The organism is Pirellulales bacterium, from assembly GCA_019694455.1.
GTDB lineage: Bacteria > Planctomycetota > Planctomycetia > Pirellulales > JAEUIK01 > JAIBBY01.
Genome location: JAIBBY010000004.1, coordinates 57,672 through 161,658, shown reverse-complemented (window position 1 = coordinate 161,658; position 103,987 = coordinate 57,672). Strand labels below are relative to the sequence as shown.

The following is a 103,987-nucleotide window of genomic DNA, read 5'->3' as shown; positions in this document are numbered from 1 at the left end:
TGGGCGATGAGGGACTCGAACCCCCGACATCCACGGTGTAAGCGTGGCGCTCTAACCAACTGAGCTAATCGCCCGTATGTCCGCCCTGGCGGCGGGCTTCAACTATAACCGCCCGCTGGCCGCGTCACTATCCGCAACGCTTGATCTCGTCCCACAGCGCGGGCGAGATATCGTGCGGCGCCAGCGCGACCAGCCGCTTCAGAGCGTCGTCGAGCGAAACACCAAGCGTTTGCGACCAGGCCGCGGCCACGATCGCCGGGGCACGGCTCACGCCGCCGCTACAGGCCACTAGCGTGGGGGCGTCCACCTCGATCAAATTGCGCAGCGTGCCCACCGCCGCTCGCACCACTTCGGGGCGATTGCCGACCCCATCGATTAAGGGGAATCGACAATACACAATATCGCGAGGATACCCCACCGGGGGATCTTCCATTGCCAGATGGAGCACGGCCATGATCCCCAGGTCGACCACGCGGCGCACGTCGCGCGCGTCGGCGGCGTTGCCGATCCAAAGCCCCGGCGCCACGGCTTTCATTTCAGGATCCTCCTCCCATCGATTGGCTTGATCTGCTATGAGTGTGCCATGAGATTCAGCCGCCACAAGGAGGCCAAGTGACTCTCGCGTTGCTCATTGTGCTCGTCGCGGCCCATTTGACCGCCGTCGGACTGGCGACCTTTGGTCCGCTGTACTGCATCTGGCTGGAATGGCGCGGTCGTCACGAACCGGAGGCGGGGCTGCTGGGCCGCACGCTTGCTGCGCACTGTATCTTTGCCCTGGTGCTGGGAGGCGTGCTCGGAGCGGCACAGCTCGCTCTATTATACGCAAGCGGCAACGGCAGTTATTGGAACGCTCTGGCCACCATCAAACCAAGCCGCTGGTGGTTCTCGGGGGTCGAATACTTCTTTTCGATCGCCTGTTACACCGTGTATTGGGCGGCCTGGAATCGCTGGGCCGGCCGGCGCTGGTTGCACCGCCTGGTGGCGCTCATTGGCAGCACCAATCTCGCCTACCATTTTCCGGCGCTGTTTGTCGTGGTTGGCCTGGTGAGCCATCGACCGGCGCTATGGGAAAGCCGCGTTTCCGTTCCCCAGGTGCTGCTGGAACAGCACACCCTGGCGCGGGTGGGACACTTTCTGATCGCCGCCGTGATCTTTAGCGCCGTCTATTTGATTTGGCTGGCGCTGCGCGACAATTCGGTCAGCGACTCGCGCCGCAAGCTTACGACTTTGCCAGCTTGGCTCGGGCTGGCGGCCACGCTGACGCAGTTTCCGCTTGGCATGTGGATCATCATGCAGCTTCCCCCAGAACAACGGCCGTTGCTGCTTGGCGGCAATCTCTGGGCGACCAGCGCGCTGGGTTTGGCGGTCATGCTTAGCGTGCTGCTCATGCATCAACTAGCCGCGATCGCGCTGGGTGACACCGATCGCTCAGCGGCCCGCAAGGCGATGGCGCTTGTGCTGTGGGTCTTTCTCGCCATGGCCGCTACGCGGCATTTGCTGCAGCCGGCCACGTTTAGCGATACCGGAGCTACGGCCCATCAGACTCGCGGCGAGTGAAAATCGCGCCCGCGTCGCACCGCCACTTGCACCAGCACCAGGGCGCCAGCCATCAAGATCGCCGCGGACCAATACGGCAACATCGGCCCCGAGTAAAAGAGTCGTATGCCGATCAGCGGTCCAAGGATGCGCGCCAGAGAACTCATACTCTGATTCAATCCCAAAATGCCGCCCTGCTTGGCGGGGTCGCTGCGGCGCGAAATCAGCGAATTGAGCGCCGTCGGCAGAAACGCGAAGCCGGTGACTTCGATGAATAGCGCCGCCAACAGCAGGTGCAAACTGCCGACCTTGCTGGCCATCGGCACCAGCAGATAACCGACGATCATGGTCACACCACCGACCAGCGCCATCGTTCCTTCGGGCACGCGGCCTGCCACGCGCCGCACTAACACGCCTTGCGCAATGCTCAGCACCAGACCAATAAAGGTGTAAACCAGCAGTATCTGCATGGGGTCGAACTCGAAATGCCCCGCCGGCACGGCCAGCAACAGCGACATAGTGGACTCGAGATTGGCGAACGAGAGCACGGTGACCGTCGCCGCGACGAGCAGCAGCGGCATGGACGGAATCGCCACGGCGGCGCGCAACGAGTCGAGGCTCAAAATCGACCGCCCCGCGTGCTCGCTGTTGGGACTTAGCGACTCGGGAAGGTAAAAGATGGCCATGCCCAGCGCCACGGCTGACAGGCTGGCCGCCAGATAGCCTGGCCAGGGGCTGGCCTCGGCCGCATGCGTTGTGCCTTCAATACGGCTGGTGGCCTCGGTGGCGGTATCGGCATGCGCGGACGCGGCGGGGACTGTTGGCGCGCTGTCGAACAGCGCCACAGCCGCGATCAAAGGACCAAAGGTGAACCCCATGCCAAAGGCGGCGCCAATTAGCGCCATCCCGCGTGCCCGGTTGGCGATGGTGGTGACATCGGCGATATACGCCTGCGCCGTGGAGATGGTGGCCCCGCAGATACCGGCGCCAATGCGAGAAACGAACAGTAGGGTCAGGCTTCGCATTGAACTGGCGACACCGAACAACGCGTAGAACACCACCGATCCGGCCAGGCCCAACACCAAAATGGGGCGTCGGCCCACGCGGTCCGACACTCTTCCCCAGATCGGGGCGAACAGAAACTGCATGGCCGAAAACGACGCCATCAGTGCGCCAATCACCCAGCCGGTTTGATCGTCGGTGAAGAGCCGAGCATAAACCGGCAGCAGCGGAATCACCATCCCAAAGCCGAGTAAATCGATGAAGACCGTAAGAAATATAACCAGTAGCGCTCTTTTGTTGGCTGCGGGCTGCATCTCAATTTTGCGCCTGGGAAAAGATGAAATCAGGATGGTCCGTAGCTTAATGGCGGTATTCGCCACTGGCTAGCGGCGCTACTCGCCCGCGCCCCATGTGCTGGCGTATGATGCGTGACATGACCAGCGCCACAGCCGAAGATCGCTCCCGACTGCTGCAACTCGATCGCGAGGGTTTACAGGCCCATCAACTCGCGCGATGCAAACAGCTTCTCGAGCAAATCTTGCCGCACAATCAGTTCTATCGTGAGAAGTTCGCCGATCTGCGACTCCCCAGCATGTCGCTCGACGAACTGGGCAAGCTGCCGTTCACCTACAAAGAAGAGTTGATGGCCGCTCGACGCTCGGGCCAACTCAGCCGCAATCAGACATTTCCCACCGAACGCTACGTGCGCCTGCACCAAACCTCTGGCACGCGCGGTCGGCCGATGCTGGTGGTCGACACTGCCGAAGACTGGCGCTGGTGGATGCACTGCTGGCAGTTTGTGCTCGACGCAGTTGGCATTGAGCCAGCACACTGTGTGTTCATGGCTTTCTCATTCGGCCCCTTCGTCGGCTTTTGGAGCGCGCACGACTCCTGTGTCGAGCGCGGCTGTCTGGTGGTGCCCGGCGGCGGGCTCTCGACACTCGGGCGTCTGGAGTTATTGCGCGCCGCTGGCGGACAAATCCTCTTTTGCACGCCGAGCTATGCCTTGCACATGGCCGAATCAGGAGCGACCCATCAATTGGATGTCGCCTCGCTGGGAGTGCAAACCATCGTGCTGGCGGGCGAGCCGGGGGGCTCCATTCCCTCCACGCGCGAACGAATCGCAGCCGCCTGGCAGGCGCAAGTCTTCGATCATGCCGGCGCCTCCGAGATTGGCCCCTGGGGCTATGGCGATCCCGACGGCAATGGCCTCTATATCAACGAGAGCGAGTTTCTGCCCGAGTTCCTCTCCGTCGCGCACGGCACGCCGGCCGAGGAGGGGGAACTGTCCGAATTGGTGCTCACCGCGCTCGGCCGCGTGGGCTGCCCCATCATTCGCTATCGCACGGGCGACCTGGTGCGGCCGCGGTGGAGTAAATCGGGACGCGGGTTTGTGTTTCTCGACGGCGGAATTCTCGGCCGCGCCGACGACATGTTGGTCATTCGCGGAGTCAACATCTTTCCCAGCGCCATCGAACACATCGTGCGCAGCTTCCCGGAAATCGTCGAGTATCGAGTCTGCGCCCGCAAACAGGGCGCGATGGACTTTCTGTATTTGGAAATCGAAGATCGGCTGGCGCAGCCGCAGCGCGTTCTCGAAGAGCTGCGCACGCGACTGGGGCTGAAGGTGGAGGTGAAACTGGCCGCGATTGGCTCCCTGCCGCGCTTTGAGGGGAAGGGGCGCCGTTTTATCGACGAACGCGGCAAGGGGTGACATGACACGCGCGCACTCTGGCCCGTTCGAAGCGACTGAATTCCGCGACGCCTCCGCCGCTGAAGTTCGCGCGGCCATTCGCGCTGGTCAGTGGTCTGGCCCGACAGCGGGACTGGGGCGCGGCTATGCGCAGGCAAATCTTGTTGTCCTACCAGCGGATTACGCGGACGATTTTGAACGCTTCTGCCAACAAAATCCGCGGCCCTGTCCCTTGCTGCTGCGCACCTCGCCTGGTGATCCCGTGCCACATGGACTTGCCGCAGATGCCGATTTGCGGACCGATGTGCCAAAGTATCGCGTCTTTCGAGAAGGCATCGCTGATTCCTTGCAACCCAGCGATATAGCCAGTCTGTGGTGCGACGATCTGGTGAGCTTCTTGATCGGTTGCTCGTTCACGTTCGAGTCGGCGCTCGTCGCCGCCGGCCTGCCGGTGCGGCATATCGATCAAGGGCGCAACGTGCCGATGTATCGCACTCGCATTGCCTGCGCCAGTGCCGGACCGTTCGCCGGTCCACTTGTGGTCAGCATGCGTCCTTATCCCGCGGAGCAGATCGCCGACGTTATCCGCATCACAGCGGAGTTTCCCACCATGCACGGCGCGCCGATTCATATTGGCGATCCCGCCGCCTTGGGCGTCGATGATCTCAGCCGGCCCGATTTTGGCGATGCGGTCACGATTGACGAGTGCGAGTTGCCGGTCTTTTGGGCCTGCGGCGTTACGCCGCAATTGGCCTTGGCGGCTGCTCGGCCACCGATCTGCATCACCCACAGTCCTGGCTGCATGTTCATCACCGATCGAACCGACGCCTCGTTTCGACAACCTACCCGGGAGAACGCTGAGTGACCCTCAATCGCCTCGACGTGCCGCAGTTGCGCCAGCAATTTCCGGCGCTGCAAACGCAATGCGGCGAGCGCCCCGCTGTGTTCTTCGATGGCCCCGCCGGCAGCCAGGTTCCGCAGGCCGTGGCCGATGCCGTGTCGCGCTACCTATTGCACACGAACGCCAACCACGGCGGCGTGTTCGCCACCAGCCGCCAAAGCGATGCGATGCTCGCGCAAGCGCATCATGCGGCGGCCGACTTCGTGGGCGCCGCCGACCCAGGCGAAGTCGTCGTTGGCGCCAACATGACCAGCCTTACCTTCGCGCTGTCGCGCGCTCTGGCGCGGACTTGGCGATCGGGAGACGAAGTGGTCGTCACACGCCTCGATCACGACGCCAACGTCACTCCGTGGGTGTTGGCTGCGCGTGACGCCGGCGCGATCGTGCGGCATGTCGCCATAACGGACGATTGCACGCTCGACATGGACGATCTGCGCAGGCAACTCTCTCCCCGGACGCGACTGGTGGCGGTCGGCTGCGCGTCGAACGCGGTCGGCACAATTAACCCGGTGGGCGAAATATCGCAATTGGCGCACGCGGTCGGCGCGCTGGTGTTCCTGGACGCGGTACATTATGCCCCGCACGCCTTGCCCGACATCGCCGCGTGGAACTGCGATTTCCTGGCCTGTTCGGCGTACAAATTCTTTGGCCCACACCTCGGCATCCTTTGGGGACGGCGCTCGCTATTGGAAGCGTTGCCGGCCTACAAAGTGCGGCCCGCGGCCGAATCTCTGCCCGATCGCTGGATGACGGGCACGCAAAGCCACGAGGCGATCGCGGGCACGCTGGCCGCGATTGACTACTTGCAATCACTGTCGCAGTCACCTGCGCATACGCCGCGCCGCGAGGCGCTAGCTCGATCGTATGAACTGATCGCCGTCCACGAGCGCGGACTGCTTATGCAACTATTGGATGGATTGGATACCCTGCCGAGCGTGAAAGTCTGGGGGATCACGGATCGAAAGCGTTTGCACGAGCGCGTGCCGACGATCTCCATCTCGCATCGCCGCCTCAAGCCGCGCGAAGTGGCGTTGGCGTTGGCTGAGCACGGCATATTTGTCTGGCATGGCAACTTTTACGCGCTGCCATTGACCGAAGCGCTGGGCTTGGAGCCCGACGGACTCGTGCGCATTGGCCTGTTGCACTACAACACGCCCGAAGAGGTCGATCGATTGATTGCCGCCTTGCGGTCGCTCGAGCCTGGCTAATCGCGCCGTCGCTTCGACGGGCGAATGTCGAGGCACGTCAATCGCGCCACTGGGGTTCGCGCTTTTCGATAAACGCGCGCATGCCTTCTTGGCCGTCTGGCGTTTGGGCACCGTCGACCATGGCCTGGCAGGCGACATCGTATGCGGCGGGGAGGTCGAGCGCCAGTTGTGCGTAGAAGGCGCGTTTGCCACGAGCGAGCGTGTCGCCGCTGGCGGTTGCGATGCGCTGGGCCAAGGCGCGAGTCGCCGTTTCGAGTCGCTCTGCCTCCACTACCTGGTTCACCAATCCAGAGCGCTCCGCTTCGGCCGCGCTGATCGGCATGCCGGTGAACAGCATTTCTAGCGCCTTCTTGGCGGGTACCGCTCGCGACAGCGCCACGGCCGGCGTGCTGCAAAACATGCCGATCTTCACTCCTGGCGTGGCGAAGCTTGCCGCTCGACTGGCGACGATCAGGTCGCACGTGGCGGCCAATTGGCAACCGGCGGCGGTGGCGATGCCTTGCACTTGTGCAATGACCGGCTTCGGCGCCAGCCGAATGGTCTCCATCACGCGGGTACAGAGCGAAAATATGGACTGCAGTTGCTCCGCGTCGGCGGCAAGCAACTCGGCCAGATCGTGCCCGGCCGAGAACACTGGGCCGCTAGCCGCGAGAATCAGACAGCGAACACCACGATCAGCGGCAACCGATTCGAGTCGAGCGAGCAGTTCCGCCAACAGAGCGCTCGACAGCACATTGCGCCGCGCCGGATGATTGAGCGTTAAGATGGCCACCGCGCCATCGCGCTCATCGAGCACTAGCGACGGGGAAGTTGTCGAAGTAGTAGCTTGCAACAGGCTCATGACCGATGCCTCATGCCGACGTCGCGGATCGTCTGGCGTTCATTTTACGGCAAGTCGGCCGCGAGCAACGACAATGCTGTGGTCAGACGGCGATTATTTAGCGCGCAGTTCGCCGGCACGGCTGGCCTGCCACACTTGCCGTGTGTCGACCTCCATGGCCGTGAGCCAACCGCCGCCGTGACAATAGGTGTCGATGCAAAGCAAATGCCCCAAGTCCCAGATTTCGCCCTCATGTTGCGCTGTGTGGCCTACAATGGCGATTTTTCCGCTGATATGCCGTGGCGGCACTCGCTGCCACAGCGACTCCCAGCGCAGCACCTCCACGGGCTGGCGGGCAAGCGGCAGGTCGGGCAGATAGTTGGCATGTACGAACAAATGAGTCGCCGTTTCGAATCCGTCGGCGCCTTGCAATATCCATTCGATGTCGGCGGCTGGCAAGCCTTCCAGGCTGGCGGCGCCGTACGACGCCAATGTTTCGGCGCCACCGTAGCGCAACCAGGCGTCGCGTTCCACCTCGTCATCGCGCGCGGCGAGCAGCATCTCTTCATGATTGCCGGTCAGCACCACCAGTCGGCAGCGCTCCGCAAGCTGTCGCAGCCGAGCAATAACGCCGCGACTGTCGGAGCCGCGATCGACGTAGTCGCCCAGTACGATCAGCGTATCGTTGGCCAAAGGCTCGATGGCCGCCAACACCCGATCGAGCGCGGCCAGACAGCCATGAATGTCTCCAATTGCGATCGTACGGGGCGGCATCAGCTAAACGCGGTGAAACTCAATGGTGGCAATGAATCGGCGCAGAATCGTATAGCTAGTTTGCATCAAGGCGCCGGATCGGTCCAGTCGGGCACGGACAACCCCGCTCGGTCGGGCAACCGGGCATGCGCCACGCTCCCGCAGACGGGATGCGTTTCACCCGCAGGGTAATGCGCGCCGCGTCTTCGGCCGATCCATTCGGCCTGGTGAAGCTCGCCCAGTGGTCGGCCATCGAGCCCGTAGGCAATATGGCCGGCGAGGTATCCAACATGATCGCCGGCGTCGTTGTACAAAGCGTTGTTGGTATGCCAGCCAGCAAATTGCCCGGAACGAATCTTCCATAGAGGCGTGACGGACATGGCGAGCGCACTCCTTATAGGTCCACGTCGCGACCTAATCCCTGTGCCTTGGCGCGTTCATAAACCAGCGTCGCCACAGCGACATCCTCCAGCGCCATGCCGACCGACTTGAACAGAATCACCGCGGCGGGATTGCGCTGTCCCATGGCGCGCCCAGCCACCACATCGGCAAGTTCGACGGCGCGCGACCAATCGAACACCCCCAACTCGATCGCCGTGGTGAAGTCGCCAGCTTCTCGGCGACAACACTCCACGCTGTCGCACACAATGCGATCGGCGCGGCGCACTGCTTCGACGTCGACCTCCGCCCGGCCAAGCCAGTTCGATCCCATGGCGCAAAGCAGACTTCCTTCGGCCAACCAGCGCCCATCCAGCACGGGCTGGGCGCTGGTCGTGGCGGTGATCACCACCGGCAAATCCTCGACAGCATCGTGTGGCTGACCGACCGGCGCCACCTCGATGGCGAGTTTTGATTGCATCTGCCGGGCGAACTCGCGCCGACGTTCTGGATCGCGACTGTAGACATACGCCTTGTGGACACGGCGCACGGCGGCGACCGCGGTCAATTGCGCCTCGGCTTGCCACCCCGTGCCGATCAGGCCCATTTCGTCGACTTGCTGATGCGCCAAGTGATCGACCGCCACGCCAGTGGTGGCGCCAGTGCGGATTTGTCCCAGTCGATCGGCCTGTATTAGCGCCACGAGTTGGCCAGTCGCCTGCTCGTACAGCCCAAAATGAAATTGCGCCCCCCGCTTGGTGGTGAGATAGCATTTCCAGCCGAGCATGCCCAGGTAGCCCGCCGCCGCGCTCATGGTATGCAGCACGGCGCCCGGCGCCGATGCTCGATGCCGAGGGACATTCTCGGCCCGCCCCGCGGCAAGCTGTCGAAAGCACTCGCGCACCCGCTCAATGGCGCTCGGCATGTCGAGGACTTGCCGCACATCGCTCTCGGCGAGAAATAGTGTGCCCACCGAATGTCCCTCCGGGTTATGCGGCACGCTGCGGCGTTAGGCAGACGCGGCGGCCGGCTCGGCCTTCTTGCGTGGCTGGGGAGGATGCTCCACCGCCGATATCGACTTAAAATCGGTCCGGAGCGAACGATAAAGCTGTTGATAGATAGGAAACCCGGCATTGTAGCGTTTGCTGGCGGCGCGATCGGCTGGCGTTTCTTTCACCACTCGAATCGTGGCCTTGCACGCCTCTTCCACCGATTTGAACGCGCCGGCCCCAACTGCCGCCAATAGCGCCACGCCAAACGCCGGTCCTTGCTCGGCCTGCAAACTCACGACCTTCTGGCCGAACACATCGGCCTGGATTTGCCGCCAGAGCTGAATTCGCGAGCCCCCTCCCGAGGCGCGAATCTGCCGCACTGGGACTTGCAGCGAGCGGATAATCTCCAGACTGTCGCGCATGGCATAGGCCACCCCCTCCATCACCGCCCGCGTTAAATGGCCCCGGGTATGCGCCAATGTGAGGCCAATGAAACACGCGCGCGCGTCGGGATCGGCATGCGGCGTGCGCTCGCCAGATAGGTAGGGCAAGAAGTACAGCCCTTCGCTGCCTGCCGCGATCGCGCTCGCTTCGCCGACCAGGAGCTCGTAGGGATCCGCATTGGCGCTCTTTCCCAGTTCCTCGCCAAATTGATTGCGGAGCCATTGCAGACAAACGCCGCCCGAAAGGCTGACTCCCATCATGTGCCACTTGCCGCGCACGGCATGGCAAAAAGTATGCAGCCGCCCCTCGGGATCGATCGTCACCTCGTCGCTATGGACGAACATGATGCCTGAGGTGCCAATGGAGGTCGACAGCGTGCCCCGGCTGACCACGCCCGTGCCCACGGCGTTGGCGGCGCAATCGCCCGCTCCGCCCACCACGACGCACTCGGTGGTGAGCCCCAACTCCTTGGCGGCGGCGGTGATGAGTTTGCCAGTTGGCTCTTCCGATTCGTAACAGCGGGCCAACAGATTCACGTCGATGTCGAGCGCGTCGAGCATGGGGCGCGACCAGTCGCGCTTCTTCACATCGAGCAACAGCATGCCGCTGGCGTCGCTCACGTCGGTGGCGTATTCACCCGTCAGACGGCGGCGGACATCATCCTTGGGCAGCAAAATCTTCTTGGTCCGCTCGTAGTTGCGCGGCTCATGATTGCGCAGCCAAAGGATCTTGGGAGCGGTGAATCCCGTCAACGCCGGATTGGCGACCAGCTTGATCAACCGCCGTCGCCCCCCCACACGACGCTCGATCTCATCGCATTCGGCAGCCGTGCGCTGATCGTTCCAAAGCAGGGCTGGGCGAATCACCCGATCGCGCTCGTCGAGAAACACCGAACCGTGCATTTGGCCCGACAGACCAATGGCCTTGACGTCCGCGGGCTTGAGCTTGGCCTGCCGCACCACGCTGCGGATCGTCTTGACCGTTGCCCGCCACCAATCTTCGGGATCCTGCTCCGACCAAAGCGGGCGGGGGTGATGCAGCGGATAGGTTTCGGTCGACTCGGCGAGAATATTGCCGCTGGCGTCCATCGCCAGGGTTTTTGTGCCCGAGGTGCCGATATCGATCCCGAGAAAAACGCTCATGGGGGCGCAAACTCCAATAAGTGCAAGGCTGTGAGTGCGCTACAATTTTAGCAAGAAAGCGAGGCCCGCGCATGGCGCCGGGTGCGAAAATGACCGCGTCAGCGGCGCCACGCTATTGCCAAACGCCGGGGCCGATTAGCCAACCAAGCTCGCTCAGAACGCGGCGGTTTGCTGGTCGCGGCGCGACGTTCGGCGAGTCAACCCATGAGTTGGAGCCGGCATGTTCAATCTCTCGCGAATCATTGCTTGGCTCTCCACCGAGAGCGTCAACCGATCCGAAGCCGCCATCGGCCTTACGGCATCGAGCGCGCGGCCGGGACGAAGCACGACATTTGGCGTCCGCGCCAATATCTCTCTCACCACGGCGGCCGGATCGTCACAAAAGGATTCGTAGCGTACATCAAGCCAGCGCTGCTCTGGTATATGCGCGCGCATGGCGGCGGCGCAGCGCATGTTTTGCTCCAGTTGGTTGCACACTGCATCGACGCCCGCCGCCTCGCCCGAGTCGCTGGCGTTTTCGGCAAAAAGCCCCCAACCATATCGCGAGTCGCCTTGCACCCAATGTCGCGCTTTCATCAGCGATTGCGCGACGCACACAGGATCACGCGTCACGCAAATGAAGAAGGCGTTCGGCAGCACATCGGCCAACAGATCGGCACACGCCAAATTGCGATTATTCTTGTTCAGCAGTGGCTTGCCTGTGATCGTGAGCCAGCGGTCAAAGAATTCTCGCAACCGCTCACGTTCGCTTGCATTCAAGTCGGTGGCCGGACGATAACGATCGCCGCCGAGAAATCGATTCCAGATGTGAAAGCCGTCGTTCGCGCCATGCAGTCCGGCCGTCACACCGAACAGGCTGCGATATTCGCGATTGGGCTCTGGCCGCACTCGCTGCAATAGGCGCTGGGCGGAAAGGGGCGATCGCGTAAACAAGCCGTTTAGATTCGAGAAATAGCTGACGTCCAGGTAATCGGTCAGCAGTTGGGCAACGAGGGTGGTGCCAGACCGCGGCGGCCCCACGACCAGCAGCAACGGCAGCTGAGAATGTTCATCAGCCGCTGCGGCACGGCGCTCCGCACCTTGCAACAGCCAATCCAGCGGCGCCGCGACCAGCGAAAGCAATTCTCGGGCAATCGCCTGCCGTCCGATCGATCGCCCGTCTGAAACCATGCGCCAAGCAAGGCCAATTGGGTCGCGGAAGTTTCGATAGTTGGATGCCGGCATCCGGGTTGCCTTACCCAGAAAAAACGCGATCGAAATCTGTGTCTGCGAGGTGCAATCGCCCCAGGAGTGGGGTGAGCCATATGTCGTGGTCGCAAGCATTGTAGACCACGCGGGGGGTGGCGTCATGCCACAGCGCGCCGGCCTACTTTTTGACCGCCAATCCATGAAACAATGTTCATGAAACTCGGATCGCGGACGGGGAGATCGCAATTCCCTCGATTTTTACTGATCGAGCTTTTTGGTGATCTGCCCGGCAATCTCATAGAGATGCCCTACGGCGCGGCAGCGGACGGTGTTGACTAGCAGTGCCACTGCGGGTTGCTCATCGACTTCGATGTAGGCCATGAACTGCTGTGTGGTGACCGGACGAGTGCCGATCACCGAGAGGCCTGAAGTTGAGATATCTTTGGAGACGGCTTTGAAAGGTTCGTGACGTTGATCCGAAAACCACTCGATCGGCAAGATTGTCACCACGGCCGTGAGCGGATAGCGCACGCTCTGCCGTCGTTCGTCTTCGGGGTTAGCCTGTTCGCGCAGCCGTTGCACAAACTGAATGAGCGCCTCTGGCGGATCGGGAATACTCTTGAGATCTAGATTCATCGTGTTTGGCCAGCGGCGCGCCAGAGACTGACGCCAGGAGCAACGACAAGCATGTCGAAACGAGGCTACTGTATTCATCGTCCGCGCGCCCACCCGCTTGTCGGGGTGAAAAATTCAGCGCTTGCATGTGTAAAATGCAAGACTCGGGCACGCTACGTTTGACGCAAGTTGCACAATGCGAACAGCCAACATTTCACGCCACCGGGCGGGCGGTTCAACCGATGGCCAATGGTGGGGGCACACCTCCGGGGAATTTCAGGGGGGGACGGATCTGTGATTAGCCTTCCGACCTCTGAAAGAACTCCCCATGCGATGCTCTACGGCCGTCGGCCGAACCCGTGACGTTTGTTTCACCCTCTTGGCGTGCCACCTTGCATTTGCCAGCAGTTGGCGCCTCGCTCAAGCGCAAGCGCCCACGATGGAAACGCTGACGCATATCGTGCAGCGGCCCACTGAGTTGGCGGCCAACAGCACGTCGCCAGTGATCCAATCGTTCGCGCCCTGGCAGTGGCAGAGCGGAATCTATGTCGGCGCCGACTATCTCTTCACGCGCGCCGCGTTCGAAAATCCCGCAGCGTTTGTGGTGACCGGTGGCGGGTTGCCACCCACGACGGGCACAATCGTCAATCAGGAGTTTGGCTATCAGTCGACGCCGCGCATGTTCATCGGTTGGCGCTGGGCGAATGCGGGAGCGGTGCAGTTCACCTACACGCGATTCGACGACAACGCCAGCGTCGCGGCCAATGCCGGCGCCGGCGAATTCATCTTTCCGCCGAATGACGAGAATCAATCGATCAATGGAACACCAACCGCGGCCGAAAGCGCACTGGGTCTGCGGCTGGATATTTACGATGTAGATTTTCTGCGGCCGATCCGATTCGCGGGTGGTTTCTGGGATTTCACGCCGACAATCGGCGCCCGCGTAGCAGATTTCCGGCAGCAAGGACGAACGTCGTTTTACGACTCGTCTAGCGCGCTGATGGGCGAAGGATCGTATGACAGCCGTTTCGTGGGGGGTGGTCCGCATGTGGGCATCGAGATGCGGCGCTATTTTGGCGCCGGGCGAACATTCTCCTTGTTCGGGCGCGCCGACGCATCGATCTTGGTGGGGGCCTTCGACACTTCAGTGCATATTGTTACGACGGCGTTCTCGCAAGACACCGTCGGAAACAACGATCATGCCGCCACGATGGTTCCCCTGGGACTGGAAGTTGGGGGATCTTGGCAGCCGATGGCACGGTTGCAATTGAGCGCGGGGTGGCAGTTTCAGCACTGGTTCCAAAGTGGGCCGACGGGGAATTTTCCCTTCACGCCGCGGCCAGGCGATCTTTCGCTGGATGGCCTCTTCGCGCGTGTGGCGTGGGTGTTCTAGCCACCTGGCGGGCGCGCTCACTGGCGGTGGCAATAGGCGGCTTGCCTGCCGTACAATGCGGCGACGAAGCCACTGCCTACCTCGACTACTTACGCCAGGAATCTGTTCATGTTGCAGCAAGTCGCCACACCGCCATCCGCGTCGCCATTCAGCGAAGAGCATCAAGCCTTTCGTCAATCGCTGCGGCGATTCATCGAGAAGGAGATCAACCCGCACGTCGAGTCGTGGGAGGAGCAAGAGATTTTCCCCGCGCATGAACTGTTCAAGAAGATGGGCGACCTGGGATTCCTGGGTGTTTCGTATCCCGAGGAGTACGGCGGGCTGGGCCTCGACTACTGGTACAACATTGTGCTCTCCGAGGAGCTAGGACACATCAGTTGCGGCGGTATCCCCATGGCGATCGGGGTGCAGACCGACATGGCTACGCCGGCGCTCAATCAATTTGGCTCGCATGAGCTGAAGAAGAAGTTCTTGGAGCCGGCCATCAAGGGTGACGCCGTCTGCTCCATTGCCGTAACCGAGCCCGGCTCTGGCTCTGACGTGGCCTCGATCAAGACGCGAGCCGACTCCGACGGCGACCATTACATCATCAACGGCAGCAAGCTGTTCATCACCAACGGCACGCAGGCCGATTGGGTCTGCACGCTCTGCCGCACCGAACAAGGCACGTCGTATCGCGGCATGTCGCTCATTATCGTGCCCACGACGACGCCCGGCTTCAGCGTAAGCCGCAAGCTCAAAAAGATGGGCAACCACGCCAGCGACACCGCGGAACTGAGCTACGAAAACGTGCGGGTGCCCAAGTCGTTTCGCATTGGCGACGAAGGGATGGGATTCATTCTGCAGATGTTGCAGTTTCAGAAAGAGCGGCTGGTGGGCTCGATGATGGCTGTCACCGGCGCCGAACAGTGCCTGCGGATGACCATCGAGTATTGCCGCCAGCGGCAAACATTCGGCCGCCCCTTGATCGACAATCAGTGGATTCACTTCAAGCTGTCGGAGCTGATCAGCGAAGTCGAGTTCTTGCGGCAGATGTGCTATCACTGCGCTCGCAAGTTGATCGCGGGTGAGGATTTCACGCGCGAGGCCTCGATGGCCAAGCTCAAAGCGGGCCGGTTGGTGCGCGAGGTGGCCGACTGGTGCATGCAGTTCCATGGAGGCATGGGCTACATGGAAGAGTATCCCATGGCCCGCTACTTCCGCGATTCGCGGTTGCTGTCGATTGGCGGCGGCGCCGACGAGATGATGCTCGGCATCATCGCCAAGTACGAAGGCATCTTGCCCGGCAAGAAGCGAGACTGACGCCAGTTCAGTATTCCATTTCGCTTCGGCTGCGGCCGGGATGGCGCCGCTCACGCCACCGATGCGCGCACCGCGGGCGATTCTTCAGCGACGAACGCCTGTCCGTAGACCATGCACCATAGGCCGACTGCGGCGATGATTCTGGCGATCGTGAACTCGCGATCCACCAGCGTCGTCACTAGCGCCGTTCCGATCGCGCCCACAGCCACGCCGATCCATTGCCGCGTGCGCCACGCCTGGGGCCGGAGCACGAAGGGAGCGAACAGGAAATACAGGGGCGAGAACTCGAACGCGTCGACAAACAACGTGTGGCACAGCAACCACAGAAGCAGGCCGCCAATGGCGATCTTCACCAGCACGTTGGTCGTGAGACATTCTTTGCGCCAGCCGATGAACAGCATGATCGCGTACCACGACGCCAACACAAACAGATGCCCATTGGCGAGCGTCGTATTGGGAGACAAGACAATCGACGCGCTGGCCACCACCGACAGCCAGGCCCAATGACGGCGAGCCGGTAGTGAAAGCGACGCGCGTCGGGCGCGTGTTTCGACTAAGGCCATTGGCGCAGCGCCGCACAGCGCGCTAATCAAGAATGGCAATGCGGTTGTGCTCAAGCCCGGGCGCCACAGCACCAGGTGATCGATCGCCCGCGGGATGATCCAACACCCAACGCCACACCACACAGCGGCGAGGCGCCACCGGTTGGTCATCGCGGCGGCCAGAAAGACGCCCGCCAAAAAGCCGATAAAGCCGGAGGGCGCGAGCGGCACGACGCGCAGGTGCAAATCCGCGATGCTGTCGAGCAAGCTAAAAGTTGCGGCGATCCAGAGGAGCGCGCCAACCACCACGCTTCGCATTTGCTTATTCAGTTTCATACACGAACCGCTTGGCAAGAGTCTATATCGTCGGCAGCACTCCATCTTGCAGTGGCGGGCGTCGGCGTCAATGGTCACTCAATTCAGTCTTCGTTCGATACAGCAAATTCGTCAACGGAATCGAGATCGCCGCCCGCGGGCCATCGTCGATCGTCGATTCATTCATTGGCGGCAAATAGCGTAGTCGCTGCACTTCCAACATTTGGCCACCCGCGAATCGCTCGCGCAATTTGTCTTGATTCCGCCACTGGTCGCCGGCGCGCAATAGTTGCTCTCGATAGCAGCGCAAATGTTCCACTAATGCGGCGACATAGTCCGAAGAGGCATGCAGGCTCTCCTCGGTAATCGCATCACCCGTAATGTCGTCTTCGATGCGCTGAGCGAACGACGCTTCAGCTTCCGGTGTGAGTGAGGTCAGTTGCAAGTCGCGGCGCACATATTCCATCGCCAGTTCCGGTTGGCCAATCGCCGCCAACCGTACCGCGCAATCCATGCTGGTCGCGTTGGCGAACAATACATCCATCACCTCGCGAAATCGCCCCGCCGACCCGCGCGGCTGCGCGAACCGGCGGCGATAGAGTTGAACCGGCGGACGAAGCCCGTCGTCATAAATCACCGTGTCGGCCGGTGTCGGCCTCGCCACTTGATAGTACGGAAATGGAACCTCCGCCAACGGGTTGGGCACCATAGCAACTATCAGTTCGTCTGGCTCGTCGCGCAATAGGCTCAACAGATTGTCGTCGTACGCGCGAAACAGCCTCGCCTGAGAAACCGTGCGCAGCGCCTGTGTCACAAAGCCCAACACGGGCCGAGAGGTCAAGCGCAGGTACTGGTCCGATAGCAACATCGCCTCATCGCGATATTCTCGCTGCAATAAGCGGCATGACGCGCGGTAAGAATTCAGGTCGCGTTCGTATTCATGGCTGCGCTCAGGCACGCCATATGCCCGACTGAGCCAGACGGGCATTTCTGGGTACAGAAGTCCGCTGCGGTTGATCAAATTGACAATGATCCACGCAGCGATCAACGCATACGCAAGCTTCGCGCTGCGCAGTCGGGCAAAGCCTAGTTGGCAGATCAGCAGAACAACCAGCGGTGCGATCAGCGTAAAGTAGCGAACCTCAAACGGCATTCGCGATTGCGCCGCCATGTGAGCCAACACCGTAACCGAAACCAACGCCACGACGGGCTGATACTGAACCCATGTCGGCAACAGCATGAACACGCGGCGAGGAAACGTCCCTTGATTGTTTGGCCCGCGAAAACCAAACTCCAGCGCGTTCCGAAACGCCAGGTAGAGACTGACGGCGATCGCCAACAAGAACTCGGGGCTCGACCGCAGCAAGAGCTGTCCATCGGAAATCCAATCAAATCCAATGGAATCGGTGGCGGCGTCACGGAACCACAGCAGCACCGCCACCACGCCAATGTTGAACAGACTCAAAAGCAAGCCGCCGAAAACCTGAAAGCGTTCCGCAGCGCGATCTGTTCGTGGGGCGATTAGTGTCATGCTCGCCAGACATGCGACTTGAGCAACGATCAGTACCAGCGCCGAGTTCTTGACCCAGATCGCCAACAAGGCCATCGCCGCCGACGCGATGTAGCGGCCATTGGCGAACATTGCGATCGACCACATGGCCAGCGCGGTCATCGGCATGTCCATGCCGAGCATGTCGACTTGAACGCTGAAGAACGGAAAGCTGAGCAGCAAGGCGCACGACAGTGCCGCCAAGCCGCGAGCCACTTCGCGACGCAATAGCGAGTAGAGCGCGCCGACCGTAATGCCCGTCGCGGCAAACGTCAGCAAATGGTAAAGGGCAAAGGCATCGGACGAGTTGTTCGTGGCTAACAGCAACAAGGCCACGACTGCCGGCAGCACCGACGAAACGAAATAGCAGCGCACGCCCCCTTGCAAACCATGTGTTTCCTTCGACAGAGCGGCGTAGTCGAGCCGAGTCTCCGCCAGGTACGCGCCTTCGGACCAGAGACCCTCCGCTTGCTCGTAATAGGGGGGCTCACCTAACTTGGTAAAGCGTGTCGTCAGTAGAAACGCGAATGTCAAGCAACATGCAATCACAGCTCCATAGCGTCGCCAGTTGTGAGGCTGCTGTTGCGTTTCAATACTGCTGATGGTCGAACTCATGGCGCCGTCGTCATCGTGATTGTCCAACTGCTACTGGGCGACATGCGACCGGCCTGCCCGCACGCCACAATCTCCAGCCCACAAGAATCGCCGTCGCCAGTGAGATGATTGCCCCCTGCCAGATGGCGCGCGGCACAAACCGCATGACAATGTGATGCCGTCCTGCGGGAGTCCAGACACCACGCAGGCCGTGATTGACTCGCAACAGCGGAATCTGCTCGCCGTCGAGCGTCGTGTGAAACTGAGGCGAAAAGGCGTCGGCCACGACCAATAGACCAGCCGCCGGTGAGTCGGTTTCTATTTCCAGCCTGCCGTTTTCCTGTTCTTGAACCTGAACGCTGCTGGCTTCCGACGGAGGCGACGTCGCTGGCAACGCCGTTTCGACGATCGCTTCTTTGGCGACATCGAAATCGTCCCCGCTGATCGCGCGCACCCGCTGTTCTGGGTCCGCAATCTGCCTGGTGCGATACACCATCCAGGCGCGCGGCCGCGCATCGCGAAGCCGATATACAAACGCCGGCCGGCTGGCGATCAGCTCAATCTCTTGCTCATTCGGCAGCGGCACGGGCTGAAGCTGCGCCTCAATATCGCCGCGTAGTTCTTCGATCGGAATCGGCGACGATAGGTGCGTCACAGCGCAGGCCCGCAGCGCGCCGGTCTTTTGGCTCAAGATCAGGTCGGCCATGGCGCGTGGGCTGACCGCGTTTCCCTGATCGAACAGATTGGCCACGGGCACGTCAAACAGCAAGTTGTAGCTGACGGGCAAGAAGGCCGCGTTTTGCCGCAGTTGCTCTTCGTCGAGCCGCCACGATCGGAACAAGGGACGCGCCAGCGGCAACAAGCGAAAATGCTCATCGCGCCGAGCCGCGTCGACCAGTTCTGGCGAATGTATGGCGTAAAAGTCGCTGCCCACCAGGTATGGGCCAAAATGTCGATACGCGATCGATGCGCCGCAGATAACGACCAATGCCGCCAGCGTCATACGGCGCACGGACGGCGATAGCGCGGGCCAAGCAATCAACCACCGTGCGACCACATCGGCGCCATAGGCAGCCAGGACCGAGATCCCCATGCTGGCGAAAAGCATATAACGCGCCGGCCAGCGAAACAGATTGTGCGGCGGCACATGCATCAACAGCCAACGCAGCGGAGTCGCGCCCGAGAGAAGCAACCCCAGCACCACCAGCGAGGCCCAAAACGCCACGCTACGCCGCGGGACCGCGCGCCAAAGCGCCAACGGCACAAGCAGCACCGCGGCAAAACCATGAAACAACACCAGCGTCTCTTCCCAGGCAGTGGGAGACTCGGCGGCGAGCCCGGTCCAATTCCAAGGAGTGCCGGCGAAGTTAGGAAGCACAAACGTGACAAGCTGCCGCCACTGCATTCCGAAGGCGGAAAACTGCTCCCAATCCAGCGCCGACGACAACGATCCCGAAGATCGATCAGACTCGGCGAGAAATTGCTGCGTCGGCCACATCTGCACCGCGCACAGTCCTAAAGGAGCGACGAACGCGATCAGGCTCGTCTGCAAGAAACGCAGCGGAGATTTCCCCCAACATGCATAGGCGAGCCACGCGGCCTGCAGCGTGTATGAGATTAGCCCCACATGCACATGCCCAGCCAAGAGCGCAACGGCGTTGACAATGGCGCACCACCAACTGGCGCGACGATCTCCGTTGGCGGCGCGCTGGAGCAAATAGAGCGCCAGCGGCAACCAGGTCACCGCCGCCAGGCAACCCGGCACGACATGATTCGACTGGTGGTAACTGGCGCACATGAAGGTGATCGCGCCAATCGCGGCCGCGGCCAGCGTGACTCCGATCGACTGCAAGAAGAGATAGGTAAATCCCCCCAGCAACAAGAAGTGCGCGGCCATGAACCAATCATGCGCTTCCGGTGTGGGCCAAGCGACATAGAGCGGGAACAAGGGATACAGAATGCCCGTTTGCCCATCGGCAAATAGCGGAAAGCCGCAGTTGATGTCGGTGGTCCAGTGGGGAAAGTGTCCCGCGCGTAACTGCCGCGCGGCATAGAGCCTTAGCGGCACATCCTGACAGAAGGTGTCGCTGGCATAAAGATTAGTTGCGGGGGACAACAACGGGCCAGCGTAATAGAGCCAGGCGGCGATGATCGCCGCCAGCGCCCAACCATGTTTTGCGAGCGATGGCGTCATCGACTGGCGCCCGCCTCACGGAATGGAATCGGCCGGCGGCGCGCGTTTGAGAATCCGAAGCCCCAGATCGCCAGCGCCACCCCGCTCACGACGAGCCCCTTGTAGACCGAACGCGGTCGTAACTCCATGACAACTCGATGGCTCCCCGCCGGAACGGCCACCGCGCGAAATGCGTGGTTGGCGCGCAGCAGTTGAGCGGGATGGCCATCGACCGTGGCTTCGAACTCGGGCCAGCAATAGTCGGCTACCACCAGCAGGCCGGGAGCGTCGGTTTTTACATCCAGTTCGAGGCGACTTTGGCGAGGTTGCCGCCAAGCTACAGTCGGTTGCTCATCGGGCGGCGTCATCGCGGGCGGGTTGATTTCCAGCACTGCTTCGCGTCCCGGGTCGAAGTCCGCCGAGCGGATGTATTTCAACCGCTCCTTCGCTTCGGCCTTGACCACCGCCGAGTACACCATCCACGCTCGCGATAGCGCCGGCTTGTAGCGGTAAAAGTACGCCGGATCGGTCGATAGCAACTCCAATTCAGCCATCGGTGGCGGCGCGGCGCGAAAGGGGTAGGTCGCTTCCAATTCGTCCACCAATGCCAACGGATCGGCATAGGCCAGATGCGTCACCCCCGCCATGCGCAAGTAGTTGGGATTGTCGGTCGTCGAAATATCGGTCATGACGTGCGGGCTTACGGTGAATCCTTGATCGCTCACCATGGCGTTGTCGACGTGGAAGAGCAGGTTGAAGTCGGGGGGCAGCGCCGCCGCGTTGCGCCGCAACTGCGCCTCGTTGGCGGCCCAGCAGTTATAGAGCGGACGCATGGTCGACAGACGCAGATCTGGATTGGTAGCCGCCTCGGAGAGTATCGCCGGTGACGCGCTCGAGAAAAAATCGGCCGCGGCGCAATAGGGGCCAAAGTGATGATAAATCGTGCCGATCAGGCTGCCGGCCACCACAGCCGCCGTCGCCACCAGACGCGGCCGCGGCCATTGCGCCAAGAGGCGCCAAACTCCCCGGAGCGCGGCCTCGGCGCCATATCCTGACAAGACCGCGATAGCCATGGCAAACACGATCATGAAGCGCGTCGGCCAGCGAAACAGATTGAATAGCGGCAGATAGCCTAAGATCCAATACGCTGGCAATAGTCCCGCCAATAGCAAGGCAACCAGCGCAATCGCCGCCCAAAAGGCGACTTCGCTGCGCGGCTTTCCCCAAACGAGCGCGAGCGGTGTCAGCGCCAACGCCGCGAATCCCTGAAACACGATCAGCGCTTCCCACCACGGCAACCGCGATACTTCCACTTCGTCAGACCAACTCCACGACCAGGGATCGCCGAACGCATTGGGCCAAACGAACAACAAGAGCTGCCCCCAGCGAAGCCGAAATTGCTCGATCACCTCGGGATCGACCCCCGACGAAAACCAGCCACCAGCGCTGCGCGATGACTCGGCCACAAACGCGCGCGTGGGCACAAGTTGCACGCCACAGATTCCCACCGCCAACACAAAGACAATCAGCGCGGCCGGCAGCCATCGGCGGACTTGGAGCCAACCCTCGCAGCGCATGAGCCACAACAGTTGCAGGCTATAGCAGATCAACGCGGCATGCGCATGCCCGGCCAGAAACATCACCGTGTTCACCGCGGCGCACCACCAATACGAGCGCCGATCCCCCTTGGCTCCTCGGTCGATCAGCCACAGTGCCAACGGCAACCAGGCCACCGTGGCGATTCCGCCCGGTATTACGTGCGACGACTGATGGTAGCTCGACGCCATGAACACCGTGGCGCCAATTGCCGCCGCCCAAGGCAGCAGCGGTCGTGACGCCAGGAACAGATAGGTAAACAGCGCCATCAGCAAGAAATGCAGCGCCATGAACACGTCGTGAGCTTCGGCCGTCGGCGAGATCAGATAGATCATGAACAGCGGGTAGAGAATGCCCGTTTGACCGTCGGCGAACAGGGGGTAGCCGCAATGAATGCCGCTGGTCCAAACAGGAAACTCGCCGCTTCGGATCAATTGGGCAGCGTGAACCCGAGTCGGCAAATCAAGGCAATAAGTGTCGTTGAGAAAGAGATTGGTGGCTGGCGACAGCAGCGGACCGGCATAGAAAGCCCAGGCCAAGATCACGCACGCCAATGGCCAGCCATGCCCCCCAGCGCCGTGCGACACCAAGCTGCAACTCAATTGGCGCATCGACTCGCTAGCGGTTTGAGGGAGATGAAAGCGGCTCTGGCGATGCGCGCAGTGACACCGCCCAAAACATCGCCGCCGTTATTGGGCGAGCGACCGCCACTACGACTGCTGCCGCCCAACCAGCCGAATCCGATCAGGCGCGCAAGACCGTACCTGGTCCATGCTATCTGGGGCGAAGTACGCCAACAAGCACGCCGCGACAGGCCGTAAAACACCGGCGAAACCAGCGGAATTGTACGTGTTCGGGCTAGAGTTTGCGGCGCGCTGTCGCCCAGCGGCGCCGCTGCTTATATTGGGCCCTACCCTGCAATGCGATCGACTTGCACCGGGCCGATCGGCTCGGTCCGCACCACTGGGGCGCATGCACAAGAAATCCTAGCGAATGGGTGTCGCCTTAATTACAGGTTCCGCCGGCTTGGTCGGCGCACAGGCCGCGCGCTGGTTTCACGCGCAGGGCCTGCATGTGGTGGGCGTGGATAATGACCTGCGCGCCGAATTTTTTGGACCAGAGGCCTCAACCGCCTGGGCGGAGGCCGAACTGCGCTCCGAACTCCCGAATTACCGACACTACTCCAGCGACATCCGCGACGCAGCGGCGATCGAACGTCTCTTTCGCGAATATTCCTCGGACTTGGCGCTGGTGGTGCATACCGCCGCACAGGTTTCGCACGATTGGGCGGCGCGCGATCCCAAGACCGATTTCGGCGTCAACGCCAACGGCACGCTGAATCTGTTGGAGGCGACACGGCAACACGCGCCCCAGGCGGCGTTCATTTTCATGTCGACCAACAAGGTGTATGGCGATACGCCCAATCGGCTGCCACTGGTCGAACAGGCGACACGCTGGGAATTGGACCCGGCGCATCCCTTTTCCAAGCACGGCATCGACGAGTCGATGTCGCTCGATCGCTCCATGCACTCGCTGTTCGGCGTCTCCAAACTGGCGGCCGACGCCTTGGTGCAGGAGTATGGCCGTTACTTTGGCATGAACACCGTTTGCCTCCGCGCGGGGTGCATTACCGGCCCCGGGCACTCCGCCGTCGCGCTGCACGGGTTTTTGGCGTACCTGGCCCAGTGCGCGCTCACCGGGGCCGAGTACAACATCTTTGGCTACGGCGGCAAACAGGTGCGCGACAATCTGCACGCGTTTGATTTGGTGCAGATGATGTGGCGCTACTACCAGAACCCACGCCCCGCCGAGGTCTATAATGTGGGGGGCGGGCGGTTCAGCCATTGCTCGCTGATCGAGGCCATTCGGCTATGCGAGTCGCTCACCGGCCGGACGATGCGGACCAGCTATCGCGACGAGGTTCGCCCGGGCGATCATCAGTTCTACGTGAGCGACGTGCGTCGATTTCAAGCTCACTATCCCGAATGGACGCACACCTATTCGCTCGAACGCACGCTGGCAGAAATCTTGACGGGGCTGGAAAAGCGATTGCCAAACTCCAGAAACGCGCGGACCTTGTCGAATTCCACCAGTTAACGGCCGCGACATGAACCGGATTGTGATCACGGGGGGCGCCGGATTCGTTGGGTCGCATTTGGCCATCGCCTTGCAGCAAGCCCGCTCCGACTGCCGAGTGACGGCGCTCGACAACTTGCATCGCCGCGGCAGCGAATTGAACTTGGCGCGACTGGCGCAATACGGTGTGGAATTTGTTCGCGGCGATGTTCGCAACCTGGACGATCTGCTCGCGCTCACTCCGGCCGAAATGATTATCGATTGCGCCGCAGAGCCCTCCGTGCAGGCGGGCAAAGACGGACACGCCGCGGAACTATTGAAGCTGAATTTGCTGGGCGCGGCCAACTCGCTCGAGGCCGCGCGCCACTGGAACGCCGCCTACCTGCTGATCAGCTCCAGCCGAGTGTATCCCATCGCTGGGTTAAACTCACTTCCCTACAAAGAAGGCGACACGCGCTTTGCTTGGCAGTTGGAATCCTGCACAACTCCCGGCATCGGCGATGCCGGGGTTAGCGAGCAGTTTCCCTTGCGCGGAGCGCGCTCGTTTTACGGTTTCACCAAGTTGGCGGGGGAGGCGCTGGTTGCCGAGTACGAATATGCGCACGGCGTCCCAGCGCTCATCAACCGCTGCGGCGTGATCGCCGGTCCCTGGCAAATGGCCCGCGCCGATCAGGGTTTTGTGTCGCTATGGTGCGCGCGCCATCTGTTCAACAAGCCGCTTGTGTATCGAGGCTTCGGCGGCCACGGCAAGCAAGTCCGCGACGTGCTGCACATTGATGATTTCTGCGACTTGGTCATCGCGCAAGTCGAGCGGCTGCCAGGCTGGAACGGCGCCGTTTACAATGTCGGCGGCGGACCAGCGAAGTCCGTCTCGCTGCTAGAATTGACCAAGCTTTGCCAAGACAACACCGGTCGCGCGCCGCCGATCGACGCCCAACCGGCAACCGACCCCTTCGACGTTCGCATCTACAGCACCGACATCAGCAAAGTCGCCGGCGAATTCTCCTGGCGCCCGCGCCGCGATCCGGCGCAAATTGTGGACGATACCTGCCGTTGGATCACCGAACATCGCAGCACCCTCGAACCGATATTGAGCTAACGCAGGTTGAATCGTCGCGCATGAAACTCTCCATCGTCATCCCCGCGCAGAATGAAGAGCGCAACATCGCGCGCTGCCTGGAAGAACTACGCGCGGCGCTGGAGGCGCCAGTCGCCATTCCGTACGAGGTGGTCGTCGTTGACGACAATAGTTCCGACGGCACCGCGGCGGTGGTGGCGGGCTTGGCCGACGCCGACACGCGCATTCGACTCGTCCGGCGCCTCCCGCCCGCCGGGTTCGGCCGGGCGGTGCGCGACGGAATTGACGCGGTCACCGGCGACGTGCTCGCCATCTACATGGCCGATCTTTCGGACGACCCGCAAGACCTGGTGGCCTGCTACCACAAGATCGCCGAGGGGTACGACTGCGTGTTTGGTTCGCGCTTCATCACCGGCAGCCAGGTCACCATGTATCCGGTGGTCAAACTGGTAGTGAATCGGTTCGCCAACCAGGTGATTCGCTGGATGTTCTGGAGCCGCTTCAACGACTTCACCAACGCGTTCAAGGTGTATCGGATGCAGGTGGCGCACGACTGCGGTCCCTACCGAGCCAGCCACTTCAACATTACGCTGGAAATGTCGATCGGCGCCTTGATTCGGGGCTATCGCATCGTGGAGATACCGATTCGCTGGCACGGACGCACCTGGGGGAGTTCCAAACTGCGCCTCAGCGAAATGGGGCGTCGCTATCTCTCGACGCTCTTGATGTTGTTCTTTCAACGTGTTCTGATCTCCGACGATCTGCTGGCCGAACGCGCGGCGAACAACGCGCGCTTCCAGCGGCAGGCAACGCCGGCGCAAACGACTGCCGAAACGGGCTAATTACCTGGAGAAACGAATCGTTGGGCTGCGCTTGCGACGAGAGTTAAGAAGGCCAGGACGCCTTTTCTTGCCCAGATGTTCAGTCCACGGTTGTAGCGCGCCAACTCTGGGCTTCGCCCGCGGCGCGGACCAGGTCGCTCATGTCCATTGTCCAGACAAAGGCGAACTGATGCAGCGGATGCCGCCAGCGCTTTGCAGCCAGCGCCCTCCAGTGATCCTCGCCCCGCGCATCACCGGTTGCCTCGCAAAGCTGCACATACGCTTCCGCCACATGGGCGCTCGCCGGGTGGTACTTTTCAGCTTGCCGCAGGCTGTCGCGCGCCGCGTCCAAGTCGCCGCTCGCTAGTTGCGCGCGGCTCAATTCGACGTAGCTGTCCGATAGGCAGACCGGCGCGGAGAACGCCATTAGCCGTGTAGAGAGCTTGCGCACGTGCCGCGACGCAAAGTAATGACGCAGGTAATAGCCAATCTGGTTGTCGGTGACTGACCATAACCGGTGGCGGTTCGGCGGATCGTCGATATTCAGAATCTCGCTGGCGATATGAATACCTGATTGCCTAGCCCACGCGGCCGCTACCTGATCGTCGAACGTCCACATCTGAGTGCCATCGTCGCGCGTCGCCACGTACTGTGTGCGGCCATTCCAACCGCGAAAATCGTACGCGAAGGCGCCCAAGTACTGCACCATCACCGACCAGACCAGCAGGATGGCGAACGTCGACTTCCAAAACCGCGAGTGGCGCAGCGGTTCGGCCAGCGGGATCAAACCCAACACGAGCATCGGCACGGTGTCGACAATGTGCCGATAGCCATACGACCAGCCGCTCCACCAGTCGAAATGGCGCGACTCCAAAAGCCAGATCGCCGCGATGGCAATACTCAATGGTCGCAGCGCCGCATATCTAGCGCTGCGCCAGGTCTGCGCATATCCCGCCACCGCAAACAACAAGAACGGCGAATAGACGAACAATCCCCGCGACGGGCTAAAGAGCAAGCCCGCTAGCCCCACGGAAATGGGCGTTTGCCAGATTTCTGGTTTGCCGGTTTTGGACTCGGCGACGTTGGTGATCTCGGTTTGTCCAAACGCCAGAGGCGACCCCCAATAATGTTGGTTGTAGGCCAACAAGAATAGTGCCAGCGGCGCGCCGGCGGCGGCAAAGATGAACGCCTGTCGGCGATTGACAATCGTCAGATACGCGCCCACGGCCAGCACGATCAAGGCGCTGGTCGGGCGGCACAGCGTCGCCGCGCCCAGCGCTAGGCCCAGGGCCGCGGCGTGCCAATCGCCATGCCGCAGCCGAACCAGGTGATAGGCGCCCATGGCGATGAACAGTTCCGTCGGGCCGTGCTGCCACAGCGCTTGGCTGCTGGTGCTCCAAACACAGGTCCCCAGCCCATAGGCTAGCGCGATGACCAGCGCCTGCTTACGCTCAACAAACTGCGCGGCAGTCAGAAAAACGTACACGGCCGAACCGGTCACGCACAGCGAGGCGACCATCTTAGCCGCGAACCAAAACAACACCGGATGATCGCACAAGGGACTGGCCCACAGATTGGCAAGCGCGAACACCGGCAGCGCCACCAACGATGCCCCCGCGGCAAACGTGCAGGCATACACGCCCGGCCGGCGCGTCGGGACAATCATGTCTCTGTGATCAGCGTCGTCCAGCGGCCTTAAGTTGCCTTGCTGAATCTGTCGCCTCAGTTCCGCGTCTAGATAGTTCAGGGTGATTGGCCGATCTGGCGCGCCACGCCATTGCCAGACAAACATGCTCGGCATCTCCGTGGCGGAGAGCGACAGATTGCGCTCGTGCAAGACGCTTTCGGCCAACTGCATGCTGGCCAAGGCGTCGTTGAACGGCATAATGTCGCGATTGGCGTGATAAACCGCCAGCAAGCCAACGAACAACCCAACGGCCCACACGCCCGCGCGTCGCGCGATTGGCATGGTGCGGGGCAGTGACGTTGTGGAGAGTGACAAACGACAGTCCAATGAGTTAACCAGTGCGCCGCCATGTCCAAATGGCGCCGCGGCAGCGCGTGGCAATCGAGTATAGTTGGGCGGCGCGGTGGTAGAAATCGGCAGTATGGATGACTGGCGGGACACATCGCATCATCTAGCCGGTTTGCTCTTATCCCCAAGAAGGAATACGAATGCACTGGATTGCTGTTGCGATCGGCGGCGCTGTCGGATCGGTGATGCGCTATCTCCTGGCCGGTTGGATTCAACAATCCAGCGCATGGGTGTTTCCGCTGGGCACGTTCGCGGTCAATGTGATTGGCTGTTTTGTCATTGGTGTGCTAGCGGCGTTTTTCGAATGCGCGCCGGCAGTGCGGCCCGAATGGCGAGTCGGCCTCATGGCGGGCGTGCTGGGCGGATTTACGACGTTCTCGACGTTTGGTTTGGAAACCTTTCGTCTCGCCAGTTCGGCAGAGTGGAAACTGGCGCTGGTCAATGTGTTGGCCAGCACCGTTTTTGGAGTCTTCGCCGTCTGGTGCGGCTATCGAGCCACTTTGCAATTTGCCGCGGGATAGACTGCTGGCGGCGTCGCGCCGTGTTAACTAGGCTATTGGATTCGCCGCCACCGCGTCCCACCCGAGCGCCGCATGTCCAGCACCAAAGTCGATGTCGCTGAACTGGGAGAGATCCAGGAGACCCTGCTGATCACGCTCTGGGCGCGCGCCGCCGAATCGCAAGAGCCCCAGCCGATACTGCGCGATCCGCGGGCCACGGAGATCGTCCGCCAGATCGACTACGATTTCGACCGCTTTCGCCGCGAAACAAAGCTTACCCAGCCCACTGCCTGCGTGCGGGCCACGGTGTTCGACCGCTGGGTACGGCAGTTCATGGAGGAGCATCCCGACGGCGCGATCATCGAGATCGGCGCCGGTCTGGATACCCGCTTCGAGCGTCTCGACAACGGCCGGATCCGCTGGTTCGATCTCGACATGCCCGATTCGATGAGCGTGCGCCGGAGGTTCTTTCAAGAGACCGATCGCCGCCGATTCATCACCAGTTCAGTGCTCGATCCGAGTTGGCTCGAGCAAGTGAAAGCCTGCGGCGCCGAGCATTACTTCATCATCTCCGAGGGGGTGCTGTTGTACTTCAGCGAAGCGCAGGTGAAGCAAGTGCTGGGGCTATTGGCCGACGCGTTCCCGGGCGCCTGTTTCGCCTTTGACAGTTGCGCGCGCTGGGCGCAAGAAAACTCGCGCAAGCTGGAAGCGGTGAAGATCACCAACGCCGAGTTCCGCTGGGGCATCGACGACATTCATGAGATCGAGGCCTGGGATCCCCGCTATCGGGTGCTGGAGGCCGACACCACCATGAACTACCACCGCCAGCGTTACCCGTGGCCAATCCGCTTCTTCACGTATTGGTTTCCCAAGACGCGGATGCTGTTTTCGATCAACCTGGTGCGGCTGGGCGGCTGACGCCGCGCGTCACACCGATAGCGGCGCCAACGGCGCCTGGCTGCCGGCGGGTTCTTCGTTCAGCGCCTCCAGCAATCGGCAGGTCGTGTCCAACGCGTCGGTCTCGGCCATCTTCTTGGCGTACAGGCGGCAGCGCTCCGCCACGTCGGGCGATTCCAACAGTTCGCGAATCACGCGACTGGCGCGGCGAACCGTGTATTTGCCGATCTTCAAAAAGCCCGACGCCTTCAGGCGCAATAGCCGCTGCGAGTTATCAGGCTGATCGTAGACCATTGGCACGGTGAGTTGTGGGATGCCCGCCGCCAGTGTGTGCGCAATCGTGCCGATGCCGCCATGATGCACATGGAAGCAGCAGCGATGCAGCACCTTGTCTAACGGGACAAAGCGGAAGTAGGCGATTTCGGGAGGCAGGTTGTCTGGAATCTGCTCGGGGTGCGGCGTGATCAAAATGGCGCGACGCCGCAGGCTCTTGGCGATCTCGACCGAGGTTTGGAAATATCGGTGCGCTTCGTTGGTCACTGAGCTTTGCATGAACAGGATCGGCGGATCGCCGGCTTCCAAAAAACTCTCCAACTCAGGCGAAGCGAATTCGTCGTGCTTCACCTTGAGAATCGGAAAGCCCGGCAACCGCGTCTGCGGTGGATAGTCAGCCTGCGGGGGGTTGAACCACTCGGGGTACATCGCCAGCACCAATTGCGGCGAGTTCCACCAGTGTTTCATGATGAAGTTGGCCGGCGGCATCCCTAATTCGGCGCGGAACTCGTTGGTCGGCGGCGCCATTCCCTTGTCGACGACCCAATCGATCAGCCGATCAAGCCCCGCCGGAACAAAGCGCGGAGTCCACTCGGGCAGGCCCACCGGGTCGTAGATGCTGCGCAGCCACATCGGCTGCAGATGCACCGTGGCCGTCGGCACTCCCAGCTTTTCCTGGGCGATGCGCGCGCCAAAGGCATAGCCCTGCGACGCCACGACGGTTTCGCCGGGCACATAGCGCTCTTCAATCAAGCGATAGACTTTGGGGATTTGGTCTTTGACCAACTCCCCCATCTCCTTGAGGGCCCGCGCGCCAGACCAGTTGACCTGACCTTCGAGAAACACCTGGTATTGCTCTTCGGAGAGCGATTCGGCGTACTCAAACCCTTCCTTGCGAAACATGTCGATGAAATGAGCGTTGCCCACCAGCGTGACGCGGTGTCCGCGCTCGCGCAAGGCTCGGCCAATGATGATGAAGGGGAGCGTGTCGCCCATGCTCCCCACGGAGACGAGGATGGCATGCATGAAAGAAGCGCGTCGAAAAGGATCGGATAGACCACGCGGCGCCCGATGCAACCGGGCCATCGCCGCGTTTCCAGAGCCCAACATCGTAGCCGATTCGCGCGGCTACCGCAGCGCTTCGATCGGTTTGATGCGCATGGCGCTCAAGGCCGGAAACAGTCCCCCCGCCACCCCCATCACAATCGAGAAGGTCCCCGCGAGCAACAAGGTGGGCAGGTCGACGCGAAAGGCGAATTGCACTTGCCGCGCGCCGATGTCGGTGTTCTGGGTGATGCCGTTGACCAGGTACCCCACGCCCGCCCCCAACAGCCCCCCCACAATGGCGATCAGAATCGATTCTGTGAGGAACGACAGCAAAATCTCCCGCGGTTGAAACCCCATGATTCGCATCACCGCGATGTCTTTGATGCGTTGATTGATCGCGGCGTACATGGTGTTCATCACGCCGAAGATGGCGCCGACGCCCATGAACCAAGCAATGACCCAGGCGGCGGATTCGAGAAACTTGGTTTGCTCGGCCTGCTTGGCGTAGTAGTTGGTTTCGGTTTGGGCTTCAACATTCATGCGGCGGCTCTTGGTGAGCGAATTCGCCAGACGCACGGCCTCATCGGGATTCGCCGCGCGCATGCAAACGCTGGTGTACAGCCCCTCGCGCTTGAACTGGCTGGCCAGTTCGCTCAAATCGCACCAGATTTCAGATTCTAGCGCCGAGCCGGCCGCCGAAAACACCCCCACCACCCGCCACTGTTTGCGGCCAATCGTGAACGAATCGCCAATCTTCAACTGGTTGCTTTGCGCCACCCCTTTGCCAATGACCACCTCGCTGGCGCCCGGTCGAAACCGCCGTCCCGACTCAAAGCGCACCTTGCTATGCACATCGAACGCGGCGGGCACCACCCCGCGCACCGCCAGCACGGCGTAGTCGTTCTTGGTCAAAAAGCGATTGGCGATCACGAACAGTTCGCGACTGACGAGCGGCCTGCCCCCCTCTGGGCCAGCGAAGCCGCGCGTGCTTTCGAGCTGCGAGATAACACCCCGATCCATTTGACTTAAGATCTCATCGCCAGCCCCCTTGCTGAGCACCACCACGTTCTCTGGCTCGCCGCTGGTGGCGCATACCTCTTGGATGCCGTTGATGAAAGCCAGCATCACAATCAGCGCCCCCACTACCAACGTAAAGCCCGATGCCGTCATCAGCGTGGTCTTCCAACGCACGATCAGGCTGCGGTAGTTGTAGGAGACTGGGACCATGCTCAAGCAATCCGGGAAAAGACTTCCGAGACTTTGACTTTGCGGGCATTCCACGCCGGAATCGCGCTGCCAATAAAGCCCACGCCCGCCCCCAGCAAAAAGCCTTGCAGCAGCATGTATTCCGTCACCGGAAACAAAATCATAAAGCCGGCAAACGCGTTATCGGTGGGTAGAACTCCGGCCAACGAAAGCTGCGACACCGCGTAGGCGATCGAAGCGCCAAACAGCCCGCTCATCCCGCCGACAAACGTCGCTTCTCCAATGACCAGCGCCATGATGTGCACCGGCGCAAAGCCCAGCACCTTGAGCACCGCCATTTCGACGCGCCGCTCGCGCGTGGAAATGCTGATCGCGTTCGACAGGATGATCACCATGTCCAATAGCAAGATCGCCACCACCATGCGAATGATCGCCAGGATCGCTTGGGCCCGTTCGGCGATACGCGCGACGCCAGCCGACTCCGTCTCGACTTTCAGCTCGGGCTGACGAAAGTTCTCTTGAATCCGCGCGGTCACCGAGTTCACGTCGCGCAACTCGCGTAGCAGCAACCACACGATGCTCACACTTTCTTTGTTGCTGGCGGCTTCTTCGAAATAGTCGTTGCGAAAGAAGAAGTTGAGCGCCCACGTGCCCGGCGGCGCAATGCCCACCACCTTGAAAGTGAGGTTCTTGCCCAGGTGGGAGGTGCTGTGAAAGGTGAACTGTTGGCCGACCTTCCAGTTCATCGCGGTGGCGATCGATGCGCCCAGGATGCAGCCGTTCTTTTCATTCCGCAGGGCCTCGATCGCCGCTGGGTCAACCTTCTCCAGCCCCGGGTGCATGCGCACAATGTTCTCGACGCGGGTGGCGATGCCGAGTCCCGCTTTGTCGCGGCTCATGGCGTCGTCGAAAAAGCCGGTGTACAGGTTCCACACCGTCCAATCTTGCACGCCCGGAATTTTGGTGAGCTGCGGCAGATACTTGACCGGCACCTCGCTCGGCGCCACCCAGCGCTCGGTGACAATCAATTTCGACTGGGCCGACTCGCTGCTTAGTTGCACCTCGACCGCCGAAGTCACCGTGACGACGATCGTGCAAATCGTCACCAGCACCGTCACGGCCAGCGCGGTGAGTGTGGTGCGAACTTTGCTTCGCCCCAGGTTCTTCAGGACTAAGACGACAAATTTTCCCACGGTGGGAGTCGATTCGTTGACAAGGTTGGAACGTGGCGAGCGGCGCGGTACGCGCCGACAATCGCAGGGTCGGGCAGGCGGCTAGTGCGGCTCGAGTTCGGCGCCGGTTGGCGCGGCGCCCACCGGTTGCCGGGCTGAACGGCGCGGGCTGGGGGGATTGATACGGTCCTCCACTAGCACGCCGCTGTCGATCCGCAGCACACGGCGGGTGCGCGCCGCGCAGGTGGGATCGTGCGTCACCAGCAGAATCGATTTTTTCAAGTTCTCTTGCAGGTCTTGGAGCAGATCGAGAATCTCCTTCGACTTTTTCGTGTCTAGATCGCCTGTCGGCTCGTCGGCCACGATCAGCGCCGGGTCGGTGGCCAGCGCCCGCGCAATGCCTACCCTCTGCTGCTCGCCGCCGGAGAGCTGTCCCGGACGATGTGTGAGGCGATGATCTAGCCCGACGGCCTCCAGCACGGTGAGCACCTGTTCGCGGCGCCGCTTGGCCGACATGCGCATCAACAGCAGCGGCAACTCCACGTTCTCATAGGCCGTGAGCACGGGGATCAAATGAAAGAACTGAAACACAAACCCAATCGCGTTGGTGCGCCAGCGCGCCAAGCTCGCTTCGTCGAGATGGGTGATGTCCACGTCACCCACCACTACCTTGCCGGTCGTCGGTTGGTCGAGCCCGGCAATCAAATTGAGAAGCGTGGTCTTGCCGGAACCGCTCGGCCCAATCAACGCGACAAAGTCTCCCTTGGCGATGTCCAAATCGACGTGATGTAACACCTGCACTTTCTCGCTGCCGCGAGCGTAGTGCTTGGAGACGCCACGCAAATGCACAATGGAACCGTCCGACATGGATTTTTCGCCAACTCGATCTAGGCGGATGCCTGAGTGCGGATTTTCACGCTTTGGCCGTCCTGCAGATCGGAGGCTGGCGCCTGAATGACAATGTCGCCCTTCGTGAGCCCGCTCTTGATTTCGACGTCGCTATCAACCGTGGCGCCCAACTCCACCACCCGTTTGTGGGCGATTTGATTCTCCACCACGTAGACATACGACTGATCGCCGTCTTTGAGCAGCGCCGATTGCGGCACGGTAGGCACGCTGTTTTCCGCTGCGGCCGCCTTCGTGGCGTCGGGCTCAAACGTCACCTGGCAGTTCATGTTCACCATCAGGCGATCGTCTGGGTTGTCGATCTTCACATGTACCGTGCCGACACCGCGCGCCACGTTTAAAACGGGCTCAATGAAGCTGACATGCGCCTCGTACTTCTGATCTTTGTACGCGTCCGGCACGATGACGCACTTTTGGCCGATCTGCACGTCTTTGAGGCTGTCTTCCTGCACGTCGACTTGCGCCAACAGGTCGTTCATGTCGGCCACTTCGCACAGGCTGGTGAAGGCCAATTCGGGGTGAATGTCTTCACCTGCCTCGGCCGTCTTGCGCAGCACGACGCCGTCGATTGGCGATTCGAGTCGCGTGACCAGGCGCCAATATTGGCTATTGGCAAGCGCCGCCTCGTTGCGCCGCACTTCGGCCTCTGCCGCGGCGATGCGCTCTTCGCGCGGGCCGCGCTTGATGAGCGCCACCTGCTGCTCTTGATTGCGCAGCGTAGCTTGCGCCTCGGTGTATTTCGAGACCGTTTGCACCATCTCGGCGTCGGTCACGGCATCGTTGTTCCGTTTGTTCAATTCGATGCGACGTTCCAACTCGCTCTTCAGAAACTCGGCGGTCGCCTTGGCTTGGTCGCGCAGCGCCTCGGCGGCGGCAATTTCTTCGGGCAATGCCCCATTCTGCAATTCGCGCAGTTGAATCTGGGCCATTTCGAGCGAAGCCTTGGCCTGATCGACTTGTGCTTGATAAGTCGTCGGATCGACCTGGGCAATCAGTTGCCCCTTGGTCACCTTGTCGCCGACGCTAACCGGAAACTCAATGATCGTGCCGGCCGACCGGGGAGTGATCTTCACGACATGTCGTGGATAAACAAATCCAGCCAACTGCAATGATTCAGCTGGCTTGGGCGCTCCAAAACTGAACGCTTCGAACTCTTTCAATTCTCCGGCGCCCCCCGTGCCGCGATACTTGGCGGCCAAACCAGCGCCGCCGGCGATCGCCGCCAGCGCGATCAGCCAAGTGATGCGCCGTCGCCAACTGCCGCCGTCGCGACGCCGTTCGGCCTCTCCGAGCTGCAACGAACGCAATCGCACGGACATCGGCTCCTCTGGCCCGTCAGCCATGTCAGTTGTTTGAGGCGCCCGTTGCACTTCGGTGGCCATCGTTTGCACCTTGTCAGATTCGGTGAACTAAAGATCAATCCGGCGGCGCCATCGCAATGCACACAGCGGCCGATTCATTTCGTATGCGAACCAACTTCTGAGCCTAACGAACGTCATTGCCGCTGACCAGTCGCCATCGCCGCGACGCCAGCGCCTGATGAAGAATCCAGCCAGCGCTGAGGGCCCCCATTGTCGGCTGGCGCGGTCATGGGCGCCATGGCGTACGCGATCACATGCTCCGACCAGGTGACGCTATGGACTACAAAGCGTTCATCCGTCGGCACATACTGCACCAGTACGCAACCTTCACCATCCGCGTCTATCGCCAAAAAGTCCTTGGGGCGGCCCTGGAGCCCCGTGCCTAACAGCTTGGCCACCGCCTCCTTGGCGCACCACAAGCGCACCGCCCAGCTCGCTCCTGGCAATTGTCCTTCCAGGCTGTCGAGCAAGGCTCGTTCGGCTTCTGTAGCCATATACGGCAACACATCTTGCATGGGTCGGGCAAGCGCCTCGACATCCACGCCCACTGCAAAATCGCTCGCCACCCCCACCGCCAAGTCGTTGGTGTGCGACAGACTAATCCGTGGCCAAGCCGGATCGCCGATCGGCGTCAGATGCGGGGCGCCCTGCTCGTCGTGTACCAACATCAGGTCGGCAGGATGCGGATACTCGGTTCCGTGCCGCCGCGCCCACCAAACGCGCACCGCGTCTTTCACGGCACAGCGCGACATGACGCGCTGCCGCCGCTGCTTGTGACCTTCCAGCAGCCAATACTCGCGCATTTCCTCGGAATGCAGGAAAATCCGGCCCGCCCAATCGGGGTCGATGTCCTTGAAGTCTTGCCGCTCGACGACGACCAAGGCACTACCCTCGGGCAGGCCCGGCACGGCCAACTCCTCGCCAATCAAGTAGCGGTTCGGCAGACGCGTCGAGTCGGCGTATTTGGTCGACCACTTCCACAAAAATTCGGTCCAATTGGCGACCCGCAGCCAAAGGCCCCCCTGGCCATCCTCGATTTCGATGTTGAAGCGCATCTGCTTGGTGTCGGGATTGATCTCGACCACCTCCATCCTCACCGGCAACACTGCGCCGGCGTCCGGCATTGGTCCGTAAAGCTCCAATTTCTCAAAACCGGTGGGCAGGATGTACAGGTCGTTGGCCAAGGCCCACAGTCCCACGATCTGCCCGATGCCATCCATCAAGCACGGATCGGTGAGCAACATTGGCTCGGACAACGACGCGAACAATCGCTCGCGCGGCATGGCGCGCAGCCAAGCCGAGGCGCCCGGATTGCCAAACCGGTCCATCTCGGCGACGCAGTGGAACGCCGGGCCATGAAACATCAGCCGTTCGGTGTATACCTGCTCGCCGGTAAACGGCCATGGGCCGTCCTGGCTGGAGTCGGCGATGGCGAAATTCAGGTCTTGTCGGTAACCCTCCGCCATCAGCACTGTGGCGGAAAAACTAAGCTTGTCTTCGAAGTAGATCTGGCAGTTCACGCGGCGCACGCCCGTTTCCGGGTCGTCCCCCGCCACGCGACATTCCACCCGCACCGGCGCCCGCTCCTGGTCGCGCAGGCCCACCCAGCGCAAGCCGCGCACCTGCTCAAAACCGATCAATCCCTTGCCGGGCGAGAGCAAAGCCGCCCCCTCGGCGACAAACTCCATGCTCATGGTCAACGGTTGCACCGGCAACCGCTCGGCCAGCGGCTTGTTCTCGGCATGCACGAACAAGTGATCGTGAACAAACAAATCTTCGACCAGATCGAGGTCGCGCTCGATGAAGATCTCCTGCTCTGGCACATAACCCACCACTCGACCCAATACCGGCAGAGGCATCCCAGCAAACGGCGCGTGATAGTCCACTGACTCTTCGACTGGTTCTGACTCGGCAGCGGATTGCGCCGCTGCAGCCTCTTCCGTGACTGGCGTTTCGGTTGGTGCGACGTCCGCTGTCGCGGCGCTTGCTGCCGCTTGGCGTTCCAGGGCGCGGCGCGGAATTACGCTCTCGTGATACAAGGGGCTCCAATCAATTCGCAGCGGTATCTCAATCTTGCGTGGTTGAGGCTCGCTCGCCGTGGCGTCCAAATCCAACCGTGTGGCGCTGCGGGTCTCGAACAGCGGCGACAGGCTCAGCGGCACGCCGGCGATGAGCAGCGTGGCGCACAGATGATGCAGTTGGGTGATTGGGTCGCGCGTGTCGACATCGAGCGCCGCGGTGACCGTCTTGGCGCCTTCGGGGAGTAGCCGCTCCAGATGCGCGGCCATGTGCCCACCCCCTACCTGCACAAAGACGCGCGCGCCGTCGTCGTACATGCGACGAATCGTCTGCCAAATGCGCAACGGATGATCGATGTTGAGCATCAGCGTTTCGCGGATGCCCGCCGCGTCGTCGGGGTACTTGTCGGCTAAGATCGACGAGTACAGATCGATCTGCGGCTTCTTGAGATCAAACCCCTCGGGGTTCAATTCTGTCGTCAGTTCGTCGCGCAGGTGGCTCAAGGCCGGAGTGTGGATTGGCGGATACGGTAGCAGCGTGACCAGCACCTGCTCTTTGCGCAGTTCCTCGCCCACGCGCATTAACCCCTCGCGCTCGCCGCCAAAGATCACTCCCTCGGGCGCCATGTAAATGGCCATATACGTGCCCGGGTTCTGGTCCAAAAGCGGCTGCACCTTTTCGGCGCTGGCCCAGGCAAAGGCCAGTCGCTGGCCGCTCAGGTCGCGAGTATCGACGTTCACCACCTTCCAGAAGTCGGGCGCTGTCTCGTGGAAATCGCATACGCCGGCCACGCAGAGCGCCGCCATTTCTCCCTGGCTCTGACCGGCCACCATATCGACCGGAATGTTGAACTTGCGCAGCAGCACCCAGCCCACCCAATTGCTGAGCGTCACACCCATCGCGGCCAAATAGCGCTCGTGCGCGGGCGCATCGGTGGCCGTGTACTCATCGACCTTGGGGGGCGCCAACCGCTTCTTCAGCTTGGCTCGATATTCCTCGGGCAGGCTCGCCGGCGGAGAAAAGACCGAGCTGGTCGGAATGGTGTCCTCGGGATGCCGGTCGCGATCCTCAAAGAAGTCGAACTCTTCGCGCACCTCGGGGAAGTGCATGCACAGTTCGAGCAAATGATCGGGATAGTTGCCGATCAGCCCCGGAAAGCCCATGCCGGGAAAGATGTAGGCGATTTTTCCTTCCTGGCGCGTGGCGGCGTCGGAATAGTAAATCTCCTCCACGTCGTCGAACCCGCGGTTGGTCGTCAAACGTTCCTTGGCCAGCTTGGCAAAGCGGTCCAGCGAAGCGAAATCGTCGCAAATGATCGTCAGCTTATGCGCATGGGCCTGCTCAACTTCGCCCGCCAGCGTAAGCGCCACATCGGCCAAGGTGGCGTTTTGCCAATCTTGCGCGAGATAGCGCTCCAAGCGTTCGATTCGCGCGGTGAGTTCCGCAGCCGACTCCGCGGAGAAAACCAACAGTTCGCTCGCTCGGCGAACCGACGGCTGAATCGGTCTGGGAATGGCCACCATCGACGAGCGGCCAGTTTCCGCGGCGACTTCCTCCATCACCACATGCGCGTTGATGCCGCCAAAGCCGAACGCGTTGGCGCCCGCACGGCGCGGCCCCAAGGCCGGATTATGGACCCACGGCCGCGCTTGCGTCGCCACATAAAACGGCGCGTCGATCAGTTCCTCGCGCGGCTGATCGCAATTGAGCGTGGGCGGAATGATCTTGTTCGAAAGCGCCATGGCGATCTTGATGAACGAGGCCATGCCCGCCGCCGGCATGGTGTGGCCGATCATCGATTTCACGCTGCCCATGGCGCGGGCAGTTGGCGGTTGGCTGCTCGTGCCATAGAAGGTCTTGATCGTCTCCACCTCAACGGCGTCGCCGACCACGGTGCCGGTGCCATGCAATTCCAACAGGTTGATGGAGTCGCGATCGACTCCCGCGTCGCGATAGGCGTTTTCGAGGCACAGGACCTGTCCACCGCTGGATGGGGCCAGCACATCGACATCGCCGCCGTCGCTGGCCGAGCCCACCCCTTTGACGATGGCGTAGATGGAGTCACCGTCGCGCAGCGCGTCTTCCAACCGCTTGAGGATGACGGCGCCCCCCCCTTCGCCCACCAATAGACCGTCGGAGCGACGATCGAGCGGACGACTGATCTGCGCGGCCGATAGCGCGCCCAGCCGCGTAAAGACATACAAAAACGACGGCGTCATGCTCAAAAAGAGCCCCGCCGCCACCGCCAGATCGCACTGGTGCATGCGCAGCCGATGCGTGGCCTGCTCGACGGCCAATAGCGACGATGCGCAAGCGGCGTCGACCGCGTAGGCCGCGCCGCGCAGGTTGAGGCGGTTGGCCGTGCGGCTGGCCGTGATGTTCGACACCGCGGTCGACACATTGTCGATCGCCTTGGGAGTGCAGGTGCCGCGGCAGAACGCTTCGATCTCGTCGCGGCGCCCGCGCAGCAAGTCGGGGAATTGGCGGTCGATCAGTTCGAGCACCATGTCGAACATCTCGGCCCGCATGGTCAATTCGACCAGCTTGCCGGTGGGGTACGCCCCGCGGCCAATGATCACATCGGTGCGGCGGCGCACGGCGGCGTCGGCGGCGACACGCGCGTCGCGCAGCGCCAAATCGACCAGTTCCAACATGAAGAATTGATCGGGGTCGCCGTGCTTGACCAGGTTCGGCGGAATCCCGTACGGAACCGGATTGAACACCACCTCGTCGAGGAAGCCACCCCGATGAAACGGTATGTGCGCATCGTGATCGGCGGGCACGTAAAAGTTGGCGTGCTCGCGAAAACGCTGGGCAGGAAGATCGCGAATGCCGTCGACGCCATTCGCCAAATTGTGCCAATACTGGGCAAGGTTGGCCGCTTGAGGAAAGCGGCAGGCCATGCCCACCACGGCGATGTCGTGGTCCTTCATCATGCTCCGCTACCGACCGCTACGCCGAGCATTTGCTCCACACTGCCGCTGACCACGACCTCGGCGCTCGTGTCGGCATGATTTCTTGTCTCGTCCAGGAAGAACCGCACGCCGACGTCGATCGGAATCAGGTCGAATCCCACCGTCGCGTACATGCGCCGCAGTTCGTCGGTCACCATCCCACCATCCCACGGGCCCCAGTTGATCGCAACCACGCGGGTGGGCCAGCGGCGCGACAAATAGTCGGCCAGCTTGTTCAAAAACTCGTTGGCGGCGCTGTAATCGACTTGACCGGTATTACCGAACCGGCCAGAAACCGAAGAGAAGAACACCAAAAACTTCAGCCCCTCGGGACGCAGTTTGGCTGCCAAGGTCAGCGCGCTGTCGACCTTGGTGCGGAACACATTGGCGAACGACTCCGGCGTCTTGTCGCAAATCCGCTTGTCCTCGATGATCCCCGCGCCATGGACCACGCCATCTAGCCGGCCGTGGCGAGCGTAAATGTCGTCCACCAGCGCGCCCAAGGCCGCGGCGTCGCGGACGTCCAGCGAATGGTATTCGACCGCCGACGCGGCCTTATGGCACGCCTCGTAATTCGCCCGAATCTGTCGATCCTTAAGCACGCGGGCGACACGCTTTTCGATGTCCGCCGGAGTCAATCGCTCGCCACTCTGTCGCGATTGCTCAATCAGCCGCTTGCGCACCTCTTGTGCGGACAGTCCGCGCGTGGCCGACGGTTCCTCCCCCGGCAGCGCCGAACGCCCGACTAGCACCAGCCGGCAGCCCGTCTCACGCGCCAGGCCAATTGCCGTGTCGGCCGTGACGCCAAACGCGCCACCCGTCACCAGCACCACCGCCTGGGCGTCGATGCGCGCCGAGAGATTGCCGCTGCTCACCGGAGCCGGCACGAGATCGAGCTTCCAGCGCCCTTTGCGCGTCAGCCCCACCTCAATCAAGTCGTCGTCCGCGGCAAACTCGTCCAACAGTCGTGTCGACAACACATGCGGTTCGAGCGATAGATCGATGTCGATCGTCTTGACCGTGAGTTGCGGCGCCTCGCGCCGTAGCGTCTTGGCGATGCCGAGCGTGCCAGCGCCGTCTAGCGCGGCCTCGTCGGCGTCTTCGCCGAGTCCGAATTGCCCCCCCAGACCGGTCACGTTGTAGAAATAGCCGCCGCCAGCGACGGCGCTGTCGCGCAAGTCGTTTTCAAATTCACGCGCCAAGTTGAAGGTCCACAAGCTCAACCGCAATGCGTTCTCGGGCTCGCCGCCAGGATGTCCAAACGGTGGGCAGATGCCCAGCAGATTGATGACGCAGCCGGTCAGACTGTCGTCGGCGCCCTTGAGTTTGGCGTGTAGCTCCGCCACCTGCCGCGGATTGCCCAAATCGGCCTCAAACCGATCGGCGCTCGCCTGGCGCAGTTGAGCGCCGGGCACAAGATGACGTACGCGATATCCCTCGGAGACAAGGGCCGCGCCAATCGCCGTCGACACCTCGCGGACGTCGCCGACGATCAGAATCAGTTGTCGCTCAGGGAATTTTTTTTTTGCCCGGCGACTTCCAACGGCGCCTCGGCTGCGGTTAAAGCGTACCGATCCACTTGACCGTTTGCCTGGCCATTGGTGTGCGGCGCGCCGTTCGTGGCGGGCTGGCTTGGCTTGGCCGCGCCAGTCGATTTGCTCAAGATCGCGGTACGGCGACGATCATACGAGTTGATGATGTCCTTGAGCGTCTTCAGCTTGGTGAACTCGACCAATTGCTCTTCTTCGTCCTGATCCTCGTCGGCGAAGTAGTCGTGGTACTTCTTGAGGTTGCTAAAGATCTCCACGGTCTTGATGGAGTCGATGCCCAATCCCGCCTCAAGCGGCAACGTCTCGTCGAGCATGTCGACCGGATATCCCGTTCGCTCGCTGACGATCTCCAACAGATCGTTGCGGAACTCATCGGTCGTCGGCGGTCCGCCAGCGGCCTCGGCAACCGGCGCCGCCGGCTTGCTGGTGTGTTGTCCGTTCTGCGACGCGGGCGCCGTCGCTACTGGCGCCGCGGCGACCGTAGTCGGCGCAACCGCTGGCTTGGGCGCCGCCAGATTCGGAACCGCCACGGGGGGCCGCGCTGCCGCTGGCACGGCCACCGCACGCGGCATCGCAGCCGCGCTTGGCGCAGCCACCGGGGCCGCCGCAATCGGCGCGACAGCGATTGGCGGCGCTGGCGGGGCATAGGCGACCGGCGCCGCAATGGCCGGCAGCGCCGCCGGCGCGGCGATGGCAATGGGGGTCAGCGACGCGCCTTGCAGGCAGTGCGCCAGCACGCGCTCTTGAGTATCCAGATAGCGCTCGATCATTCGCTGTTGCGACTGTTGAAATTCGAGCAATTGGCGAGTGGTCGCTTGAAACTGCCCGAACATCTCCAAACCGGCGGTTGTGATCGAAGGCCCATTGCCGGTTTCGCCGTGCGAGCTGGTCATACTCGGAGTCGTCCTATGAAAAGTCGATGTCGGAATGATGGGGGGCGCGGGCGGAACTGCCACCGCTGCGCGAATCACGGGGGGCGGAACAGGCGCCACGGGCAGTGGTTGCCGCGGCAAACTCGACACCGGCGAAACCGGCGTCAGGGGCTCGGGTGGGGTCGAAACTATTGGCTCGACCGGCGCGCCGCTCGAAGCGGCCGAAGTGTCATTGTGAACCGGCAAAGGTGAATTTTCTACCCCCTGAGGCGCGGCCAGGGGTGTTGTTTTCTGTTGGCTTGCCTGCGGAATAGCGGGCGCCGCCGGTTCGCCGCTGGTTTCCAGCGGCTTCATGCCAAATTTGGCCCGCAGTCCCGAACCATCCCGCTTGCGTTCCGGCAGCGGGGTTACAGGTACGGCCTTCGACGGGCCCAAGACCCAATCGGTCGGCTTGTACGTCGCCAGGGCGCGGGCATGCTTGCAAAACGCGTCGACCGACATCGTTTCCAGGCTGCGGGCACGGAACCAATCGGCCAAATCGACCGGTAGCCCCAGCGCGGCACACTGAGCCAGCAGATGGCCAAACTGGGTCCAACCCTCCCGACCAGGGGCCTCCAGCGCGATGGCCGTGACCGGCTGATCTTTGAGGATCCGGCCAATCAGACTGGTGAGCACCTTGCCCGGCCCAGCCTCGATGAAGAGCCGCGCCCCATCGGCGTAAAGTTGCCGCACCTCTTTCTCGAACTGCACCGGCTCGGAAAAGTGCTGGGTGAGCAGTTCGCGGATGACGGCCGGCGCCGCACCGTGCTCCTCGCCAGTTGTGTTGCTGTAGACCGGGATTTGCGGCTTTTGAAAATCGGCCATGCCAAAGTGCACCGCCATCGCCTCGCTGCCAGCCGACAAGAGCGGGGTGTGAAACGCGGCCGACACCGGCAGGCGGCTGATTTTCAGCCCCTGCCTAGTCAACTCCGTCACCGCCGTCTCAATGGCGCTTTCGCTGCCGCCGATCACTGTTTGATCTGGCGCGTTCATATTGGCCAGATGCAAATCGAGGTCGAGCTCGCGGATGGCCGCCAGCGTGGTTTTGGCGTCGGCTCGCACGGCGGCCATGCCGCCCGGAGCGGTGTGCGCCACCTCGGAGCAAACCTTGCCGCGCATCGCCGAGAGCCACAACAACTCTTGCTCGGTGAGGCAGCCCGCCACATGCAGCGCCACAAGCTCGCCGTAGCTATGCCCCGCCACGCGCCCCGGCCGAATGCCATAACGAGCGAGCAGCTCGGTGGCGAACAACTCCAAAATGCCAAGCGACGGCTGCGCTACGCGCGTCTCAGAAAGCGCCTTGAACTGTGCTTGCCGATCGGCCTCGGCGAAAACCGGCGGCGGGTAGATGTATTTTGAGATAGGCTCGGGCAAGAAGTCGGCCAACAGCGAATTGGCTCGCGAGAAGAGCGGGTGGCCCCAGCGGCTGGTCGACACCAAGTCGCGCAGCATGTTCACGCTTTGCGAACCCTGCCCAGGATACAGGAAGCACACCTGGTCAAGCGGAATCGGCGGCGCTGCGGAGAAGTAAATGCCGCTCGGATCGTTGAACGTGTCTTGTTTGGCAAGTAGTGTTTGCGCGCGGTCTAATCGGGCGCGCAGCTCGGCGACGGTCGAAGCCACAATCGCCAATCGGCAAGCATCTGATTTGGCGGGCCGGTTGTGCTCGTCCACCATGACCGATTGCGCCAATAGCGGCAGGTCTTCAGTCGGCAGGTCGGCCAGTTTGTTGACTAGTTGCGAAATGGCCGTGACCATTTCCGCCTGCGAGGCGCGGCGCCAGATGAAGGTCTCCGCCGCGCGTGGCGATAGATCGAGATCACTCGCAGGGTGGTAGGCGTTGCCGTACTCTTCGAGCACCACATGGAAATTGGTGCCGCCAAAGCCAAACGCGCTCACGCCGGCGCGGCGCGGCTCACCGCCCAGTTCGTCGAGCCAGGGCCGAGTCTCGGTGTTCAAATAAAAGGGACTGGTGGGAAAATCGATGCGCTCGGTCGGCTTTTCCACGCCAATCGTGGGGGGCAGTACTCCATGCTTGAGCGCCAGCGTCGCCTTGATGAGGCTGGCGGCGCCAGCCACAGTTTTGGTGTGACCGATCATCGACTTGACCGAGCCAACCGCCACAAACTGCTTGCGCTCCGTATAGTCGTTGAAGACCTGACTGAGCGTGGTCAGTTCGGCGCCGTCGCCGACCGCCGTGCCGGTGCCGTGCGCCTCGACCAACGAGATCGTGGCGGGCGAGACTTGCGCGTCGTCGTACGCGCGGACGACCGCCTTGGCCTGCCCAGGCGGGTGCGGCGCCGTGAGACTCCGGTTCTTGCCATCGCTAGAACTTCCTATGCCTTTGATTACCGCGTAAATGCGGTCGCCGTCGCGTTCGGCGTCGGCCAACCGCTTCAACACCACCACCGCAATGCCCTCTCCCAAACCAATGCCGTCCGCCGTGTCGTCGAACGGTCGCGAGCGACCGCCCGGCGACAGCGCGTGCGTCTTGCAGAAGCACATATAGCAGAACGGATTGTTCGTCGCGTCGGCCGCCCCCACCAACATCATGTCCGAAGTGTGCGTGCGCAATTGCTCGATCGCCGCGTGCAACGCCGCCAGCGACGCCGCGCACGCCGCGTCGACCACATAGTTCGGGCCGTTCAAATTGAATTCGCGCGCGATCCGCCCCGCGATCACATTCAGCAAGAAGCCGGGGAACGAGTCCTCGGTCCACTCGGGCAGTTGATCTTCCAGCGAGGCGAAGATGCGCTCCCGGTCTTCCGCGCTCAATCCTTCGGCCAGCGGCAAATAGTTCCGCATCATCGTGCGGAAGCTATAACCCGAACCCAGGTCATGCGAGCCGGCCGCCGCGAAGATCACGCCGGCGCGCTCGCGCGGAAAATCGCGCCGGTCATAGCCCGCGTCGGCCATCGCCCGCGCCGCAACCTCCAGCGAAAGAAGCTGCACCGGCTCGATGCTCTTGAGCGCGGCGGGCGGAATGCGCCATTTCATGGGGTCGAACTTCATCTTGCCGATGAAACCGCCCCATTTGGAATAAATGCGGTCCGGCGCGAAGCGGTCGGGGTCGAAATAGTCGTCGGCGTTCCAGCGTTCCTTGGGCACTTCTTCCACGGCGTCGACCGCCTGGAAGATGTTTTGCCAATACTCGCGCAGATTCGCCGCCTGCGGAAACATGCACGACATGCCGACAATCGCGATGTCGTCGCTCTTGGCGCGCTGCGATTCTGGCCCGCGCTGCCACGGCAACCGTCGCGTGGCCAGCTTTTCCAGCAAAGTCACGCTGCCGGCGGCGGCCTCGTCGTGAAACCGCGACAGGGGCAGTGGTTCGTGACGCAGGCCGGCCACCTGGCCGATCATGTACATCCCTTTTTCACGCTGCGTCTCTACATCGACCTCGATCAGGTCGCTGCGTCCACCAGCCCGCGGATCGCTGCCACGATCGCGCCCCTTCGACGCGACTCGCAAGCGGCCGACGTTGAGCATTTCGAGTTCCATGCGGATCTCGTCGCTCGACTTACCGGCCAAAATCAACTCGTGCTTGACGCGATTGAACTCTTCCGCGAAAGGGGTCCTCACGCAGCGCGTGGCATGGCCAATGCCCGACTCCAACAGCACGGTGTGCTCGCAGGAGATCGCTTGCTTCTGAAACTCCTCGGTGATGGCGCCGCATTCCACCGCTTCGTGCGTGAACAGGTACCCCGTCCCCATCAGCACGCCGATCTTCATGCCGCGCGAACTGAGCGGCGCGGCCAGCGCGGCGACCATGGCCGACGACAGCGCGTCGTGTATGCCTCCCGCGAACACCACTTGCACATCATCCGGATGTTCGAGGTTCGCGTCGACCAGCACATCGATGATCGATTGCCACAGACAAAAGCTGGAGCGCGGCCCAACGTGCCCTCCGCATTCGCGCCCTTCAAAGATGAACTTGCGAGCGCCGTCTCTGAGAAAGACCTCCAGCAGGCCGGGCGAGGGTACGTGCAAAAAGCTGGCGATGCCGTCGCTCTCCATGTCCTTGGCCTGGCTCGGACGACCGCCGGCGATGATCGCGAACTTCGGCTTCACCGCCAAAATGGCGTCCATCTGCGCGTTGCGCAACTCAGGTGGCACAAAGCCCAAAATGCCCACGCCCCACGGCTTGTCGCCCAGCCGCTCGCCCGTTTCGGCCAACAACCGGTGCGACTCGTCGCCGCGCATCATCGAGAGCGCGAGAAATGGCATGCCACCATGCGTGGCCACCGCGTCGGCAAAGGCAGCGACGTCGCTCACGCGCGTCATGGGACCTTGAAAGATCGGATAGCGAATGCCAAGCGTCTTGGCCAGTGGCCCCTGAGGCGACAGGGCCTTGTCGCGTTTGGCGCGTGATAGATTCTCTTCGATGTGCCGTTTGTACGCAGCCAGAATTCCGGCCACGTTGATGTGCTTGTCAGCAAGCCGCCGTGCAAAGGCTATCTCTTGCCCCAGCGGAACCAAGCGATCCGCATCGCCGGCGGCGGTAGTCAAGTTATCTCGCAGCGACGCCTCCCAGTCCTCCCCCGCCGCGATCGACCGCTGCAAGCCTTCAAAGGTGCTGCGGCCGCTGCGGGTGAAGAACCGATAAGCTCGCTGGTCGTCGCCGATTGTGGCCGTTTCGCTGCCGTCGAGTTGCTTCCAGCGGCGTTGCTCCACTGGGTCCAGCGGCGATTCGGTGGCCAGCCACAACTGCTCCGAAAGCACAATTCCGGTGGCGCCGGCCAAAAATGCGGCGGCCGCCGTGTCGGGGCCCAGGCCCCCCTGAATCCAATACGGGATCGTCAGCTGTCCGTGTGCCCGCTGCAACAACAAGAACGACGATTCGCCACCGACGCGCCCAGCAGCTTCGTGCCCTTTGAAGATGACGCCATCGAAGCCCGCCTCGGCCGCCGCCAGCCCGTCGGCCAGCGTATAGGCCTCCACCAGCACCCGCGCGGCCATCGAACGAGTTTGTTCGCGAACCTCCGCCAGCGACAAACCAGAGCCGATCAATCCCCCCAACACCAAGGTTGGGCACTCGACGTCGAATAGCAGTTCCTTAAGCACCACCGGATCGCGGGCGCGATCGCTCAATAGATCCCAGCGTACGCCCCATTGGCGCCCCTTGCCCACGTGGCGCTGCAACTCCTCAAATGCCTCGCGCGACGACTCCGGAAAGCTGCCATAACCCAGGTCCAGAATCCCGATCTCGCCCGCACGCGCGGCGGCAATCGCCAACCAGGCATTGCAGTGATGGGCAGGGCTTGTGACCAGGATCGCTGACAACGTCGGATCTCCTTAAAATGACGACGAACAAGCAAGCATGCGAATCGCCAATACTTGGCGGGACGCAAAAAACCGGGAACAGGCGGATCGATCGCCGCAGCGATTCCTTCTAAAAGCGGACAGGACTGGCAAACAACCAGTGCGCCTGTGACACAAAGGGGCGGCGAAAGCGGCGGGAGAAAGACAAGCGATTCGACATCGGCACGTCTCAAACAAGTCGAGTCTCTGATTCCGACGCCTCGGCTGCATGGCTCGTTCACCCAATGGCGACGAATATGCTTAGCGGCCCTTCTGCCCGACAGCGCGCATACGACACAACCACGTTTGTGCTGATCGAAAAAGGCACTAGTTGAGTCGGACGCGACCCTGCGGGAGAGGCCGCGGCTTGCTCATCGAACCACGCTTCCGCGAACGGGAAAACGCAGCCGCATTGCAGGCCATTTTGCCGAGGAGAGTTAGCGAACTAAGTATGACCACCGCAATTTCCGATGTCAACGAACGGCCGCGACTTCTCCAAAATTTCAGAGTGTTCACAACCAACCGTCGTATCATTACTTACGAACACTACGAACCTAAGCTAATGACCCATAGGTGATACACTCGCCGGTGCGCGTAAGTTTCGCGCCACGAACGATTTTTTGCCGCGATTTATACGTTTTTGTACAGCGAGCACGCAGCGCATGGCTAAGTTCGCCCCGCAATTGATCCTGGCGAGTCGATCCCCTCGGCGATGCCAGCTTCTCACAGAAGCCGGCTATCAATTCACCATCCAGCATCCGGCCGACGCCGCCGAATGCGGCATCTGCTCTGGAGAAAGCCCCCCCGCCTATGTAGCCCGGCTGGCCATGCAAAAGGCGGCTGATGTGACCAGCCGCGTCGATCGCGGGTTGATCCTTGGTTGCGACACCGTGGCGGAGTGTCAGGGGCAAATACTCGGCAAACCCATCGACGAGGCGCATGCCCGTCGCATGCTGGAACTGCTGAGCGGTCGCGAACATCGAGTCTACAGCGGCCTTTGCCTCTGGGATCATCCAACTCGACCGCCACGCGTCGAGGTGGCCGTCACCACGCTACTCATGGAACGCCTCTCGAGCACTCAACTCGATGACTATCTCCGTTCGGGATTGTGGGAAGGCAAGGCAGGCGCATTCGGTTATCAAGACCGCACCGGCTGGCTGCACGTCGTTGACGGCAGTGAATCGAATGTCGTGGGGCTGCCCATGGAATTATTGGCCCAGATGCTCGCCGAACTGGCTTAGTGGCCTGCCAGAGCGATCTATCAATCGCTAACAGGCAACCTCAGACAGGCAGCGGTCCAGGATGGCAATCGCCTCGTCTAGCTCGTCGCGAGTGATCGTCAGGGCGGGTGTGAGCGTGATGATACTGCCCATCGTCAACTTGAAGCTCAGTCCCAGGTCGAGCGCTCGGTAAAGCACCTGCTCAGCGGCGTCAGTGGCAGGCTCGCGCGTAGCACGGTCTTTGACCAGTTCGATGCCCAACAGCAACCCAATTCCGCGCACATCGCCTATTAGCGAATGCCGTGCTTGCAACCGCTTCAATTCGGCCATAGCATGCTCGCCCAACAGCCGCGAACGCTCCACGAGCCCCTCGCGCTCGATGAATTCGATCGTCGCCAGTGCGGCCGCGCAGCAGACTGGGTTCTTTTCGTGTGTGTAGTGCCCTAGCGCGCGGTCGGCTGCCACATTCAGGCCATCGCGGGCCAATAGCGCCGCCCAAGGCAAAATCCCGCCCCCCAGCCCCTTGCCGAGCACCAGCATGTCGGGCACGACGCCAAAGTGTTCGCAGGCGAACATGGCGCCGGTGCGCCCGAGCGCGGTGGGAATCTCGTCAAAGATGAGCAGCGCGCCGTGCCGGTTGCAGGCGGCCCGCACCTGGCGCCAATAGTCGGGATGCGGAATATACGGTGTACAGCGAACTGGCTCGGCGATCACAGCCGCCACATCCCCCTCATGTCGCAACACATAGTCGATGTAGTCGGCGCACTTAAGATCGCAGCCGCCGCGCGCGGCGCAGCCCCACAGGCAACGATACTCTCCCGGCGGCGGCACATGCTCGGCGCCCGCCATTAGCGGTCCAATCCGCCCGCGAAACACCTCCTCGCCCCCCACCGAAATCGCGTCGAGTGAGGCGCCATGAAACGAATCCCACATGGAGATCGTTTTGTAGCGCCCCGTAGCCACGCGGGCAAGCTTGAGCGCCATGCCAATTGCGCCGGTTCCGCTGGGACAGAACAGCACGCGATTCAAGTCGCCCGGCGCCAAGGACGCCAACTTTTTGGCGAGATCGATCGCCGGCTGATTCGCGTAGCGGCGGGTGCAAAACGAAAGATCGTCGAGTTGGGACTTGATTGCCGCGATGACGGCCGGATTGGCGAATCCCACCTGATGGACATTGTTGCCGTGAAAATCAAGGTAGCGCCGTCCTTGCAGGTCTTCGATGAACACGCCTTGTGATTGAGCCAGCGCGTTCAAACAGGGTGTGGACAGCGATTGATGCAAGAACCAGCGCGCGTCTTCTTCGAGCACTTCTCGCGTCTGGTCGTCGAGAGCTCGGCGCTGCCAGTCGGCCCGCCGCTGTGAAAGGTTCACGTCTCCCTCGGATCGATCAACCGTTGGTTCTGGCATGAGCGTGTTGGGGCAAAAGCTGGCGGCGCTGGGGCCGCGACAAATCGCGGCGATTGAAGGCACTTGAGTATAGGTAGATGGCGACGCGCATGCTTGCGCCGGTTGGCTGAAGCGCAAAAGTCGGTTGGCACGCGGCACCCAGCTTGCGATAGCAGCAATCACATTTTCGGTTGACACCGGCTTCGGAGACAAACTAGCCTCTATTGGCCGTTGCGCTGGACACCTCCTGCTCTCGATGTCGATTATTTCGGACGTCAGGGCTGGTCAGCGGCATGCCTGGGGCGCAAGATGCAACCAGGGGCATAGCTCATCGGATATCTGCCTTGTCTATCAAGTTCCGAATGGCCCAGCGCTGTGCGCCGTTGCTGCCAGCTCATTGCCCGCCCACAAAGGCAGACGCGGCGCCTCGGCGCGCGCTGCTTTCGGCTGGCAAGTTGTTGGCTGTCTGGTTGCTGATATTGCTGCTCAGCGCACTACCGTTAGCGCCATGTGCCCTCGCCGGAGCCCCGACCCAGGCCGAGCGCGACGCTATTGGTTTGACCGACCTTGTCACGCGCTTGGGCGCGGCGGTGCCCACCGGCGCCAGCGTCACCGTATCGCAGATCGAAGCGCCGCGCACTTCCACCAACGATTACATGGTGAACAACCTTTTGCCTGAATTCGCGGGCAAGACCATCACCGATAAGACGGGTGGCGGCGTGGTGTCGGAGCACGCCAACAATGTGGCGCGCAACTTCTACGGCGCCGATGGCCTTGCGCCTGGCGTGCTTGCGGCCGATATCTACAACGCCAACGATTGGTACTCCAGCGACGTGTTGCGGCTGGAATCGACGGCGCCGCCGGCCATCGAAACGCGCGACGTGCAAAATCATAGTTGGATCGCCAATTACACCGACGGCAGCGCGCCCGATGTCGCCGCCGCCACCGACGTGCTGCGCCGCTTCGACTATATGATCGAACGCGATAATTTTGTCGCTGCGGTGGGCATCAACAACGGCGCGTCGACCACCATGCCAGATGTGCTGGGCAATGCCTACAACGCGATTGCCGTGGGACGTAGCGACGGACAAAGTTCGCTTGGCCCCAGCACAATCGACGTGGCTGGCCGTACGAAGCCAGATATTGTCGCGCCAGCGGTGAATACCAGCGTTGCCACCAGTTGGGTCTCAGGCGCGGCGGCGCTTTTGCTCGATTCCGCCAATGGCAACTCATTCGCCCGCGAATCAGAAACGATTAAGGCGGTACTGCTCGCCGGCGCCGAAAAGTCGCCATTCGACCTGGATGGCGCGACGGCCAGTCTGGCCGACGACTGGTCGCATACCACCACCCAACCTCTCGATCTCCGCTACGGCGCTGGACAGCTTAATGTCGACGAATCGCACCAAATTTTGACCGCTGGCCAGCAACCCGCCAATGGAGCGGCCGAAGTCGGTGGCGTAGGCTGGGATTTTGCCAACATCCTGCCCACCGGCGAGCGCGAGTACTTCTTCAGCGTCGATCCCGAGCATGTGGCGTTCACCTTCTCTGCGATCGCCACTTGGAACCGCCAGATCGAGTTCGAGCATGGATCGGGCGGCGATCCGGCCACATTCACTCCTTCGCTCGCCAATGTCGACATTCGACTTTTCGCCGCTGATGGCTTTACCCGCGGCGCAATGCTTGACGAGAGTGTTTCCACCATCGACAACGTCGAGCACATTTTTCAGCGCGCGCTGCAAAGCGGCCATTACGTGCTGACGGTGGCGACCGATCAACCAGTCGATTTCGCCGTGGCCTGGGACGCTGATCTTGTGCTGAAAGGCGATGCCAACGGCAATGGGATTGTCGATGGCGCCGACTACACCATTTGGGCCGATCATTTCCAGCAATCGCCGCAACCATTCTGGCATGGCGACTTTAACGGCGACGGCGTTGTGGACGGCGCCGACTACACGCTGTGGGCCGACAATTTCACGCCACTGCCAAGCGCCGCGGCCTTGCCCATACCCGAGCCGGCGGCAGGAGTCCTGGCGCTTGTCGGCTGCCTGGTGGGCTGGCTCCTGTTTCGCCGCTAGCAGCGGCCAGCGGGCCTCTCGATGTGTCTCCCCCTGGGCCTGGATAGGCGATCAACTTGGTTTCCAGCGTTCCAGAGTGGCGCCTGCCGCGCGGCGTTAGCCGCGGCATGTGGGACTATGCTCGCACCGATCATATCGCCAACGACTACGACGAATACTTCGCCTACAACCAGCTTTTCGCATTCGACGAGTCGGTGTTGCTCGACGAATTTCGCCACCCCGGCGCCATCGTCGATTTGGGCTGCGGCACTGGTCGTTTGCTGGTCGCGTTTGCGCGGCGCGGCTTTCGCGGTGTGGCCGTAGACCTGTCGCATCCCATGCTGCAAATCGTTGGCAAAAAGGCGGATTCGGAAAGCCTGCCCATTGATCGCGTGCAGGCCAACCTGGTCGACCTCGACTGCCTGGCCGACGCATCGTGCGATTACTGCGTGATCATGTTCAACACGCTTGGCATGATTCGCGGATTGGACAATCGCCTGCGCGTGTTGCGGCACGCCCGACGAATCCTGCGGCCCGGCGGGCGCTTCGCGCTGCATGTGCATAACCGTTGGCAGAACCTGTTCGACCCCCAAGGGCGCTGGTGGCTGCTGGGGTCGCTGCTGGGTCGCGGACGAAGCCGCGGCCTGGAGCCAGGCGACAAAGTATTCGAATATCGCGGCATTCCCAATGTGCAACTGCACCTGTTCTCGCTGGGCGAAATGCGCCGCTTGCTGCGACGTTCCGGATTTCGCATTGCCCGCGTCATTCCGCTCGACGCCGAGCGCCAGCGTCCGCTGGCGCGGCCTTGGGCGCTGGGCCGTATCCGCGCCAATGGTTGGATCGTCATCGCCGATTGACGCCAAGCGCCGTTAGCCATGTTCAGGCAGACGCACCAACAGCACCGAGCACGGGGCATGCGTCAGCACGCGCTCGGCGGTGCTGCCAAGCACCCAGCGAGCCAGGCCGCCACTTTCCTTCGAGGCCATGATCAGCAGATCGGCGTTGTCCGCGGCGGCAGTGGCTAGGATTTGTTCGGCGGGATATCCCTCGAGCACGATCGGCGGCTCGGCCGCAAACGGCTTGGGCAGTTGCGGGCGGAACTCCGACAACTCGCGAAACTTGTCCCGCTTGCGCTGCTCGATCTCCGCGAGATAGGCGCGGGCCAATTCTTCGTCGCGAGCGCGCTCTGTCCCCTCGACCAGCCAGTTGGGCAGTTCACCGCCCAAGAGCGACTCCACCACATGCATCAGTCGGGCGGAACAATCGGCCGGCCAATGCAGCCGATGCAATATCTCAACCACGCGCTGCGCGGCCGGGAGGTTGTCGACGGGCATCAAAACACGGTGGCCGCCCCCGCTGGCCTTGCCTGGCTTGCGACGAGCGACCAGCAGCGCCTGCGGTGCGTGGCGCGCCAACGATTGCGAGACGCTGCCGATGAGCAAGGCGCGGATCGGCCCAACGCCGCGCGCGCCGACGGCCATCAACTCGGCTCCGAGTTCCTCTGCTAGTCGCGGCAACTCGTCGCGCGGGTCTCCGCCCCCCACTACGGTCTGGACACGAGACCGTAGCCGCTCCGGCAGCAGCGCTCGCGCTTCGTCGAACACTGAGCGAGCCAGCGCCTGGCGGGCGCGGTCCGCCAAGTCGGTCACGTGAACGGAGTGTCGCGGCAAGCGAATCTCTGGAGGCGAAAAATAGAGGGTGATGGAATCGCCATCGGCCGACAATAGCGCAGCCGTTTGACGCACCGCCTCGACGGCGCCGGCGGAACCATCCACGCCAATCAGGGCTCTCATGCGGAGGGACTCCTGTGGTTTGGGGCCGTTCAATAGCCCGCGCGGGACTCAGACGACGGCGACATTGAACGCGCGCCCCAACAGCTCGTTTTCGGCCTGTTCGTGAGCGTGCAGCTTTTGGGCGAATTTTTGAAACTCGGCGCGCAGCTCCGACCAACGCTTGCGCCAATCGCGCGCTTCTTGCGCATGGCGGGCAACGCGATCAATCATCAGCACAAATTGCGCATGCTCGCGATGCAGCGCCGCGGCTTGCGCCGCGAACGCGGGCGCGCGGCTAATCGCCTCCTCCAGGCATCCCCCTTCTTCCTCGCGGGCAAAATGCTCTTGCAGCCACTCTTCGACGGCGCGGACCCGCGCAATGATCCGATCGAACTGTTCGGCGCTGGTCGCTTCGGCCTCAAGCAGATGCAGGACGTCGCACACCTGCTCATGCAAATGACGATGTTCGGCGAGCGCCTGGTTGAGAAAGGGATGCCATGGTCCGGTGGCGTTCATTGGGCCCTCCGTTTCGCTTGGGCAAATCTTGTATTCGCCGTTCCGTTTCCTCCGCTGGAATTTACTTCTTCTTGGCCGACGCCTCGGCGGCGCTGGGTTTGAAGGTCAGCACCGGGCATTTGGCGCGGCGCACCACCGCCTCGGCAACGCTGCCCATCAGCAAGTGCTTGATTCCTGTGCGGCCGTGCGTGGCCATGACAATCAATTCGCACTCTTCCTGTTCGGCCAAGCGCACGATCTCGTCGGCAGGGTCGCCAGTCACCAGCCAATGCTCAAATGGCACGTCGAGATCGACCGGCTTGACCACGTCGAGCATGTGTTTGAGCGCTTGGCTGTCGGGGTACATGACTCCGTAATACATCTCGCCGCCGCCATAGGCCATGGCCGGCTCTTCGACATGCACAATCAGCAGTCGGGCCTTGCGCTCGCGCGCCAAGCTGGCCGCGTATTCGAGCGCCGCGTCGCTCAAGGTCGAAAAATCGGTTGGGAACAGTATCTTTCGCTCGCTCATGACCACACTCCCGATAGGCAACTCGAACGTGCGTCACACCCAACTCGTCATTGTCGCCCGGCAGCTTGCGACTTGTCTGCCCCCTAAGGTGAGCGAATCGGCCCACTCATGTGCTTGCGGGGCCACCGGCGCCACGTGGTTAGGCCACGACAAGACCGACTTTCGCCAACATTCTGAAACCTCGTGGTTTCAGTTGGATTTTGCTGCAATCCTCGTTCCAGATCAGCGAAATAGAATTATGTCGGCGCCTTGCTATTAGCTATCTTGGCCGCTGATTCTCAAAAAGCGCGACACAATCTTCATGCCGCGCGCCTTGCTGATCGGTGACGGAGAACTTCTCGCCGCCGTACAGCGACACGCCCGCATGCGCGCCATCCTTGGCGAGCAAGTAGAGCTTGAGGTCAAACGTGGGTCGGCCGTCCTGATCGAGCAAGCGCTGGGGAGTGTGGCTGACCACCCGGCGCAAAACCTCGAGCCCCGCCTCGCGCGGCCCGGCGCCGCCGCGCATCAGTTCGACTGCGGCAAAGCTCGACAGGTTCTGCAGGTTCGCCTCGCCGCGTCCCGTGCTGCCGCACGAACCAATCGCGTTGTCCACATAAAGGCCCGCGCCAACGATCGGCGAGTCTCCCACTCGGCCGGGCAGCTTGAACGCCAGGCCACTGGTCGACGTGGTGCAGGAGATTTCGCCTGCGCGGTTGATCGCCGCCAGATGGATGGTGCCGGTCGGTCGCGCGAAGTACTTTTGCACTTCGGGATCGACCTCGCTCGCCGGCGGCGGCAACCAGTCGTCCTGATCCGATAGGTTCGCTTTCCAATAGAGCCAGATCTTGCGGGCCTTATCGGTCAGCAAATTCTCTTCGACAAATCCATGCGCCCTGGCGAAGCGCAGCGCGCCCTCGCCAACCAGCAACACATGGTCGCTTTCGATCATCACGCGCCGGGCGACCTGCGCCGGATGGCGTATGCCGCGTAGCGCCGCCACCGCGCCGGCCTGGTGCGTGGGACCATGCATCACGGCGGCGTCGAGTTCGACCACGCCCTCCTCGTTTGGCAAGCCGCCATAACCGACCGAGGTGTCGTTGGGATCGTCCTCCACGATCGCCACGCCGGCAATAGCCGCGTCGAGCGTGTCGGCGCCCGCTTGCATTAGCTCGAACGCCTTGCGGGTGGCGGCCAGCCCATTTTCTGAAGAGATCGCCTTAACCGGGTATTCGCCCGGCTTGATCGGTTTCCGTTTGGCTGGCTGCGAGGCCGGGGCGCTATCGGCGGCAGCAGCGACCACGCCCATACTGGCGGCGCCGGTAAGAAATCCGCGTCTTGATGTGAATGCCAGTGGCGCGTCCATGCGATGCCCTTATTTCAGGTCGAGGCGGCGATATTTCTCTTGATACTTGTCCCACAAACGGCGATGGCGATTGCCAAGATCGATCTTGCGTCCTTGAATGTACGCTTGCTCAACCTGTGTAGGCGTCTCTAGCGGATCGCCATCGGTGACGATCAGCGTGGCGTCTTTGCCCGCTTCGAGCGAGCCAATACGATCGGCGACCCCCAATATCTCGGCCGGCGAGAGCGTGATCGCTCGCAATGCGACATCCTTCGGCAGCCCGAATGCGGCGGCCATTCCGGCATGGTACGGCAGATTGCGAACTTGCGAGGCCTCGACCGCGCCGCTGATGCAAAATTGAATGCCCGCCGAACGCAGACGCTCCGCTAAGGTGAACGGCTCGTCGTAGTAGTCGCTGGCTCGCTCGGGCAGTCGCTGCACGCCGGCAATGATTACCGGCACGCTGTGCTTTTTAAGCAGTCCCGCGCAGTCGGGGGCGCCATAGCCTCCCAGGATGACGAGCCGCAGCTTTTCTCGCTCGGCCAGCGCCACGGCGCCTTGAATCTGCTCGCACTCATCGGCATGCACAATGACCGGCGCCTTTCCATCAAGAAACGGAATCAACGCCTCCCAGCGCGCGTCGATGTCGACAGATTGCTCTTGCTTGCGTTGCCGGTACGCGCGCGCGTTGGCAAAGGCGTCGCTGATGGCTCGAATGTGCTTGTCGCGCTCAGCCGAAAACTTGTCCTCCTCCGCCTTGAGAAACCAGGCTCGCAGCGGACGCACTCGTGGCCAAACCACATGTAACGCGGCGGGCGATCGGAGCGTCATGTCCTCGTTCGTCCAGCCATCCAGCGACACGACCGCCGACTGGCCGCTGATGACGCCGCCCGACGGAACCACCAGCGCCGTCAAGATGCCGTTGGCCCGCGCCACCGGGATTAATTCGCTGTCGGGATTGATCGCCACATTGGCGCGAACATTGGGATTGATGCTGCCGGTTTCCGCCTTGTCGAGGGTCGCCCGCACCGAGGGAATTTCGACTAGCCCCAGATCGGTGAACGATTCGAACAGGCCGGGATAAACATGCTTGCCGGCGACGTCGATCTTTTCGCAATCGTCGGGCAGCGACGCCTCGGCGGCGACCGCGGCGATTTTTCCATGTTCGAACAACAGCGTGCCGGTGGCGATATCGGGGCCGCTGACCGGGTGAATCGTGCCGCCGACCAGCGCGATGGCGCGCGTTTGCGGCTTGCCAGGAATCTCGGGCGACGCCACGGCTATACGACCGCTGGTGGATATGTACAGGCAGACGGCCAGCATCGCCAATCGCCCGCAGCGGCGAAGATTAGACATAGCGGCAGCAATATGGTTCATGGGCTGAAGGTTCTCAAAATCCATGTATGTGATCGTCGACAGTGTGGCCGTGATGGCCGCAGTAGATGTCTTCGCGCGGCCACCAGGTGCGACTGGCGGAACGCTCCTCGCCCGGCTCCGCCAACTCGGCCTTGCTGAGCAAGATTTTTTGCACCAGATCAGCCCGCATCTTGCGAATCTGGTCGCGGCGGGCCAGGTCGGCCGCGCGGTCGAAGTATTTGCGGCCATCGACCCACGTCTCTTCGCAGCGCGAGTAAACCGAGAGCGGCGGACCGCTCCACAGCGCCAAGTCAGCGCTCTTGCCAAGCTCGATCGAGCCGACATGCCGATCGATGCCTAGTTGCTTGGCCGGATTGATGGTGACGAACTTGATCGCCTCGATCGGAGGAATATCGCCGTACTTCACTGCCTTGGCCGCCTCCAGGTTCAGCCGGCGCGCCAACTCGGCGTCGTCGGAGTTGAACGAGACCAACACGCCAGCCTGATGCATCAGCGCCCCGTTGTACGGAATAGCGTCGTACACCTCGAATTTGTAGGCCCACCAGTCGGAGAACGACGAGCCACCAGCGCCGTGCGCCTTCATCACGTCGGCTAGCTTGTACCCTTCCAAAATATGTTGGAGCGTGGCGATGCGCACGCCAAACTCCTCGCACACTCGCATGAACGCCAAAATCTCGTCTTGCCGGTACGAGTGGCAATGGATCAGGCGCTTGCCTTCGATGATCTCGGCCACCGCCTCCAGTTCCAGATCGTGCCGCGGCGGCAACCCCTCCGCGTTCCGCCGCCACATTAGCTGCGCGTGCCGATACGCGCGGGCGGCGTGGAACTCGTCGCGAATAAGCTGTTCGACCCCCATCCGCGTTTGCGGATAGCGGCTGGTATAGCGCTCGCCCCAGTTCGACTGCTTGACGTTTTCGCCCAGCGCGAACTTAATGCCCGCGGGCGCCTCATTTAACTTCATCTCTTCGGGCAGCCCGCCCCAGCGCATCTTGATCACCTGATTCTGGCCGCCAATCGGATTCGCCGAACCGTGCAAGATGTTCGCCGTGGTCACGCCGCCGGCCAGTTGCCGGTAGATGTTCACGTCGTTCGAGTCGATGAAGTCGCCAATGCGGACTTCGGCGGTGATCGCCTGCCCGCTCTCGTTCACGCCGCCATCAGTGGCAATGTGCGAGTGGCAATCGATGATGCCGGGCGAAAGGTGTCGGCCGGCGCAGTCGATGACGACGGCGCCTTCGGGCGGAGCGATGTTGGCGCCAATGGCGGCAATCTTGCCGCCAGCGATCAACACCGATGCCCTTTCGAGCGTCCCCTCCGGCCCACAGGTCCACACGGTGGCGTCCTTGAACAGCACTTGCTTTGGCTGCTCCGGTGGCCCTGCTATGCCAAAAGCCCCCAGCGGGTAATTAACCGCAAAGAGCGCCTCTTTCTTGTATTTGGGCGGTTCGTCGGGCTTGGCCCTATCCGTTCCATCCCCTTCCGCCACGGTATCGTTGTCAGTTGCCTTCGCATCTGGCTTGTCGGCCGGCGTATCGCTGTCGGACTCGCGCTTTGTTTGTCGCGCCGACCAGGCGGTCTGCGCGCCATCGGCCCAAATCACGCGGCCCAGCATCTCCAGCGGCGGGACAGCTTTGTTCTCCTCGGCCCGTGGCGTTAGCACCGTCGCGCTCAATTGCACGATGCCCGGCCACTGGAGCGATTCACCGTCCAATGCGGCAGTGAACAAGGAATCACTCAATTTGGGACGCGTCAGGTCGCCGTTTTTCTTGTCGGACTTCTTGTCGGTTTCATTGTCCTTGTCGCTGTCGACTTTTTCGTCCTTGCCCTTGTCGTCCAGCTTGTCGTCATCCGCTTGCTCGGGCTTCTTATCCGGATTGGCATCAGCCGCGTCGGCTTGCGGCGCAACGGGCCGGCGCAGTTGTCCCTTCAGCTTGGAGGGTTCGCCCGTTAACTCCAGCACCAGCGACTCCGCCTTGCCATCGGCCCGCGTGACGCTCACTTCCCACGTGCCGCGCAAATCGAAGCGCGGCGTGGTCGGCGCCTCATAACGGCGACCGTCGACCCAGGTGGCGATGATCTTCGTTTTCTTGTTCCACAGGTCGCCGTCGGCGATCACCAGATGCGCCGCCTTGCCGCGCTCTAGCGTGCCCGCGCGATCGGCGATGCCCAAAAGCTCGGCCGGCGTGGTAGTCAACGCGGCCAGCGCGGCGTTAGCCGACAGACCGCGTTCGACCGCTTTTCGCACCGCGTCCAAAAACTCCCCGGTGTCCTTGAGACCCTGCGCCGAGAGCGCGAACCGGACGCCGGCTTTTTCCAGTCGGGCGGGATTCTCCGGGGCAATATCCCAATCGAGCAAATCTTCGAGCGACGCCGCTAGCGCTCCCTCGGGCGTGCTCACGTTCGGGGCCTTGGGAAAAGTCACCGGCACGATCACGGGCAACCCCGTGGCCGCGATGGCGTCGATCCGGCGATACTCTTGTCCCGAACCGCGAATAATCGCGCTCAGTCCGAACTCGGCGGCAAGTCGATCGGCGCGCAAGAAATAAAGTTCGTCCTGAGCCTCGAACACAACCGGTCGGCGCAGGCGCTGGTGCTCGGCAAGCGCTTCGAGCGCCACATTTTGCTCGGGCCGCGGCACGTTGCTCTTGGCACGATGCGCGTCCCAGGCCCGAGCATGCCAATCGGCGTCGTAAAACGCCTGTCGCACCAAGGTCAGCGCGCCCATCGGCGAGGTGGGGTAACCGTCGCGCGAGCGTCCTGGCCTCAAGGTCGGCTCAACGTGCAGCGCCACCTGCTGACGCACGACAGAGCGGGCCGGCGGATCGTCGCCGGTCGTCACCACGGCGCTCGTCCCGCGGATGACGCCCCGATTGGGCACAATCAGCCGCTGCGTGATTCCCTGGCCGCGGAGTTTCGCGTTCACGCCATCGTCTGGCTGGTAATGCTCCTCGGCGCGCAACTGCGGCGTGATCTGCGTATTCCAATAACCGGGGCCGCGAACCTCGGCGCTATCGGGTATGGTCACTTCGCTATAGGCGTCGATCAGACCAGGGTAGATCGTCTTGCCCGCCAGATCCCAGCGACGGCAATCTTCCGGACAATCGATTGCTTCGCCGACATCCACAATCAACCCGTCGCGCACAATCAACGTGCCTCCCTCGATGACACGTCCCGGCGCCATCACAATCCGCGCGTTCACCAGCGCGTGCGCACTGGGCGTGTGATCGCGCAGGCCGCTGGGGGGCCGCGTGGTCGGAGACTGGGCGCGCACACCGCTCGCCAGCGCGCACAACAAAACCGCGGCGCGGCCAGCGCGCCAGAAACTACCAACCATGACAATTAGAACCCTCAGCGAGCGCGAACGAATCGCAAAACGATCGTTTTGCGTCGCTGTCGAGTCTGCGCGCCGCGCAGGGCCAAGTCAAACGAATCGGCCGTCTTCAGCTAGGTTCGAATGGCGGCCAGCATCAGGCCTGGTAACTTCCAGATCGAGGGATTGCGATACAGATCGAGAACCTTGCGCACCGTCCCCTCGGCGCCCCGATTGCTTGGGAACCAGATCGGCTTGGGGAACATGGTGAGCGGACCTTCGAGTACGCTCTTTTCGGCGCGCTCGAGCATGTATGTGTTGTGCACCCAGCCAATGCCGCTCTGCGGGTCTTGCAGCGTGCCCCCAGGGTATCCCCCCCAAGGAGTGCTCATCATGGCGTAAGAAAGTGCTGGCCAATGATTCACGCCAATCGTGCCGTAGCGCAGGTCGGCGAGCATCTTTTGGTATGCGGCTTCAAAACCGGGTTCCTTGCGCAAGCGCGGCGGCAGCATGACCGCAGCGCCCAGCGTGCCCCAAAGACGATTATTGGCAAAGTCGGTGGCGCGCGACAAAAACCGCAACGAGTCGTCAGCCTCGATCGCGGTCTCGGCAAAGACGCTGACAAACGACTCTTCCTCAAAGTACAACGGATCGCGCTCGGGGTTCACGTCGGCCACGAACTTCCACGGCAATGCGCCCGCCGAGCAGCCTTGCGGCTCGCCGTTGGCGAACTTGCGATACCGCTCCTCGGCGCCAGGGTAATACGCCTGTCGCGGCTGGACGCCGGCGAGCACTTGCTTCAGATAGCCAAGAAACTGCTCACGCTGCGGCCAACTGCGGCAGGTGACCACCATCTTGGTGGCGATGCAGTTGAACGAGGCGTTGTTGACGATCGTCGAAGCAAGGTTCTCCGCCTGAAAACGCAGCTCTCTGTCGGTGTACTGCGCCGGAACCACGATCCACGGGGTGACATTGCCCAGTTCGCTGGTGATTTCTTTTTTCAAAAGCGGATCGCCGGCAGCCATGCGGCGCTCGCGGTCTTCGCCTGGTGGCCCCCAGACGATTGTGTTGTGCGACAGCGCCGAACCGGTGATATGCACTTCGTCGACCAAGGCATGCTGCGTGGCGTACGCCCCGACATCGGCGCCACCATAGATAATTCGCAGGTAGCCACCCTGAATCAGGGGCGCGAACGCGCGCTCGAGCACCGGTCCGAGATACTCGTTGACCGGGTTCATCTTCAGTAGCACCACCTTGCCATCGTGGAACAATTTGCTGAAGGCGTCGGTGGGCGGAATGCTGGAGACGTTGCCGGCGCCAAGCACCAGCGAGATGCCCTCATCGACGCAGCCACGCTGATAGTAGGTCGCCTGCGTCTCGCGCAGATTCTCGCGTGTGACCCCTGGCTGCTGCCACACATGGGCCTTGAAGCCTTGGAAGGCAATGCCGTCGAACAGCCCCTTGGTTGGCACCACTTGCACCCGCAGTCGCCCATCAGGACCGGTGACGATCTCGCCCGGCAACTGCGGCACGCCGTGGCGGTCGATATCTTGCAGACTTTGCATCAACAAGCGCAAGTAACGCGCGGTGGCCATGGGACCATTGCCCACCTCCTCGGCCCGGGCGGGATCGCCCGGTTCGATGCCCTTGGCGGCGCAGGCGCGGTTGATCCAATCCTCCGCCACGGTGTACATGCCATCGAGGCAAGCCTGCGCTAGATTCACACGCTCGCCGATCGACAGCTTGCGCCAGCGCGACTTGCCTTGCTCCAGTGAGGCCAGCGCGCGGTCGATCTCCTCATGCGTGGTCACATTGCGGGTTTGTTCGCGATACAAGGCGGCTTGCGTGGCGACGCTCATCGCAGGCATCTCCTGTGGGCAATTCTGTTGCCGGTTAGTTTAGCGACCTGAGCGGCGGGCGGCAAAGTCGTCGATTTCCCTTCGATGCGGCAGCGACGGTTGAGCCCCGCGCCGGGTGACCGCCAAGGCCGCGGCACAGCCGGCCCAACGGGCCGCCGCAGCCAGCGAACTCCCCTCGGCCATTTGCGCCGCCAGGGCGCCGTTGAACGCGTCTCCCGCCGCCGTGGCGTCAACCGCTTCGACTCGCTCCGCATCGATCCAGTGCGCGCGTTCTTCGACCACGACCGAGCCGCGCTCCCCCAGGGTGACAATCACTTTCTTGATGCCCAGCGATTGCAACACACGCGCCGCGGCCAAAACGGCGTCGTTGCTCGACAACTCCACTCCGGTCAGCGCCGCCGCTTCATGCTCGTTGGGGGTCAGCACATCGACCAGTTCCAAGACTTGGCTATCGACAATCGCGCGATCGGCAGGCGCCGGGTTCAGGATGGTGACTAGTCCGTGCTGTCGCGCCCGCCGCAATCCGTACAGCACTGTTGGCAGCGGCGTTTCGAGGCTGGTCAAAAAGACCTTGGCGCTGGCAAACACCTCGTCGGGCACTCGATCGATGTCTTCGGGCGCGAGCAACCAATTGGCGCCGGAGGCCACGCTAATCATGTTCTCGCCGCGCTCGTCGACGAGGATCAGCGCCACGCCGCTATGCGCGCCAGAAATCACGCGGACAAAGCGCGCGTCGAGGTTCTCCTGTTGAAAACCGGCGAGTGCCGTCTTGCCAAACGCATCGTCGCCCAGCGCCGCAACGAATAGGACTGGCGCGGTGGCGGCGCGCGCGGCGGCAATCGCCTGATTGGCCCCCTTGCCGCCGGCGGCCTGATAAAACTCGCCGCCGAGGATCGTTGCACCCGGTCGCGGCAAACGTGGGGAGCGCACCACCAGATCGGTGTTGGCGGACCCTAGCACAATGATGTTGGAGGTGATGCTCATTTTCCTATGCAAAAGCGACTGAAGATGCGATCCAACAAGTCATCGGTGTACACGGCGCCCACCACCTTGCCCAGTTCAGACAGCGCAACGCGTACCTCGGCGGCGATCAACTCCTGGCCATCGGCGCTGTGCGCCAATTGTTCCGCCCGCGCGATCGATTCGCCAGCCTGCCGCACACTCTCCGCGGCGCGCAGCGCTGTGCCGGCGACTGCGAGGCCCGAATTGTCGCGGCGCATGGCCAGGACTTCGGCGATTCTCGACCTCAGCTCGCCGATCCCTTCGCCAGAGAGGCTGTTGACGCGGATAGGTGGCGCAGCCGGCGCAGAGGCTCCGCCGGGCGTGAGATCGGACTTGGTGAGTACGACCAATTGTCCGGAGTCCTTGCTTTCACCCGTCAGCGCCGCAATTGCCACGGTATCGCTGCCGTCGACGCACAGAACCTGCACTTCTGCGCCGCGTTGCTGCTCGGCCGAATGTGTTTGCGCCAGCGCGTCGATTTCGCCGACCGCTAGATCGCTTTGGCCCGCAGTGTCGATCACCAGGCACGGCTGCTCGCCAAATTGGACGCGCGCGGCAAGGTAATCGCGTGTGGCGCCAGCGATCGGCGAAACAATAGCTCGCTCCTTCCCTGCTAGTCGGTTGAAGAGACTGCTCTTGCCCGCATTGGGCGCGCCGACGATCGCCACACGCGGCAAATCGGCCAGTTCGCTCCGACCGCGCACCTGCGCGGCGATTGCATCGCACGAATTGGCGGCATCCTGCAACCGCCGGCGCAACTCGACCGCGGAAATAAACTCAATGTCTTCCTCGACGAAATCGAGCCCCGCCTCCAATTCGGCCAACAAGTCGGCCAATTGATCGCGCAGCGCCACCAACGGACGCGAGAGTCCCCCCGCGAGCTGCGCCAGCGCCGCGCGCAGCGCCGGCTCGCCTGTCGCGGCGATGACGCCCAATACGCCTTCGGCCTGCGTCAGGTCGATGCGTCCTGACAAGAACGCCCGCAGCGTGAACTCCCCCGGCTCGGCCAGCCGTGCGCCCTGTCGACACAATGCCACGAGCGTGGCGGCCAACAAGGGAGGTGAGCCAACCGTGTGAATCTCCGCCAACGGCTCGCGCGTGTAGCTGCGCTCGGTGGGCCAGGCCCAGATTTGGCACGGTACGAGCGCCGCGCCCTCGCGCACGCTCAATTGCGCCGCCACGACATGCGGCCGTTTGAGCTCGCGCAGTCGCTGCGCCGCGCTTTCATCCACCACGCCCTGCAGACAAGAAAACGCCGCTGCGCCGCTGATCCGCACCACGCCGCGCGCCGCGCCGCCCGCGGCGCTGGCGACGGCGGCGATCGTGTCTTGCGCGTGGTACACGGCCTACCGCCTGTCGCGCTGCTTCTTGCGATCGCCCGCGCGCCCGCTGCCATTGCCACCAGGGGCTGATGAGCTTCTCGCAGTCGGCGCCACGGCGGGCACTGGCGCCGCGGCTGCCGCATTCGACTTGGGCAGCAGCTTGCGTTCGGCCAGTCCCCACAGACTCGAAGCGATGAAATAAATGCACAAGCCGCTGGGGACTTTGAAGAACATGACACCGATGAAGACCATCATGTACTGCATCATCTTTTGCTGCATCGCGGCCTGTTCGTCGGTCGGCGGCGGCATGAACATCTTCTGCTGCCAGATAAACAACACGATGGTGATGACCGGCAGCAAGTTGAAGTACGGGCCGAGCCAGCCCAGCAGGAAGTTCGGCAGAAAGTTCCAGCGAAACAACATGTCGGGCGCGGCCAAGTTCGAACACCATCCGCCGTCCCACAACAAGGGAGCGCCGCGCAAGGCGACATCGGCCGACAGCGAGCGATACAGGCCAATGAAGATCGGCAACTGAATGAACATCAACAAGCACCCGCCCAGCGGGTTGTAGTTGTGCTTGAGAAACAGCTCGCGCTGCGCCTTGCTGCGGGCTTCCATGTCGTTCTTGTATTTGTCTTGCAGCTTCTTGAGCTCTGGCTGCAACTCTTGCATCTTCTGGGCGCTCATCGCCTGCTTGCGGCTGAGCGGCATCATCGCCGACCGCACCAGCACAGTCAGCAGAATGATCGCCAGACCGTAGTTGCGTATCAGCGCATAAAAGATGTGCAATAGTCCCGCCATCGGCCGCGCCACCTGACCGAACCAACCGTAATAAATCAGGTCCGACAGCCCATACGCCGCCACAATATCGGGCTTCTTCGGTCCGGCGAAAATCGTGTACGCGTGGCTCACGCTCGCCGTCGGCTCAAGCGCCACGGTGTCGCTCGTCAACTGAAACGAAACGTTCGCCAGCCGCGTCTTGTCGCTCTCCTTGGGGATGGGACCAATCACCGCTGGTTGCCACTGGTGAATCCAGTTCTCTTCCGGCTTCGACTTCTTGGGCAGCATGACGGCCGAAAAGAATTGCGCGTCGATGCCCAGATAGGCCACATTGGCGCCGCGATGCGCCTCATGCGCTTCGGCAGCCACTATGATGGCGGTGCTAGTCAGGCTGCTGGACACCGAGCCATCTTCCCACGTGCCCGAAACCACGTCGCGCGGACCGGCGCCCCCCCAGCCCGATCGGTTCAACTTGCTCGAATACCACCAACCTTCGGTCGGCAGGCCGTTGGGCCCATTCAGGCGATACGCCACTTGCCGCGCACTGGGCGACGTATTGCGAATTTCAACAGTCAGCGTGAGGTGATAGCCGGGTGGATCCTTCGCGCCGCGCGCCTTCTCCAGTTCGTACCGCTTGACGATCACAAGGCCCGTGTCGCCGACGGCGCGACGAAACTCCGCCTGCGCGTCGCTGGCGCCTTCAACCAGTTCCCAGGTTCCTTCCTCCAGATTCAGGCCACGCAGTTCCCCCGCTGCTTCCCCCAGGCGTCGGTCGTCCAATTGCTGCAACGTGAGCAGGAACGACGGCCGGCTTTCGTCCCATGAGGGACGCAGCATGTCGGGATCGCTCCGCTCCCATGTCTTGAGCAACTCAGGCAAATTACTCGGCCGGATCACCTCCATCGGCGGACGGCTCAGCTCTGTTTGAAGCGTTTGCTCTTTGCCTTCGCGCACGACGCCAATCGACAGTGATTGGCCGGGGCGTGTGCGCCGCATGGCCGCCTCCAGCGCCGCGCCGCTGGTGATCTTGGCCGGTCCCAGCGCGGTGATGATGTCTCCTGCCTTCAGGCCAGCCTTTTCCGCCGGCGTCCCTCGCCCCACCACGCCAACAACAGCGCCGGGCTGGTTCTCGGCGTCAAACGCCGCCAAATGGCCCAGATAGCCCGAGCGCTCTTCTTGATCCAAATACTGAGGATTCGCCAGTTCGATCCGCTCGACAGCCGCCCCGCGATTGACCAGCGTGACCAGCAAGCGGTATCCGCTCGCCTCGTCAATAGAGCCGAGGGTGATTCGCTCTTCGGGAGTCTCCGGCTCAGCGTCGACCTGCGGCGTTTCGGCCGCTGCCTCCGGAGTCGCAGGATCGCTGGTCTCGCTAGCCGCCGCTTTGTCCGTGCCATCCACGTCTGGCTCTGGCGCTGCCTCCTTTGCCGCCGCGTCGGCGGCGGCCTGGGCCTCGGCCATTTTTTGCGCCGCTGGCTTCGGCTTGGGCGGAAACAGCCAGTTGGTGATCAGCGCGTTCGCCAACAAAATGGCGATGGCAATGGCCATGAAGCTCGCTAAACGCTTTTCCATTTCGCTTCAAATTCCTATGAGCGGCGAATGCCGCAGACGGGGCGTCTTGGCCCTGGCCGCACAGATAGCGCCGGCAAAACGGGTCGATCGATCAACGGCCCTCGCGGAGGCGATCGCCCAGAAAGTTATCGAGTTCCGGCGTGTTGTATATCTTTTCAATCGTTTTATCGAAGGGGTAATTCACCCGCCGGAACGTCACCAAATCGTCTTCCAAGATCACATAGCACGCCCGCGAATCGCCGTCGCGCGGCTGCCCCACCGATCCGACGTTGACCATCGTTTTGTCGTCCGACAGCCGGTATTGGTAATTGATCTCCTCGGGGCTTAAAAAGTTCAAGCTCTGCGTGAACACGCCCGGCACGTGCGTGTGCCCCTGAAAGCAATGCCGCTCAATCAAATCGAAGATCTTTTGCATCTTTCGTTGATTGTAGATGTCTTCGGGAAAGACATACTCGTTGAGCGGATTTCGCGCCGAGCCATGCACAAACAAAAAACCGTTCTCGCGCTTGTTGCGCGGCAACTCGCCCAAAAAATCCCAGCGCTTGAGGTTCTGCTTGGGATCGCCCGCGGGATTCTCCAACTGCTCGCGCGTCCAAAAAATGGCCCGCTCGGCGCCCGAGTTAAAGCCTTCCGGATCGAACATCGCCCCTTGGTCGTGGTTGCCGAGGATGCACGCATCGCAATCCATCACCAGATCGATGCATTCGCGCGGGTTAGGGCCGTAGCCAATGATGTCGCCCAGGCAATAAATCTGGCTGGCGCCTTGCTGGCGAATATCGGCCAGCACCGCCTCTAGCGCCTCGAGATTCGAATGGATATCGCTGATGAGCGCGCGCTTCACGCAACCGATCCTCGAGCCGCGAGCGAAACCACCGCCCCATGAAATAGTATGGGACAGACGGCGACAGCGGCGGGCAAACCAAGCGGGCCAGTGGGATTATGACGGCAGAAACCGATTGGGAAGTCTAAGTCCATGCCAGATAAGGGTCAAGTGTCGGCCGCGTCCCTTTCTGCCAATGCCGCGCTACACCTCCGCGGTGCTGGTGATTTGCTCAAATACCCGCTTCGAGTGGTCCAGCAGCTTGTGGTAACAACACGCCTCAATATCCTGGCCCATCAGCTCCAAATCGTAGTAGCCGCTGTAGCCCGCCGCTTCAAAAGCATGTACCAGGTCGCGCAGCGGCACCTCGCCATCGCCCAAGCGAGTGCGATCCTGGTCTGGACCTTTGCTGTAACGTCCATCTCCCAGATGCACCACGGCGACCCAAGGCGCAATTTCGCGAATGCGCGCTGCAATGCCCGGCAGCGTGCCAAAGTGATAGGTGTCGAACACCAACCGCAATAGGCGATGATCCTGGTTGGCGACTCGATCAAGGGCGGCGTAGAAATCGGTCCAATAGGTCCAGCCCGCCGCATAGTGCGGGTGCATCGGCTCGAACGCCAGCGTCACTTCGTGTTCTTCCGCGACCGGCAAAATCGCCTTGAGCGCGTCGTCGATGATTCGTCGGGCATGATTGTGCGTATGTCCGGCCCGCGCTCCGGTGTAGACCACCAGGCAATCCGATCCCACAGCGCGGCACAACCGTACGGCGTCGATCGCGTCCGCGACGCTGTCTTCAAAAGAGTGCCCTTCGTTGCCGGTAAAGCCCCCCGCCCAGAGCAGGTTCGACACCGCCAGGCCGCTCTCGGCCAACAATTCGGCGCCGCGCTCTTCGCCATAATCCGATAGTTTCTGTCGCCAGACGCCGATGGCCCCCATGCCGGCCCGACGATAGTGCTCCACGTCTTCTTCAAACGACCACCGGTAGGTGGTCATTTCGTTCACCGAAAGTCGACTCATTGACTATTTCGCTCCGTCAACGCGCAAAATGCAGACCTGCCCGCACTCTGTCGCGATCCTCCCTGTTCCCGAAGGTTCGTAGTATCCGAACTTGTCCGCCGACTGTAAAGCAAATGTAAAAGAGTCGCACTTCGCGCGAGCTAGGCAGGCTAGGCAAGCCGATGATCGCTGTCGCGCAGCTTGGTGCTGGCATTCGTCTTGACCCCTTTACGCCAGGTTCGCACACTACCCCACCCTATGCGCGTGCTCACTCGATATGTACTGGCGGAGCTGGCCAAGATCTTCTTGCTGGCGCTAAGCGTGATGACGATCTTCATGATCGTTGTCGGCGTCGTGGCCGAGGCCAGTCGGCAGGGTCTTGGACCGGCGCAAATCGCCCGGCTGCTGCCGTACATTCTGCCAAACGCGCTGTTGTTCACCATTCCGGGCACAATCCTCTTCGCCGTGTCGAGCGTTTACGGGCGCATGAGCTCGTCGAACGAGATCGTCGCCATCAAAAGCGCCGGCATCAGCCCGATGGTGGTGTTGTGGCCGGCCCTGTTCTTCGCCGTGCTGCTCAGTCTGCTCACGGTCTGGCTCAACGACGTCGCCGTGTCGTGGGGTACGGAGGGAATGCAGCGGGTGGTGATCGAAGCGGTCGAAGAAATCGCCTACAGCAAGCTGAAAACGCAGCGATCCTACGGCACCAAAGACTTTCTGATTCACGTCAAGGATGTGCAAGGACGCCGGCTGGTGAAGCCCACCGTGGTGTTCGAGCCCAAAGACGACAAGCCGGGGTTCACAATCATGGCCGAATGGGCCGAGATGAGCTCCGATTTTGAGCGGCAAGAACTGAAGATCGCGCTACACGATTTCACGGTCCACGGCGATTCGTCTTTCAACCTGGTGGAGCCTGGCACGCAAGAGATCGCCATTCCGCTAGCCAAGGCGAGCCGCGCCGATCAGCGGCCGATGATGCCGGCCCGCATGTCGCTGCGCGTGCTGCCAGGTCGGCAGCGCGAGCACGAAGCTCGACTCGACGCCTATCGCGACCAATTGGCGTTTCACGGCGCGGTCGCGCTCGCGACAGGAGATTTTGCCGCTTTGGCCAGTGACGAGTGGACCAAGCGCAACCTAAAACTGGGCTGGGACACCAACGACCTGCACCGCTTCGAAACCGAGCCCCAGCGCCGCTGGGCCAATGGTTTTAGTTGCCTCGCGTTCGTACTGGTCGGCGCCGCCACCTCCATCAAACGCCGCAACTCCGATTTTCTCACCAGCTTCTTCATGGTCTTCGCCCCTACGCTCGCCATCTATTATCCGCTGCTCATGTTCGGCCTGGATGGCGCCAAGAACGGCACGCTGCCTCCCTGGTCGGTCTGGTCGGGCAATGTGTTCATGGGACTCTGGGGACTCAAGCAGATCGGGTGGGTGCTGCGCTACTGAATAGCGCCGTCGCGCCTGGCCACCCCGCGCCGCGCGAATTGTCGACGGCGGCAGGCATGTAAGCCGCAGCGGCGTTCACCACTCCGACCACTACACGATCGCATTCAACGCGTCGTGCGAGATTTCTTGGCGAATGGCGTCAAACTTGCTGACCCATTCCATCTGGCGTTGCGCGAGCGACAGACTTCGTTCGCGCGATTCGGGATCGGTGTCGCTCGACGAGCCGTCCATTGCGGCGTCGGTGACCCCCGTGGTCAGCTTTTTGAGCCGATCCGTGAACATCTCAACCAGATTCACTTCTTCGTCGGGCGCCACATTCGCGCGATCCAGCTCAAAGCGGATCGACGATAGTTCTTGCATTTCCGTCTCGTTGATCGCTCCGGCGGCGTGGAGCTCGCGTATCAAGGACGAAAACTCGCGCGGGGTGATCTGGGTCACATCGTAATCTTCCATGATCTGTCGGAAGGCGGCATGGCCGACCGTCGACGAGCCGTTTTGCGACTCGCCTGCGGCCGCGTCGGCGGCAATGCCCGCAGCGCCCGATTCGTTCGCTTTGCCGAGAATCGGCGCGACGAGTTGCCCGGGCGAGAGCTTGTTGATCTGCATGACAAGATTCCTCTAGAGACAGTAAATGCCGGCGATGATTGACCGCCTGCGTGCGCGAACCAGCGAACGACCATGGCAGGCGCGCCCGATCGGTAGAGCATTTTCGCCCAGCAAAGCAGATCGCGCGCCAATCGGATCGCGCAATCATCAGTGCATGTCGCCGCGCTGAAATATGCGTTGCGGCGCCGACACTTGCGCGAGGCCCGCGCCGCGATGCGGCTCAATCGCGTTGAGCGGCCAGCAAACCGGCGCCGGCACTATCTGCCGATTGGCGGCGGCGAGAAATGCCGATCAGGTCGAAGCCGGCGCAGCGGGCTTCACAAACTGCGCGCGGTACACCGGTTCACCATGCAGTCGCATGCGCCGCTCGAAGTGGGTGCGGTAGTCCAGGTCGTGTTCGGCTGGGCGCTCTTCCACCGCGATGGGGCCGGACAGGTTGGCCACCTGGGATATCAGCTCCAGAGTCGCCTGAAAATACTCTTCAACGTCGGTCCAAAAATGGAGTGTGCCGCCGCCGACGAGCGTTCGCTGGATGTCGCGAATCAGCCCTTCGTTCATCACCCGCCGCTTCTTGTGCCGCTTCTTCCACCATGGATCGGGAAAATACACATGCACTGCGGCCAGCGACTCGCCAGGCAGCCATTCGCGAAACAGCCGTAGTCCATCGCCGCAAAGCATCGCCGCGTTTTCGGCACGTGCGCGCGCCAACCTTGCGGCGGCGGCTTCGGCGTATTTGCGCCCGATCTCAATGCCGAGAAAATTGCGCTCCGGAGTTTGCGCCGCGGCGCTAGCCAGAAACAGCCCCTTGCCGCTGCCGACTTCGACCTCCAAGGGCGCTTCGCGGGCAAACAGGGCAAGTTGCTGCCATGGCGTCGACACGGCGTCGAGCAAATGAAAGTGACGCGACAGATCGAGCGAAGTGGATGGTTTTCTCGGAGCGCGTCGGGCCATGGCAAACCGGCAATCAGAAAATATCAGCGGTAATAGCGCGACGAATAATCGGGCTCGGAATCCGGCGCGAGCGGATCGTGCGGCACGAGATTCTTCAAGAAGAACATCATCAAAACGCCGGCGGCAAACCCAGCCACATGCGCGAAGAACGCCACGCCTTGCCCCACTTCGTTGCCCAGATCGGCGCGCGCGGCGAGCAGTTGACCGACGAACCACATGCCGAGCACGAATAGAGCCGGCAGTTCAATGAACGTGAAGAAGAATCCAAGAAAGACAAATGTATGCACGCGGGCGTGCGGGTAGGTAATGATATAGGCGCCGAGCACGGCGGCAACCGCGCCGCTGGCGCCAATCATCGGAATATGGCTCTCGGGATTCTGCAGGAGTTGCCCGCCGGAAGCGAGCAGGCCGCCAACCAGGTAGAAGATCAGAAACAACACATGGCCGAGCCGGTCCTCGATGTTGTTGCCAAAGAGGGCCAAGAACCACATGTTGCCGATCAAGTGCATCCATCCGCCGTGCATGAACATGCAGGTGAAGAGCGTGGCGAGCACCGTGCTGGCTGATGTCGGCAAATCGACCACCTCGCGCGATCGGACGACCTGCCCTTGCGGCCCGGCGCGGAGCGACTCGATCTGCACTTGCAATGGCTGATCCGCGCCCAAGTGCTCGATCCGCGCTGGGATGAAACCGTGTTCAATGACAAATAGCTCGCGCCGTGGCTCGCTCATGGTGGTCATGTAGAGCAGCACCGCCACATTGATTCCGACCAGCGAATAGGTGACCAGCGGCGGCCGGCGAGTCGGATTGTGGTCCCTCAGCGGAAACAGCATGTTGAGTCGTGTCGCGGCAAGCGTGGTGCGCAGGTACGGCGGTGGACGCTACTGGCCGCGCTACGATGCTTGCTGAAGTTCCTCGGTGGGGAGCGCAACGCCTTTAATCTGGCCTTCGCACACCAAGCGGTCGGCGACGAAGCATTGAAACTGGCACACGCACATCACGCCGGCGCGCATTTTCAACAGCATGGCGGCAATCAGCATTCGATCGCCGGGTCGCACGGGACCACGAACACGCACCTCATCGAGCCCACCCAGTCCGATCAACACGCCCGGACCCAGCAAGCTGTGACTGTGAACGTAGTAGCTGCAAAGCTGCGCAGCGCATTCCACCATCACCACGCCCGGCATCAGCGGCATGTCGGGCATGTGGCCGCGGACCCAAAAGTCGTCCTGGGCGACATCCTTGTAGCCAACGCAGATGTGACGTTCGAGGTCTTCAAAGCAGACGGCGGTCAGTTGCTCCATTTCGAAGCGCTGTGGATTGAACTGGCGCAATTGCTCTTGATCGCAAATCACGCGGTTCAAATCGATGGCGGCGGGTTCGATGATGAGGTCCCGAGGCACGGTTGCCCTCCTCGTCAGCGAAAAGGCATTGAAAAAACGAAAGTCGGCGCTCAGTCGCTCGCTTGCTTTACGTGCGCAGTTTGCCGCGCTTCAGTCGGCGAGCCTTGCTGTTGGCGGGGCGCGCTCCGTGATTCGACTTCTTGAGTTTGCGATGCGGTTTCGCCATGAACAATTCTCCTTGGAATGGTTGGCGCAACAACCGCGGCCGGAAGGCGACCGTAACCGCTGACGCGCCGGAAAAAGTCCAATTATGGTAGCAAAGTGGGGCCGAGCGGAATAGCGAGTTTGCTTGACTCGCGCCACGCCCGACGGTTCTAATCGCGATAGGCCGTGCGGCCGCTTTGTCGGAACAGTGTCTGCACTTTGCTGCGCCATCCTCTTGAGCTCGGTCGACTGCCAACGAGCCGGGTTCGGCTGAATTCTCGGTCGTGGATCGCGCGGCGCTAGCCACGCGGCGGTCTCATCCTTCGATTGTTCGCAACTTTGAGGCATTTCAGCATGCATGCGCCGCATGTCTCGCGCTCGATTTTGATGGCCATTCTCGTTCTGGCCGGCGCGGCGAGCGCCAGCGCCATCGAGGCGCCGCCAGCGGCCGACGACTACAACCAAAACGAGTTCGCGCCGCGCCCCACCCCGTCGTGGGTGCAAATGATCGATCAAGGGACCAAAGACCCCCGTTTGGCGGGGCTGACGACTCCGGCTGGCCTGCGAGTGGAAATTGTCGCCGAACAACCGGCGACGGTGAACCCCGTGGGCATGACGTTCGACGATCAAGGGACGCCGTGGGTGCTGGAGTGGCGATTCGCCCCCGAAGCAAAACACACGACCTATGAGGTGCGCTATCGTGACGGGAACACAGCCCAGGTCAACCGCATTCAAAAGAGCGTCCGCGACGAGCTAAAAACCTTGCACGACGCCGATGGCGACGGCCACTACGAGCAGGCGACGGTGGTGATGAACGATTTGGAGATACCCTCCAGCATCCTGCTGCACGATGGCTGGGTGTATCTCTCCTCGCTCGGCCATGTTATTCGCCGCCGACCCGCTGGTGACGGCAAGTGGAAGGAAGAAGAGATCGTCCGCGGCCTTTGCGGTTTTCATCATCATCAAGCGTCTGGCATGACAATGTCGCCCGATGGCTGGCTGTTCATCACCAGCGGCGACGACGACAACCGCGGCGAGGGGAGCGACGGCAGTCGCGCCACCGTGCTGCGCACCGGGGCGGTGCTGCGCTGCCGGCCCGATGGGTCACAGTTGCACGAGTTCGCCCGCGGTTTTCGCAATCCGTACCGCGATGTGTCGTTCGACCACATGTACAACCTGTTTCATGTCGACAACGACCAGGAAGACGGCAGCAAGTTTCAAGGCGTTCGGCTCATGCACGTGGTCGATGGCGCTGACTACGGATGGCGACTGGCGCCCGGTACGATCTGCTGCCGCACCGATTTCGAGCTAGGCGCCGCCTTTGGCGAGCGGCCGGGCACGCTGCCCGCAATGCTCAAGACGGGGCGCGGGGCGCCAGCGGGATTGTTGATCTATCAAGGAACCAGTTTTCCGGAGTTCTTTCGCGGACTGCTGATCTATCCCGATGTGTATCGCAAGCTAGTGCGCGCCTACCGCGTGGAGCGACGTGGCAGCACCTTCGCCGTGATCGAACAGTTCGAGTTGATGAAGACGGAAGATGGGCTGTTCCGACCGTGCCAGGCGGTCATGGGACCCGACGGCGCGATCTACATTGTCGACTGGCGCACCGATTCGGGGGGCGCCGGTCGGTTGTGGGGCGATGGCGAGCATGGACGCATCTACCGCCTGACATGGGAAGGAACGTCAGAGTCCCCGGCGATCGCGCCCGGAAAGATGGATGCCTGGGCCAGCATCCACGGCGCCAAGGACGACGAGTTGTATCAGCTCTTGGATAGCCCGGACTTTGAACTGCGCAAGCGCGCGCTGGAAGAACTAATGCAACGCGGCGCGCGGCAGCGCGACAAGCTCGTTACGATGGCGCGCGACACCGCGCGGCCAGCCCATGCGCGCGCCGCCGCGGCGGCCGGCGCCGCGCGACTTTACGACGCCAGCGTGCAACTCGGCTTGATTGGCCTGTTGAGCGACCAGAATCTCGAGTTGCGCCGCTTGGCGGCGGAACTATTGGGGCGCAACACCACGCGCGAGGATATTCATGTTCCCCGGCTGACGTCGTTGACCGCCACGCTCAACGATCCGCATCCGGCGGTGCGCCGCGCGGCGGCCGTCGCGGTGGGTCAAATAGCCAGCCAGCTCGAACAGGGACACGCGGCGCGGCACGTGGCGGCCGGCGCCCTCTGGTCGGCGCTGGCCAATGCGCCAGATGACGACCCTTATCTGCGCGACGGCATCTTGCATGGCCTTGAGCTGCTGGGCCAAGACGGCATAAATCTTATGGTCCAAGGCGCGCTGGGACGCGACTTCGATCTACGCGAGATGTCGATTGCCGCGCTTGAGGCCATGCGAACGGCGCCAGCCGCCGCGGCGCTCGACCGCTTGCTCACCGAACCCAGCCTGCTGAATCAAGATCAACAGCGCCGCGTGCTGACGACCTACCGCCGCATTCAGGTCGAGCCGCCCATCGACGGCGCCGTACTGGCCAGTTGGCTGGCGCGGCAGTCAGACGCCGCCGCGACGCTGCAACTTGCCGGGCTCGAAAGTCTGGCCAGCATTCACGGCGCCCCCACCGCGCTGGCGTTGCCTATTGCGATCAAACTCCTCAAAGACCCCGATGAACAACTGCGCATCGGAGTGATCTCGTTGCTGGGCGAGAATCATCTGGTGGAGGCCGTGCCGGCCTTGGTGGCCGCTATCGCCGATCGGCGCAAGTCGCTTGCCGAGCGACAGGCCATTGTCACCGCGCTGTCGCAACTGCGGGAGCAAGAACTGCCCTGGGGACACAAGTCGGCCAAGGGAGTAGAACTGGAATTGGATCGCCTCGTCGCACTGTCCGGCGATCCTGAGCACGCCGATCTCCGCGCCGATCTGGTCGCCTTGGTTTGCGCGGTCGATTTTTCGATGGGCCGCCCCTTGGCCGAGGCGATGCTTGCCAGCGGCGATACGGCCGCTGGCCGTAGCGCCATCGCCATGCTCGGCGCCGATCCTGCGCAGGCCAAACAACTGGCTGAACAGTTCGTGGCCGGCAAACTCGATCGGCAGTTGTTGCCAGAGATTTCGGCCGCGCTGCAAAAACACATCGCCAACGAGGAGGAAGGAGAGTTCCCGCAATTGTTGCAGCAGGTGCTGCGCGGTGGACTGTTGCTGTCGCTCGACCCCGCCGAAGTGGCCCGCGTCGAAGCGCTGGTGCAAACGACTGGCGATGCCGATCACGGTCGCGAGGTGTATCTCAACTCGCAAAAGAGCCAATGCGCCATCTGCCACAAGCTAGAGGGGGTCGGCGGCCAGGTTGGTCCCGATCTGACGCGAATTTGGGACACGCACACCGTGACCAAAATCATGGAATCGATGATCGATCCTTCCAAGGAGATCAAGGAGGGCTATGCCACCTTCAGCGCCACAACCAAAGGCGGACAGGTTTACACCGGCCTGCGCGTGTCGGCCGACGATCAGCAAGTGACGCTGCGCGACGCGCAAGGCAAGGACATCGTGATCCCGCGCAGCGATCTCGATGAATTGGTCGAAAGCAAAAAAAGCCTCATGCCCGAGGGGGTGACGGCGCAGTTGAGTTTCCAGGAATTCATCGATCTGGTGGCGTTCCTCAAGAACCGCGGCGCGCAGCAGGCGCTCAAAGGCGCGAAATAAGACACTCGTGCGAACTAGCCGCTATGAATATCTTTGAATAGCCGCGCCGCGCTTCATTCCGTGCGGCCAAAGATCGCCAGACACATGTCGTCGCTCTGTGGGTGCCGGCCGACAAACTGCCGTACGCTGTCGAGCAGGTGTCGGCCCAGCGCGCTGGCGCCCGCGATCGGCGCCTTCAATTCTTCCGTAATGCGGGCGATGCCGAACAGTTGTCCCTCGGCGTTCATCGCCTCGCTCAGCCCATCGGTGAAAATGGCGATGCGGCCGCCTGGCGCCAGTCGCACGGTGATCTGCTCATAGTCGTAGTCGACGTCAATGCCAAGCGGGATACCGGTCTCCGCCTCGCCAATCGGTGTGACGCTGCCGTCGATCCGCCGCCACAAGGGGGGCAAGTGACCTGCGTTGACGATCGTCGCTTCATGCTGTTCGCGGTCGAGGACCGCCACGGCGCAGGTGACAAACCGGTCTTGCCAGCCCGCGCTGGCGAAAGCGCCATTGATGCACTTGAGCGCCTTGGCCACGTCGCGCTCGGCCGCCAGACAATAACGCACGTCGGCCGATAATTTGGCCATCAAGAGCGCCGCGGGGATTCCTTTGCCCGCCACATCGGCCACCACGATCGCCAATCGATTGCCCGGCAGTTCCACATAGTCGTAATAGTCGCCGCCAAGTTGCGTCGCCGATTCATAAAAATCGAAGAATTCGTAGCCGTCGAACTTGGGCGGGCCCGCGGGCAGAAAGCCGCGCTGCACCTGATGGGCCAGTTCCAGATCGCGTTCGGTGCGCTGCTGTCGCAGCGCCGACTCGTGCAGTCCTGCGTTTTCGATCACCAAGGCCGCCTGCCGCGCGACGCTGGCCAGCACCTCCAAATCGTCCTGGCGAAAGCCGCTGCGCTGATCGACAGTGTCGATCTGAATGACGCCCAGCGCGTGGTTGTCGCTGTCCAACAAGGGCGCGCACATCAGCGAGCGAATCCGAAAATCGGCGATGCTTTGGCTCATGTCGAACCGCGCGTCGCTGGCGGCGTCGGCCGACAGGATCGCCTCTTTCGAGTTCATCGCCTGCAGCACGATCGTCCGGCTGACGCGCATCGAATCTTCATCGCCCGGCCGCCGATGCTTGACCGCCTTGAGCATCAGCGGGGCGCCCTCCGACTCGCGGAGCACGATCAGCCCGCGATCGGCCTGAATGAAAATCTTGAACAGACTGTCGAGCAGCTTCGGCAGCACGGCGTCGACCGACAGGGTGCGCCCCAGGTTGTGCGTGATCTCCATCAAGGCCCGCAGCTTGGCCTCGGGGCGGACCGTCATCCGCAGGCCCGACTCTGAAATCGACAGGTCGAGCTTCGACATGATCGTCGAAGAACCAACGTCGGGTTCCTCGTCGTCGAGCAAAACGGCGGGCTCGGTTTCGGTAGGCTTGACGCGGGCTTGCGCCACGTCGCCGGGTCGTCCCAGGTGAAAGGTGAACAACAGGTCGCAGATCTTCAGTCGGTCGTTCTCTTGCAGCGCATAGCGTTCTTCAATGGCGCGGCCATTGACGATGGTGCCGTTGCGGCTATGCAGATCCTCGACGAAGTAACCGCCGTTCTCCTGCGTGATCTGCGCGTGCTGTCGGCTCACTGCGCCCACATCGAGCACAATGTCGCAATCCGGATGCCGACCCAACACAAACCGCTCGCCATCGAGCGGAAAGAGTTGCCCGGGGTTCAAACCCTTCAATACTTGGAGGCAGGCCATGTGGCGGTGCGGATGGCAAGAGGCAGGCGTGTGCGTGCGATCACGGCAATGCGCCAGTCGCAGCGGCGCGCCGCCAGGGAGACGCCTCCCTACGGGCGCGCTACAGATGCAGTACGCTACCAAACTCAGGCCACCTAAAGCAAAGAGAAATCAGCCCCTGCCAGAACCCTGAGCTATTAACTCTCGCGAGAATCGCAAACCTGGCGCGGGCCAGCCGCGGCGCCGCGCCGGGCCCTCTTGACTGCCTTCGCCAATCGTCATAAGTTGAAGCTAGCCCTGCCGATATCGACAGCGCAGGGCGTCAAGCTACTGCCCGGTGGTGTAACGGTAGCACGGGTGGCTCTGGACCACTTAGTTAAGGTTCGAATCCTTACTGGGCAGCTTCGCCACAACATCTTCCGAACGCTCAGCTTAGCGATCCTGCCAGCAGCCATTGGCAGCGCGGATTCGCAGCAGGCAATCGGAAACCGTTTCCGGTTGAGTGGCTTGCGGGCATGGCGACCTCTGTTCCTCGCACGCCGTAGTACCGCCGTCGCGCCACACGCCGACATCTCGCGCTGGTCGAGATCGCCGGCCAGCGCGTCCTGCCCGGCGTACGAGATTTTGCGCGCCATCGGAACACGTCCCTGCAATCGCGCGACTGTCGAGATTGATTGGCAGGAAGGGATGATCGCTAGTCAGTAAATGGCAGGCGCTGCTGCTCCATGCCGTCAATGGGGCCGTCAATCGCCGTGTTAACGCGATCCGGCTTTGCGGCGCGCACGCGCGCCGGATCGGTCGCTTTCTCCGCTTCGGCCGCTGATTCGGCAGCAGTGTCTTGCGCAGCATCGCCCTCCTCGGGCGGCAGTTCGCCTCGCTCGCGCCGGCGGCGCAGCAATTCTTCGATTTTGACCCACTCGCCGGTCGGCTTGTCCAGCACGCGAAACTCATTGGTCGATTGCATGGCAAAGCGGCTAGTGTCCGACTTGCGCGGCGTTTTGGCGCTGGGTTGCTCCTGGGGCTGGTCGCTCATGGCTCGACACCTGACGATCTGTGTCCTGACTGTATTTATCCTGCGGCATCCCGCCGGTCGGCGGCTACACACCGGTTGTTCTATGGGTGCTACGCGACGGCGCCGGGATTGGTTCATTCTTGCTGCCGCCTGCCTTTTTTATGCGCGTCGTCTACATCCGCGACCGCGACGCCGCGACTGGCGACGATACCAACTGCTTGGTACTCTCTCGCATGATGGCGCGCTCCAGGGTCGGAGTATGGCGCAAAGCAACCAAACTCAAGCTCGCCCCGCCCCTGTTCGGCCAATCGTCATTCGCACCTGTCCGTCATACCTCTGCTGCCGGCGACTCGGCGGTTCGAACCGGCTGCCAAATTCCAACCTGGGGGCCACTCACAACTTCCTCAACACATGCAATAGGTGCGCGCGATGTCGATTCTGCTTCGTGGATTGCTGCTCGTTGGCTGCTTGGCGCTTTTGATCGACCAGTCCTGCGCCGAACCCTCGCTTGAAGCGCTGCCCGAGGCGCCGCATCGACCCCTCTCTGCCAGCCGCGACTGGCTCATCGACGATTCCGCGACCCAGGCCGGAGTCTTCCGCTCCAGTGATGGCAAGTCGCTCGTCCTCGATAACGGCCTGGTTCGCCGCGCGATCCGCGTGGCCCCGAATGGCGCCACCGTGGCGCTCGACGATCTCCGCACCGGCGCCAGCTTGCTGCGCAGCGTGCGGCCCGAGGCGATGGCTGTCATCGACGGCAAGCCATTGCAGGTCGGTGGTCTTTCTGGCCAACCGGTTCATGCCTATCTGACCAATGCTTGGATCGACTCTCTCCAAGAAAATCCCGACTCGCTGCGGCTCATCGGCTGGGAAGTGGTGGCGCCCGATAAGCGACTGGAGTGGAAACGCGTCCGCCACTCCGAAGATCGCCCCTGGCCTCCGACAGGAAGTGGCGTGCTGTTGCACTTCGAACCGCGCGGCGACGAATGGAAGGGTCTGCATGTCGCGGTTCGCCATGAGATTTACGATGGCGTGCCCGTCGTGGCCAAGCGAGTCGTCATCACCAATGGCGGCGATCGCGCAATCACGATCGACGGGTTGACCACCGAGATTTTGGCAACGGTCGAAGGCGAGTCGAACGTCGACTCGCGCGAACCCGCGCAATGGCGCCGCCCCCCGATCGAAGTCCTTTCCGACTACATGTTCCACGGAGTCGATGCCGACACCGCGAATCGTGTGGCCAACTGGCTGCCCGATCCCGAATACACCACGCAGGTCAGCTACAACCTGCAAACGCCTTGTCTGTTGGCATGCAAGCCGCCGCTAGGACCAGGCAAGACGCTTGCGCCCGGCGAATCGCTCACGTCGTTCTGGGTCTATCTCGTCATGCAAGACGCGACCGACCGCGAGCGCCAGGGACTCACCATGCGCCGCGTTTGGCGAACCCTCGCCCCCTGGACGACCGAAAACCCGCTCATGATGCATGTGCTCGGTTCCGAAGGCGCCGCGTTTCGCAATGCGGTCGATCAATGCGCCGAGGTCGGCTTTGAAATGATCATTCACTCGTTCGGCAGCGGGCTGAACATGGAAAGCGCCGATCCCGATTACATCGCCCGGATCAAAACCGATGTCGACTACGCCCATGCCAAGGGGATTCATGTTGGCGGGTACTCCCTCTTCAGCAGCCGATCGATCGACGCCGAAAGCGACGTCATCAATCCCACGACCGGCAAACCTGGCGGCGCTATTTTCGGCAACGCGCCTTGTTTCTGTAGCCGCTGGGGACAGGAGTACGAAAAGAAGATCAAGCAGTTCATCGAGCAGACTGGCTTCGATCTGCTCGAACACGACGGTCCCTATCCGGGCGATCTGTGCGCCAGCGCCACCCACCCTGGGCATCGCGGACTGGCTGATTCGCAATGGGCCCAGTGGGAAATGAGTCGCGACCTTTATTCGTGGTGCCGTGCGCGCGGCGTCTATGTGAATCAGCCCGACTGCTACTTCCTGGTCGGCGGCAACAAGACGGGCATGGGATACCGCGAAACCAACTGGTCGCTGCCGCGCGAGCAGCAGATCATTCACGCGCGGCAGCACATTTACGACGGCACGTGGAACAAGACCGTGACGATGGGTTGGATGTTCGTGCCGCTCACGCAATACCAGGGAGGCGGCGAGGCCGCGACGATCGAGCCGCTCAAAGAGCACTTGCCCGCCTACGAAGCCCATTTGGCCGCCAATCTGGGCGCCGGAGTGCAAGCCTGCTGGCGCGGGCCGCGTCTCTATGACTCCGACGAAACAAAGCAACTCGTGACGCGGTGGGTGACCTGGTTCAAAAAATACCGCGACATCCTCGAATCCGACATCGTCCACGGCCGCCGCGCGGATGGCCGCGACGTCGACTTCATCGTGCACGTCAATCCCAAGCTCAAGCGCAAGGGACTGGTGGCGATTTATAATCCGCTGCCAGAACCGGTCACGCGCGCGCTCCGCATTCCGCTCTACTACACCGGCCTGGTCGACGTCGCCAAGATTCGCCAAGAAGAAGGAGAATCCAAAGCACACCCGCTCGATCGCCAAGGCTTCGCGACGGTTGAAGTCGCCATCCCGCCGAGCGCCATGACTTGGCTCGTCGTCGAGTAGCCTTGCAATCGTTTGGTTACGGCGGCGACCTTTTTCCCCATGCCCGCGCGTCCAGTTTTACATTGCCATCTCGCGCAGCCCCCAATGGTCCGTGATACAATGTGGCTTGCCCACCCACTCCCCACCCGCCGAGGCGCAATCTCATGACCTGCTTCCGCCCCCTGCTGCTTGGTCTGTCGGCCGCTCTCCTGTCTCTTGTCGCCGGCGTTTGTCTGCCTGCGTGGTCGGCCGAACCGTCTCAGCACATCGTCATCTCGCGCGGCGAGGAGGCGGGCCCTTATCAGGCGTTTCCCGATGCGTGTCGCCTGCCCAGCGGCGATCTCGCTTGCGTCTTCTACGCTGGCTACGGGCATGTTTCGCTGCCCAACGCCGAGTGGCCCTGCGGCGGGCGCGTGTGCATGGTCGAATCGAAAGACGAGGGCAAGACCTGGACTCCGCCGCGGGTGCTGTTCGACGGACCGCAAGACGATCGCGATCCGCACATCGCCCTCCTGAGCGATGGCACGCTCGTGTGCAGCTTCTTTCAGTATCGAAGGGTCAACGACAAAGATGAGCACGATGTGTGTCTCGTGCAATCGACAGACGGCGGCCAAAGCTGGCAGACCGAGCCGCGGGTGCTGGCGGCAAATGTTTGGGCCGTATCGGCACCGGTGCGCGAACTGCCAGACGGCACGCTCTTGCTAGGCGTGTACACCGCCGACTCCACGACCGCTTACGGCGCCGTGCTGCGCTCGACCGATGGCGGCCGCACTTGGAGCGAGCCGGTGGCCATCGATCCCGATAGCGGCGTTCGACTCGACGCCGAGACCGACGTGCTGCGCCTGCCCGACGGCACGATCTTGGCCGCCTTGCGCGGCGACGGCAAAATCAACCTGCACTTCGCCACCAGCACCGATCAGGGGGTCACCTGGTCCAAGATCAAAGACAGCGGCTTTCTAGGTCACTGTCCGCACCTGACGCGGCTTTCGAGCGGAGAAATCTTGCTCACGCATCGGGCGCCGACAACATCGCTGCATATCAGTCGCGACAACGCTCAAAGCTGGCAAGGCCCTTTCGAGATCGATTCGGTGTTCGGCGCCTATCCCTCGACGGTAGAACTTAAAGATCACAGCGTGCTGGTCGTGTACTACGAAGAAGGACCGACTAGCGCCATCCGCGCCGCGCGCCTTCGCGTCACGCCCGACGGCGTGGACAACATCGGCTGGGATTGAGCGGCGCCCAACGCGCATTCGTCAACCGGAAACTGAGGGGATAGTCGAGCGTTGACGGAAGTTGCGACGTCGCACCACGGCCCGCCGCCCCGTAGCCGTCGCCCCGCAGCCATCTTGCCACCTCACCTGCTCCTCTGCTCTCTTGATCTCTCGCTTCTTTCAATGTGGCTTCGCGCCTTAGCGGTTCTCTTCTTCCGCCTCGCCCCACGTAGCGAAGCGCAGTAGGCGGAGAGGCGCAGGCCGCAGGTTGCGGTGAGGGGGGCTTTTTCCTATTTCCTCCTCCTTTGCATCCTCCGCAACTCCGCGTCTCTGCGGTTTTCTTCTCCTCTTCTCTCGCGCCGTCGCGCCGCCAACTTAAAAGAATTTTGTTGACTAGGTCGATTCGGATGATACAAGGAAGGAGGTCATTCGGGATTATGCATCCACTCGCGAGGCAATTCCGGCCAAGTGTGGCAGACATCTGGCACGCCCAACTCTGCGTGCGAAACAGCTTTGCTCTTCTTCACCGGAAGCCAGCATGCCGTCGGCATGGCAACGTGTGCGAGTATCGTCGAACGGTTGGCGCCGACGCGTCTACCAGATCGCCTGTTGCCTTTGCCACCAATTGTCCGAGCAAGTCCTCATAGGTTGATCCAATGCGGTCCTCCATGTTGGGCACGGTAGCCATCCTGGCAGTTTGCTGCACACCTGTCATCGCGCAGCAGCAGATGCCCCCCGAACAGGCGTTCGCGCTGTTCGAGCAGGCGACCAAGACAATCACTTCCCTCGATGTGGTCATGCAGGTCCGCATGAGTTGGCCGATGAAGCACGTCGTCATCGGCACGCGCACCATTGAGGGGCAACAGGTTCCAATTACCGAGTGGGCTGAAAGGCTCCCGGGCGAGCCGCAAAAGTCTGAGCAACATTTCTATCGCCAGGTCATGTCCCCCAGCGGCCAGCGGCGGATTGAGTATTTCGTCAGCGCCCAAGCTGCCAATCCCAGGGCCATTCAGGTATTGGATGGCGAAGCCATGCGGGAATTGGAACCAGACCTGAGACTCGGCGCGATCAAACCGCACAAGGGCCGAATATTGTTCGATGCGGAGGACTACTCAGCCTTCTTCAAGACCGAATTCGGTAACATGCCGTGGGTCAAGATTTTTCGCTTGCGACCAACGATGACAGCGACCCTGGAGCCCGATGGCGCCGTCCTGATCCACTCTCCCCCCACCCCCAAAACGTCGTTCCAAAATTATGGCTTTCGGGTATGGCTCGACCCCCACCACGGCATGCTGCCGCGGAAAGTGGAGCGCTATGTGCTCGACTCGGACGCGGAACTGCTGTGGAGCGATGCCTATGTCAACAAATGGCATCAGCTCCCTTCAGGCGCGTGGGCGCCCATCGAGGTCACGACGACCAACTACAATCGAAAAGATCCGCACAAAGGCCGGGCCGTGAATGTGTACGTCGCGAAAGTCGACGTCGCCCGCAGCAAATGGAATCAGCCGATCCCGCCCGCCACCTTTGTCCTCGCCTTCCCCAAGGGGACACAGGTGACCGATTTGATTCGCGATGTCATCTTCACGACCGGGGATGAAGACTCCGGCAAGAATCTGGATCGCCTGTTGGCCGACGCACAGAATGTGGCCCCTTTGAGACAGATGTTTGAGCCGCCGGCCCAAAACCGTTCGCCGCTGTTCTGGTGGATCGTCGCCCTGAATGGCGTGGTGATGATCGGCGGCTTGGCGCTGGCCTTTTTCTTGAGACGCAGGGCACGCGCCCAATGATTCGGCTAATCGCAATCGTTACTTGCATCGCGCTGGTTGGCCCCAATCCGGCCCGCGCCGATGCCGCCGATTTCTAATCGACGCTGGCTCGATTGCCGGTCGGCGGCCGAGGCCAACCGCCGCCTTGCTCACCCCCTCGCCCGTAGCGCCGCCTCCACCACCCCCAACTCGTCCACCGTGTTGATGCTCAGCGCCTCCACCGGTTTCAGCACCGCCAAAGCGCGCACGTCCTTCCCTTCTGCCCGCAGAATGCCGGGGCAGTCGGTCAGGTAATACTCGCGCTGCGCGTTGTCGGCCTTCAACTGATCGAGTGCGTGCAAGAGCGCCGGTCCGTCGAATAGATACGTGCTCATATTCACTTCGCGGATCGCCTGCTGCTGGGGCGTGGCGTCTTTCTGCTCGACGATGCCGACAAAGGCGCCCGTCGCGTCGCGCACAATCCGCCCCAGCCCGGTCGGGTCTTCTTTGTGCGTGGAGCCGAGGATGCAGGCCGGCCGCGCGGCGGCGTACTCGGCCAATAGCCGCGCCACCGAATCGCTTTGCAGCATCGGCGAGTCGCCGGCCACCACGATCACCGGCCCCGTGTGCCCAGCCAACGCGGCCTTGCACATCATCACGGCGTGGCCGGTCCCAAGCTGTTCGGTCTGCTCCACAAAGCTCACATCCTTGTGGCGGCCCAGTTGCTCGCGCGCCAGGTCGGATCGGTAGCCAACCACCACGATCATCTGCTCGACGCCCCCCGCCCGCAGCGCGTCGAGCACGTATTCGATCATGGGCCGACCCAGCACCGGGACCAGCACTTTCGGCAGGTCCGACTTCATCCGCGTCCCTTTGCCGGCGGCCAGAACGATTGCGACTGTCTTGCTCATCAATATGGGTTCTCTCTCGCGTGGATGCCCGCTCAGATGGAAGTCACAAGTCTGGCGAGCCGAGGCCGCGGCGACAAGTCACGCGCCGCCGTCGGGGATCAACTCGACGCACACCAGCCGGCCGCGCCCGCGCAGATACAACAGTCCGTGCGAGAGGATCGGCGGGGCCCAGGCCGGATACTGAATGAGCGGCTCGGGGCCAAAAACGCTGGCGTTGGCCTCCTTGTCGATCAAAGTCGCTTCTCCCACCAGTTCAAAGCGCTGGGGATTGACGCGGATCAGATACAGTTTGCCGCTCTCCGCCAAACAGACAAAATGCCCATCGACATACAAGAGCGACGAGCGCGAGAGGTCGGGCTGGCGCCACTGCACCTTGCCGGTGGCCAGCTCAACACAGCGCAGCTCGGCGTCTCCGGTGTGCCGACCGCTGGAAGCGTAGATATATCCTTCATGATGAATCGGCGTGTTCCAGTGCGTCATCAGCGCCTTGTCGCGGCCGCGATCGGCGTCTGACCACACCACGTCGTAGCCGCCGGGGCGCACCTTCAAAAGCGAACTGCCCACGCCGTAGCACTCTGAGATGAACACCTGGTCCCCCACCACCACCGGCGAACTAGCGTTCACGCTTTCCAAAATCTTGGCCCGCCACGGGTAATGAAAGTCGCTCGTCCCCGCCACGGGATCGAAGCCCAATAGGCCTCGCCGCGCGAACACAAAGCACCACGGCCGGCCGTCGATCGTGGCCGCCACTGGCGAGGCGTAGCTGGCCAGGTCGTCTCCCAGCCGGTACCGCTCCTTGCCGGTGCGTTTGTCCAGCGCCACCACCGCCGTGCCGTTGGCCTTCACCCGATCCAGTTGACCGGGCGCCACGCGCTGGCTTTCCGCGGGGCTGCCTCCGACTTGCACGATCAGCAGCTCGCCCTCGATCCGCGGCGTGCTGCCGACGCCAAAAAAGTTCTGCACCACGCCATATTCTTGGTTGAGGTCGATCCGCCACACCACGGCGCCATCGACCACATGAAGACAGTGCAAACTCCCCTCGACGCCGTAGAGATAAACGCGGTCGTCGTCGACAATCGGAAAGCAGCGCGGACCGTTGTCGTAACCATACAAATCTTCGTACTCGAATGTGTACTTGTACTCCCACAGCGGCCGCCCCGTCTCGGCGTGCAGGCAGCGCAGCCGAGCCTGCTGTCCCACGGCGTCGAACAAAAACAAGCGCCCGCGGCTCACCGACGGCATGCTGTAGCCAATGCCCACCTCGGTCTGCCAGACCACGGGGGGCGGCCCGCTCTTCCAATCGCGGCGGATGCCGCGCTCTGGCGATTTGTTGTCCTGCGTCGGCCCCAAGAAACAGGGCCAGTCGATGCCCGACTTGCGCGTGGCCAAATTGGGCACGGCGCTTTCGGTTGCCCAGGCCGTTGCCGGCGCCACCAGCACGCACAAAAATCCCAGCGAGACGCCAAGCATTTGCATACGATATTTCTCAACAGCCGCGGTTGCCGCTCCAAATATAGTGAATTGTCCGCGCGTTCTCGAACGCGCCCACCCATTTCTCGTTATCGTCTTTGCCATCATGTCAGAAGCCTTGCAAGTCGGCGCCCGCGTTCGCATCCCCGCCAGCGAGTTGCAAATGAGCTTCGCGCGCAGCTCCGGCCCAGGTGGGCAGAACGTCAATAAAGTCAACTCCAAGGCCATGCTGCGCTGGAACGCGCGGACCAGCGGCAGCCTGCCCGCGGACGTGCGCGAGCGCTTCTTGACTCGCTATCGCTCGCGTCTTACGGCGGATGGCGAGCTGATCATCCAAAGCCAGCGCTATCGCGATCAGGGGCGCAACACAGCCGACTGCCTGGAGAAGCTGCGCGCAATGATCGCCGCTGTGCTGGCCGCGCCACGCAAACGCCGCCCGACCAAGGTTCCGCGCGGCGCGATCGAAGATCGCTTGCAAGTCAAACGGCGCACCGCGCAAAAAAAGCAAGCGCGCGGCCGTCGCACACTGGGCGACGATTGACAACACCAGCGACTAATCGAGGTGGTACGGGCTGTCGGCCACTTCTTCAAACCGGATCTCGTCAACCGGCTCCTGCTTGCCGTGGCCGGCGTACAAGCGATTTGGTCCGTTGAAGACCCAGCCCGACTTGTCGCTCACATTCTTGTAGGCGTGCACCACGCCCGGCGGCACGATCACCGCCTGCATGTTGCTCTCTCCCACCACCACGACCTGCTTGGCCAGGTGCGTCGGCGACTCCTTGCGGCTGTCCCACAGATACAGCTTGAAGTCTCCCGGCCCGCAAAAGGCGAAATAGTCGGCCTGATCGTGATGAAAGTGCGGTCCCCGCGCCACCCCTGGCTCGGTCTGGCTGATGTATGCCATGACCGGATGATTTTCTTGGGGCAACTCGTCCTCGCGATAGAGTTCGATCAGCCAACCGCGTCGATCAGTGAATTTTTTGAGCGACTTGAAAACCACGCCTTCGATGGCGCCTTCGTGAAACATGCGATCCTCTTTCGACGCGGAATGAAAAACTTGCCCTGGAACGGCATTTTGTACCACAGTCGCGCCGCGAATCCGACCGCTCGGCCGGGGGTCGTGCTCAAAACGGCTGGCGGACCTCGCCAAGGTTTCGACCATTTCCGCTCAAAAACCGGCCTTGACCCTCAGTGGCGATTCCCATATTTTCCCGCCTCACGTTGGCAACAACGATTGGTGTCGCGACGCTAATCGAAGCGCCAACTATGGTTACAAACGAAGAAGGCTGATCTACGCGTAGAGGTTGCCTCGCCCAATACGGACGAGAACAACCGGAAGCGACTTCGCCGGCATGGATGCGGGCGGCCGCTTCAGCAGCCGTTTTTGGTATTTGCGATCCAACCGATCGCCGATCGTCCAATCGCTCCCGGACAAGGTAGGTGTCCTTTGCCCCCCTGGGACCCCAGCCTTTCCGGGGGCCTTTTTATGCGCCCGCCTCTGGCGCCAATTCTTCGGCGATAAAGCCGCAGGTCTTGTGCGTGCCGTCGCAAAACGGCTTCTTCCCCGATTGCCCACAGCGGCAAAGCGCCACCAGCGGTTTATCTTGGTTAATCGGAAACGGGTTGCCTTGGTGATCGACCACCGTTACCGGGCCTTCGATCACCAGCGGCCCATTGGGCCGACAGCGAATGACAAGCGACATTGTGCTAAACTCTCTCTAAAGCGCTTGATTTACCGAATCGCCACATACCGCGAAATCTAACCAGTCGTCGATTCGCTGTCACCCGGGCTACGATGGAACAAAGGTAGTCCCGCACTCCGCGCGAGTTTCTCTGCAATGCAATTGGCAATCTTCAAGTCGCGCCGTCACGCGCTTTCCATCGCAATGCTCCTCGCGGCGCTGGCGCCCGCTACAAGCTTGGCGCAAATGTTCGGCCCCCGTTCACTCGGTACGCCGCTCGGCCAGCAAGCACGGCCAGGACAGCCCAACGCGCCTCGGCAGCCCACCCCCGGCGGCAATCCGAATGAGAATCTAATGCAGGCGCTCAGCGTCAATATGGATCGCTTTTTCCGCGATCGGCGACCAGCCGATGCCTTCGTCGGCCGTGATCGGGTCGATGTCGCCGGTTTTGTCGGCGCCAATCAGGCGCAAAACCAGGGCCCCATCCTCTCCGCCATTGGCCAACTGCGCGAGGTCATCAACCCCAATGTCAATCGACTGCGTCCTGATATCGCAACCGCGCGCCCCGGTCCCTATCGGCCGCGGCTGACACTAGGTTTCACGGCCGATTCATCCCCGCCCCCGGCAAGAGCCCAGGCGCTTGAAAATCGACTGGCAAAGGCGATGGAGGATCGGCTGTCAGGTCCGGTTGTGGTGACGCTGGCTGGTGAGACGGCCATCCTGGAGGGCGCGGTCGCATCCGAACATGATCGCCACGTGGTTGCCGAATGGGTCCGCCTAGAGCCCGGAATTGCTGAAATCGAGAATCGGCTGCGGGTGGCGACTGAAATGCCCCCTGCTGATCTACCAAGCCCTTCGACAGCAACCGAGCCGCCGTCGCCACTAATGCCGGATCTAGTTCCGTAGCGCCCGCGCCGAGTGTCGCCACCGCGGGCATGGCGGCCGGCGAGCCTGACGCCGCGCCCAGCGCCGTGGCATGCATGACTTGCCCCAAGGGCGCCGGCGCCGCCTGTTCGGGCACATTCCGCCACTGATAGTTTGGCGGAAGGTTAATCGTGCTAGTCTGCAGCCCGCTCCGTGCGCGCGCCTCTTGATAGCCTACCGGCTGAGTCTCAGCGGGCGTCCCCGGCGCTGCCGCCTGCCCCGCATGCTGCACCGCTGTTTGCAATTGTTCTTGAGTGACTTCGCCGGGCTGCACCAATGGCGCTTTGCCCGGCAACACTTGTCGCAGCGACTCGGAAATCACCGAGCCACCTTCCTTCGACTCAAATCGGCACACCAAGCCAACCACGCGCTGCTCGCCCCCAGCCTGGTCCCACGGAATCCAAAAGCTGTACGAGTGGCCGAGCTTCGCCTTGCTGTAATGCCGTTCCAGTTGGTCGGCGGTGAAGATGTACTTGCGGTCGGGCGCCATCTGCGACAGGTCGTTGTCGGTGTCGTCGTAGCCAAAGACATGAAGCGACCCCTCCACCTTCACGGGCTTGTCGCTGCCGTTGGCAAAGAACATCAGTCGCCCGCCAAAGCCGCGCACGCTCGGCACGCCCGGCTGATTCAACACAGTGTCGGTCCAGAACACCGTGATCCGATCAGGCTGACGAGGCTTGGTGTTGAACCACGGAATCTCGGCGCGCGCAGCCGGGGCGGCGCTGGCGAGCGCCAATGCGATCCAACAAATGCTGCGCTGGACAAACTTCATCGTGTGCTGCTCGCGTTGCTAACCGCCGGCTTGGGCAAATAGGGAGAGACATCGGGTCGCGGCCCCAATCGACTCATCACCGTTGGCGCCGGCCCGTGATACACCGTCGTCTTCACTTCGGCGGATGGCTCTTCCTTGGCGCCCGGCATCTTGAACTGCGGCCGCCACTTCATCACGTTCCCTAGCCGCGAGGCTCCGCCCGTGGACGGTTGTTTCGCTACCACCGGCTGCGCGGCGCCCTGCCGCATCCGTGCGCCATCCACCGGCGCCGGTCGGAACGGCACAGGCGGGGGGAGGGCCGGCGGCGCGCCGGGCGGCGCGACAACGGGTTCGCCTGGCATTACGCCGGGTGGCAACACAACCTCGCCATTCGGCCCTGGCAGCGCCGGCCCCATTTCCATCGGTGTCTCGATTGCTTCCATCACGCCGCGCGGATTCATATCCGGGTAGATCACCTGTGTCTGGCTATGATCCATCTCCGTTTCACCGCGTCGATGGATGCCGGTCTCACCCTGCACCTCCTCCACGTCGGCCAGGCACCAACTCATTCGCGCCGCCTCCATCTGCTTGACCTGATTGGCGTCTGCCTCGTTGCGCACCACGTGCGGCGTCAGAATAATCAACAACTCGGTCCGCGCTTTCTGCATCAGGTCGTACCGAAACAACATGCCCAAGAGTGGCACGTCCGACAACCACGGCACGCGGCGCGTGTTCATGCGCTTGGTCTGACTGATCAAACCACCCAGCACGATTGTTTGCCCATCCACCGCGCTCACCGTGGTCTGCGCGCGGGTGGTGTTGATCACGGGGGAGCGAATCACCTCGCCAGTCGACGACGTCGAAATGGGGATGCCTTCATTCACCGGCCCCAATTCCGAGCGCTCGGCGTCGATCTCCATCACCACCATGCCGTCGGGGCTAATCCGCGGCGTCACCCCCAAGATGAGTCCGACGTTGATCAGATCGATGTTGCTCACCTGTCCCAGCGCCGTCAGGCTCACCAATGCCACGCGCGGCACCTGTTGACCTACTTGGATGAACGCGGGCTGGTTGTCGAGCGTCATCACCTGCGGACGGCTCAAGATGTCCAGTCGCCGCTTCTCGCGCAGCGCGCGGATCAAGATGCTCACGTTCTCGCTCGATGCCGACAGCACCAGGCCGCCAAAGCCGCGATCGGTGTTGATGCGGCCCACCGAAAAGCTCGACAATCCTTGCGCGCCGACCGTCCCCGCGTTTTCCAGCGCGCGCGAGCCGGCGCTGTTGCCCAGTCCCGCTCCCGGCGCGTTGAAATCAAAGCCGGGCGTCTGATCGGCGGACAAGATGTCGGCATACCGCGTCGCCCCGCTAGGGATGATGTTGCTCAACAGGCTGCGATCAAATAGCACGGCGTCTTGAATGCCCAGCTCGGCGCCAAACTCCTCAAAGTTGTCGAGTCGCACTTCCGCGATGAGCACTTGGATCATCACTTGCGGTGGTTGCGCGTCGAGTTGCTCCACCAAGCGCAAGATCTCGTCGTAGTAGCGCGGCGTGGCGCTGATGATCAGGCTGTTGCTCACCGGCTCGGGCACCACCACCACTTCGGCCTCGATCTGTTGAAACGGGCTGTACGATCCCGGCGCCGCTTCCATCACCTGCCGCTCGCTCCGCAAAAACTCGTTGATCGACTGAGCCACGTCGGTCGACGGTGCGTTCTTCAAACGAAACACCGTGCTCTTGCGATCTTCAATATCGCTCTCGTCGAGCCGCAGCAATATCGCCTCCACAATCGTCAGATCGCCCGGCGCCCCGGTCGCGATGATCGAATTGGTCCGCTGATCGACCGAAAATCGCAGCGGCGCCAGCGATGGGTCGTTGGCCGCGCTGGCGAGTTGCGGCCCGCCCGGCAAGGTGGCCTGCGTCCCCAACAGCGCTTGCAACATCTCGACCAGCCGCACCGCGTCGCCGTTCGTCACTCGAAACACCTTGATCTGCGCGGTGCTGGCGGGCTGACTGTCGAGCTGCTCGATTACCGCGACAATCAGATCGAGGCTCTCGGGCGGCGCAGAAACTAACAGCGAGTTGGTGCGCGGCTCCGGCACAATTCGCACATCGCTCAAAGCGCCCGACTTAAGCAACTGCCGTCCAGCGGCGTCGAGCGTGAGAAACTCAAGCGACTCCTGCCGCTGGTTGGCCGCTCCTGCGACGCCGGCGCCGGCGATGCCTGCCCCCGCTCCCGTCATCGCCAATTGCAGCACCGGCGCCATATCGAGCGCCAGCGTGTTGCGCAGCCGCACCACGCGCAACTCGTTCACCGCCGTACCCCCCGCCACATCGAGTCGCTCCAAAAGCACCTCGACTTCGGCAAATTCGCTGGGGCTGCCTTGCACCACCAGCGAATTGGAGCGCGTATCGGCGCTGATGATCACTCGCTCCGCGGCCGTCGTCCCCGCCGCGCGAAACAAATCTTGCAACGTGTTCTGCAGCGCGGTGGCCGAGGCGTGCTGCAAGCGGAACACTCGCACTTGCGCGTCGGGCGAGGTCGGTTGATCGAGCTTGCCGATCAACTCCCGCATGGTGTTCATCGCCTCGCCCCAGCCGATCACCAACATCGCGTTGGGGCGCGATACGGCAATCGCGGTCGCCCGCCCCTGACGGCCAGTCAACAGTTCGGTTTGAATCTGCGTGACCACCCGTCCCACGCTCGCGCTGCCGGCGTGTTGCAATGGGACCAACTCGATCTGCGGCTCCGAATCGGCGCTGATCCGCTCAATCTCCTCAATAATCCGAATCAACTCATTTACGTCGCGTTCGCGACCCCGCAAAATCACCACGTCGAGATCGCCAAGCGTTTCAATCTCGACATCGGCGCCCAGCTCGCGCAATTGCTGTCGCTCAGACTCGCTCATCTCCTCATCGTTTGGTGCTGGCGGCGCGATCAATGGCGCCTGCGGTTCCTCCGGCGGCGGCTCCATTTCCGGCTGAAACATGGTGCGCACCAGGCGATGATCCTGACCAGCGCGCGACTCGATCGCTAGCGCGCGACTCACCCCGCTAGTCGCGCCGGCGCCGCTCTGATCGTTCACCGCGGCCGGCGCTTGGGGCGGTAGCGATTCGCCGCGATACGCCTCCACCGCCTGCTGCACCTTGGCCGGGTTCGATCGCGATAAAGGAACAATCCGCACCGTGCGACCGTCCTTTGGGCGTGGGCTGTCGAGCACCGCGATCAATCTCGCTACCTGCGGCGCCAGCTTCGCAGAGCCATGGATCGTAAAGCGATTTTGTCGTGAATCGACTTCGATCTGCACTCTCTCGCCATTGGCCGTGAGCACCCACGCCGGCAGTTCGCCCGGTGCCTGACTGGCCGCTACCAACCGCCGCGCGAACATCTCCTTGAGCAGCGTCTCGACTCGCGCCGCTTGTGAATGCTTGAGCTGCACTGTAGCGCTTTGAAAGCGTGACTGCTCCGCCGCCGCTGGCGTTTCGGTCCCGGCCGGCAATTCTGCGCCCAACAGTTCCGCGGCGCGAGCCTGTGCCTCCGCCGGCGCGACAACGACAATCTGCTTCGTCCGCGCATCAAAGGCCACCTGAGCAGCGGTCCCCAGGTGCTGCTGCAACCGCGACGCCGCGCGGTGGCCGTCGGCGCCAGTGTACGCATACGTTCGCAGGGCGGTCGCTACCGCGGCGCCTGCGACGGGCGCGCGATCGAGCGAATCGACCAGTTGACGCGCCAGTTGTTGCGCATCGGCCGGACCCGCTACCAGCAGTTGTTTGCCGCTGGCGTCTCCCACCACCCGCACGTCTTGGCGGTCCCCCAACAACTGGGCCAGCGTCTGGCGCACCGAGTCGACTGATGCGTGCCCGAGCGGGTAGCTCACATACGCGTTTGCCTGCGGCGCGGCGCCTTGCTCGCCAGCAACCTGCTCGGCGGCGAAACCGCGCGCGGCAATGCACATTGCGAGCGCCGCAAGCAATAGCCCGCGGCAGCCTCGGCGTGGGCGACGTAATTTAGTAGGCGAAAAATGCACTTGCGATCATGGGCAGCCGGTTTCCCCCCCTGCTCACCCGCGTCGTACGCCAATCGAGCGCGGTTCGCGCAATCATGGCGTGCCTAACTAATCGGAAAAGTTTGCCTTACCCTCCAGCTTTTCCGGTCAACGGTTCGAAAACCGAAAGCTCGGTACCCGCCTGCACTCCCCGTGGCCGCCGGCAAGGGACGCACCTGCCGGCAACTTGGGCACTTCGGGCAAATTCGGATCGCCAGCAGCACTTCTGTCAGTTCGTGCGCCTGACATCTTCCCTACGCTCGAACAGTCGCTCAACCGGTGGCTTGCTAGCTGCCGAAAGAAAGCTTGTTGGGCCTCTTGCGCTCGCACCATCTGCCATTCCCCGCGAGTGGAAAATCCTTCGGAAGCACTTCACAAACCACACCAATCGACTCCTGCCGCATAGGACCGCAGGCATGCCTGACCATCCAGACGAGACGCCTCGATTCTCCATCGGCGAGGCGCGTCAATTGGTGCGCGATCTCTTTGAGCCGAAACCGTGGATTTACTGGACCGACTTTCTCGTTTCGGTCTACACCGGCACTGCGGCTTTCGTCGCGATGCGGTTGCTCGTGCGGTTCGACCTGCTGCACACCTGGGTCTGGGGCATTGCCGCGCTCTGCTATGTAATCAGCGTGCTGGCGCTCTATCGGGCTTCGCTCTTCACGCACGAGCTCACGCACCTCAAGCAAGATTCGTTCCGATCGTTCCGCCTGGTCTGGAACCTGTTGTACGGCATTCCCTTTCTGGTGCCGTCGTTTCTCTATCACACGCATGTCGAACATCACGCGCGCCGGCAATACGGCACGGAGCACGACGGCGAGTACCTGCCGCTGGCGCAAGGTCCGCGCTGGAAGATTGCTTGGTTTCTGGCCGAATGTCTGGTCGTGCCGTTGATCGCCGTGGTTCGCTTTCTCGGCGCGCCCCTCACCTGGGTCTGCCCCCCACTCAGGCGCTGGGTGGCCCGGCACGCGTCGTCGATGGTGATCGACCCCGCCTATGTGCGGCCGCTCCCCACCCATCGCGAGATCAAGATTTGGCGCCTTCAGGAAGTCGCCTGCTGGCTCATGGCCACCACCGTCGCAGGTTTGGTCCTGGCCGGTCTCTTGCCGTTGGGATTGGTGGTCTCCGCGTACGCCGTTTCGGTCGGAGTCATGTTTCTCAACGCCATTCGCACCCTGGGCGCGCATCACTATCGCAGCGGCGGCGAGCCAATCACCTTCATCGACCAACTCCTTGATTCGGTCAACTACCCCCATCATCCATGGATCGGCGAACTGTGGGCGCCCGTCGGCCTGCGCTTCCATGCCTTGCATCACCTCTTCCCCTCGATGCCGTATCACAATCTGGCCGAGGCGCATCGCCGGCTAATGGCTGGCCTGCCCGCCGATTCGCTCTATCGTCGGGTCAATAGCCCTGGGTTGTGGCAAACGATCGGCGGTCTGTGGCGCGAGGCGGGGCGAGCCGAACGCCGCGCGCGGCAATCGGCCGGCCGAGATGTTCGCGGCGCACTAGGCGCCTGATCGCGCCCCCGCGGTTCCCTCTTCCACCTCGCCCCCACGCAGCGAAGCGAAGTAGGCGCCAGAGGTCCGGCCGCAGGCCGGGGCGAGGGGGTCTTTCTTCTTGCTCTTCCCCTTTGCGTCCTGGCGTCTTTGCGACTTTGCGTTTCCCTTCCCCCGGACTTCCTGGCCACTTGCCCCTGTATCGCCCACATCTGGGGACGCCTGTAACAATCCTCACGCGCTCGCGCTTGGCTGGTTAGGTCGTTCGATCGAACCAGCTAACGCGGAGAAGCGCCATGACGCCTGCCACCGGATACGCTTTGCGAGACGCCAATCGACCCTATACCGACGATTGGGCATGGAACGCCGTCGAGGTCGATTTTCAACAGGCCAATCATCCGCTCCGGACCGGACCGTTTCTGGAAGGGCTGTCGTTCGACTATGTGAGCGTGCATGCGCTGGAGCTTTCGGTCTCCAGCCCCGACCCGCCCGAGGCGCGCTATCTCGACGCGCTAGTCGAGGTGGCCCACGAGAACGGCGCGGTCGCGATTACCGATCACCTGGGGTTCAACCACGGCCGGCGCGGCGAGGCCGGCGCGGGACACGTAATGACGCCTCCCTTGACCCGCGCTGCGCTCGACGCCACCTGCCGCAATATCGAGCGCATTCAGCGACAATTTGCGCCGTTTGGTTTTTACGTCGAGAACCTGGCGCATTTCTTTTTGCTCGCAGGGGAGATGGACGAGGCGAGCTTTTTTGATCGCATGTTGCGGCGCACCGGTTGCGGCCTGCTGCTCGACATCACAAACGCCTACGCCAATCAAGTGAACTTTGGCGCCGACGCCCGCGACTTTATCGCGGCGGCGCTGGCCGGCGCCGCACGGGTGCAGATGCACTTGGCCGGCGGTTTCTTTCATACGGAGCGGGGCCGCTACATCGACAGCCATTCGGAGCCGATCCCCGAAGAAGTTTGGGAGCTATATCGGCTGGCGCTCGACATCGCTGGCGACAAGGTCGACGCGGTGTTCATCGAGCGCGACTGGAACTTTCCGGCCGAGGCGGGCTGGCGTAGCGAGGCGCATAAAGCCCGCGCCATCGCCGAAGCGGCTAGCCGCGGTTCGCTCGCGGGGGCGCCGTCATGTCGCTAGTGGTAGCGCCCAGCGCGCAAGCGGAATATCAAGACCAGGTGACTGCCTGGTGCGACGATCTGGCGGCCGGCTGCGCCGCCGCGGTGTTGCCGGCCCTGGTGGGCCGCTCGGATCGGCGCGACGTGGAGCGCTACATCGAGAACGCGGTCGGCGAGCGCCATCGGATGCTGCACGAAGAGACTCGGATGCTGGCCTTGGCTTTTCCCGCGCTCGATGAGCAGATTGTGGCCTATTGCCACGACACGCCGCGCACGACTTATGCCTATGGCGAGCGCGAGTTGGTTCATTTCTTGTGTTGGCTGCGGCGGCAAGGCCCGCTCACACCGCAGCAGGCCGACTTTGTGACCTATCACGAAGCCGAGTGCGCATGCCTGGCGTTGGCCTGGAAAGATCAGCGGGCGCATCGCGCGTTTCAGCGCCGCGCGGCCGACCGAGCCTCGCTTTGCGACGGCAGTAATCACGACGCCGCGCCGCGTTGGCAATTGAATCCGATCCGCGTGTGGGCGTGCCTCTCGGGCGCGGCCGTCGGGTTGGTCAGCGCCACGATGGAGCACGCGCTCTTTTACGCCGCCGGGCAAGAGGTGCGCATGTTGTGGCTACCGGTGGCAGAGACGCAACTGGTGTGGCAATTGGAATTGCTCGCCAGCGCGACGCTTGCCGAGTGGAGTCTGGCCTGCGGCGTCGATCGCGCGCAGGTGGCGCGAGTCGCCGAAAAGCTGGCGGCGGCCGGCCTGTTGGCGACCGTGTAACACTCGCCAATTTTCTCCGCTTGAAAGGTAGCGGGGCACGACGAACGAAACAAACGAAACTTCAAATCGCCGACTCGAAACGCCTCTCGCGAGTCAAGCGATCAACAAAATCTGAGAGGCGAACACCTGCTTCGCCCTGCGGCGAAGCGAACTGTCAAAGGAGTTTTTGCCATGTCCCGTCTCGACATCCTCCGCGCTTGGAAAGATGCCGCCTACCGCAACAGCCTGAGCGCCGCCGAGCGTGCTCAACTGCCGGCGAGCCCGGCGGGCGCCGTGGAACTGACCGCCGCCGAAGCGGCGACGATCGACGGCAAGCTGTCGGTCGCGATTTGCAGCGGTTGCCACGGCTGTACCAAGTCGTTCAACAGCTTCATGACGCGAATCAACCCGGCCCCCTTGTACCGCTTCTAGGATGCGGGTCAAAAAGGTCGGCTTCACCCGAGGCGAGTCGCGCTCCCGGCGGCTCGCCTCGGTTTTTTTGGTCTGACATCAAGCGGCGTTTCACCCGGCACGCGTAACAACCATGCGTGCGATGCGCCTTGCTGATACCCGATCCTTCACCTTCGTCAGAGGAGTGCCCGCCATGACCGCGACCGCCGTTCACTCGCAAACCGAATCGACCTTGCGAATCACCCCGGTCGATCGCAATCGCTGCTTATCGGCGCCCACGGTCGACGAGGCGGCCTGGGGTCCGGCCGCTGGATTCCTGCGATTGGTCGAACCGTGGATCGACGACGCGCGACGCCGGTTGTTGAGCGCGATCAAGTCGCTCTATCGCGCAGGGCTGCCATATCACGCCAGCGAGTTGGAGGCGATGTTGTATCAAAAGCTGGCGGGGCAACTGATTCATCAAATCGGCCGCACTGCGGTGCTGGAACTGCATGTGGCGCGATTGCAAGGGACACTTGCGGGCGACACGCCCGAAGACCGGTTTCGCTCGTTCGTCCGGCGACTGGGCGAACCAGAGTTCGCGTCGGAGCTATTGAGCGAATACCCAGTGCTGGCGCGGCTCGCGCGGCAGACGATCGACCAGTGGCGTGCGGCGTCGGCCGAGTTCGCCGGCCACTTGGCGCGCGACTGGTCGCGACTGGCGAATTGCTTCTTTGCCTCACGACGCCCCACGCGCCTGGCTTCGATCGAGGGGGGCGCCGGCGATCCGCATCGCGGTGGACGTTCGGTCATGATTCTCGCGTTTTCCGATGGCCAACGCCTAGTCTATAAGCCGCGTTCGCTGGCCGCCGAGGCGCGATTTCAACGGTTGTTGATCTGGCTCAATGCCCGCGGCGCGACGCCCGCGTTTCGCCCGTTGCGGGTGGTCGATCAGCGCGATCACGGCTGGGTGGAGTTTGTGCCGGCCAAGTCGTGCGACTCGATCGACGAAGCACGCCGCTTTTATCAGCGGCAAGGGGGATACTTGGCGATCCTGCGGATGCTGGCCGCCACCGACCTGCACTTCGAAAACCTAATTGCCTGCGGCGAGCATCCGCTGTTCGTCGACTTGGAGGCGCTGTTTCATCAACAACTTCCGCAGCCGCCAAAATGCCCGGCCGCGACCGCGCTCAATCAGTCGGTGATCCCACTGCGGATGTTGCCGCAACTGGCGTTTGTCGAAGGGATGGGGGAGCCGATCGATTTCAGCGGCTTGGGAGCGGTTGCCGGACAGGAGACGCCATTTGTGACCTCCGCTTGGGAACATGCCGGCGCCGATCAGATGCAAGCCACGCAGGTGGCGGTGGCCGTGCCCGAGGGATTGCATCGTCCGCGCCTCCATGGCGAAGCGCTGGCGCTGGCCGATTTTGAAGACGATCTCGTGGCGGGTTTCGAATCGACTTATCGCTTGCTGGCGGCGCGCCGCGACGAGCTATTGGCCGCCGATGGCCCGATTGCCGCGTTTGGCGACGCCGAGGTGCGGTTCATCGCCCGGCCAACACAGGTGTATGGCATCTTGCTCGAGCAAGGTTTGCATCCCGATCGGCTGCGCGACGGCGCCGAGCGTGAGTCGCTGCTGTCGCTGCTCGACGCGCGGGCGCGGCAATTTCCCTGCCTGGCACGGCTGGTCGAGCATGAACGCGACGATCTGAATCGCAGCGATGTGCCGGTATTCACGAGCCGCCCCGCCAGTCGCGATCTCTGCGTTAGCTCGGGCGAGGTGATCACCAATTTCTTTGTTCGGCCGATGCTGGAACAAGTCCGCAATGTCATTGCGACGTTCGAAGAGGCCGACTTGGCCCAACAGTTGTGGTTGATTCGCGCTTCGCTAGCGCTGGCGCGTCGCACAGTGAAATCGGCAAGCGCTTCATGGATCGCTGGCGATCCGCTGACCGAGGCGCGACGCATTGGCGATCGACTGGCCGACTTGGCATGTGTGCGCGACGAGGAGGCAGGCTGGTTGGGATTGGTCGAGCGGCCCCGCTGGTGGTCAATTGGTCCCTTGGGGGGCGATGTGGCGACCGGCGCGACTGGCATTGCCCTGTTTCTGGCCCACTTGGGGAGAGTCACTGGAGTTAAGCGATACTCCGAGTTGGCGCGGCGCGGCATCAAAGGTGTGCTCTTGCGTCTGTCAGACGACGAAGAACTGCGCAAAGCGCAAGCGAGCCTGCCGGAAATGGGACAGCTTCCGCGCGCCCTCTATCATTTGGCGCAACTGTGGAACGACTCGGCGCTGGCCGTCGTGACCTGGGCGCTAGAACTGGCTATTGCGCAAGACTGCGGCCTCCATACGGGCGATTTGACGGGCAACTGCTCCGCCGCCACCGGCATGGCGATATTGCGAGACGCCTGCGAAGCCCAGCCGCGCAGTTTAGACCTGCCGACCGGGGTCGACATGCCAGGGGCTCGCGAAGGCTTGGCCGGCCGCGGCATGGAACTACTGGCCAAGCTTGGTTGAGCGCCGCCGGCCTACATCAAGTCCACCGCATCCGCCGGGCATAACGTGTTAGTGAGCGAGATTGCCGCCGGTGTCGATCGGATCGCGGTCACCGTAGTAGCTGTAAAGCAGCGCGATGAAGTTGTTCAAGAGCGCGGTCATCAACATGCCGCCGATGACAACGATCGCCAGCGGTTGCTGGGTCTGTGCGCCGATCCGGGTCGAAACGGCGGCTGGCAACATGCCAAAAATTGCCGTCAGGGCAGTCATCGTCAACGGACGGATGCGCGTGCCAACTCCGTTGCGCAGGGCCTCATCGAGCGATTGACCCTGATGGCGGAAGTGATTGAAACTGGAGACGAGCAACAGCCCGTTCATGATGCCGACTCCCAAGATCGAGATGAAACCCACGCCGGCCGAGATATTGAAGTTGTGGCCCGTGAGCAATAGGGCCCATACGCCGCCAATCGACATGACGATGACGTTCGAGAAGACAACGAGCGTGTCAAGTACGGACCGTTGTGCCAAATAGAGCAGCACCAGGATCAAGGTCAAGGACAACGCCACGGCCCAGGTGAGACGATGAACTGCCTCCTGCATCTCCTGAAACTCGCCGCTCCATTCCAGGTGATAGTTGGCGGGAATTAGCTTTGCGGTCTTTGCCTGTGCCTCGCCAACGGCGCTGGCCAGATCGCGGCCACGCACGCTGAACTTCACGGCGATCAGCCGATTTCCCTGTTCGCGATAGATCGTCGATACGCCCGGCCGCACAAAGCTGCCGGCATCGCTCTGCACGCCTGCGGCGTCGAGCGGCGTGACGAGGTCGCCGAGGCGACGGCGCGGAATGGCGCCCGAGTTGGTGTAGGTTGTGTTGCGGCGGTTTCCCGTCACGCTAGGGAGGGTGATGTTCGTTCCGGTGACGCTGACCGTGCCATCGGTGGAGCCGTAATCATCGGTGGTGACGCGATTTTTGACGACATCGACAGGGATATCGAGGATACGGTCGGCGCTGTCGCGCAGCCGCTTGGGCCACCGCAAGGTGACATCGAACTTGCGTTCACCTTCGACCATCTCGGTGCAGGCGCGGCCCCCCACGGCGGTGGCCAAGGCGCCTTGCACATCGGCCACGCTAACGTTCCACAACGCGCATTTTTGCCGATCGATGGGAAACTCGAGGTTGGTTTGCCCCTTGATGCTGAAGACGCCAACGTTGGTGATGCCGGGAATCTGAGAGAGCGACGACTTCATGCGATTCGCCAGTTGTTCGAGCGTGTCGAGATCGGGCCCGATGATCTTCACCGAGTTTTCGCCTTTGACGCCGGACAGCGTCTCCATCACGTTGTCGCGAATCATCTGCGAAAAATTCCAATCAACTCCCGGAAT

73 protein-coding genes and 2 tRNA genes (1 of these 75 running past the window's edge) are annotated in these 103,987 nt (G+C 62.2%); 26 read left to right on the top strand and 49 right to left on the bottom strand.

Translation table 11 applies throughout. The features are described from left to right. Together K1X71_03570 and K1X71_03565 are read right to left on the bottom strand one after the other, a co-directional pair. Window positions 1-74: transfer RNA gene (locus K1X71_03570), tRNA-Val, on the bottom strand. A gap of 53 nt (window positions 75-127) precedes the next feature. After that, complete coding sequence (locus tag K1X71_03565) at window positions 128-535, bottom strand: dual specificity protein phosphatase family protein (protein ID MBX7072203.1); 408 nt, start codon at window positions 533-535, stop codon at window positions 128-130. 77 nt (window positions 536-612) lie between these two features. On the opposite strand from K1X71_03565, the gene K1X71_03560 reads away from it, so the two are divergent. Continuing rightward, window positions 613-1,557 (top strand): hypothetical protein, encoded by a 945-nt coding sequence (locus K1X71_03560; GenBank protein MBX7072202.1) that lies wholly within the window; start codon window positions 613-615, stop codon window positions 1,555-1,557. On the opposite strand, the gene K1X71_03555 is transcribed toward K1X71_03560, so the two are convergent. Continuing rightward, a complete protein-coding gene (locus K1X71_03555; protein MBX7072201.1) occupies window positions 1,539-2,852 on the bottom strand; it encodes an MFS transporter in 1,314 nt (437 codons plus the stop codon). The two genes, K1X71_03560 and K1X71_03555, sit on opposite strands and share 19 nt — an antisense overlap. A gap of 119 nt (window positions 2,853-2,971) precedes the next feature. On the opposite strand from K1X71_03555, the gene K1X71_03550 reads away from it, so the two are divergent. The 3 genes from K1X71_03550 to K1X71_03540 are packed head-to-tail and all read left to right on the top strand — an operon-like array spanning window position 2,972 to window position 6,340. Next, window positions 2,972-4,252: a phenylacetate--CoA ligase family protein gene (locus K1X71_03550; protein MBX7072200.1), complete on the top strand. Its 1,281-nt coding sequence runs from the start codon at window positions 2,972-2,974 to the stop codon at window positions 4,250-4,252. A 1-nt stretch (window position 4,253) separates the two neighbouring features. Then, complete coding sequence (locus tag K1X71_03545) at window positions 4,254-5,096, top strand: putative hydro-lyase (GenBank protein MBX7072199.1); 843 nt, start codon at window positions 4,254-4,256, stop codon at window positions 5,094-5,096. Beyond that, window positions 5,093-6,340 (top strand): cysteine desulfurase-like protein, encoded by a 1,248-nt coding sequence (locus K1X71_03540; protein MBX7072198.1) that lies wholly within the window; start codon window positions 5,093-5,095, stop codon window positions 6,338-6,340. The genes K1X71_03545 and K1X71_03540 overlap by 4 nt, the downstream gene beginning before the upstream one ends. Window positions 6,341-6,377: 37 nt before the next feature. Here the strand turns inward: K1X71_03540 and K1X71_03535 are convergent, their stop codons facing one another. From K1X71_03535 to K1X71_03505, 7 genes are all read right to left on the bottom strand, one after another. Next, window positions 6,378-7,181 (bottom strand): enoyl-CoA hydratase, encoded by an 804-nt coding sequence (locus K1X71_03535; protein ID MBX7072197.1) that lies wholly within the window; start codon window positions 7,179-7,181, stop codon window positions 6,378-6,380. A 93-nt stretch (window positions 7,182-7,274) separates the two neighbouring features. After that, entirely contained in the window at window positions 7,275-7,934 is a 660-nt protein-coding gene (locus K1X71_03530) for a serine/threonine protein phosphatase (GenBank protein MBX7072196.1), read from the bottom strand. 65 nt (window positions 7,935-7,999) lie between these two features. Continuing rightward, complete coding sequence (locus K1X71_03525) at window positions 8,000-8,293, bottom strand: hypothetical protein (GenBank protein ID MBX7072195.1); 294 nt, start codon at window positions 8,291-8,293, stop codon at window positions 8,000-8,002. Between the two features lie 14 nt (window positions 8,294-8,307). Continuing rightward, window positions 8,308-9,264, bottom strand: coding sequence for an ornithine cyclodeaminase family protein (locus K1X71_03520; protein ID MBX7072194.1), 957 nt, complete (start codon window positions 9,262-9,264; stop codon window positions 8,308-8,310). A 36-nt stretch (window positions 9,265-9,300) separates the two neighbouring features. After that, window positions 9,301-10,869 carry a xylulokinase gene (xylB, locus tag K1X71_03515; protein ID MBX7072193.1) on the bottom strand — a complete coding sequence of 523 codons (1,569 nt, stop codon included), beginning with the start codon at window positions 10,867-10,869 and terminating at the stop codon, window positions 9,301-9,303. A gap of 153 nt (window positions 10,870-11,022) precedes the next feature. Next, entirely contained in the window at window positions 11,023-11,991 is a 969-nt protein-coding gene (locus K1X71_03510) for a sulfotransferase (protein ID MBX7072192.1), read from the bottom strand. A 324-nt stretch (window positions 11,992-12,315) separates the two neighbouring features. Next, window positions 12,316-12,693 carry a PilZ domain-containing protein gene (locus K1X71_03505; GenBank protein ID MBX7072191.1) on the bottom strand — a complete coding sequence of 126 codons (378 nt, stop codon included), beginning with the start codon at window positions 12,691-12,693 and terminating at the stop codon, window positions 12,316-12,318. A 418-nt stretch (window positions 12,694-13,111) separates the two neighbouring features. Here K1X71_03505 and K1X71_03500 point away from each other — a divergent pair, with 418 nt between their 5' ends. Beyond that, window positions 13,112-14,065: a hypothetical protein gene (locus tag K1X71_03500; protein MBX7072190.1), complete on the top strand. Its 954-nt coding sequence runs from the start codon at window positions 13,112-13,114 to the stop codon at window positions 14,063-14,065. 108 nt (window positions 14,066-14,173) lie between these two features. Beyond that, on the top strand, window positions 14,174-15,367 hold the full coding sequence (locus tag K1X71_03495; GenBank protein MBX7072189.1) for an acyl-CoA dehydrogenase family protein: 1,194 nt from the start codon (window positions 14,174-14,176) through the stop codon (window positions 15,365-15,367). A gap of 50 nt (window positions 15,368-15,417) precedes the next feature. Here the strand turns inward: K1X71_03495 and K1X71_03490 are convergent, their stop codons facing one another. From K1X71_03490 to K1X71_03475, 4 genes are all read right to left on the bottom strand, one after another. Then, window positions 15,418-16,245: a hypothetical protein gene (locus tag K1X71_03490; GenBank protein MBX7072188.1), complete on the bottom strand. Its 828-nt coding sequence runs from the start codon at window positions 16,243-16,245 to the stop codon at window positions 15,418-15,420. Window positions 16,246-16,312: 67 nt separating this feature from the next. Then, on the bottom strand, window positions 16,313-18,307 hold the full coding sequence (locus K1X71_03485; GenBank protein ID MBX7072187.1) for a hypothetical protein: 1,995 nt from the start codon (window positions 18,305-18,307) through the stop codon (window positions 16,313-16,315). A gap of 91 nt (window positions 18,308-18,398) precedes the next feature. Then, window positions 18,399-20,561: a YfhO family protein gene (locus tag K1X71_03480; protein MBX7072186.1), complete on the bottom strand. Its 2,163-nt coding sequence runs from the start codon at window positions 20,559-20,561 to the stop codon at window positions 18,399-18,401. Further along, window positions 20,558-22,723 carry a hypothetical protein gene (locus K1X71_03475; GenBank protein ID MBX7072185.1) on the bottom strand — a complete coding sequence of 722 codons (2,166 nt, stop codon included), beginning with the start codon at window positions 22,721-22,723 and terminating at the stop codon, window positions 20,558-20,560. The genes K1X71_03480 and K1X71_03475 overlap by 4 nt, the downstream gene beginning before the upstream one ends. 406 nt (window positions 22,724-23,129) lie before the next feature. Here K1X71_03475 and K1X71_03470 point away from each other — a divergent pair, with 406 nt between their 5' ends. From K1X71_03470 to K1X71_03460, 3 genes are read left to right on the top strand one after another with little or no spacing between them, the layout of a single operon-like run. After that, the gene (locus K1X71_03470) at window positions 23,130-24,233 is read left to right on the top strand and encodes an NAD-dependent epimerase/dehydratase family protein (protein ID MBX7072184.1); all 1,104 of its coding nucleotides are present in this window, start codon (window positions 23,130-23,132) and stop codon (window positions 24,231-24,233) included. 10 nt (window positions 24,234-24,243) lie between these two features. Then, window positions 24,244-25,311, top strand: coding sequence for an NAD-dependent epimerase/dehydratase family protein (locus K1X71_03465; GenBank protein MBX7072183.1), 1,068 nt, complete (start codon window positions 24,244-24,246; stop codon window positions 25,309-25,311). Between the two features lie 20 nt (window positions 25,312-25,331). Further along, window positions 25,332-26,132 carry a glycosyltransferase family 2 protein gene (locus tag K1X71_03460; GenBank protein ID MBX7072182.1) on the top strand — a complete coding sequence of 267 codons (801 nt, stop codon included), beginning with the start codon at window positions 25,332-25,334 and terminating at the stop codon, window positions 26,130-26,132. Window positions 26,133-26,211: 79 nt separating this feature from the next. On the opposite strand, the gene K1X71_03455 is transcribed toward K1X71_03460, so the two are convergent. After that, window positions 26,212-28,080: a hypothetical protein gene (locus tag K1X71_03455; protein MBX7072181.1), complete on the bottom strand. Its 1,869-nt coding sequence runs from the start codon at window positions 28,078-28,080 to the stop codon at window positions 26,212-26,214. Window positions 28,081-28,286: 206 nt separating this feature from the next. On the opposite strand from K1X71_03455, the gene crcB reads away from it, so the two are divergent. After that, entirely contained in the window at window positions 28,287-28,667 is a 381-nt protein-coding gene (gene crcB, locus K1X71_03450; GenBank protein ID MBX7072180.1) for a fluoride efflux transporter CrcB, read from the top strand. Between the two features lie 72 nt (window positions 28,668-28,739). Continuing rightward, complete coding sequence (locus tag K1X71_03445) at window positions 28,740-29,564, top strand: class I SAM-dependent methyltransferase (protein ID MBX7072179.1); 825 nt, start codon at window positions 28,740-28,742, stop codon at window positions 29,562-29,564. Window positions 29,565-29,573: 9 nt separating this feature from the next. On the opposite strand, the gene K1X71_03440 is transcribed toward K1X71_03445, so the two are convergent. The 8 genes from K1X71_03440 to K1X71_03405 all read right to left on the bottom strand — a co-directional run bounded on the left by K1X71_03440 (window position 29,574) and on the right by K1X71_03405 (window position 48,225). Further along, the gene (locus K1X71_03440; protein ID MBX7072178.1) at window positions 29,574-30,842 is read right to left on the bottom strand and encodes a glycosyltransferase; all 1,269 of its coding nucleotides are present in this window, start codon (window positions 30,840-30,842) and stop codon (window positions 29,574-29,576) included. 102 nt (window positions 30,843-30,944) lie between these two features. Beyond that, a complete protein-coding gene (locus K1X71_03435) occupies window positions 30,945-32,090 on the bottom strand; it encodes an ABC transporter permease (GenBank protein ID MBX7072177.1) in 1,146 nt (381 codons plus the stop codon). 2 nt (window positions 32,091-32,092) lie between these two features. Beyond that, on the bottom strand, window positions 32,093-33,262 hold the full coding sequence (locus tag K1X71_03430; GenBank protein MBX7072176.1) for an ABC transporter permease: 1,170 nt from the start codon (window positions 33,260-33,262) through the stop codon (window positions 32,093-32,095). 81 nt (window positions 33,263-33,343) lie between these two features. Beyond that, a complete protein-coding gene (locus K1X71_03425; GenBank protein MBX7072175.1) occupies window positions 33,344-34,108 on the bottom strand; it encodes an ABC transporter ATP-binding protein in 765 nt (254 codons plus the stop codon). Window positions 34,109-34,128: 20 nt separating this feature from the next. After that, window positions 34,129-35,460, bottom strand: a complete 1,332-nt coding sequence (locus K1X71_03420) for an efflux RND transporter periplasmic adaptor subunit (protein MBX7072174.1) — start codon at window positions 35,458-35,460, stop codon at window positions 34,129-34,131. 182 nt (window positions 35,461-35,642) lie between these two features. Continuing rightward, window positions 35,643-40,463, bottom strand: coding sequence for a polyketide synthase dehydratase domain-containing protein (locus K1X71_03415; GenBank protein MBX7072173.1), 4,821 nt, complete (start codon window positions 40,461-40,463; stop codon window positions 35,643-35,645). Continuing rightward, window positions 40,460-41,953 (bottom strand): SDR family NAD(P)-dependent oxidoreductase, encoded by a 1,494-nt coding sequence (locus K1X71_03410; GenBank protein ID MBX7072172.1) that lies wholly within the window; start codon window positions 41,951-41,953, stop codon window positions 40,460-40,462. The genes K1X71_03415 and K1X71_03410 overlap by 4 nt, the downstream gene beginning before the upstream one ends. A 26-nt stretch (window positions 41,954-41,979) precedes the next feature. Further along, window positions 41,980-48,225 carry an acyltransferase domain-containing protein gene (locus K1X71_03405; protein ID MBX7072171.1) on the bottom strand — a complete coding sequence of 2,082 codons (6,246 nt, stop codon included), beginning with the start codon at window positions 48,223-48,225 and terminating at the stop codon, window positions 41,980-41,982. Between the two features lie 680 nt (window positions 48,226-48,905). Here K1X71_03405 and K1X71_03400 point away from each other — a divergent pair. Beyond that, window positions 48,906-49,484, top strand: coding sequence for a Maf family protein (locus K1X71_03400; GenBank protein MBX7072170.1), 579 nt, complete (start codon window positions 48,906-48,908; stop codon window positions 49,482-49,484). 27 nt (window positions 49,485-49,511) lie between these two features. Here K1X71_03400 and K1X71_03395 read toward each other — a convergent pair whose 3' ends face one another. Beyond that, window positions 49,512-50,870: an aspartate aminotransferase family protein gene (locus K1X71_03395; protein MBX7072169.1), complete on the bottom strand. Its 1,359-nt coding sequence runs from the start codon at window positions 50,868-50,870 to the stop codon at window positions 49,512-49,514. A 536-nt stretch (window positions 50,871-51,406) separates the two neighbouring features. On the opposite strand from K1X71_03395, the gene K1X71_03390 reads away from it, so the two are divergent. Together K1X71_03390 and K1X71_03385 are read left to right on the top strand one after the other, a co-directional pair. Continuing rightward, on the top strand, window positions 51,407-52,924 hold the full coding sequence (locus tag K1X71_03390) for a hypothetical protein (GenBank protein ID MBX7072168.1): 1,518 nt from the start codon (window positions 51,407-51,409) through the stop codon (window positions 52,922-52,924). Window positions 52,925-52,980: 56 nt separating this feature from the next. After that, complete coding sequence (locus tag K1X71_03385) at window positions 52,981-53,760, top strand: class I SAM-dependent methyltransferase (GenBank protein MBX7072167.1); 780 nt, start codon at window positions 52,981-52,983, stop codon at window positions 53,758-53,760. A 12-nt stretch (window positions 53,761-53,772) separates the two neighbouring features. Here the strand turns inward: K1X71_03385 and K1X71_03380 are convergent, their stop codons facing one another. From K1X71_03380 to K1X71_03325, 12 genes are all read right to left on the bottom strand, one after another. Then, a complete protein-coding gene (locus K1X71_03380) occupies window positions 53,773-54,696 on the bottom strand; it encodes a universal stress protein (GenBank protein ID MBX7072166.1) in 924 nt (307 codons plus the stop codon). A 48-nt stretch (window positions 54,697-54,744) separates the two neighbouring features. Then, a complete protein-coding gene (locus tag K1X71_03375) occupies window positions 54,745-55,191 on the bottom strand; it encodes a hypothetical protein (protein MBX7072165.1) in 447 nt (148 codons plus the stop codon). 61 nt (window positions 55,192-55,252) lie between these two features. After that, window positions 55,253-55,702 carry a universal stress protein gene (locus K1X71_03370; protein ID MBX7072164.1) on the bottom strand — a complete coding sequence of 150 codons (450 nt, stop codon included), beginning with the start codon at window positions 55,700-55,702 and terminating at the stop codon, window positions 55,253-55,255. A gap of 259 nt (window positions 55,703-55,961) precedes the next feature. Further along, window positions 55,962-57,047, bottom strand: a complete 1,086-nt coding sequence (locus tag K1X71_03365) for a N(4)-(beta-N-acetylglucosaminyl)-L-asparaginase (protein MBX7072163.1) — start codon at window positions 57,045-57,047, stop codon at window positions 55,962-55,964. Between the two features lie 9 nt (window positions 57,048-57,056). Then, a complete protein-coding gene (locus tag K1X71_03360) occupies window positions 57,057-58,382 on the bottom strand; it encodes an amidohydrolase family protein (protein MBX7072162.1) in 1,326 nt (441 codons plus the stop codon). Between the two features lie 34 nt (window positions 58,383-58,416). Beyond that, complete coding sequence (locus K1X71_03355; protein MBX7072161.1) at window positions 58,417-61,737, bottom strand: amidohydrolase family protein; 3,321 nt, start codon at window positions 61,735-61,737, stop codon at window positions 58,417-58,419. Window positions 61,738-61,847: 110 nt separating this feature from the next. Continuing rightward, window positions 61,848-63,572, bottom strand: coding sequence for an aldehyde dehydrogenase family protein (locus K1X71_03350; GenBank protein ID MBX7072160.1), 1,725 nt, complete (start codon window positions 63,570-63,572; stop codon window positions 61,848-61,850). Window positions 63,573-63,611: 39 nt separating this feature from the next. Further along, complete coding sequence (gene rbsK, locus K1X71_03345; protein MBX7072159.1) at window positions 63,612-64,556, bottom strand: ribokinase; 945 nt, start codon at window positions 64,554-64,556, stop codon at window positions 63,612-63,614. Beyond that, entirely contained in the window at window positions 64,553-65,917 is a 1,365-nt protein-coding gene (locus K1X71_03340; protein MBX7072158.1) for a 50S ribosome-binding GTPase, read from the bottom strand. Before K1X71_03340 ends, rbsK begins: the two co-directional genes overlap by 4 nt. A 3-nt stretch (window positions 65,918-65,920) precedes the next feature. Then, window positions 65,921-68,248, bottom strand: coding sequence for a YidC/Oxa1 family insertase periplasmic-domain containing protein (locus tag K1X71_03335; GenBank protein MBX7072157.1), 2,328 nt, complete (start codon window positions 68,246-68,248; stop codon window positions 65,921-65,923). 91 nt (window positions 68,249-68,339) lie between these two features. Then, entirely contained in the window at window positions 68,340-69,089 is a 750-nt protein-coding gene (locus K1X71_03330; GenBank protein ID MBX7072156.1) for a metallophosphoesterase family protein, read from the bottom strand. 183 nt (window positions 69,090-69,272) lie between these two features. Beyond that, on the bottom strand, window positions 69,273-70,088 hold the full coding sequence (locus K1X71_03325) for a sugar phosphate isomerase/epimerase (protein ID MBX7072155.1): 816 nt from the start codon (window positions 70,086-70,088) through the stop codon (window positions 69,273-69,275). Between the two features lie 237 nt (window positions 70,089-70,325). On the opposite strand from K1X71_03325, the gene K1X71_03320 reads away from it, so the two are divergent. After that, a complete protein-coding gene (locus K1X71_03320) occupies window positions 70,326-71,513 on the top strand; it encodes an LptF/LptG family permease (GenBank protein MBX7072154.1) in 1,188 nt (395 codons plus the stop codon). A gap of 90 nt (window positions 71,514-71,603) precedes the next feature. On the opposite strand, the gene K1X71_03315 is transcribed toward K1X71_03320, so the two are convergent. The 4 genes from K1X71_03315 to K1X71_03300 all read right to left on the bottom strand — a co-directional run bounded on the left by K1X71_03315 (window position 71,604) and on the right by K1X71_03300 (window position 74,473). After that, window positions 71,604-72,119, bottom strand: a complete 516-nt coding sequence (locus K1X71_03315) for a hypothetical protein (GenBank protein MBX7072153.1) — start codon at window positions 72,117-72,119, stop codon at window positions 71,604-71,606. A gap of 291 nt (window positions 72,120-72,410) precedes the next feature. Next, window positions 72,411-73,070 carry a tRNA (guanosine(46)-N7)-methyltransferase TrmB gene (trmB, locus tag K1X71_03310; protein MBX7072152.1) on the bottom strand — a complete coding sequence of 220 codons (660 nt, stop codon included), beginning with the start codon at window positions 73,068-73,070 and terminating at the stop codon, window positions 72,411-72,413. A gap of 23 nt (window positions 73,071-73,093) precedes the next feature. Next, window positions 73,094-73,903: a rhomboid family intramembrane serine protease gene (locus K1X71_03305; protein ID MBX7072151.1), complete on the bottom strand. Its 810-nt coding sequence runs from the start codon at window positions 73,901-73,903 to the stop codon at window positions 73,094-73,096. A 60-nt stretch (window positions 73,904-73,963) separates the two neighbouring features. Further along, window positions 73,964-74,473, bottom strand: a complete 510-nt coding sequence (locus K1X71_03300) for a beta-hydroxyacyl-ACP dehydratase (protein MBX7072150.1) — start codon at window positions 74,471-74,473, stop codon at window positions 73,964-73,966. A gap of 531 nt (window positions 74,474-75,004) precedes the next feature. On the opposite strand from K1X71_03300, the gene K1X71_03295 reads away from it, so the two are divergent. Then, window positions 75,005-78,256, top strand: a complete 3,252-nt coding sequence (locus K1X71_03295) for a PQQ-dependent sugar dehydrogenase (protein MBX7072149.1) — start codon at window positions 75,005-75,007, stop codon at window positions 78,254-78,256. Window positions 78,257-78,309: 53 nt separating this feature from the next. On the opposite strand, the gene K1X71_03290 is transcribed toward K1X71_03295, so the two are convergent. Continuing rightward, entirely contained in the window at window positions 78,310-79,995 is a 1,686-nt protein-coding gene (locus K1X71_03290) for a SpoIIE family protein phosphatase (protein ID MBX7072148.1), read from the bottom strand. A 310-nt stretch (window positions 79,996-80,305) separates the two neighbouring features. On the opposite strand from K1X71_03290, the gene K1X71_03285 reads away from it, so the two are divergent. Further along, window positions 80,306-80,376 (top strand) — tRNA-Gln (locus K1X71_03285). A 292-nt stretch (window positions 80,377-80,668) separates the two neighbouring features. Here K1X71_03285 and K1X71_03280 read toward each other — a convergent pair. Beyond that, window positions 80,669-81,007 (bottom strand): hypothetical protein, encoded by a 339-nt coding sequence (locus tag K1X71_03280; protein ID MBX7072147.1) that lies wholly within the window; start codon window positions 81,005-81,007, stop codon window positions 80,669-80,671. Window positions 81,008-81,415: 408 nt separating this feature from the next. Between K1X71_03280 and K1X71_03275 the strand changes: the two genes are divergently transcribed. The 3 genes from K1X71_03275 to K1X71_03265 all read left to right on the top strand — a co-directional run bounded on the left by K1X71_03275 (window position 81,416) and on the right by K1X71_03265 (window position 86,600). After that, window positions 81,416-83,623, top strand: coding sequence for a hypothetical protein (locus K1X71_03275; GenBank protein ID MBX7072146.1), 2,208 nt, complete (start codon window positions 81,416-81,418; stop codon window positions 83,621-83,623). A gap of 143 nt (window positions 83,624-83,766) precedes the next feature. Further along, the gene (locus K1X71_03270; protein ID MBX7072145.1) at window positions 83,767-84,834 is read left to right on the top strand and encodes a glycoside hydrolase; all 1,068 of its coding nucleotides are present in this window, start codon (window positions 83,767-83,769) and stop codon (window positions 84,832-84,834) included. A 650-nt stretch (window positions 84,835-85,484) separates the two neighbouring features. Next, window positions 85,485-86,600: a hypothetical protein gene (locus K1X71_03265; GenBank protein MBX7072144.1), complete on the top strand. Its 1,116-nt coding sequence runs from the start codon at window positions 85,485-85,487 to the stop codon at window positions 86,598-86,600. 128 nt (window positions 86,601-86,728) lie between these two features. Here K1X71_03265 and K1X71_03260 read toward each other — a convergent pair whose 3' ends face one another. Together K1X71_03260 and K1X71_03255 are read right to left on the bottom strand one after the other, a co-directional pair. Next, a complete protein-coding gene (locus tag K1X71_03260) occupies window positions 86,729-87,469 on the bottom strand; it encodes an NTP transferase domain-containing protein (protein ID MBX7072143.1) in 741 nt (246 codons plus the stop codon). Between the two features lie 78 nt (window positions 87,470-87,547). Next, window positions 87,548-88,945 carry a PQQ-like beta-propeller repeat protein gene (locus K1X71_03255; GenBank protein ID MBX7072142.1) on the bottom strand — a complete coding sequence of 466 codons (1,398 nt, stop codon included), beginning with the start codon at window positions 88,943-88,945 and terminating at the stop codon, window positions 87,548-87,550. A 100-nt stretch (window positions 88,946-89,045) separates the two neighbouring features. On the opposite strand from K1X71_03255, the gene arfB reads away from it, so the two are divergent. Next, window positions 89,046-89,480: an aminoacyl-tRNA hydrolase gene (gene arfB, locus K1X71_03250; protein ID MBX7072141.1), complete on the top strand. Its 435-nt coding sequence runs from the start codon at window positions 89,046-89,048 to the stop codon at window positions 89,478-89,480. A 12-nt stretch (window positions 89,481-89,492) separates the two neighbouring features. Here the strand turns inward: arfB and K1X71_03245 are convergent, their stop codons facing one another. The 4 genes from K1X71_03245 to K1X71_03230 form a co-directional block, all read right to left on the bottom strand. Further along, on the bottom strand, window positions 89,493-89,966 hold the full coding sequence (locus K1X71_03245; protein MBX7072140.1) for a dTDP-4-dehydrorhamnose 3,5-epimerase family protein: 474 nt from the start codon (window positions 89,964-89,966) through the stop codon (window positions 89,493-89,495). Between the two features lie 457 nt (window positions 89,967-90,423). Next, window positions 90,424-90,642, bottom strand: coding sequence for a CDGSH iron-sulfur domain-containing protein (locus K1X71_03240; GenBank protein MBX7072139.1), 219 nt, complete (start codon window positions 90,640-90,642; stop codon window positions 90,424-90,426). Between the two features lie 577 nt (window positions 90,643-91,219). Next, entirely contained in the window at window positions 91,220-92,317 is a 1,098-nt protein-coding gene (locus tag K1X71_03235) for a hypothetical protein (GenBank protein ID MBX7072138.1), read from the bottom strand. Further along, a complete protein-coding gene (locus tag K1X71_03230; GenBank protein ID MBX7072137.1) occupies window positions 92,314-96,249 on the bottom strand; it encodes a hypothetical protein in 3,936 nt (1,311 codons plus the stop codon). The genes K1X71_03235 and K1X71_03230 overlap by 4 nt, the downstream gene beginning before the upstream one ends. Before the next feature lie 506 nt (window positions 96,250-96,755). Here K1X71_03230 and K1X71_03225 point away from each other — a divergent pair. The 5 genes from K1X71_03225 to lanM all read left to right on the top strand — a co-directional run bounded on the left by K1X71_03225 (window position 96,756) and on the right by lanM (window position 102,625). Continuing rightward, window positions 96,756-97,862: a fatty acid desaturase gene (locus K1X71_03225; GenBank protein ID MBX7072136.1), complete on the top strand. Its 1,107-nt coding sequence runs from the start codon at window positions 96,756-96,758 to the stop codon at window positions 97,860-97,862. A gap of 275 nt (window positions 97,863-98,137) precedes the next feature. Further along, window positions 98,138-98,989 (top strand): DUF692 domain-containing protein, encoded by an 852-nt coding sequence (locus K1X71_03220; protein ID MBX7072135.1) that lies wholly within the window; start codon window positions 98,138-98,140, stop codon window positions 98,987-98,989. Next, a complete protein-coding gene (locus K1X71_03215; protein ID MBX7072134.1) occupies window positions 98,980-99,738 on the top strand; it encodes a hypothetical protein in 759 nt (252 codons plus the stop codon). The genes K1X71_03220 and K1X71_03215 overlap by 10 nt, the downstream gene beginning before the upstream one ends. Before the next feature lie 171 nt (window positions 99,739-99,909). Further along, complete coding sequence (locus tag K1X71_03210; GenBank protein ID MBX7072133.1) at window positions 99,910-100,149, top strand: mersacidin/lichenicidin family type 2 lantibiotic; 240 nt, start codon at window positions 99,910-99,912, stop codon at window positions 100,147-100,149. A gap of 172 nt (window positions 100,150-100,321) precedes the next feature. Then, window positions 100,322-102,625, top strand: a complete 2,304-nt coding sequence (gene lanM, locus K1X71_03205) for a type 2 lantipeptide synthetase LanM (protein ID MBX7072132.1) — start codon at window positions 100,322-100,324, stop codon at window positions 102,623-102,625. Between the two features lie 48 nt (window positions 102,626-102,673). Here the strand turns inward: lanM and K1X71_03200 are convergent, their stop codons facing one another. Further along, window positions 102,674-103,987, bottom strand: partial view of an efflux RND transporter permease subunit gene (locus tag K1X71_03200; GenBank protein MBX7072131.1) — the end only. It continues 2,187 nt past the right edge of the window; only the last 1,314 of its 3,501 coding nucleotides appear in the window; its start codon lies off the right edge, out of view; the stop codon is at window positions 102,674-102,676.

Excerpts from the sequence above, each read along its gene's own strand:
- K1X71_03565 (MBX7072203.1), bottom strand. The coding sequence starts at position 535 with ATGAAAGCCGTGGCGCCGGGGCTTTGGATCGGCAACGCCGCCGACGCG.
- K1X71_03555 (MBX7072201.1), bottom strand. The coding sequence starts at position 2,852 with ATGCAGCCCGCAGCCAACAAAAGAGCGCTACTGGTTATATTTCTTACG.
- K1X71_03550 (MBX7072200.1), top strand. The coding sequence starts at position 2,972 with ATGACCAGCGCCACAGCCGAAGATCGCTCCCGACTGCTGCAACTCGAT.
- K1X71_03545 (MBX7072199.1), top strand. The coding sequence starts at position 4,254 with ATGACACGCGCGCACTCTGGCCCGTTCGAAGCGACTGAATTCCGCGAC.
- K1X71_03535 (MBX7072197.1), bottom strand. The coding sequence starts at position 7,181 with ATGAGCCTGTTGCAAGCTACTACTTCGACAACTTCCCCGTCGCTAGTG.
- K1X71_03530 (MBX7072196.1), bottom strand. The coding sequence starts at position 7,934 with ATGCCGCCCCGTACGATCGCAATTGGAGACATTCATGGCTGTCTGGCC.
- K1X71_03525 (MBX7072195.1), bottom strand. The coding sequence starts at position 8,293 with ATGTCCGTCACGCCTCTATGGAAGATTCGTTCCGGGCAATTTGCTGGC.
- xylB (MBX7072193.1), bottom strand. The coding sequence starts at position 10,869 with ATGAGCGTTTTTCTCGGGATCGATATCGGCACCTCGGGCACAAAAACC.
- K1X71_03505 (MBX7072191.1), bottom strand. The coding sequence starts at position 12,693 with ATGAATCTAGATCTCAAGAGTATTCCCGATCCGCCAGAGGCGCTCATT.
- K1X71_03500 (MBX7072190.1), top strand. The coding sequence starts at position 13,112 with ATGGAAACGCTGACGCATATCGTGCAGCGGCCCACTGAGTTGGCGGCC.
- K1X71_03495 (MBX7072189.1), top strand. The coding sequence starts at position 14,174 with ATGTTGCAGCAAGTCGCCACACCGCCATCCGCGTCGCCATTCAGCGAA.
- K1X71_03490 (MBX7072188.1), bottom strand. The coding sequence starts at position 16,245 with ATGAAACTGAATAAGCAAATGCGAAGCGTGGTGGTTGGCGCGCTCCTC.
- K1X71_03480 (MBX7072186.1), bottom strand. The coding sequence starts at position 20,561 with ATGACGCCATCGCTCGCAAAACATGGTTGGGCGCTGGCGGCGATCATC.
- K1X71_03470 (MBX7072184.1), top strand. The coding sequence starts at position 23,130 with ATGGGTGTCGCCTTAATTACAGGTTCCGCCGGCTTGGTCGGCGCACAG.
- K1X71_03465 (MBX7072183.1), top strand. The coding sequence starts at position 24,244 with ATGAACCGGATTGTGATCACGGGGGGCGCCGGATTCGTTGGGTCGCAT.
- K1X71_03460 (MBX7072182.1), top strand. The coding sequence starts at position 25,332 with ATGAAACTCTCCATCGTCATCCCCGCGCAGAATGAAGAGCGCAACATC.
- K1X71_03455 (MBX7072181.1), bottom strand. The coding sequence starts at position 28,080 with ATGCCAATCGCGCGACGCGCGGGCGTGTGGGCCGTTGGGTTGTTCGTT.
- crcB (MBX7072180.1), top strand. The coding sequence starts at position 28,287 with ATGCACTGGATTGCTGTTGCGATCGGCGGCGCTGTCGGATCGGTGATG.
- K1X71_03445 (MBX7072179.1), top strand. The coding sequence starts at position 28,740 with ATGTCCAGCACCAAAGTCGATGTCGCTGAACTGGGAGAGATCCAGGAG.
- K1X71_03440 (MBX7072178.1), bottom strand. The coding sequence starts at position 30,842 with ATGCATGCCATCCTCGTCTCCGTGGGGAGCATGGGCGACACGCTCCCC.
- K1X71_03435 (MBX7072177.1), bottom strand. The coding sequence starts at position 32,090 with ATGGTCCCAGTCTCCTACAACTACCGCAGCCTGATCGTGCGTTGGAAG.
- K1X71_03425 (MBX7072175.1), bottom strand. The coding sequence starts at position 34,108 with ATGTCGGACGGTTCCATTGTGCATTTGCGTGGCGTCTCCAAGCACTAC.
- K1X71_03415 (MBX7072173.1), bottom strand. The coding sequence starts at position 40,463 with ATGATGAAGGACCACGACATCGCCGTGGTGGGCATGGCCTGCCGCTTT.
- K1X71_03400 (MBX7072170.1), top strand. The coding sequence starts at position 48,906 with ATGGCTAAGTTCGCCCCGCAATTGATCCTGGCGAGTCGATCCCCTCGG.
- K1X71_03395 (MBX7072169.1), bottom strand. The coding sequence starts at position 50,870 with ATGCCAGAACCAACGGTTGATCGATCCGAGGGAGACGTGAACCTTTCA.
- K1X71_03380 (MBX7072166.1), bottom strand. The coding sequence starts at position 54,696 with ATGAGAGCCCTGATTGGCGTGGATGGTTCCGCCGGCGCCGTCGAGGCG.
- K1X71_03375 (MBX7072165.1), bottom strand. The coding sequence starts at position 55,191 with ATGAACGCCACCGGACCATGGCATCCCTTTCTCAACCAGGCGCTCGCC.
- K1X71_03370 (MBX7072164.1), bottom strand. The coding sequence starts at position 55,702 with ATGAGCGAGCGAAAGATACTGTTCCCAACCGATTTTTCGACCTTGAGC.
- K1X71_03365 (MBX7072163.1), bottom strand. The coding sequence starts at position 57,047 with ATGGACGCGCCACTGGCATTCACATCAAGACGCGGATTTCTTACCGGC.
- K1X71_03360 (MBX7072162.1), bottom strand. The coding sequence starts at position 58,382 with ATGTCTAATCTTCGCCGCTGCGGGCGATTGGCGATGCTGGCCGTCTGC.
- K1X71_03355 (MBX7072161.1), bottom strand. The coding sequence starts at position 61,737 with ATGGTTGGTAGTTTCTGGCGCGCTGGCCGCGCCGCGGTTTTGTTGTGC.
- K1X71_03350 (MBX7072160.1), bottom strand. The coding sequence starts at position 63,572 with ATGAGCGTCGCCACGCAAGCCGCCTTGTATCGCGAACAAACCCGCAAT.
- rbsK (MBX7072159.1), bottom strand. The coding sequence starts at position 64,556 with ATGAGCATCACCTCCAACATCATTGTGCTAGGGTCCGCCAACACCGAT.
- K1X71_03335 (MBX7072157.1), bottom strand. The coding sequence starts at position 68,248 with ATGGAAAAGCGTTTAGCGAGCTTCATGGCCATTGCCATCGCCATTTTG.
- K1X71_03325 (MBX7072155.1), bottom strand. The coding sequence starts at position 70,088 with ATGAGTCGACTTTCGGTGAACGAAATGACCACCTACCGGTGGTCGTTT.
- K1X71_03320 (MBX7072154.1), top strand. The coding sequence starts at position 70,326 with ATGCGCGTGCTCACTCGATATGTACTGGCGGAGCTGGCCAAGATCTTC.
- K1X71_03315 (MBX7072153.1), bottom strand. The coding sequence starts at position 72,119 with ATGCAGATCAACAAGCTCTCGCCCGGGCAACTCGTCGCGCCGATTCTC.
- trmB (MBX7072152.1), bottom strand. The coding sequence starts at position 73,070 with ATGGCCCGACGCGCTCCGAGAAAACCATCCACTTCGCTCGATCTGTCG.
- K1X71_03305 (MBX7072151.1), bottom strand. The coding sequence starts at position 73,903 with ATGCTGTTTCCGCTGAGGGACCACAATCCGACTCGCCGGCCGCCGCTG.
- K1X71_03295 (MBX7072149.1), top strand. The coding sequence starts at position 75,005 with ATGGCCATTCTCGTTCTGGCCGGCGCGGCGAGCGCCAGCGCCATCGAG.
- K1X71_03290 (MBX7072148.1), bottom strand. The coding sequence starts at position 79,995 with ATGGCCTGCCTCCAAGTATTGAAGGGTTTGAACCCCGGGCAACTCTTT.
- K1X71_03280 (MBX7072147.1), bottom strand. The coding sequence starts at position 81,007 with ATGAGCGACCAGCCCCAGGAGCAACCCAGCGCCAAAACGCCGCGCAAG.
- K1X71_03275 (MBX7072146.1), top strand. The coding sequence starts at position 81,416 with ATGTCGATTCTGCTTCGTGGATTGCTGCTCGTTGGCTGCTTGGCGCTT.
- K1X71_03270 (MBX7072145.1), top strand. The coding sequence starts at position 83,767 with ATGACCTGCTTCCGCCCCCTGCTGCTTGGTCTGTCGGCCGCTCTCCTG.
- K1X71_03260 (MBX7072143.1), bottom strand. The coding sequence starts at position 87,469 with ATGAGCAAGACAGTCGCAATCGTTCTGGCCGCCGGCAAAGGGACGCGG.
- K1X71_03255 (MBX7072142.1), bottom strand. The coding sequence starts at position 88,945 with ATGCAAATGCTTGGCGTCTCGCTGGGATTTTTGTGCGTGCTGGTGGCG.
- arfB (MBX7072141.1), top strand. The coding sequence starts at position 89,046 with ATGTCAGAAGCCTTGCAAGTCGGCGCCCGCGTTCGCATCCCCGCCAGC.
- K1X71_03245 (MBX7072140.1), bottom strand. The coding sequence starts at position 89,966 with ATGTTTCACGAAGGCGCCATCGAAGGCGTGGTTTTCAAGTCGCTCAAA.
- K1X71_03240 (MBX7072139.1), bottom strand. The coding sequence starts at position 90,642 with ATGTCGCTTGTCATTCGCTGTCGGCCCAATGGGCCGCTGGTGATCGAA.
- K1X71_03235 (MBX7072138.1), bottom strand. The coding sequence starts at position 92,317 with ATGAAGTTTGTCCAGCGCAGCATTTGTTGGATCGCATTGGCGCTCGCC.
- K1X71_03230 (MBX7072137.1), bottom strand. The coding sequence starts at position 96,249 with ATGTGCATTGCCGCGCGCGGTTTCGCCGCCGAGCAGGTTGCTGGCGAG.
- K1X71_03225 (MBX7072136.1), top strand. The coding sequence starts at position 96,756 with ATGCCTGACCATCCAGACGAGACGCCTCGATTCTCCATCGGCGAGGCG.
- K1X71_03220 (MBX7072135.1), top strand. The coding sequence starts at position 98,138 with ATGACGCCTGCCACCGGATACGCTTTGCGAGACGCCAATCGACCCTAT.
- K1X71_03215 (MBX7072134.1), top strand. The coding sequence starts at position 98,980 with ATGTCGCTAGTGGTAGCGCCCAGCGCGCAAGCGGAATATCAAGACCAG.
- K1X71_03210 (MBX7072133.1), top strand. The coding sequence starts at position 99,910 with ATGTCCCGTCTCGACATCCTCCGCGCTTGGAAAGATGCCGCCTACCGC.
- lanM (MBX7072132.1), top strand. The coding sequence starts at position 100,322 with ATGACCGCGACCGCCGTTCACTCGCAAACCGAATCGACCTTGCGAATC.